Annotated in this window: 102 protein-coding genes, 3 tRNA genes and 1 pseudogene (2 of these 106 only partly in view); 48 read left to right on the top strand and 58 right to left on the bottom strand. The window is 39.9% G+C overall.

Features of this window, described 5'->3' with window-relative positions; all coding sequences use genetic code 11:
- On the top strand, nucleotides 1–1,196 hold the 3' portion of the coding sequence (locus J663_RS10445; protein ID WP_033849550.1) for an acyl-CoA dehydrogenase family protein. Its footprint begins 55 nt before the window's first position; 1,196 of the gene's 1,251 nt are visible here — the last part of the coding sequence; the start codon falls outside the window, past its left edge; it ends in the stop codon at nucleotides 1,194–1,196.
- Between the two features lie 32 nt (nucleotides 1,197–1,228).
- Here the strand turns inward: J663_RS10445 and abeM are convergent, their stop codons facing one another.
- Both abeM and J663_RS10435 read right to left on the bottom strand, forming a co-directional pair.
- Nucleotides 1,229–2,575: a multidrug efflux MATE transporter AbeM gene (gene abeM, locus J663_RS10440; protein WP_033849547.1), complete on the bottom strand. Its 1,347-nt coding sequence runs from the start codon at nucleotides 2,573–2,575 to the stop codon at nucleotides 1,229–1,231.
- Nucleotides 2,576–2,607: 32 nt separating this feature from the next.
- A complete protein-coding gene (locus J663_RS10435; protein WP_033849545.1) occupies nucleotides 2,608–3,069 on the bottom strand; it encodes a DMT family transporter in 462 nt (153 codons plus the stop codon).
- Nucleotides 3,070–3,185: 116 nt separating this feature from the next.
- Between J663_RS10435 and hemW the strand changes: the two genes are divergently transcribed.
- Nucleotides 3,186–4,340: a radical SAM family heme chaperone HemW gene (hemW, locus tag J663_RS10430; RefSeq protein WP_033849544.1), complete on the top strand. Its 1,155-nt coding sequence runs from the start codon at nucleotides 3,186–3,188 to the stop codon at nucleotides 4,338–4,340.
- A 46-nt stretch (nucleotides 4,341–4,386) separates the two neighbouring features.
- Here the strand turns inward: hemW and J663_RS10425 are convergent, their stop codons facing one another.
- On the bottom strand, nucleotides 4,387–5,142 hold the full coding sequence (locus J663_RS10425; protein ID WP_017481992.1) for an SDR family oxidoreductase: 756 nt from the start codon (nucleotides 5,140–5,142) through the stop codon (nucleotides 4,387–4,389).
- Between the two features lie 112 nt (nucleotides 5,143–5,254).
- On the opposite strand from J663_RS10425, the gene J663_RS10420 reads away from it, so the two are divergent.
- Nucleotides 5,255–6,151 (top strand): LysR family transcriptional regulator, encoded by an 897-nt coding sequence (locus tag J663_RS10420; protein WP_033849542.1) that lies wholly within the window; start codon nucleotides 5,255–5,257, stop codon nucleotides 6,149–6,151.
- A gap of 63 nt (nucleotides 6,152–6,214) precedes the next feature.
- Here the strand turns inward: J663_RS10420 and J663_RS10415 are convergent.
- From J663_RS10415 to J663_RS10395, 5 genes are all read right to left on the bottom strand, one after another.
- Nucleotides 6,215–6,290 (bottom strand) — tRNA-Lys (locus tag J663_RS10415).
- Between the two features lie 22 nt (nucleotides 6,291–6,312).
- Nucleotides 6,313–6,388: transfer RNA gene (locus tag J663_RS10410), tRNA-Lys, on the bottom strand.
- A gap of 22 nt (nucleotides 6,389–6,410) precedes the next feature.
- Nucleotides 6,411–6,486: transfer RNA gene (locus J663_RS10405), tRNA-Lys, on the bottom strand.
- Between the two features lie 120 nt (nucleotides 6,487–6,606).
- Nucleotides 6,607–8,448, bottom strand: a complete 1,842-nt coding sequence (locus J663_RS10400) for a long-chain-acyl-CoA synthetase (RefSeq protein WP_033849540.1) — start codon at nucleotides 8,446–8,448, stop codon at nucleotides 6,607–6,609.
- Nucleotides 8,449–8,639: 191 nt separating this feature from the next.
- Nucleotides 8,640–11,963 carry an Rne/Rng family ribonuclease gene (locus tag J663_RS10395; RefSeq protein WP_033849537.1) on the bottom strand — a complete coding sequence of 1,108 codons (3,324 nt, stop codon included), beginning with the start codon at nucleotides 11,961–11,963 and terminating at the stop codon, nucleotides 8,640–8,642.
- Nucleotides 11,964–12,684: 721 nt separating this feature from the next.
- On the opposite strand from J663_RS10395, the gene J663_RS10390 reads away from it, so the two are divergent.
- The 4 genes from J663_RS10390 (at nucleotide 12,685) to J663_RS10375 (ending at nucleotide 15,710) form a co-directional block, all read left to right on the top strand.
- The gene (locus J663_RS10390) at nucleotides 12,685–13,617 is read left to right on the top strand and encodes an RluA family pseudouridine synthase (protein ID WP_005066005.1); all 933 of its coding nucleotides are present in this window, start codon (nucleotides 12,685–12,687) and stop codon (nucleotides 13,615–13,617) included.
- On the top strand, nucleotides 13,614–14,288 hold the full coding sequence (locus J663_RS10385; protein ID WP_033849534.1) for an HAD-IA family hydrolase: 675 nt from the start codon (nucleotides 13,614–13,616) through the stop codon (nucleotides 14,286–14,288). Before J663_RS10390 ends, J663_RS10385 begins: the two co-directional genes overlap by 4 nt.
- A 74-nt stretch (nucleotides 14,289–14,362) precedes the next feature.
- Nucleotides 14,363–15,055 carry a helix-turn-helix transcriptional regulator gene (locus J663_RS10380; RefSeq protein WP_033849531.1) on the top strand — a complete coding sequence of 231 codons (693 nt, stop codon included), beginning with the start codon at nucleotides 14,363–14,365 and terminating at the stop codon, nucleotides 15,053–15,055.
- 49 nt (nucleotides 15,056–15,104) lie between these two features.
- The gene (locus J663_RS10375) at nucleotides 15,105–15,710 is read left to right on the top strand and encodes a glutathione S-transferase family protein (protein WP_033849530.1); all 606 of its coding nucleotides are present in this window, start codon (nucleotides 15,105–15,107) and stop codon (nucleotides 15,708–15,710) included.
- A gap of 58 nt (nucleotides 15,711–15,768) precedes the next feature.
- Here the strand turns inward: J663_RS10375 and J663_RS10370 are convergent, their stop codons facing one another.
- Together J663_RS10370 and hcaR are read right to left on the bottom strand one after the other, a co-directional pair.
- Nucleotides 15,769–16,446 (bottom strand): DUF1345 domain-containing protein, encoded by a 678-nt coding sequence (locus J663_RS10370; RefSeq protein WP_033849528.1) that lies wholly within the window; start codon nucleotides 16,444–16,446, stop codon nucleotides 15,769–15,771.
- A gap of 266 nt (nucleotides 16,447–16,712) precedes the next feature.
- Complete coding sequence (gene hcaR / locus J663_RS10365) at nucleotides 16,713–17,618, bottom strand: DNA-binding transcriptional regulator HcaR (RefSeq protein WP_002115024.1); 906 nt, start codon at nucleotides 17,616–17,618, stop codon at nucleotides 16,713–16,715.
- Between the two features lie 653 nt (nucleotides 17,619–18,271).
- Between hcaR and J663_RS10360 the strand changes: the two genes are divergently transcribed.
- The gene (locus J663_RS10360) at nucleotides 18,272–19,324 is read left to right on the top strand and encodes an MBL fold metallo-hydrolase (RefSeq protein WP_033849527.1); all 1,053 of its coding nucleotides are present in this window, start codon (nucleotides 18,272–18,274) and stop codon (nucleotides 19,322–19,324) included.
- A gap of 64 nt (nucleotides 19,325–19,388) precedes the next feature.
- Here the strand turns inward: J663_RS10360 and katG are convergent, their stop codons facing one another.
- The 3 genes from katG to J663_RS10345 all read right to left on the bottom strand — a co-directional run bounded on the left by katG (nucleotide 19,389) and on the right by J663_RS10345 (nucleotide 24,935).
- On the bottom strand, nucleotides 19,389–21,545 hold the full coding sequence (gene katG / locus J663_RS10355) for a catalase/peroxidase HPI (protein WP_033849526.1): 2,157 nt from the start codon (nucleotides 21,543–21,545) through the stop codon (nucleotides 19,389–19,391).
- 524 nt (nucleotides 21,546–22,069) lie between these two features.
- Entirely contained in the window at nucleotides 22,070–24,364 is a 2,295-nt protein-coding gene (gene ptsP, locus J663_RS10350; RefSeq protein WP_005066019.1) for a phosphoenolpyruvate--protein phosphotransferase, read from the bottom strand.
- Between the two features lie 85 nt (nucleotides 24,365–24,449).
- On the bottom strand, nucleotides 24,450–24,935 hold the full coding sequence (locus J663_RS10345) for an RNA pyrophosphohydrolase (protein ID WP_000567255.1): 486 nt from the start codon (nucleotides 24,933–24,935) through the stop codon (nucleotides 24,450–24,452).
- Between the two features lie 182 nt (nucleotides 24,936–25,117).
- Here J663_RS10345 and J663_RS10340 point away from each other — a divergent pair, with 182 nt between their 5' ends.
- The 3 genes from J663_RS10340 to J663_RS10330 all read left to right on the top strand — a co-directional run bounded on the left by J663_RS10340 (nucleotide 25,118) and on the right by J663_RS10330 (nucleotide 28,198).
- Nucleotides 25,118–25,768, top strand: a complete 651-nt coding sequence (locus J663_RS10340) for an HAD family hydrolase (protein ID WP_033849525.1) — start codon at nucleotides 25,118–25,120, stop codon at nucleotides 25,766–25,768.
- A 189-nt stretch (nucleotides 25,769–25,957) separates the two neighbouring features.
- The gene (locus J663_RS10335) at nucleotides 25,958–27,397 is read left to right on the top strand and encodes a DUF2252 domain-containing protein (protein WP_033849523.1); all 1,440 of its coding nucleotides are present in this window, start codon (nucleotides 25,958–25,960) and stop codon (nucleotides 27,395–27,397) included.
- A 54-nt stretch (nucleotides 27,398–27,451) separates the two neighbouring features.
- Nucleotides 27,452–28,198 carry a sporulation protein gene (locus tag J663_RS10330; RefSeq protein WP_002115100.1) on the top strand — a complete coding sequence of 249 codons (747 nt, stop codon included), beginning with the start codon at nucleotides 27,452–27,454 and terminating at the stop codon, nucleotides 28,196–28,198.
- A 34-nt stretch (nucleotides 28,199–28,232) separates the two neighbouring features.
- Here the strand turns inward: J663_RS10330 and J663_RS10325 are convergent, their stop codons facing one another.
- Together J663_RS10325 and J663_RS10320 are read right to left on the bottom strand one after the other, a co-directional pair.
- Complete coding sequence (locus J663_RS10325; RefSeq protein WP_005066023.1) at nucleotides 28,233–29,096, bottom strand: LysR family transcriptional regulator; 864 nt, start codon at nucleotides 29,094–29,096, stop codon at nucleotides 28,233–28,235.
- A 115-nt stretch (nucleotides 29,097–29,211) separates the two neighbouring features.
- Nucleotides 29,212–29,466 carry a DUF2061 domain-containing protein gene (locus tag J663_RS10320; RefSeq protein WP_017482004.1) on the bottom strand — a complete coding sequence of 85 codons (255 nt, stop codon included), beginning with the start codon at nucleotides 29,464–29,466 and terminating at the stop codon, nucleotides 29,212–29,214.
- Between the two features lie 237 nt (nucleotides 29,467–29,703).
- Here J663_RS10320 and leuC point away from each other — a divergent pair, with 237 nt between their 5' ends.
- The 4 genes from leuC to leuB all read left to right on the top strand — a co-directional run bounded on the left by leuC (nucleotide 29,704) and on the right by leuB (nucleotide 33,603).
- Nucleotides 29,704–31,122 carry a 3-isopropylmalate dehydratase large subunit gene (gene leuC, locus J663_RS10315; RefSeq protein WP_002115007.1) on the top strand — a complete coding sequence of 473 codons (1,419 nt, stop codon included), beginning with the start codon at nucleotides 29,704–29,706 and terminating at the stop codon, nucleotides 31,120–31,122.
- Between the two features lie 18 nt (nucleotides 31,123–31,140).
- Entirely contained in the window at nucleotides 31,141–31,788 is a 648-nt protein-coding gene (leuD, locus tag J663_RS10310; RefSeq protein WP_002114814.1) for a 3-isopropylmalate dehydratase small subunit, read from the top strand.
- Nucleotides 31,789–31,900: 112 nt separating this feature from the next.
- Nucleotides 31,901–32,485, top strand: a complete 585-nt coding sequence (locus J663_RS10305; protein ID WP_005066026.1) for a hypothetical protein — start codon at nucleotides 31,901–31,903, stop codon at nucleotides 32,483–32,485.
- A gap of 38 nt (nucleotides 32,486–32,523) precedes the next feature.
- On the top strand, nucleotides 32,524–33,603 hold the full coding sequence (gene leuB / locus J663_RS10300) for a 3-isopropylmalate dehydrogenase (RefSeq protein ID WP_002114882.1): 1,080 nt from the start codon (nucleotides 32,524–32,526) through the stop codon (nucleotides 33,601–33,603).
- A 53-nt stretch (nucleotides 33,604–33,656) separates the two neighbouring features.
- Here the strand turns inward: leuB and J663_RS10295 are convergent, their stop codons facing one another.
- Nucleotides 33,657–34,064 (bottom strand): hypothetical protein, encoded by a 408-nt coding sequence (locus J663_RS10295; RefSeq protein ID WP_002115010.1) that lies wholly within the window; start codon nucleotides 34,062–34,064, stop codon nucleotides 33,657–33,659.
- A 175-nt stretch (nucleotides 34,065–34,239) separates the two neighbouring features.
- Here J663_RS10295 and J663_RS10290 point away from each other — a divergent pair, with 175 nt between their 5' ends.
- On the top strand, nucleotides 34,240–34,611 hold the full coding sequence (locus tag J663_RS10290) for a lysozyme inhibitor LprI family protein (protein ID WP_033849521.1): 372 nt from the start codon (nucleotides 34,240–34,242) through the stop codon (nucleotides 34,609–34,611).
- Nucleotides 34,612–34,662: 51 nt separating this feature from the next.
- Here J663_RS10290 and infA read toward each other — a convergent pair whose 3' ends face one another.
- Entirely contained in the window at nucleotides 34,663–34,884 is a 222-nt protein-coding gene (gene infA / locus J663_RS10285; RefSeq protein WP_001284370.1) for a translation initiation factor IF-1, read from the bottom strand.
- Between the two features lie 263 nt (nucleotides 34,885–35,147).
- On the opposite strand from infA, the gene J663_RS10280 reads away from it, so the two are divergent.
- Complete coding sequence (locus J663_RS10280) at nucleotides 35,148–36,158, top strand: AraC family transcriptional regulator (protein ID WP_005066032.1); 1,011 nt, start codon at nucleotides 35,148–35,150, stop codon at nucleotides 36,156–36,158.
- Between the two features lie 277 nt (nucleotides 36,159–36,435).
- Here J663_RS10280 and truA read toward each other — a convergent pair whose 3' ends face one another.
- The 5 genes from truA to asd all read right to left on the bottom strand — a co-directional run bounded on the left by truA (nucleotide 36,436) and on the right by asd (nucleotide 42,216).
- A complete protein-coding gene (gene truA, locus J663_RS10275; protein WP_033849518.1) occupies nucleotides 36,436–37,233 on the bottom strand; it encodes a tRNA pseudouridine(38-40) synthase TruA in 798 nt (265 codons plus the stop codon).
- A 20-nt stretch (nucleotides 37,234–37,253) separates the two neighbouring features.
- Nucleotides 37,254–38,219 carry an asparaginase gene (locus J663_RS10270; RefSeq protein ID WP_017385692.1) on the bottom strand — a complete coding sequence of 322 codons (966 nt, stop codon included), beginning with the start codon at nucleotides 38,217–38,219 and terminating at the stop codon, nucleotides 37,254–37,256.
- A gap of 58 nt (nucleotides 38,220–38,277) precedes the next feature.
- A complete protein-coding gene (locus tag J663_RS10265; RefSeq protein ID WP_033849516.1) occupies nucleotides 38,278–39,540 on the bottom strand; it encodes a hypothetical protein in 1,263 nt (420 codons plus the stop codon).
- Between the two features lie 59 nt (nucleotides 39,541–39,599).
- A complete protein-coding gene (locus J663_RS10260) occupies nucleotides 39,600–40,949 on the bottom strand; it encodes a FimV family protein (protein ID WP_033849515.1) in 1,350 nt (449 codons plus the stop codon).
- 148 nt (nucleotides 40,950–41,097) lie between these two features.
- Nucleotides 41,098–42,216, bottom strand: coding sequence for an aspartate-semialdehyde dehydrogenase (asd, locus tag J663_RS10255; protein ID WP_016142294.1), 1,119 nt, complete (start codon nucleotides 42,214–42,216; stop codon nucleotides 41,098–41,100).
- A 187-nt stretch (nucleotides 42,217–42,403) separates the two neighbouring features.
- Between asd and J663_RS10250 the strand changes: the two genes are divergently transcribed.
- Both J663_RS10250 and gltP read left to right on the top strand, forming a co-directional pair.
- The gene (locus J663_RS10250) at nucleotides 42,404–43,513 is read left to right on the top strand and encodes an endonuclease/exonuclease/phosphatase family protein (protein WP_033849514.1); all 1,110 of its coding nucleotides are present in this window, start codon (nucleotides 42,404–42,406) and stop codon (nucleotides 43,511–43,513) included.
- Between the two features lie 698 nt (nucleotides 43,514–44,211).
- A complete protein-coding gene (gene gltP / locus J663_RS10245; protein WP_033849512.1) occupies nucleotides 44,212–45,498 on the top strand; it encodes a glutamate/aspartate:proton symporter GltP in 1,287 nt (428 codons plus the stop codon).
- A gap of 55 nt (nucleotides 45,499–45,553) precedes the next feature.
- On the opposite strand, the gene J663_RS10240 is transcribed toward gltP, so the two are convergent.
- The 4 genes from J663_RS10240 to J663_RS10225 all read right to left on the bottom strand — a co-directional run bounded on the left by J663_RS10240 (nucleotide 45,554) and on the right by J663_RS10225 (nucleotide 50,733).
- Nucleotides 45,554–46,654, bottom strand: coding sequence for a glycosyltransferase family 4 protein (locus J663_RS10240; RefSeq protein ID WP_033849510.1), 1,101 nt, complete (start codon nucleotides 46,652–46,654; stop codon nucleotides 45,554–45,556).
- A gap of 265 nt (nucleotides 46,655–46,919) precedes the next feature.
- Complete coding sequence (gene lpxL, locus J663_RS10235) at nucleotides 46,920–47,855, bottom strand: LpxL/LpxP family Kdo(2)-lipid IV(A) lauroyl/palmitoleoyl acyltransferase (protein ID WP_033849507.1); 936 nt, start codon at nucleotides 47,853–47,855, stop codon at nucleotides 46,920–46,922.
- Between the two features lie 110 nt (nucleotides 47,856–47,965).
- Nucleotides 47,966–48,598 (bottom strand): LysE family translocator, encoded by a 633-nt coding sequence (locus tag J663_RS10230; RefSeq protein ID WP_033849505.1) that lies wholly within the window; start codon nucleotides 48,596–48,598, stop codon nucleotides 47,966–47,968.
- A gap of 224 nt (nucleotides 48,599–48,822) precedes the next feature.
- Nucleotides 48,823–50,733, bottom strand: coding sequence for an ATP-binding cassette domain-containing protein (locus J663_RS10225; RefSeq protein ID WP_002114959.1), 1,911 nt, complete (start codon nucleotides 50,731–50,733; stop codon nucleotides 48,823–48,825).
- A gap of 32 nt (nucleotides 50,734–50,765) precedes the next feature.
- Here J663_RS10225 and J663_RS10220 point away from each other — a divergent pair, with 32 nt between their 5' ends.
- Entirely contained in the window at nucleotides 50,766–51,011 is a 246-nt protein-coding gene (locus tag J663_RS10220; protein ID WP_002115104.1) for a SlyX family protein, read from the top strand.
- A gap of 54 nt (nucleotides 51,012–51,065) precedes the next feature.
- On the opposite strand, the gene J663_RS10215 is transcribed toward J663_RS10220, so the two are convergent.
- A complete protein-coding gene (locus J663_RS10215; protein ID WP_033849503.1) occupies nucleotides 51,066–52,076 on the bottom strand; it encodes a zinc-binding alcohol dehydrogenase family protein in 1,011 nt (336 codons plus the stop codon).
- A 99-nt stretch (nucleotides 52,077–52,175) separates the two neighbouring features.
- Between J663_RS10215 and J663_RS10210 the strand changes: the two genes are divergently transcribed.
- The 10 genes from J663_RS10210 to J663_RS10165 all read left to right on the top strand — a co-directional run bounded on the left by J663_RS10210 (nucleotide 52,176) and on the right by J663_RS10165 (nucleotide 61,132).
- A complete protein-coding gene (locus J663_RS10210) occupies nucleotides 52,176–52,553 on the top strand; it encodes a winged helix-turn-helix transcriptional regulator (protein WP_017398782.1) in 378 nt (125 codons plus the stop codon).
- A gap of 148 nt (nucleotides 52,554–52,701) precedes the next feature.
- On the top strand, nucleotides 52,702–53,151 hold the full coding sequence (locus tag J663_RS10205) for a hypothetical protein (protein ID WP_002114763.1): 450 nt from the start codon (nucleotides 52,702–52,704) through the stop codon (nucleotides 53,149–53,151).
- 35 nt (nucleotides 53,152–53,186) lie between these two features.
- Nucleotides 53,187–55,823: a type I DNA topoisomerase gene (gene topA, locus J663_RS10200; protein WP_033849501.1), complete on the top strand. Its 2,637-nt coding sequence runs from the start codon at nucleotides 53,187–53,189 to the stop codon at nucleotides 55,821–55,823.
- Nucleotides 55,824–55,911: 88 nt separating this feature from the next.
- A complete protein-coding gene (locus J663_RS10195) occupies nucleotides 55,912–56,670 on the top strand; it encodes a hypothetical protein (RefSeq protein ID WP_032035381.1) in 759 nt (252 codons plus the stop codon).
- Nucleotides 56,671–56,796: 126 nt separating this feature from the next.
- Entirely contained in the window at nucleotides 56,797–57,378 is a 582-nt protein-coding gene (locus J663_RS10190) for an HdeD family acid-resistance protein (RefSeq protein WP_081404697.1), read from the top strand.
- A 114-nt stretch (nucleotides 57,379–57,492) separates the two neighbouring features.
- Nucleotides 57,493–59,472, top strand: a complete 1,980-nt coding sequence (locus J663_RS10185; protein WP_033849663.1) for an ATP-dependent helicase — start codon at nucleotides 57,493–57,495, stop codon at nucleotides 59,470–59,472.
- A gap of 73 nt (nucleotides 59,473–59,545) precedes the next feature.
- Nucleotides 59,546–59,785 carry an RNA recognition motif domain-containing protein gene (locus tag J663_RS10180; RefSeq protein WP_002115113.1) on the top strand — a complete coding sequence of 80 codons (240 nt, stop codon included), beginning with the start codon at nucleotides 59,546–59,548 and terminating at the stop codon, nucleotides 59,783–59,785.
- Nucleotides 59,786–59,794: 9 nt separating this feature from the next.
- The gene (locus J663_RS10175; protein WP_033849499.1) at nucleotides 59,795–60,157 is read left to right on the top strand and encodes an ASCH domain-containing protein; all 363 of its coding nucleotides are present in this window, start codon (nucleotides 59,795–59,797) and stop codon (nucleotides 60,155–60,157) included.
- Nucleotides 60,158–60,237: 80 nt separating this feature from the next.
- The gene (locus J663_RS10170) at nucleotides 60,238–60,741 is read left to right on the top strand and encodes a DUF6586 family protein (RefSeq protein ID WP_005066079.1); all 504 of its coding nucleotides are present in this window, start codon (nucleotides 60,238–60,240) and stop codon (nucleotides 60,739–60,741) included.
- 112 nt (nucleotides 60,742–60,853) lie between these two features.
- On the top strand, nucleotides 60,854–61,132 hold the full coding sequence (locus tag J663_RS10165) for a hypothetical protein (RefSeq protein ID WP_002114792.1): 279 nt from the start codon (nucleotides 60,854–60,856) through the stop codon (nucleotides 61,130–61,132).
- Between the two features lie 36 nt (nucleotides 61,133–61,168).
- Here the strand turns inward: J663_RS10165 and J663_RS10160 are convergent, their stop codons facing one another.
- The 4 genes from J663_RS10160 to J663_RS10145 form a co-directional block, all read right to left on the bottom strand.
- Nucleotides 61,169–62,878 (bottom strand): cation:proton antiporter, encoded by a 1,710-nt coding sequence (locus tag J663_RS10160; RefSeq protein ID WP_033849497.1) that lies wholly within the window; start codon nucleotides 62,876–62,878, stop codon nucleotides 61,169–61,171.
- A 147-nt stretch (nucleotides 62,879–63,025) separates the two neighbouring features.
- Complete coding sequence (gene rpmG / locus J663_RS10155) at nucleotides 63,026–63,181, bottom strand: 50S ribosomal protein L33 (protein ID WP_001205031.1); 156 nt, start codon at nucleotides 63,179–63,181, stop codon at nucleotides 63,026–63,028.
- 12 nt (nucleotides 63,182–63,193) lie between these two features.
- Nucleotides 63,194–63,430 carry a 50S ribosomal protein L28 gene (rpmB, locus tag J663_RS10150; protein WP_000048256.1) on the bottom strand — a complete coding sequence of 79 codons (237 nt, stop codon included), beginning with the start codon at nucleotides 63,428–63,430 and terminating at the stop codon, nucleotides 63,194–63,196.
- 167 nt (nucleotides 63,431–63,597) lie between these two features.
- Nucleotides 63,598–65,046, bottom strand: coding sequence for a coniferyl aldehyde dehydrogenase (locus J663_RS10145; RefSeq protein WP_033849495.1), 1,449 nt, complete (start codon nucleotides 65,044–65,046; stop codon nucleotides 63,598–63,600).
- 112 nt (nucleotides 65,047–65,158) lie between these two features.
- Between J663_RS10145 and J663_RS10140 the strand changes: the two genes are divergently transcribed.
- From J663_RS10140 to J663_RS10120, 5 genes are all read left to right on the top strand, one after another.
- The gene (locus J663_RS10140) at nucleotides 65,159–65,851 is read left to right on the top strand and encodes a TetR/AcrR family transcriptional regulator (protein ID WP_002114968.1); all 693 of its coding nucleotides are present in this window, start codon (nucleotides 65,159–65,161) and stop codon (nucleotides 65,849–65,851) included.
- Nucleotides 65,852–65,925: 74 nt separating this feature from the next.
- A complete protein-coding gene (gene purU / locus J663_RS10135) occupies nucleotides 65,926–66,789 on the top strand; it encodes a formyltetrahydrofolate deformylase (protein WP_005066088.1) in 864 nt (287 codons plus the stop codon).
- A 380-nt stretch (nucleotides 66,790–67,169) separates the two neighbouring features.
- Nucleotides 67,170–67,919 (top strand): energy transducer TonB, encoded by a 750-nt coding sequence (locus J663_RS10130; RefSeq protein WP_033849492.1) that lies wholly within the window; start codon nucleotides 67,170–67,172, stop codon nucleotides 67,917–67,919.
- 43 nt (nucleotides 67,920–67,962) lie between these two features.
- Nucleotides 67,963–68,583, top strand: coding sequence for a MotA/TolQ/ExbB proton channel family protein (locus J663_RS10125; protein WP_001011664.1), 621 nt, complete (start codon nucleotides 67,963–67,965; stop codon nucleotides 68,581–68,583).
- Entirely contained in the window at nucleotides 68,583–68,987 is a 405-nt protein-coding gene (locus J663_RS10120) for an ExbD/TolR family protein (protein WP_000885432.1), read from the top strand. Before J663_RS10125 ends, J663_RS10120 begins: the two co-directional genes overlap by 1 nt.
- A gap of 57 nt (nucleotides 68,988–69,044) precedes the next feature.
- On the opposite strand, the gene msrA is transcribed toward J663_RS10120, so the two are convergent.
- The 7 genes and pseudogenes from msrA to lgt all read right to left on the bottom strand — a co-directional run bounded on the left by msrA (nucleotide 69,045) and on the right by lgt (nucleotide 73,884).
- Nucleotides 69,045–69,569 (bottom strand): peptide-methionine (S)-S-oxide reductase MsrA, encoded by a 525-nt coding sequence (gene msrA, locus J663_RS10115; RefSeq protein ID WP_033849489.1) that lies wholly within the window; start codon nucleotides 69,567–69,569, stop codon nucleotides 69,045–69,047.
- Nucleotides 69,570–69,669: 100 nt separating this feature from the next.
- Nucleotides 69,670–70,725, bottom strand: a complete 1,056-nt coding sequence (locus J663_RS10110) for a DUF4105 domain-containing protein (protein ID WP_033849487.1) — start codon at nucleotides 70,723–70,725, stop codon at nucleotides 69,670–69,672.
- Between the two features lie 14 nt (nucleotides 70,726–70,739).
- Nucleotides 70,740–71,249, bottom strand: a complete 510-nt coding sequence (locus J663_RS10105; protein WP_032035374.1) for a dihydrofolate reductase — start codon at nucleotides 71,247–71,249, stop codon at nucleotides 70,740–70,742.
- Nucleotides 71,250–71,293: 44 nt separating this feature from the next.
- Nucleotides 71,294–72,136: a thymidylate synthase gene (gene thyA, locus J663_RS10100; RefSeq protein ID WP_017482022.1), complete on the bottom strand. Its 843-nt coding sequence runs from the start codon at nucleotides 72,134–72,136 to the stop codon at nucleotides 71,294–71,296.
- Between the two features lie 18 nt (nucleotides 72,137–72,154).
- Nucleotides 72,155–72,616: pseudogene (locus tag J663_RS10095) on the bottom strand (hypothetical protein).
- Between the two features lie 9 nt (nucleotides 72,617–72,625).
- Nucleotides 72,626–72,985 (bottom strand): hypothetical protein, encoded by a 360-nt coding sequence (locus J663_RS10090; RefSeq protein ID WP_033849483.1) that lies wholly within the window; start codon nucleotides 72,983–72,985, stop codon nucleotides 72,626–72,628.
- 80 nt (nucleotides 72,986–73,065) lie between these two features.
- Entirely contained in the window at nucleotides 73,066–73,884 is an 819-nt protein-coding gene (lgt, locus tag J663_RS10085; RefSeq protein ID WP_033849481.1) for a prolipoprotein diacylglyceryl transferase, read from the bottom strand.
- Nucleotides 73,885–73,977: 93 nt separating this feature from the next.
- Between lgt and J663_RS10080 the strand changes: the two genes are divergently transcribed.
- Nucleotides 73,978–74,757, top strand: coding sequence for an NRDE family protein (locus tag J663_RS10080; protein WP_033849479.1), 780 nt, complete (start codon nucleotides 73,978–73,980; stop codon nucleotides 74,755–74,757).
- A 49-nt stretch (nucleotides 74,758–74,806) separates the two neighbouring features.
- On the opposite strand, the gene J663_RS10075 is transcribed toward J663_RS10080, so the two are convergent.
- The 5 genes from J663_RS10075 to J663_RS10055 all read right to left on the bottom strand — a co-directional run bounded on the left by J663_RS10075 (nucleotide 74,807) and on the right by J663_RS10055 (nucleotide 80,767).
- On the bottom strand, nucleotides 74,807–76,999 hold the full coding sequence (locus tag J663_RS10075) for a PhoX family protein (RefSeq protein WP_033849477.1): 2,193 nt from the start codon (nucleotides 76,997–76,999) through the stop codon (nucleotides 74,807–74,809).
- 203 nt (nucleotides 77,000–77,202) lie between these two features.
- The gene (locus tag J663_RS10070) at nucleotides 77,203–79,155 is read right to left on the bottom strand and encodes a PhoX family protein (protein ID WP_033849476.1); all 1,953 of its coding nucleotides are present in this window, start codon (nucleotides 79,153–79,155) and stop codon (nucleotides 77,203–77,205) included.
- Between the two features lie 176 nt (nucleotides 79,156–79,331).
- Nucleotides 79,332–80,102 carry a twin-arginine translocase subunit TatC gene (gene tatC, locus J663_RS10065; protein WP_033849475.1) on the bottom strand — a complete coding sequence of 257 codons (771 nt, stop codon included), beginning with the start codon at nucleotides 80,100–80,102 and terminating at the stop codon, nucleotides 79,332–79,334.
- Nucleotides 80,099–80,536, bottom strand: a complete 438-nt coding sequence (gene tatB / locus J663_RS10060; protein ID WP_033849472.1) for a Sec-independent protein translocase protein TatB — start codon at nucleotides 80,534–80,536, stop codon at nucleotides 80,099–80,101. The genes tatC and tatB overlap by 4 nt, the downstream gene beginning before the upstream one ends.
- A gap of 12 nt (nucleotides 80,537–80,548) precedes the next feature.
- Nucleotides 80,549–80,767, bottom strand: coding sequence for a Sec-independent protein translocase subunit TatA (locus J663_RS10055; RefSeq protein ID WP_002114991.1), 219 nt, complete (start codon nucleotides 80,765–80,767; stop codon nucleotides 80,549–80,551).
- A gap of 252 nt (nucleotides 80,768–81,019) precedes the next feature.
- Between J663_RS10055 and J663_RS10050 the strand changes: the two genes are divergently transcribed.
- Nucleotides 81,020–81,895 (top strand): AEC family transporter, encoded by an 876-nt coding sequence (locus tag J663_RS10050; RefSeq protein WP_033849470.1) that lies wholly within the window; start codon nucleotides 81,020–81,022, stop codon nucleotides 81,893–81,895.
- A gap of 196 nt (nucleotides 81,896–82,091) precedes the next feature.
- Here J663_RS10050 and rdgB read toward each other — a convergent pair whose 3' ends face one another.
- The 7 genes from rdgB to J663_RS10015 form a co-directional block, all read right to left on the bottom strand.
- Nucleotides 82,092–82,715 (bottom strand): RdgB/HAM1 family non-canonical purine NTP pyrophosphatase, encoded by a 624-nt coding sequence (gene rdgB / locus J663_RS10045; protein WP_033849469.1) that lies wholly within the window; start codon nucleotides 82,713–82,715, stop codon nucleotides 82,092–82,094.
- Between the two features lie 174 nt (nucleotides 82,716–82,889).
- On the bottom strand, nucleotides 82,890–83,477 hold the full coding sequence (locus tag J663_RS10040; protein ID WP_005804213.1) for a tetratricopeptide repeat protein: 588 nt from the start codon (nucleotides 83,475–83,477) through the stop codon (nucleotides 82,890–82,892).
- Nucleotides 83,474–84,067: a methionine biosynthesis protein MetW gene (metW, locus tag J663_RS10035; protein WP_001217230.1), complete on the bottom strand. Its 594-nt coding sequence runs from the start codon at nucleotides 84,065–84,067 to the stop codon at nucleotides 83,474–83,476. Before metW ends, J663_RS10040 begins: the two co-directional genes overlap by 4 nt.
- Nucleotides 84,067–85,227, bottom strand: coding sequence for a homoserine O-succinyltransferase MetX (metX, locus tag J663_RS10030; protein WP_002114709.1), 1,161 nt, complete (start codon nucleotides 85,225–85,227; stop codon nucleotides 84,067–84,069). The genes metW and metX overlap by 1 nt, the downstream gene beginning before the upstream one ends.
- A gap of 83 nt (nucleotides 85,228–85,310) precedes the next feature.
- Nucleotides 85,311–87,008, bottom strand: coding sequence for a 2-isopropylmalate synthase (gene leuA / locus J663_RS10025; protein ID WP_033849465.1), 1,698 nt, complete (start codon nucleotides 87,006–87,008; stop codon nucleotides 85,311–85,313).
- Nucleotides 87,009–87,465: 457 nt separating this feature from the next.
- Entirely contained in the window at nucleotides 87,466–88,149 is a 684-nt protein-coding gene (locus J663_RS10020) for a Fe2+-dependent dioxygenase (RefSeq protein WP_033849463.1), read from the bottom strand.
- 106 nt (nucleotides 88,150–88,255) lie between these two features.
- A complete protein-coding gene (locus tag J663_RS10015; protein ID WP_033849462.1) occupies nucleotides 88,256–90,544 on the bottom strand; it encodes a TonB-dependent receptor in 2,289 nt (762 codons plus the stop codon).
- Between the two features lie 414 nt (nucleotides 90,545–90,958).
- Here J663_RS10015 and tig point away from each other — a divergent pair, with 414 nt between their 5' ends.
- From tig to J663_RS09995, 4 genes are all read left to right on the top strand, one after another.
- Complete coding sequence (gene tig, locus J663_RS10010; RefSeq protein WP_002114878.1) at nucleotides 90,959–92,293, top strand: trigger factor; 1,335 nt, start codon at nucleotides 90,959–90,961, stop codon at nucleotides 92,291–92,293.
- A gap of 193 nt (nucleotides 92,294–92,486) precedes the next feature.
- Nucleotides 92,487–93,092 carry an ATP-dependent Clp endopeptidase proteolytic subunit ClpP gene (gene clpP / locus J663_RS10005; RefSeq protein ID WP_002114870.1) on the top strand — a complete coding sequence of 202 codons (606 nt, stop codon included), beginning with the start codon at nucleotides 92,487–92,489 and terminating at the stop codon, nucleotides 93,090–93,092.
- A 105-nt stretch (nucleotides 93,093–93,197) separates the two neighbouring features.
- Complete coding sequence (gene clpX, locus J663_RS10000; RefSeq protein WP_002114726.1) at nucleotides 93,198–94,511, top strand: ATP-dependent Clp protease ATP-binding subunit ClpX; 1,314 nt, start codon at nucleotides 93,198–93,200, stop codon at nucleotides 94,509–94,511.
- Nucleotides 94,512–94,662: 151 nt separating this feature from the next.
- Nucleotides 94,663–95,379, top strand: coding sequence for a DUF2846 domain-containing protein (locus J663_RS09995; protein ID WP_033849459.1), 717 nt, complete (start codon nucleotides 94,663–94,665; stop codon nucleotides 95,377–95,379).
- A 24-nt stretch (nucleotides 95,380–95,403) separates the two neighbouring features.
- Here J663_RS09995 and J663_RS09990 read toward each other — a convergent pair whose 3' ends face one another.
- The 5 genes from J663_RS09990 to J663_RS18910 form a co-directional block, all read right to left on the bottom strand.
- Nucleotides 95,404–95,958 carry a DUF2059 domain-containing protein gene (locus J663_RS09990; RefSeq protein WP_033849457.1) on the bottom strand — a complete coding sequence of 185 codons (555 nt, stop codon included), beginning with the start codon at nucleotides 95,956–95,958 and terminating at the stop codon, nucleotides 95,404–95,406.
- A gap of 142 nt (nucleotides 95,959–96,100) precedes the next feature.
- Nucleotides 96,101–97,627 carry a fumarate hydratase gene (locus J663_RS09985; RefSeq protein WP_002115045.1) on the bottom strand — a complete coding sequence of 509 codons (1,527 nt, stop codon included), beginning with the start codon at nucleotides 97,625–97,627 and terminating at the stop codon, nucleotides 96,101–96,103.
- Between the two features lie 227 nt (nucleotides 97,628–97,854).
- Nucleotides 97,855–99,999, bottom strand: a complete 2,145-nt coding sequence (gene pta, locus J663_RS09980; RefSeq protein WP_033849455.1) for a phosphate acetyltransferase — start codon at nucleotides 99,997–99,999, stop codon at nucleotides 97,855–97,857.
- A gap of 45 nt (nucleotides 100,000–100,044) precedes the next feature.
- Nucleotides 100,045–101,247 (bottom strand): acetate/propionate family kinase, encoded by a 1,203-nt coding sequence (locus J663_RS09975; RefSeq protein ID WP_033849453.1) that lies wholly within the window; start codon nucleotides 101,245–101,247, stop codon nucleotides 100,045–100,047.
- Entirely contained in the window at nucleotides 101,229–101,348 is a 120-nt protein-coding gene (locus J663_RS18910) for a hypothetical protein (RefSeq protein ID WP_005804223.1), read from the bottom strand. Before J663_RS18910 ends, J663_RS09975 begins: the two co-directional genes overlap by 19 nt.
- A 659-nt stretch (nucleotides 101,349–102,007) precedes the next feature.
- Between J663_RS18910 and edd the strand changes: the two genes are divergently transcribed.
- The 5 genes from edd to J663_RS09950 all read left to right on the top strand — a co-directional run bounded on the left by edd (nucleotide 102,008) and on the right by J663_RS09950 (nucleotide 108,387).
- Entirely contained in the window at nucleotides 102,008–103,861 is a 1,854-nt protein-coding gene (gene edd, locus J663_RS09970) for a phosphogluconate dehydratase (RefSeq protein ID WP_033849451.1), read from the top strand.
- A gap of 20 nt (nucleotides 103,862–103,881) precedes the next feature.
- Nucleotides 103,882–104,511 (top strand): bifunctional 4-hydroxy-2-oxoglutarate aldolase/2-dehydro-3-deoxy-phosphogluconate aldolase, encoded by a 630-nt coding sequence (gene eda, locus J663_RS09965; RefSeq protein WP_009390833.1) that lies wholly within the window; start codon nucleotides 103,882–103,884, stop codon nucleotides 104,509–104,511.
- Nucleotides 104,512–104,696: 185 nt separating this feature from the next.
- Nucleotides 104,697–106,055 (top strand): gluconate:H+ symporter, encoded by a 1,359-nt coding sequence (locus J663_RS09960; RefSeq protein ID WP_002115035.1) that lies wholly within the window; start codon nucleotides 104,697–104,699, stop codon nucleotides 106,053–106,055.
- A gap of 17 nt (nucleotides 106,056–106,072) precedes the next feature.
- Nucleotides 106,073–106,585, top strand: coding sequence for a gluconokinase (locus tag J663_RS09955; RefSeq protein ID WP_033849447.1), 513 nt, complete (start codon nucleotides 106,073–106,075; stop codon nucleotides 106,583–106,585).
- Nucleotides 106,586–106,758: 173 nt separating this feature from the next.
- Nucleotides 106,759–108,387 (top strand): NADP-dependent glyceraldehyde-3-phosphate dehydrogenase, encoded by a 1,629-nt coding sequence (locus J663_RS09950; RefSeq protein ID WP_033849445.1) that lies wholly within the window; start codon nucleotides 106,759–106,761, stop codon nucleotides 108,385–108,387.
- A 118-nt stretch (nucleotides 108,388–108,505) separates the two neighbouring features.
- Here the strand turns inward: J663_RS09950 and J663_RS09945 are convergent, their stop codons facing one another.
- The gene (locus J663_RS09945) at nucleotides 108,506–109,771 is read right to left on the bottom strand and encodes a glutamate-5-semialdehyde dehydrogenase (protein WP_033849444.1); all 1,266 of its coding nucleotides are present in this window, start codon (nucleotides 109,769–109,771) and stop codon (nucleotides 108,506–108,508) included.
- Between the two features lie 298 nt (nucleotides 109,772–110,069).
- Between J663_RS09945 and J663_RS09940 the strand changes: the two genes are divergently transcribed.
- Nucleotides 110,070–111,383: an alpha/beta fold hydrolase gene (locus J663_RS09940; RefSeq protein ID WP_033849442.1), complete on the top strand. Its 1,314-nt coding sequence runs from the start codon at nucleotides 110,070–110,072 to the stop codon at nucleotides 111,381–111,383.
- 55 nt (nucleotides 111,384–111,438) lie between these two features.
- Here J663_RS09940 and J663_RS09935 read toward each other — a convergent pair whose 3' ends face one another.
- A complete protein-coding gene (locus J663_RS09935) occupies nucleotides 111,439–112,281 on the bottom strand; it encodes a class I SAM-dependent methyltransferase (RefSeq protein WP_033849440.1) in 843 nt (280 codons plus the stop codon).
- A gap of 325 nt (nucleotides 112,282–112,606) precedes the next feature.
- Nucleotides 112,607–113,626: a beta-N-acetylhexosaminidase gene (nagZ, locus tag J663_RS09930; protein ID WP_033849439.1), complete on the bottom strand. Its 1,020-nt coding sequence runs from the start codon at nucleotides 113,624–113,626 to the stop codon at nucleotides 112,607–112,609.
- Nucleotides 113,627–113,818: 192 nt separating this feature from the next.
- Here nagZ and J663_RS09925 point away from each other — a divergent pair, with 192 nt between their 5' ends.
- Nucleotides 113,819–115,343, top strand: partial view of a carboxy terminal-processing peptidase gene (locus tag J663_RS09925; RefSeq protein WP_033849437.1) — the 5' portion only. It continues 659 nt past the right edge of the window; the window shows 1,525 of its 2,184 coding nt (coding positions 1–1,525); the start codon lies at nucleotides 113,819–113,821; the stop codon falls past the right edge of the window.

The following is a 115,343-nucleotide window of genomic DNA, read 5'->3' as shown; positions in this document are numbered from 1 at the left end:
AGGTAGCAAGTAGATTTCGTCTAGTTTTTGAAAAAATTGCCCAAGGTGCAATTCAACGGGAAAAAGAACGAATCTTGCCTTTTGAACCGATTCAGTGGTTAAAAGAACTCAAATTAGGTGCAGTACGTGTACCTGTTAAGTATGGTGGAGATGGGGTGTCATTACCGCAACTTTTCCAGCTTTTAGCAGAACTGGCGCAAGCAGATTCGAATATTGTGCAAGCATTGCGTGGACACTTTGCTTTTGTTGAAGACCGCTTAGTTGCCCATAAAGAGCATTCGCAGGAGGTTTGGTTTCAGCGTTTTGTACAAGGTGATTTAGTTGGGAATGCATGGACCGAAGTTGGAAATGTACAGATTGGTGATGTTGTTACACGAGTAACCAAAGATGCTTCGGGTAACTTGGTGGTAAATGGAGAAAAGTACTATTCAACAGGAAGTATCTTTGCTGACTGGATCGATTTATTTGCTTATGATGAAGTAAATGACCGCCATGTGATTGCTGCTATTTATCGTCATGAAACAGGCGTGAGTGTGATTGATGATTGGGATGGCTTTGGTCAAAAGACAACGGGCAGTGGTACTTTAAAAGTACATCAGGTGCATTTACCAGCTTCGCACCTGATTCCATTTGACCAGCGTTTTAAATATCAAACTGCTTTTTATCAGGTCGTCCATCTTGCAACTTTAACGGGTATTGCACATGCGGCAGTAGAAACTTTTAGTCAGGAGATACGTGAGCGAAAACGTATTTTTAGTCATGGTAATGGCGACCTTGTTCGTCACGATCCACAAGTTTTACAGGTGGTGGGTAAAGCCTCTGCTCAAGCCTATGCAAGTCTGGCAATTACGATTAAAACAGCTGAAGCATTACAGAAGGCTTATGAAAGTCACTTTAGTGAGTTAGAGGTAAAAGAACATCAGTTTAATGTAGATGCAGAGCTTGAGTCGGCGCAAGGGCAGGTGGTGATTTCTAACCTAGTGCTTGATTTAACCAGCCAATTATTTAATGCTTTGGGCGCGTCAGCAAGTAGTCAGGTCAAACAACTCGACCGTTTCTGGCGTAATGCACGAACGGTCTCTTCACATAATCCGCTCATCTATAAAGAAAAGGTGATTGGAGATTGGGAAGTTAACCGGACCGATTTACCGTTTGTCTGGCAAATTGGAGCAAGCCCGCGGGCAAAGTCTGCATAGTGAAAAAAAGCCGATATTTATCGGCTTTTTTATTAGGTTTTGCTTAAACGTTTGGTATTTAAATAAAGCCTTGAAAGTAATAAAACACAAGCAATGCTTAAACCAATAATTAAGCCTAGCCACACACCAGCTACACCCCAATGGGTATAACGTGCTAAATAAAGTCCGATAGGAAAAGCAATCACCCAATATGCCATAAGCGTAATCCACATCGGTGCTTGCGTATCTTGCATCCCTCTTAAACAGCCTGCGGCACTGACTTGTAATGCATCCATCAACTGATAACCCATTGCAAACCAGAGTAAATACATGGCAACAGGAACCACTTCTATATCTTGGGTATAAACCGAGACAATTTGTTCACGACCTAGAGCAATAAAAGACATGGTCAATAAGGCAAAAAATATTGCTGTGCTCAGACCAATTTTTTGGACTTGGTACATGGAAGCCCAATTTTTTTCACCATAATACGTTCCCACACGAATGGTCAGGGCAATCGCAAGTGAAAGCGGAATCATAAACAGCACTGAGGTGACTGAAATTGCCACTTGATGTGCTGCAATAAATACTTCACCCAGTGGACTAAGCACCAATGCACCTGTACTAAAAATACTGACTTCAAAGAACACGGCTAAACCGATGGGTAGGCCAAGCTGTAAGATTCTTTTTACCCAAGTCAGGTTAATTTTATCGAATCTGCTAAAAATCGACGTGTTTCGGTAAGCTGAAGCTTTATAAATATAGCCAGCTAAAGTAATTAGCATGAGCCACTGTAAAATGGATGTTGCAAAACCACAGCCTGCACTACCTAAAGCAGGTATTGGTCCTAAGCCATGCATAAAAATCATGTTTAGAGGGATTAAAACCACTAAGGCCAGTAAGCTAATGACCGTTACAGGACGTGGATGGCCTAAAGCCTCTGAATAACCGCGTAGGGCTGCGTACATGGTCACAGCAGGCATACCTAAACCAATCGCATGTAAAAATAAACTTGCTTTAGGCTGTAAGCTCTCTGGTACGCCAAACACATGTAAGAAAAACGGCATAAGCTGCAAAATGAGCATAGCCATTACGCCTAAAATAATCGCGACCCATAATGATTGACGGACAATGACAGGAATTTGTTCTGTATTTCTTGCGCCCTTTGCTTCAGCGACCAAAGGTGTAGTTGCAATCATAATGCCACTGAACAGGAGCATGACTGGGATCCATAAGCCCACCCCTACCGCAATTGCTGCTAAATCGGTTGCAGATAAATGCCCAGCCATAATAGTGTCAATTAACCCAAATCCCGCTTGAGCAAACTGGGTAATTAAAATCGGTAGCATTAAGTGGAAGAGTTGTTTTAATTCAGACCGAAAAGATGTGACATTCGACACAAAAGGTACTCTTTTTAAATATAAAAATGAAGCTAACGTTGCAAAGTGAGTAACACACCGACAAAGATGATCACGCCACCAAGGAACCGTTGCCATGTAACAGGTGTCTTTTCTGTACCCAACCAACCAAAATGGTCAAGCAACATTGAAATGACCAATTGCCCAAAAACGACTAGCCCTGTAAAGGTTAAAAAACCAAGTTTAGGTGCAGTATAAATGCTCATGCTAATTGCATAAACCCCAAGGAATCCTCCTGTCCAAAGAAGCCATGGAATATTTGATATTTCACTTAAAGAGGGCTTTTCGGTACTTTGGAAAAAAACCATAACGGCTAAAACAATAGTACCTATGAAAAATGATAATAAAGCTGCCTGCAACGGTGAGTGTAGTTGCTCGCGCAGTTGAGCATTAATTGCAGTTTGAAAAGCCATGGCAACACCGATTCCCATAGCTAGAGGTAAGATCAGGAAAAGTTGACTAGAGAATTTCATCATTTTTATCAATATTTAAGTATGTTTAAAAACAGTCTAAAGCAATTAAGGTATGTTTTCATAAGCCCATTGATGCAGTCATGTTAAAATAGAAATATTGTGTAAATTGGACCTGCTCCTTGGCCGTATTAAATCCTGCTTCTGTTCCTTTATCTTTATATATCCATATGCCTTGGTGCGTGCGTAAATGTCCATATTGTGACTTTAACTCGCATGCCGTACCAGATGGAGCGCTTTCGGCAGAACTCGAGCAAACCTATTTAAAAGCATTAGTGGCCGACTTTGAAACTCAAGTTGAGATGGCTCAGGGACGTTCAATTCATAGTGTATTTATTGGTGGCGGAACGCCTTCACTTATTTCTGCTAAAGGCTATGCGTGGCTGTTTGAACAGCTTAAGTCATTGCTCAAATTTGAAGATGGCTGTGAAATCACCCTAGAGGCAAATCCCGGAACACTAGAACATGACCCGTTTGCAGGCTATTTAGAAGCAGGTATTAACCGTTTATCGATTGGTGTGCAGACTTTTAATACAGAGCACTTGCAAAAGCTTGGGCGTATTCATTCAGCCAACAATGCTATGGATGCAATTGAGCAGGCACGACAAGCAGGCTTTAAGCGAGTTAATGTCGATTTAATGCATGGCCTACCTGAGCAAACGCTAGAGCAAGCACTTTATGATTTAAAGATGGCTGTAGAGCATGGCGCGACACATATCAGTTGGTATCAACTGACTATTGAGCCAAACACAGTATTCTTCCGTACGCAGCCCGTTTTACCTCAAGATGAAGTGCTAGAAGATATTCAAGAGCAGGGTGAGGCTTATCTAAAAGCCAATGGTTTTATAAACTATGAAGTATCGGCTTGGCGTAAAGAGCAGCCTTCAGCTCATAATTTAAATTATTGGGAATTTGGTGATTACCTTGCGATTGGTGCAGGGGCACATGGCAAAGTCACACAACCAGATGGTGTGTACCGTTTCCAAAAAACTCGCTTACCGAAAGACTATTTGGCTAAGGTTCCAGCCGAACATTTGCAAATGAAAAAGATTGAGGCAGAAGAGATACCTTTTGAGTTCATGATGAATGCTTTACGTCTAAATGATGGTGTAAAAGCTGAGTTATATGAGCAGCGCACAGGTTTAAGCCTAGATCACTTAAATGAAGTACTCACTTCACTACGAGCTAGAAAGCTATTGGTAGATGAGCATTGTCGTTTGGCTTGTACTGAGCAGGGGCATATTTTCTTAAATTCGGTACTAGAAGAGTTCTTGTAAAGAAGCAAATTAAAAAGCCACACATTGAGATGCGGCTTTTTTGATTTTAGCGAGTGGTATAGCCGCCATTTGCAAAAATTGTTTGGCCGGTAATCCACCAACCATCGGTTACCAGAAAGCGAACTAGGGGTTCGATATCTTCAATTTTGGTGAGTCCACCTAAAGCTGAAGCTGATTTATGGTAAGCGACTGCTTCAGCAGATTCCTGACCATAAAAGAAAGGTGTATCCATTGGGCCTGGTGCAACCGCAGTCACGGAAATCTGGCGATCACCAAATTCTTTTGATGCAGCACGTGTGTAATGCTCAACAGGTGCTTTTAAACCTTCATAGGTTGAATAGAGTCCAGTGTAGGCTGCAAGAAGAGAAGTCACGATTGAACAAATCTTGCCGCCGTCATTTAAATGACGCCCTGCCGATTGAATAAAGAAATAGGCAATTTTTGAGTTGATATCGCTCATGCTATCAAACTCTTGTTCTGTGGTATCTAAAAAAGATTTCTTTAAAACCTTTCCAACTGTATTAATGGCAATATCAATTCCGCCAAAATGCTGCTTAGTGTCTAAGAATAGCTTTTCGATATTATCAATATCCGTTAGGTCTGCCTGAATTAAAACAGCATCTACACCGAACGCTCTTACATCTGCGAGCGTCTGTTCAGCATCTGCTTGAGTTTCAGCGCTATTGTAGTGAATCGCGATTTTTGCGCCTTGTTCTGCAAATTTACGGCTAATCAGTCCACCTAAGTTTTTTGCGCCGCCTGTAATCAATACAACTTTATCTTTAAGAGTATGAGTTGCCATGATGGTTGTTCCTATGATGACTTGTTTTAATGTGTTTTTAGTCTAGATTGGCGGTAATTTTTGATCAATTATGCTAGTTTAGTTTAACTATTCAGAAAATACGAACAATTAAATGGATCGGTTGCAGCAATTTTTTATTTTTACAGAAGTCGCTAAACGACAAAGCTTTAGTGAAGTGGCAAATCAGCTTGATTTACCTCGCTCGACAGTAACGAGCGCAATTCAACAGCTAGAAACTCACTATGGGGTACGCTTATTTCATCGAACTACGCGTAAAGTTAGCCTTACCCAAGATGGACAACGAATATTACCTGAGTGTCAAAATCTATTATTTGATTATGAACAGCTCGAACAGCTTATACAGGCACAAAAGCAGCATTACCGTGGCACGCTAAAAATTTCAATGCCCAGCCGAATCGTACACCAAGTGATTATTCCTGAACTTCCCGATTTTTATAGTCGCTATCCAGATATCCATTTACAACTTCATAGCTCTGATGACATCACTGACTTAATCGAGAAAGGAATCGATTGTGTTGTTCGGGTGGGACAGCTAGATAATAGTAGTTTAATTGCGAAATTTGTTGGTAACTTGATTATGGTGAACTGTGCAAGTGCTGATTATTTAGAACAGTACGGTATTCCTGAACAATTAGAAGATCTATCTCAACACAAACTCATTAACTATGCGAGAGCAGTAGGAGAAAAACAGGGCGTATTTTCATATCAAGATGGAGCTGTGATGATGGATAGTGCTTTAAGCGTAAATAATACGGAAGCCTATATTGCAGCGGCTATTGCAGGTTTGGGAATTATTCAACTTCCATACTACGATGTTCAGGATAAAATCGAGCAGGGAACTTTAGTTGAAGTACTAAGTGCCTATACCGCTCAATCACTTCCACTTAATATTTTATATCCGAATAGAAGTTATATTCCTAAACGTTTGGAAATCTTTATGGAATGGGCTAGGGATATTCTATATAAGAAGTGCATCGTCATCTTTTAGTCATAAAACTAAAATACATTAACAATAAAAAAAGCCTCTCGAACTGAGAGGCTTTTTAGAATTTGGTGGGTCGTCCGCGACTCGAACGCGGGACCAACGGATTAAAAGTCCGCTGCTCTACCAACTGAGCTAACGACCCAAATAGGTTCAAAACAGATAAGTGGTGGGTCGTCCGCGACTCGAACGCGGGACCAACGGATTAAAAGTCCGCTGCTCTACCAACTGAGCTAACGACCCAAATAGGTTCAAAACAGATAAGTGGTGGGTCGTCCGCGACTCGAACGCGGGACCAACGGATTAAAAGTCCGCTGCTCTACCAACTGAGCTAACGACCCGTATCGTTTTGATGTCGCGTATTTTAGCAAGTTATTCAACTAACACAAGAGGAAATTTAAAAACATTTGCATGATTGCCTATAAAAAGCACGATTTCCTCTTGTTTAGCTAAAAAATGAACTAAAAACGGTATTTATATGCCTGAATGTTGTCAAAAATTTCACTTGTAATGTCACAGTAACTGCTTTCACCAGGCAATAAAGCGAGTAAACGTTCAGAAGTTTTGCTTGGATTAAACGCATCTTCCTTCAATTTATTCTTTTGGTACTTAAAAGTACCTGTAGTTTCAACTTTAGCTTGTATACGTAAAAACACTGGTACCGCATAAGCAGGTAAGCATTTTTTAAATACAGTCACCATTTCTGTTAAATCAGCGTCATTTAACTCGGCACCATCAGCAAGCGTGATTGCTGCCATACCTGCACGACCATTAGTATTTGGAATTTCTACACCGTAAACCACAGCTTCAGCGATCTTGTCATATTCACACACCATGTTTTCAACTTCGGTGGTAGATACATTTTCGCCTTTCCAGCGGAAGGTATCACCTAAGCGGTCAACAAACTGAGCGTGACGGAAACCAATATTACGAACAAGATCACCTGTGTTGAAATATGAGTCACCTTTTTTAAAGACATCTTGCATAATCACAGATTTATTCTTTTCTGGGTCGGTATAACCATCAAATGGAGAGCGACTGGTAATTTTGCCTACCAATAAACCGACTTCACCTGCTTTAACTTTTTTACACCAGCCATTTTTATCGCGTATTGGTTCGTTTTTCTCTTTATCAAACTCAATAATTGCGTATGGCGTAGGGGAGAAGCCTACTGTGTTGTCAAAGTTGAAAATATTACTAAAGCCAACGTTACCTTCACTTGAGGCATAAAGCTCAAGAACTTCTTCAACACCAAAACGCTGTTTGAATTTATCCCAGATGTTTGGACGCATGCCGTTACCAATCATTTTGATTACACGGTGAGCGCGGTCAAACTCTGTAGTTGGAGCATCCATCAAGTAACGGCAAAGTTCACCTACATAACCGATTGCAGACGCATTAAACTTCTGAACATCTTTCCAGAATGCACTGGTCGAATATTTACGTCGAATGGCAAGGGTAGAGCTTCCTGCAATCACACCACACCAGCAAACAACCACGCCTGTTGCATGATACAGCGGTAAAGTGACATACATCACATCATCTGGACCAAGGTTTAAAATGTGGCCATAAGTGCCATATGCGAGTGTCCAGCGGCTATGTTTAAAAATAACTGCTTTTGGTAAGCCCGTTGTACCCGAAGTATAAATATAAAACAGGCCATCATTTCCATGAACGGAATGTGTGGTTGATGGATTGAATTTCGGGAATTGATCAATTTCTATTGCAAGATTGGCATAACCTTGAGGTGCTGTTCCTGCATCTTGACGAGTAGCCTGATCTGCAAACCAGTGAAAACGGTCTTTAGGAACGTTTAAGTCTTGACGAATTTCATCGATTGCGGCACGGACTTCTTCACCCGCAATGACTGCAATTGGTTTTACAAGATTGATACTATGAGCGAGAACTTTACCGACTTGAGATGTATTTACAAGCGCAATAGTTACCCCAATTTTAGCTAAGCCCACAATAGTGGCAATAAGCTCAGAACGGTTCTCAACCATTACGGCAATCACATCACCTTTACGTGCGCCGAGAGATAAATAATAGTGAGAAATCTGGTTAGCCCATTCATTTAAAGCTTCGTATGAGTAACTTTGATCTTCAAATAATAAAGCAATACCTTTCGGATTTCGCTTAACAGCTTTCTCAAAAGCTACACCTAATCCAGTTGGTGTATTTGCTGTTCTTAAATAAGCCTGTTTAAGACCATTCAGGATATGGGGTACTTTGGGAATGAAGCTAGGAAGTCTAGTGGCAACATCCCCAAGCGTAATGATATCGGTCTGTGTTGTCTGGCTCATATCAATCCTATTTATTTTTCGATCAATCCAAAAAAGGTTGCGTTGGCAAAAGTACAGTATTTTTCATGGTTCACCATGCTTTTAAAACTTTTCTTCTAGTGCAATCAACCTAATTGGTTAAAAATAACAAAAAAAACCTAGTCATCGAAATGACTAGGTTTGTTTAAATTAGCTGCAATTGAGCAAATGATTTACTCAGCTACAGGATTTGCTTTCTTTGGTGGACGGCCGCGAGGGCGACGAGGACGACTTGGTTTGTCCTTGTCAGCTTTAGAATCTTCTGATTCACTCTCGGCAGAAGCTTCAGTTGGCTCTACAGCTTGTTCTGTAGCTGCTTTGGCTTTTGCAGCTGCTTTTGGCTGTTTTGCAACCGGAGCTTCTACTACAGTTGTCTCTGGTGTCTCTTCTACATTAGCTGCTACTTCAGTTTCCTGATCAAGCTCAAGCGGTTGTTGTTTTGATTCAACAGGTGCTTGTGTTTCAGTAGTAGGAGTAACAACGGCTTCTTCTACAGTCTCAGCTACAGGGGCAGCTTCTTCTGGTGCAGAATGTTGCTGTTTGACTTGCTCAAAAGCTTGTTCAGCTGCAAGTTTCGCTAAACGACGGCGTTCACGCGGATCATTAGCAACACGTGGTGTCGCTTCTTTTGGTGGCGTCAATGGAAGTACTGGCGCAGGTTCTGCTTCTTGTGAAGGCTTATTGCTTGGAAGCTCGGCATCACGAGTAACAGGCTTTTTGTCTTCAGCTTCAGCTGCGACTTCAGTCACTAGAGTACTTGCATATTGCTCTGCAAATTTCTGCAATGCACGATTGAATGTTGGAACTAAACCAAACTGTTCAATCAGTACTGTGCAGTCTTCACCGTAAACATGACGGATCAAGCTGCCAATTGTATATTGCGCCAACGTTGGAATTTGCGATGGGGCAATTGATGGTGTAACAGCTTTAGCTCGTTTTGCGTTGCGTTGTTCACGGCGACGCATACGAGGATCATTACTCGCACGTTGAATTTGCGGTTGAGTTTTCTCAGCCTTTGGTTGAGGAGCTTCTGCTTCAGCAGTTACTGTCTCTTCCACAGCAGCAACAGGTGCTGGAGCTGATTCTTGAGTAGCTTCAACAACAGGTGCTTTTTCAGTGCGTTCAACAGGTTGCTCAGGCGTTAAAGCAATAATTTCGCTTTGTGCTTGATCAACATTGATGACTAAGGCTGTATTCATGACTTCATGCTGTGGAGCATCAATCAAATCAACCTTAATTTGTTTTTCATCAACAACTGCTGGTGCTGGCGTATTTTGATTTTCATTTAATACGCTTGGATCGCGGTGGCGATTCGGGCGGTTTGGACGTTGTTGATTATTACGGTCACGACGCGGTACAGCATGTTCAGCTTGTTGCCCATCATTTTGATGTTGCGCATGCGGCTGATCTTGTTGTTGACGCTTTTGTTGACGTTTTAATTCACGTTGCTCTTGGCGTGATAACTGTACAACTTCTTCATGAACCTGTTGTTGCTGTGGTTCTTGATTGTGGTGATGTTGATGTTGTTCACGTTGCTCTTTGTGCTTACGTTTTTTGTTGTTTGGACGCTGCTGTTGTACTTTATCGTCTTTTTCAACATTCTCACGTGCTTCCTGCTTAACAGGAGATTGAGAAATATAAGCATTATTAGATGGAGCCGAAGTAACTTCAGCAACTGCTGGTGCTACAACTTGTCCAAACTGCCCACGGCTAACAGCGCCAGTATTCACCATTTGTTCAATTGCGGCAGCAGCATTTTGTGCTGAGCGAGATTGATCAACTGTTTGAGCTTGTTTTTGAACAAAAAGGTTTTCTAACCATGCACAAGGGCTTGCTGCTTTTTGAGCGCTTGCCTGAGCAGCAGGTTGAGCCGCTTGATTTGCTTTCTTTTGATTAGCTGCGTTATTGGCAGCAGGGGCTGCATGAGTATGGCTATGATCAGCTTCTTCTAAATGCCATTCAGAAGATTCATAACCTAACTCTTTTTCACTTGAACGAGTTGCTTCAGTACGTTCGTAGCTAGATGGTGCAAATCCATCTGGATTGTACTGAATTTCGTAGTGAGGGGTTTCTAAGTGCGGGTGAGGTAAAACAGTCACACGAACACTAGAAGTTTGTTCTAAATAAACAAGACTATGACGTTTTTCATTGAGCAAGAATGCTGCAATTTCAACAGGCACTTCTACTTGTACTTCACCATGACGTTCACGAAGCGCGATTTCTTCTACTTTACGCATAATCGAAAGTGAAAGTGAGCGTAGATCACGAACCATGCCTGTACCATGACAGCGTGGGCACACATAACCTGTTGCTTCTTCAAGAGATGGACGTAAGCGTTGACGGCTCATTTCCATTAAGCCAAAACGAGAAAGTTGGCCAAACTGAATACGTGCGCGATCGCTTTGTGTTGCTTCACGAAGTTTTGCTTCAACCATACGTTGGTTGCGCTCTTTAGTCATATCGATGAAGTCGATTACAACTAAACCACCAATGTCACGAAGACGAAGTTGGCGAGCAATTTCTTCTGCTGCTTCTAAATTAGTATTAAGCGCAGTTTCTTCAACGTCATGTCCACGAGTTGATTTCGCAGAGTTAATGTCGATTGAAACTAAAGCTTCGGTCTGGTCAATCACGATTGAACCACCAGAAGGAAGTTTTACTTCACGCTCGTAAGCAGTTTGAATTTGGCTTTCAATACCAAAATGAGCAAACAATGGCTCGTTTAAAGTATAAGTTTTGAGTTTGTCTAATTGACGTGGCATTACTGCTTTAACAAAGTTATAAGCTTCGTTATAAGCCTGTTCGCTATCAATTAAAATTTCTGCAACATCATCACGTAAATAATCGCGGATAGCACGAGTAACGACACCAGCTTCTTGATGAACCAGCATTGGAGAAGGACCAGAGCTCGCTGTGCCTTGGATTTGTGCCCAAAGGTCAAGCAAATGCTGTAAGTCTAACTGTAATTCTTCTTGGGTACGGCCAATACCAGCGGTACGTACGATAACGCTCATACCACGCGGTAAATTTAAAGAAGCTAGAATTTCTTTTAACTCTTCACGTACAGAACCTGAAATTTGACGACTAATACCGCCACCTTTCGGGTTGTTTGGCATAAGAACCAAATAACGTCCTGCAAGTGAAATAAAGGTAGAAAGGGCTGCACCTTTATTGCCACGTTCTTCTTTTTCGACTTGAACAAGTAATTCAGTACCTTCAGTGATAAGTTCACGAATGTTTGAAGTTTGTCGTGGGTCTGCTTGGAAATAACTGTTAGCAATTTCGCGCATAGACAAGAAGCCTTGACGGCCTGCGCCGTATTCAACAAAAACAGCTTCTAAAGATGGTTCTACGCGGGTTACATGGCCTTTATAGATATTGGATTTTTTCTGTTCTCGGGTACGATTCTCTAAATCAAAATCGTAAAGACGATTACCAGTGATAAGTGCAACGCGGACTTCTTCTGCGTGAGTTGCATTAATCAACATACGTTTCATGGGTGTGACACCTAATAGTGACCCACACAAACATATCGCACAAACTTAAAGGTTCTGAACGAACATCGAACATGACGGATCATTTCCCAGATCTCAAAATATTTGTGGTCTGAGTCATCTGTTACCGGCTACATTTAGCCTTAGCTTCGATTCTCGTCTGTGATGTAGGCAATACTGCTTCAACCTTTAAATCGGACTTCCTTAGTGCTTCACTGGCGGGGGAGCGGGGCATTGGTTAATGACTTTCACTGTCATTGGGCGCGAAGTGACTTCTTTTTGGAAGTTTGATACGGAATGCTCATCGTATCGGTGCTTTCGGCAGTTCCAATGCATCAACGCTTTAGCCTGAAGGCAACATTAAGGAGCGATTTGTCTGATGTGTATCAGTTTACGTTCCATAACCAACTAGAGTTGGTAACATATTTTTTTGAACAAACTGAATTAAACGCAACAGTTTGTCATTTTGCCGATATAATAAGCCTTCGGCGTCGGCATAATTCTTTAGGACCAATCCGAGCTGGTGATGAAAGCATCATTTTGATTGAGGTTTCAATCAGGGAAATTCCCTATTAGATGTTCACTTACGGCGGTATCCGTGCGCTGACTATATCAAACCTTGCAGCATCTGCCTATGGGCTAAGCTTAGATTTCTTGTGAAAAAACTAAGCTAATCGGTCATTTATTAATCAAATTTAGCAAAATTTCAGGTTTAAATATTAGTATGAATTCTACACAGCAATGGCAAAGTGTCACTTGGTTTGAGGTGGATGAACATCAAGCAGGACAGCGAATTGATAATTTCCTGTTTTCGCGTTTAAAGGGTGTACCTAAGAGTCGTATTTATCGTTTGATTCGTGAAGGTCAGGTTCGAGTAAACAAAAAACGTATTAAAGCTGAGACCAAATTAGAGATTGGAGATCAGATTCGTGTTGCACCTATTCGCTATGAACAAAAGGATGAAACCGCTGCTCCTGTGAGTGATAGTGTAGCACAGAGCCTACTCAGCCGTGTGGTTTATGAAGATGAAGGCCTGTTAGTCATAAATAAACCATCAGGTATTGCTGTACATGGTGGTAGTGGTGTGGCGTATGGTTTGATTGAGGCTTTACGCGCCGCGACAGGTAAAAAATATTTAGAACTAATTCACCGCATTGACCGTGATACCTCTGGTCTGGTCATGATTAGCAAGAAACGTAGTACTTTAAAGTTGCTACAAGATATGTTGCGTGAGCACAAAATTCGTAAGACTTATGCAGCGATTGTAAAAGGTCAGGTAAGTCTCGATAAACAACTCATTGATGCTCCTTTATTTCGTTACGAGTTAGCCAATGGCGAGCGTCGTGTACGGGTGTCTAAAGAAGGTAAACCGAGTAAAACGGAATGGGTGGTTGCAGAGCGTTTTAAAAATGCGACTTTAGTTCATGCATCGCCGTTATCAGGCCGTACTCATCAAATTCGTGTCCATGGTTTAAGTATTGGACATCCGTTGTTGGGTGATGATAAATATGGACACACCACTGAGTACGCAGGTCCGCAGGCACGACGTTTATGTTTACACGCGATGCGTTTAGATATTCCGGGTTATCCACCGATTGAAGCGCCGTTACCAGAAGACATGACCCAGTTATTAAAGGCTTTGAGAGTAGCAAAATGAGTCTGAAAACCGAATTAGTTATTTTTGACTGGGATGGGACTTTATATAACTCTGTTGGCCAGATTGTTGCCAGCTTACAACATGCAGCAGAGCAACATGAACTGCCTCTAAGCGATGAAGCCGCAAAAAGTATTATCGGTTTAGGCTTGCCTGAGGTGATGCAGACCTTATTTCCAGAAGCGCCAGAATTGCATGACTCGATCTTAAAGGCATATGGTGATCACTATATCGCGAACTCGACTAGTGATGCATGGTTTGAGGGTATTTCTGAACTACTCCATGATTTAAAAGCGCAAGGTTTAAAACTTGCAGTTGCAACGGGTAAAAACCGCCGTGGGTTAGACCGTGTAATCGCAAAAACACAAAGTACACATCTTTTTGATGTGACTCGGGCAGCCAACGAAACACGTTCAAAACCAGATCCGCTCATGCTGCAAGAAATATTGACTGTAACTGGTGTGAATGTTGAGCAAGCAGTCATGATTGGTGACAGCAGCTATGATCTTGAGATGGCACAGCGTTTAGGGATGCCGCGTATCGGAGTAGGCTATGGCGTACATTCGATTGAAGTTCTGCAAAAGTTCCAACCTTTAACGATTGCTAAAGATGTACAAGAGCTTCACAGCTTTTTGAGAGGGTATGCTCAGTTACCTACTGTAGATGTCGCTTAAATTGAAATAGTATTAAAGAGGGAGTACGTTCCCTCTTACTTTAAGCTGAATAACAAAACAATAAGAAGAGAAAAATGAGCCGTTCAATTCGTCTATTAAATCTTTTACAACAGCTCCGTGAAGCCCGTTACCCAATCACAGCACAAGTCTTGGCTGAACGCCTAAACATTAGTGTTCGAAGTGTCTATCGCGATATCGATAGCTTACGTGAGCAGGGTGTAGCAATTGAGGCATCGGCAGGTATAGGTTTTCAACTTAAAGAAGATATTGTACTGCCACCAATGACACTTAATGAAAATGAAGTCGAAGCTATTTTTCTGGCATTGTATTGGTTAAAGAGTGTGCCAGATCAATCGTTACAATCGGCATCTACATCTGTATTAGCTAAATTGAATTCTGTTTTGCCTGAGCACCGGCAATATTTATTACAGCAAACGACTTTAAGAGCATTTAATACGTGGCTGCCTGTAGATGAAAATCGAGTCGAACAGGTACGTTTAGCCATTCGGCAGCAAGTCAAAATTTCGCTGCATTATCATGATGAGCAGCAACGAAGTAGTGTTCGAACCTTGTGGCCTTTTGCCTTGGGATATTTTAATGACAAAATTGTGTTGGCTGCATGGTGTGAGCTAAGACAGGACTTTCGGCATTTTAGAATGGACCGTATTCAACACTTGAGTTTAACCCAAGAGTTATATCCATCATTTAAACAGCAACTGTTCCAGCAGTGGTGGGCACAAGAGTCGAAGACTACTGACAAAAACTGACAAAGAGGTTTTGTAGACTAGGTTCCACGATAAACAAGGAGCCATAAAAATGAGCCTTAAACTTTATACTAACAAAGAATCACGTGGTGTTGTGGTCGACTGGCTTTTAGTCGAATTAGGTGTTGAGTGTGAACATATTGAAGTCGAATACAAGACCGAAATGAAAACACCAGAATATCTAAAAATTAATCCTTTTGGAAAAGTGCCAGTATTGGTAGATGGTGATGTCGTGATTTATGAGCTAGGTGCAATCTGTGCTTATCTTGCTGATAAATTTTTCGATAAAGGTTTAGCTCCTGCATTAGATGATCCTAAACGCGGTTTGTACTATCGCTGGTTATTTTTGATGGCAGGCCCATGGGAAGCTGCGGGTGTTGATAAAGCTCTCGGAATAGAGGTGTCGCCTGAGCAAAAAATGTTTGTGGGTTATGGTGATTACAACGATGCTTATCAAGCTTTAGTACAAGGGCTTAGTGAAGCGAATCCGTATGTATGTGGTGAGCAATTTACTGCAGCTGATGTAAGTGTTGGAGCAATGCTGTTATGGCAATTAAAAATGAAAACAATTGAATCACACCCAGCCATTGAACGTTATGTTGATGCGATTAAACAGCGCGAAGGCTTAAAACAAAGTACTATGGGGCAACTGTTGTAAACTTAATATTCTTAAAAGTCACCCAAAGGGGTGGCTTTTTTGTTTTCAAATAAAGGTTTTAATTGGTAAGAAAGCCAGCAGCAACGTTAATACAAATCGCTAAAATGGTGGTATTAAATCCAAAAGACAACACAGCGTGAAATAAGTTTAAAAGGCGCATATGCTTGGTGGTAATTGATACATCCGCAGTTTGAGCAGAAGTCCCAATAATATAACTAAAATATAGAAAGTCAGGATAAGTTGGCTGTTTTGTGCCAGGGAAATCTAACCCTCCATTTTCTTCATTTCTAGATAAAGCCATATAAAAATCATGGGCATAATGTAGAGCAAAAACGGTATGCATAAAAAGCCATGCAGACACAATGGTGAGTAAAGCTAAAGCCACATGACCTAACTTTGCAGAACTGTCGGAAGGGAGTTGTGACAGTTGAATTAGAATAGCAACCAGACACATGATTAATGCCAATAAAACAATTAGCATAATGACCCATTTGCTTTCATCTTGTTTTTTAGCTTGCTGTTGCATTTGTGAATGGTCGGCACTTTTCATGAGTTGCCAAACATGAAGTAAATATATGCTAACGGAAGCATTCCAGCTGACTAATAAAATAGTTGACCACTTCCATGATGTTAACCATGTCAAAATACCGGCTGTGATAATACCTATGAATAAAGCAACAAAGAAATGTGGGCGGTTTTGTACACTACGTCCAAGATGTTGAAATACACCAACCATTTTCCTAGTCTCCTTTATTGAGCGGTAAATATATTATTTTTTATTAAATGGTGAAAATAATATATGGTTTTATATGGATTTTATTTCAATTTTTTTTCATTTATATTTATGAGACATTTAATTTTACCTATTAGGTAAAATAGGATATTACCGTGGATTAAACTGTTTATAAAAAGTATAAAATAAATAAAAGGAATATTTTTTATACTTTTTTATAAAGATGATCTTATTAATCATGTGCTTAATAATAAAGTTATTCGTAATAATTAAGCATGGTTTAAGTTTTTATCTAAATGGAATACTTTAGTGAGCTGGTCAATGAATTTTTGAACGCCTAAAGACTGTGAGTTTTTACGGTAATTTACGAATAAATCAAGTGTTGGTAAGTCGACATCCAGTGGACGAACTATCGTGTTTTTGATGCCTAAAGGCGCAACGTAGGCAGGTAAAATTGTACAGCCTAATCCAGAACCAAGAGAGTTAATATTGAATAATATACTGTCTGCTCTTTGAACAATATTCAGTTCAATGTTATGAGTTTTAGCGAAATCTAAAATAGTGTTATGTAAGGTTTGTGATTGCTCGGCTGCCGGGATAATAAAGTCAATACCTTGTAAGGCATGGACTGGGATTCGATCATATTGAGCAAGTGGATGATTTTTAGGAAGTAAGAAAATCAGGGGTTCAGTTAAAACAAATTGGCTTTGTATTTCATCACTATCTGTATTTTCACGAGTAAACGTAATGTCCAGCTCTCCTTTTTTTAAGGCTTTAAGCTGTTCAGTATTGTTTAAATTAGATAATTCAATGGTGAGGTCTGGGTGTTGTAGTCGCAGATTAGGAAGTACATAAGGGAAAATTTTCATTTCTGCGATGGGAACGAAACCGATACGTAACAATTGCTGTTTAGCCTTAGAAACTTGTCGTGCCATAGCGACCGCTTTTTCAGCCTGAGCGAGGGTGAGTCGAGCATGTTCTAAAAATACTTCGCCTTCTTCTGTTAACTCAACTTTGCGTTTTGTGCGGTTTAAAAGTCGTACACCAACGTCTTCTTCTAAATCTTTAATTTGTTGGCTAAGAGAGGGCTGTGCGGTAAAAAGTTTAAGAGCGGCTTTACTAAAATTTAATTCTTCAGCAACGGTAATGAAATATCGGAGATGGCGTAGTTCCATAAGACTAATCCAAAAAATGTCTTACTATGATTTAAGTGAAGTATAAAGCATAAATAGATATAGCGTGAAGGTGATTTAGGTATTTATAAAATAAATGGAATTTTAATTTTCATTAAAGATTTAATATGGGAATATAAGCTCAAATAATTCATAAAATATATTAATAATTAAATAATAAATACATTATTTATAATTAATCAAAGAATTTTCTAAAGGATTTAAATATTCATTTAAGAAATTCTCATATTATGCAAAAACTAGAATAATAAAATAAATTTATAACCTATAGGTCGCTAACATCTACTCAAATCTAATTGTTACTAAATATATTGTTTTTATTGCAAAGAAGAATCTTAAGTTAAAAATTACGGGCGACAAAGATGAAATAGACAGGTTCTATAGCGGCTTTCGGCATCTTCTAATTGTTATGTTATACAAGAAGTCTTAGTAAGAATGGTAATTACTGACGCATAAACTCAACACATCTAAGTGTTTTTTATGGCATTCTAATTTAACTTAGGTTGGCTATGACCACGATAAAATGGATATTTATATGATAAATAAGTGTAAGTGCCATAGCTTAATTTGTTTTAATCGTTAAGATAGAAACCTGATCACATCCATTCTGCTGATGCTAAAACATAGAAAAGCCCATGAAAGACAAGCCGACATTAACATATCAATTGCCGACTCAGTCCTGTTGGACGCATACATGGATAAAACCTCCTTTTTGTCATCCCGAGTCTGGGCATGAAACGGATACACGTTTTTATAATCAACAGCCTAAGTCACCTGCTCGTGGCTCAAAAGAGTTATTGCGTTGGTTAGTTACGCGTGAGTCTTTTACATGGAAAGTGGATATTCAAAATGAATATGAAACTCGTGTAAATACGGCTGTAGCTTTGCCGCAAAATCGACCTCAGGCAGATCTGGATGATTGGCAAGTCTGGTTCGTTGGGCATGCAACGGTATTGGTTCAGATTGGTCCTTATAACTTTATTACCGACCCAGTGTGGTGTGATTATGCAAGTCCTTCACAAGGGCGTGGCCCACGCCGTGTATGCCCAGCAGGTTTTGCACTAGAACAATTACCTACGATTCATGGAGTTTTGCTCAGCCATAATCATTATGATCATATGGATTTAGCTACACTTGAGTGGCTGCATAAAAAATTCGCTATGCCTATTTATACAGGCCTTGGAAATGGATTTTATCTACCTAAAGATTTTCATGTGATTGAAATGGATTGGTGGCAAGAAATTCCCTATCACGAATTAAGAATAATCTATACACCTGCACAGCATGGCTCAGGACGTGGTCTACGTGATCAAAATAAAGCACTCTGGGGAGGCTTTTCGGTTGTAGCTAAAACTGGCCATTGTTTCTTTGCTGGTGATACCGGTTATGCAGGCCATTTTAAGCAAATTCATGCACGTTATGGCGCACCGCGTGTTGCCTTGCTTCCAATCGGTGCTTATGAACCTCGTAAGTTAATGAGCTATGTTCATATGAATCCTCAAGATGCTGTTCATGCTCATTTAGATTTACAAGCTCATCGTTCTCTTGCAATTCATTATCGAACTTTTCAGTTAACTGATGAAGATCGAGAAGATCCGGAACATGCTTTAGCTCAAGCAATTAAAGCTTCATCAAAGCTTGCTAATCCCTTTTATTGCATTCGGGAAGGGCATAAATTGACTGTCTAAAACTCGGTTACTTTATATTAAAAGCCAGTTCAAATTGAACTGGCTTTTATTATTTTGACTTTAATTAAGCTAAGTCAAAACGATCAAGATTCATCACTTTAGTCCATGCTGCGACAAAGTCTTGAACAAATTTTTCTTTACCATCTGCCTGAGCATAGACTTCGGCCAACGCACGTAAGATTGAGTTTGAACCGAAGACTAAATCATTACGCGTTGCGGTAAATTTTACTGCACCTGTTTTGCGGTCTTTGCCTTCAAATACTTCGCTTGTTGAATCGACAGGTGCCCATACAGTAGACATGTCGAGTAAGTTCGTAAAGAAGTCTGTACTGAGTACACCAACCTGTTGGGTAAATACACCATGTTGCGAACCATCCCAGTTGGTGCCTAGTACACGTAAACCACCAATCAATGCAGTTAATTCTGGTGCAGTCAAAGTCAATTGTTGTGCTTTATCAATTAATAATGCCTCAGTTGCTGCACTGACTCCCTCTTTTTTCCAATTCCTAAAACCATCTGCAAGGCCGAGAAGTAATTGGAAAGATTCGACATCGGTTTGACTTTGTAATGCATCAACGCGACCAGGAGCAAATGGAACACTAATATTAAAGCCCGCCGCTTGAGCGGCTTGCTCTACACCAATGTTACCTGCAAGTACAATTAAGTCAGCCAGTGACAATTGAGTAGATGCTTTGAGTTCTTCAATTTTAGTTAAAGTCTCAACGGCTTTTTTATTTACTTCCCAACCACGTTGTGGTGATAAAGCAATACGTGCACCGTTTGCACCACCGCGTTTATCTCCACCGCGGAATGTTGACGCGGAAGCCCAACCAAGCGAAACCAATTCGCCAGCAGATAGCCCTAGTGCAACGATTTTTGCTTTTGCATCAGCGATGCTTGCAGCAGATGGTATAGCGCTCGCAGCTGGTAATGGATCTTGCCAAATTAAATCTTCAGCAGGAACCTCTGGACCTAAATAACGTGCTTTTGGACCCATATCACGGTGAGTTAATTTAAACCATGCTCGAGCAAAAGCATTCGCGAAAGCTTGTGGGTCGTTAAGGAAACGACGAGAGATCTTTTCAAACTCAGGATCAAAACGTAAGGTCAAATCTGTAGTAAGCATTGTTGGCTTACGTTTAACTGATGGGTCGAATGGATCTGGAATGATTGCCTCAGCATCTGCTGCTACCCATTGAATTGCACCAGCAGGTGAGCGCTCTTGTACCCACTCGTATTTGAATAGGTTTTCAAAGAAGTAGTTGCTCCATTGTGTTGGTGTTTGTGACCAAATCACTTCTAAACCTGAAGTGATCGCATCTTTACCAACACCAGTGCCAAAACTGTTTGACCAGCCAAAGCCCATTTGTTCAATTGAAGCTCCCTCAGGATCAGCCTGAACATGGTCAGCAGAGGCAGCGCCGTGAGTTTTACCTAAAGTATGACCGCCTGCGATTAAGGCAACAATTTCTTCATCATCCATTGCCATATTGCCGAAAGTCGCGCGAATAAATGGTGAAGCCGATTTTGGATCACCGCTGGCTTGCGGGCCTTCAGGGTTTACATAAATTAGACCCATTTCGGTTGCAGCTAGATTGCTGCCTTCCAATGCTTCAGAGTTGCGATGAGCTAACCATTCTTTTTCATCGCCCCAGTTTACATCGTTGTCTGGTTCCCAAACATCTTCACGACCTGCACCAAAACCGAAGGTGCGGAAACCTGAAGATTCAAGTGCGATGTTTCCAGCAAGAATAAATAAATCTGCCCACGATATTTTTTGACCGTATTTTTGTTTAACTGGCCATAATAAGCGGCGCGCTTTATCTAAGCTTGCATTGTCAGGCCAACTATTTAATGGTGCAAAACGTTGTTGACCACGACCAGCACCGCCACGGCCATCACCCATACGATACGTACCGGCAGCATGCCATGCTAATCGAATAAATAAGCCTGTATAATTTCCCCAATCGGCTGGCCACCAATCTTGAGAATCGGTTAATACATTTTTGATATCAGCTTTGAGGGTGTAATAGTCGAGTTTTTTAAATTCTTGACGGTAATTAAATTTTTTACCGAGTGGATTAGAGCGTTCTGAATGTTGGTTGAGTAGGTCGACACGTAGTTGTTTTGGCCACCAGTGTAAACTAGGCGTGCCACCACCGACCGTTACCTCTGGTTTTGATTTATGGCCTGAAAAAGGGCATTTTGATTCGTCTGACATGGTTATATTCTCTCTGGGTAATAATTATTGAGCTCTTCGTAAAATGTTAGGGCTCATTTTCCTGGACTTCTGGTTTAAAAACTCATGTTTACTAAATAAAGAAATGGGAGAACAAATGGTGAGAGAAACCGTTTAAAAGTCTTTTCACTGAGATGTTGGCCATTATTTTTTATTTAATAATGCATCAGATTCCTTTACTTGTTATTCCTCCAATTTACTGCATGAAGGTTAAAAAACAAGAGGAAAAATAAGATGAAACTTGTAAATAACGATGCATAGAATTACCTCTTCAATTGTTGGAACAACGTAAGATCTTTTAATAACGCTCTGTAAATATACTAGGAGTAGGAGTCTTATTTTTCAAATGGATTAAACTGTCAATATTGATTTAAAAAACCGATTATATGTTTATTTAATAGATTAAGATGGCGGCAATAGTGAGATGAAATTTTTTATATTGAGTTGTAGTAGAAGCGATCTCAAATGAATAAAGGAGAGCATTGCTCTCCTTTATTGTTTATATATTAAACATTTACGATTCGATTCGATTTCACCATATCAGCTAAACCGTGAGTTTTAAAATAGTACTCAAGCCAACTTTTCACGATGAGTGGATTATTCATTTTCATGACATCATCCAGCAATTTTTGTGCATCTGTCATAGGGACATGACAAATTGCTTTTCTTACTCGCAAAATGTTACTCGAACTCATCGAAAGGGTATTGAAGCCCATCGCCATGAGCAGGATTGCTGATAATGGATCACCTGCCATCTCACCACAAATACTGATAGGTTTTTTGTATTCATGACATTCTTTAACTAAGCGGGTTAGCGCACGTAGAATGGATGGGTGAAAGTGTGAGTAAACGTTTGCCACATGTGGATTATTACGGTCAACTGCAAGTAAATACTGGGTTAAGTCATTTGAACCGACCGAGAAGAAATCGACGAGTTCGGCAAACTCATCAATTTGTAGTAGTACGCTCGGCACCTCAACCATAATCCCAATTTTTGGTTTGGTAATTTTAACTTGCTCTTCTTCTTGCACTGCAATCCAGTCACGCTCAAGTAAATAAAGTACTTCTTCTACTTCACTGACTGTAGTGACCATTGGCAATAAAATATGCAAATTATTTAAACCAATACTGGCTTTGAGCATGGCGCGAATTTGCGAAGAAAAAATCTCGGGATGATCAAGCGTGAAACGAATACCACGCCAGCCTAATGCCGAGTTTTCTTCTTCAATACTGAAATACGGTAAGTCTTTATCGGCACCAATATCGAGAGTTCGCATCACCACAGGTTTGTTAGCGAAGTGGCTTAATTGTTGACGATAAATTGCACGTTGTTCTTCTTCACCCGGGAAGCGTTCCCGTAACATGAATGGAATTTCACTTCGGTATAGACCGACACCTTGAGCACCGCGTTGTACTCCGCGGACAACATCAATCATGAGGCCCGTATTTACATAAAGTTGAACAGACACACCATCTGGAGTAATCGCTTCTTTGGTCTCATATTGTTTGAGATCTTTTGCGATTTGTTCATCTTCTTTCTGAATTTCTTTATAGCGTTGACGTAAACGACGTGGAGGGTTTACAAAAACACGGCCCTGATAGGCATCCACAATCATTTCTGCATCATCAAGTGTGTTCACTGGTAGTTCAGTTACACCAACTACAGTTGGAATACCTAATGCACGAGCAACAATCACCATATGTGAGTTGGCTGCACCTTCGGATGTCACAATCGCTGCAATATTGTCTACTGGCAACTCTACAAGTGCCGCAGTACTAATCTCTTCACCAATTAAAATACTGTCTGGACTCAGGTCACGATGGCTAGAGTCTTCTTCTTGCAAAGAGGCTAAAATACGTCGCCCTAAATCTTTAAGGTCGGAAACTCGTTCACGAAGATAGTCATCTTCCATCTGTGCAAATAGGGCAGTGTGTTTTTCAATGACACGACGTACTGCACCTTGTGCCCAATGTCCGTCACGAATGAGTTCTTTAATTTCTGCTGGCAATGCATTTTCATCTAGCATTCTTAAGAAAACACTAAATAAAGCGCGCTCTTCGGCCATGAGTGAATCATGCATTTTTTCATCTAAAGAACGAATCTCTGAACGAACTGATGAAATGGCTTGATCTAAAATTCGAAGTTCATCGCTAATATCTTCTGCTTCACGATCAGGCACAGAACCCAAATCGGCAGGCGGATATAAAATAATAGCGCGACCTAAAGCAACACCGCCTGCACCTGAAGCGCCTTGAAAGGTTTTGTAGGCAGGTCCATTACTCGGCTTACGAAATACGTCAATATTACCCACTGCATGAGCATGAGCAATAACGCCAGAAAGCTGGGCACACAGCGTAACTAAAAAAGACTCGGCAGCTTCACTAAAATCTTGAGGAAGTTTGTTTTGGACAACCAAAACACCCATAACCTTACGACGATACATGACCGGTACGCCGAGGAAAGAGTTATAAATTTCTTCGCCTGTTTCAGGTAAATACAAGAAACGCTCATGTTTTGGCGCATTGTCAAGGTTAACGATTTCTTCACGTTGCCCGACCAGACCAACCAAGCCTTCACCGAGTTGCAAAGAAACATGACCTACAGATTCTGGATTTAAGCCTTTAGAGGCCATTAATACATAACGCTGATTGCGTTCATCGAGTAAATAAATAGAGCAAACATCCACTTTCATGGCCTCAGCAACCTGATTAACCATGATGTCTAATGATTCATGCAAACTGACGGACGCATTAACCTCTTGGACAATGCGCCGTAGAGTGTCGAGTTGCATGTTTGACATGGATGTATACTCCAGTATTTTTTTAGACTATGAATGTATTTATAACAGCACTTTTAATAAAAATCATTTGCTAGATAAATGATTTTTAGGGTAATTGTTGCATCGGCAACTGTGTACACAACTCCACCATGGCTTTACGATAAACATCACGCTTGAAGTTCACCACTTGGCCAAGAGGATACCAATAGCTAACCCACTGCCATTCATCGAATTCGGGCGGGTCGGAAAGGTTTAACTGAATATTTTTTGCAGGCGCAGTTAACTTCAGTAAAAACCATTTTTGTTTCTGTCCGATACATACGGGGTCAGAGTCTGACCGAATGTACCGATGTGGCAAACGATAACGCAGCCATCCTTTGGTTTGCGCAATAATCTGGACATGTTCGGGCAATAAGCCGATTTCTTCTCTCAGTTCTCGAAAAAGTGCCTGTTCAGGGGTTTCTCCAAACTGGATGCCTCCTTGTGGAAATTGCCAAGCATTGTGACCAATGCGCTTTGCCCATAAAACCTGTCCATCATCGTTTGCCAAAATGATCCCGACATTCGGTCGGAAACCTTCTGAATCGATCATTTGGCTACCTAAATATTGTCTATATCGTTGACTTTAATCGCGGGGACAAACACTTTTTTATGTCCAGCTCGAAAAGATCAAAGTAAAATGTTTAAATTGCTACGATCTTAACGAATTTCTATCGACTAGCGGAGATAGATTTACATTTTTTTTCTTAAATTTCAGTTTAAACGAGAATTTTCATGAAACTGGCGTTGTTTGATTTAGACCATACCTTGTTAAATACCGATTCAGACCATTCTTGGGGTGAATTTTTAGTCAATGAAGGTTTGGTTGATCCGGTTCATCATCGTCAGATGAATGATAAATTTTATGAAGATTACAAAGCAGGCCAACTTGACCCATATGCTTATAATGAATTTGTTTTTGGATTTTTAACGCAGCATGACAATGACTACTTAACTGAGCTCCACCAATTGTTCATGCAAAAAGTCATTCGTCCACAAATGCGTCCAAAAGGTTTTGACGCAATCAAAAAACATCAAGATTTAGGCCATACCATTGTGGGTATTACGGCAACAAGTGATTTTATTACTGCACCGATTTTCCGTGAATTTGGGATTACTGAAATTTTAGCAACCAATGCTGAAGTGGCTGATGGAAAATATACAGGTAAAGTTGCTGGTTTAGCGTGTTATCAAAAAGGCAAACTTGCACGTCTAGATGCATGGTTGGAAGGTCGTAACGTGTCTGAATCTTGGGCGTATTCCGATTCAATTAATGACCGTTTTTTACTTGAATATGCAACGCATGCAATTGCAGTAAACCCCGATGATCGTCTTGAAAAACTGGCTCAAGAACATAAGTGGGATATTCAGGACTGGTCGATTTAAAATTGTGGAGTTGGAAGAACAATTTGAAAAGTTCTGAGGTCTTCCAACTCTTAACTATATTTAAAATCATTTTTTAATATCTCTTATAAATCTTAGCTAAAAACAGATATTGCTATGATTAATAAAATAAATTCTATCTTGGCAAAGATTTCAGAATATAAAAAAATTTAATTTAAAAATGAGGAAATAATGTCAAAAACAGCACAAATTAAATTACCAAAACAACTTTGGAAAGATGAAAGTATTGATTTAACACGTCATAGCTATCAGGGGAAATTACTTAATAAAAGCGAAGGTTTCAAATTAGGTAAGGCTCAACGTAAAAAAGTTCCACGTGAACAGCTATCAAAGCTTTCTGAACGACCAAAAGGTACAACTGCCTTAACGGTCTATGATTGGAGTAACCAAGGACGTTTAGAAAAGCTCAAGCCGATTCGTGCAAAACGGATGAGTGTTTCTCCATTTACATTTTATCGTGGCATGCCTTCTTTGATGCTATTTGACCAAGCGTGGGAGCAGGCAAATTCAGGCTTATTTCAACAGATTTGTGGGGATTGTCATTTAAGTAATTTTGGCGGTTTTGCAAGTCCCGAACGTAACCTGTTATTTGGAATTAATGATTTTGACGAAACTTTAGTTGCCCCATTTGAATGGGATGTAAAGCGCTTAGCAACCAGTTTTGTAATTGCGGCATGTGATATTCATCTTGCAGAGAAAGTCGGGTTAAAAGCAATTAAAATAATGCTGAATAGTTATCGTCAGCACTTATTAGAAATTACGGAACTTTCACCACTCCAAGTTTGGTATGAAAAAGTTGATGCCAGTACATTATTAGAAAATACTGAGTGTCGAAAACTAAGAAAGAAACGCGAGAAGCACCTCGATTCAGCACAGAAAAGAACTGCGTACTCTGTTTTGCCGAAGCTTACCCAGCAAGATCAAGATACAGGGTTTCGTCATTTTATGGATGATGCGCCGTTATTGTGGCATCCAGATCTAGATGAGCCATTTGGTAAAGATGTGGATGTATTTTTTCAAAAATACCGTGATTCTTTGAAATATGATCGCCAAGTGCTTTTTGATCGTTATCAACGTACAGATGTAGCTTTGAAAGTAGTGGGTGTTGGAAGTGTTGGTACACGATCAGCGATTGCATTATTTCAAGATGCAGATCGGGAACCGTTAATTTTACAAATGAAAGAAGCGAATCCATCAATTCTCAGCCCGCTATTTGTAGACAAGGTAAATCACGAAGGTGAGCGTGTAGTGCATGGTCAGCAGCTCATGCAGGCCGCAAGTGATATATTTCTTGGGTTCTCTTCAATATCAAATCAGCATTTTCATGTACGCCAGTTACGTGATATGAAAATTTCGGTTGATCTTAGTGACATGGATGATGAGTATTTCTATGAGTATGCTGAAAGTTGCGGTTTAGCCCTGGCTCATGCCCACGCTAAATCTGGAAATGCAGATGTACTTATGGGATATCTTGGCGAAGGTAATACGATAGTAGAAGTATTACAAACGTATGCAGAAGAATATGCAGAACGTAATCTAAATGACTATCAGCAATTTATGAATGAAGTTGCAGATGGTAAGATTCAGCTCGCTGGAGATGATGCACTTTAATAATAAGTATGCTGCTACAGATGACATGAAATAATTCGAAAGGTTAGAGAAAAAATGTTTAGTAAAATTATGTCTGGTTTGGGTCTTCAAGGGGTGACGGTAGAAACTGTTTTGCAGAACCCAAGCTTGCAAGCTGGTAGTACATTGCATGGGGAAATTAGCTTTAAAGGTGGATCATCTGATAAAGAGATTAATGGTCTTTATTTGCAATTGGTGACGATGGCAGAAGTCGAATCTGGTGATCATGAGTTTAACCAACCTTTAGTTTTACAAGAGTGGTTAGTGAACTCTCGATTCCTCTTGCCGGCACATCAAGCACATTCTTTCCCTTTTAGTATTCAACTACCATTTGAGACACCAATTACTGAGGTTGCTTGTCGAAGAAATGGTGCACGTGTTTGGATTCAAACCCATATGGATGTTGATTGGGGACTAGATGCAACTGATCGTGATTATCTAAAGGTTCTGCCAACTCCAGCCATGCAAATGTTTCTACAGGCTATGCAGCGATGTGGCTTTGTTTTATCGACAGTAGATGTAGAAAAAGGGCAGCTGACTGCGCGAAATTTTAGATCAACCATTGGTTGTTACCAAGAGCTTGAATTTGTCTCTTCACATATGTTTAGCGGATTTAATGAAGTTGAGGTATCTTTTGTTGCGGAACCTAATCAAACTCACGTTATGCTTGAAGTAGACCGCCATTTTCGATCAGATCAGCTATTAACGATGACGATTCCACATCATATGCTTGATGAAAACCAAATGGTGCAACAAATTCGAAGCCTCTTAAAGCTTGGATAAATTAAATTAGAGTAGATGCTTAAATAAGAGCCTTTTATGCATCCTGCATCATTTTAATTAACTCCTGCATGGCTCTAGATTGAGTACGTGCAGGATGCCAAACCATACCTAATTGACGATTCATCTCAACATTTAAGTCAAGCTGCTGCATATCCTGATTCAATAGAGTTTTTGGTAAAACTGACCAACCCAAACCAATCGACACCAACATGCGAATAGACTCAAGAGGGTTATTGCTCATGGTAATTTTTGGTTTAAGTCCTTGTTTTTCAAACTCAGCTAAAGTGATTTGAGCAGTATAAGTTTGTGCAGCGGGTAATAAGCTTGGATATTCAATTAAGTCTTGTAAGGTGAGATTCTTTTTTTGCGCCAACGGATGAAAAGGGGCAGCAACAAAAACTAAAGGATCATTCCAAATTGTAATGTAGTTAAGACGCTCATCTCCTGAAGGAGGAAGCGTTAAAAATGCGAGTTCTAAATCACCAGCCAATACTTGTTCATGGGCTTGCTCTGAATCAACAAAATGCACATCTAAAGTAACCTGAGGAAATTGTTGAACAAAATGCTTAAGTGGTGCAGGTAAATGATGCAAACCAATATGATGACTTGTACCGACTTTTAAGCGGCCTTGTACCTGAGTTTGTTCATGGCTAAGCGTATGGTGAATATCACCCAGCTCATTTAACCAGTTTTTAACTTTAGGTAGTAATGAATGTGCAGCATGAGTTGCCTGAACACCACGCCCTGCAGATTCAAATAGTTTTACGCCAAAATATTCTTCTAAGCTATGAATTCTTTTGGTAACAGCAGGTTGAGTAATAAATAACTGATCTGCTGCCACAGAGATAGACCCTGTTTCCATAACTTTTACAAAAGCTTCAAAGGCTGCAAGATTCATAATACAACTCAACTTGGAATAGAAAAATCGAGGGGCTAAAGTTGCCGAGCCAAAATCGTATCATGCTTGCAGCAAAACGAGTGAGAAAGTTGCGAATTACCGCACTAATCTTAGCCTAAGCTGTTGTTTCTTTTTCAGCTAAGGCTGATACGCGGCGATCTTTAGCAGCCCAAACTTTTTCATGGAAGAAAAAAGCAAAAGCTTGTACGGTTGGTTCAAGCATACTTAATGTTAAAGCCATCCAGATATTACCTGTTACAAAGTATGCAACTAGCATTGCTACAGTAATATGCATAATGTAATAGCTTAAGGTTTTCTTTAAGGTACGTTGATTATTTATAACGAATTTTTGGATATTAGCCATGATCATTCTCTTTAGCCACTTTAGATATTTTTAGTATAGGCATTAGAGTATAAGATTAAAAATTGATTATGCAAATGATAATCATTAGCAAAAACGATTTATTAAATTTGATGCACCTTATGGAAGTTATAATTTATTCCAAAAAGTTTTCTAATTTATAAAAATGATAAATTAGATTTATGTGAAACTCTGGCTATAATCGAATAAAGATCAGAATTACCCAGTCCAATGGAGCAAGACGACATGGCAGGCAAAACTTTATATGACAAATTGTGGGATGACCACGTTGTTTCACAGCGTGATGATGGCTCATGTTTACTATACATTGACCGTCATTTATTGCATGAAGTGACTAGTCCACAAGCATTTGAAGGGTTGCAACTTGCGGATCGTCAACCATGGCGTTTAAGTGCAAACGTTGCTACACCAGACCACAACGTTCCAACATCTAAAAAGGAACGTGACCAAGGCATCGCTGGTATTGAAGATGATACATCTCGTATTCAAGTTCAAACTTTAGATGACAACTGTAAAGCCTTTAATATTGTTGAGTTTAGTATTAATGATATTCGTCAGGGGATTGTGCATGTAGTTGGGCCTGAACAGGGCTTGACCTTACCGGGCATGACGGTCGTATGTGGCGATTCACATACAGCAACTCACGGTGCTTTTGGTTGCTTGGCGCATGGTATTGGAACATCTGAAGTTGAACATGTGTTAGCAACACAATGTTTGATCCAGAAAAAGTCTAAAAACATGTTAGTTCGTGTAGATGGCGTATTGGGTAAAGGCGTAACACCAAAAGATGTTGTGTTGGCCATTATCGGTAAAATTGGTACTGCTGGTGGTACAGGCTATGCAATCGAATTCGGTGGCCAAGTTTTCCGTGATATGTCGATTGAAGGGCGTATGACGGTATGTAACATGGCGATTGAAGCAGGTGCTCGTGTCGGTATGGTTGCAGTTGATGACAAAACTATTGAATACGTGAAAGGTCGTAGCTATGCACCAAAAGGTGAGCAATGGGAACAAGCAGTTGCTTACTGGAACACATTGCATTCAGATGAAGATGCTGTGTTTGATGCTGTAGTTGAGTTAAATGGCGCAGAAATTGAACCACAAGTATCTTGGGGAACTTCACCAGAAATGGTTATTCCAGTTACTGAAGCTGTGCCAACTTTAGAACAAGCGAAAGATGACGTACAACGTAATGACTGGACACGTGCTTATCAATATATGGGTTTAAATGCAGGTCAGGCATTAGCTGATATTCAGCTTGATCGTGTCTTTATTGGTTCTTGTACGAACTCTCGTATTGAAGATATTCGTGCTGCGGCTGAGGTGGTTAAGGGCCGTAAAGTGGCATCTACCATTAAGCAAGCTATGATTGTTCCGGGGTCTGGTTTAGTTAAACAACAGGCAGAAAAAGAAGGCTTAGATAAAATCTTCTTGGAAGCTGGTTTTGAATGGCGCGAACCGGGTTGTTCAATGTGTTTAGCAATGAATGCTGATAAGTTGCAACCGGGTGAACATTGTGCATCAACCTCTAATCGTAACTTTGAAGGTCGTCAAGGCAATGGCGGTCGCACTCACTTGGTGAGCCCGGCAATGGCGGCAGCGGCTGCAATCGCAGGTCACTTTGTTGATGTTCGTTCATTTTAATTCGGTCTGGAGCAAACCATGAAAGCTTATACAGTTGAACAAGGTATCGTTGCACCATTAGATCGTGCCAATGTTGATACAGATTTAATTATTCCAAAACAGTTTTTAAAGTCGATTAAGCGCACTGGTTTTGGCGACAATTTATTTGATGAGCTTCGTTATTTAGACGAAGGCTATCCGGGACAAGACAATTCAGTACGTCCAAAAAATCCGGACTTTGTTTTAAACCAGCCTCGTTATCAAGGAGCAACTGTTTTGATTGCTCGTACTAACTTTGGTTGTGGTTCAAGTCGTGAGCATGCGCCTTGGGCATTAAATGAATATGGATTCCGTACCGTTATTGCACCAAGCTTTGCTGATATTTTCTTTAATAACTGTTTTAAAAATGGCATGTTACCTGTCATTTTGCCAGAAGAAACAGTTGAGCAGTTATTTAAAGAATGTGCTGCTAATGAGGGATATCAATTAACAATTGATTTAGCGGCTCAAGAAGTACGTACGCCAACAGGTGAAGCGTTTAAATTTGAAGTTGATCCATTTCGTAAGCACTGCTTGTTAAATGGATTGGATGATATTGGTTTAACTCTTCAAAATGCGGACGCAATTCGCGCTTATGAAGAAAAAACTAAACAAGTTCGTCCTTGGGTATTCCAAGAGTTGAATTAACCTTTCGGTACATTTTAAACATAGCCATGGCGTAGCGTTCAAACTCTTGCTAACATGCTAAAGCATAAAAACACCTTAGAATTATGCACTAGATGAGGATTGGGCTTGAACAATGAAGAGGAACGTTACTCATAGCTTTTTGTTGAGCCTGTGCGCAATAACACTCAGTGCTTGTCAAAGCACTTACAATGTAGTGGATACTGTCCGCATTAAGCAGGCTGAACAAGAAAATTTGGGGCAGAATGCAGCAATATATTGTTCGGGCGCGAAGAGTTGTGAATTTGAACGACTAAATGATATTACTGTAGTGGATGCGCAAACACGAAGAATTAGTAATCAGGCAATTCATCAAGGGATTGTGAGATTACAAGGTTCAGTGCTTAGCCAAACTAACAGCTTATATTTATCAGTGCCTGCTAAACAATATGAAGTGGTGATTCGTTTCTATCCGATCTCTCCGGATCGTGCAGAAACATTTCATGTGATTCACCAGTTTAATGCTAACCATCGCTATACATTTAAAATGTACCGAGACAAATCTAACCGTTCGGGTAGTTTGCTGAATGTTTCTGTACCAGATCCATTATGTGTCGATTTAGAACAAGATGGGCATGTCATTCGCCGTTTTTGTCGACCATTTGATGTTACAACAGGACTAGGTGAATTCCTTGAGCAGAAAAAACTAACACCGCGGTAGTTGTAGCACTGCTTGTCTTTGGAAAATGGAAAAAGTTCATGTCTAAACAGATTTTAATTTTAGCTGGTGATGGTATTGGTCCTGAAATTGTTGGGGCGGCAGAAAAAGTATTAAATACAGTAAATGAAAAATTTAATTTATCGTTAACTTGGGAACATGGCTTATTAGGCGGCGCGGCAATTGATGCGCATGGTGAACCGTACCCAGCAGTAACAAGTGAACAAGCAAAAAAAGCTGATGCAATTTTATTAGGTGCGGTAGGCGGACCAAAATGGGACACCATTGAGCGTTCTATTCGCCCTGAACGTGGTCTTTTAAAAATTCGTAGTGAACTTAACTTGTTTGCTAACTTGCGCCCAGCGATTTTATATCCGCAATTAGCAGATGCTTCGAGCTTAAAGCCTGAAATTGTTGCTGGCTTAGATATTTTAATTGTTCGTGAATTGACTGGCGGTATCTATTTCGGTCAGCCACGTGGTATCCGTGAACTCGAAAACGGTGAAAAACAAGGTTATAACACCGACGTTTACTCTGAAAGCGAAATTAAGCGTATTGCAAAAGTAGCTTTTGAACTTGCAGGCTTACGTGGTGGAAAGGTTTGTTCTGTAGATAAAGCTAACGTTTTGGAAGTTACAGAGCTTTGGAAACAAACAGTCACTGATTTACAGCAAGCAAATTATTCAAATATTCAGCTTTCACATATGTATGTTGATAACGCTGCTATGCAACTTGTACGTGCGCCGAAGCAGTTCGACGTGATCGTAACTGGTAACTTGTTTGGTGACATTTTATCTGATGAAGCAGCAATGCTTACAGGTTCAATCGGCATGTTGCCATCGGCTTCGTTAGATGAAAATGGCAAAGGTATGTATGAGCCTTGCCATGGTTCTGCACCTGATATCGCGGGTCAAAATGTGGCAAACCCATTAGCAACTATTCTTTCAGTTGCAATGATGCTTCGCTACACATTCCGTGAAGAAGCTGCTGCAAAAGCAATTGAAGATGCAGTAGGTCAAGTGCTTGATCAAGGTTTGCGGACAGCAGATATTATGTCTGAAGGTATGACAAAAGTAGGTACGGCTGAAATGGGTGAGGCTGTTGTAGCTGCTCTTGCTTAAAAGCTTATTATAAAAAAACGCAGCATTGAGCTGCGTTTTTTTGTGCTGATGTCTTAGCAGGCTTTACCCTCATATTGAATTGACTCGGCAATGTCATTTTTAAGCTGGAAAATCACTTTGCAATTGAAATTAATATCATAAGAATTACCGCTCAGATTTCCTGATTGGACAGGAATAGAGCTTCCTCTCATATCAACATTACTCACCATCGGAATTGGAATGCTTAAAGGACGCAAAATCGTATAGATGAGCTGATTGGATGTTTTTTGCGGTGTATTGGCGACTTGAAAACCAAGACTAGGTAGATTGATATCTTGTTGAATGGTCGCAGAGGATTTACCTAAAAAGCCTTTTAAATATTCCTGTAAATCTACGGATTGACGTGGGTGGCTAGCACAACCGTTAAGACAAATAATGATGAAAGATAATAAGCCAATTTGGCAGCGGGTATATATGTTCATTTTTCTCACTATATAAAATTATATTTATTATTAAAGAACAATAGGTTGTATTTACAAGCTTGTAAAGTGAAAAAGGAGGATTATGATAAATGGAAGGTAAATTTGTCTTTCGATTTATCAATTACATCCGAACTACTTTAATAATAATTTTATAGAAAACTTAAGGACGAATAGTATGAGAAAAATATTTTTTGCTTTTTTATGCAGCTTTGGCGTGACTTCAGTCTATGCAGATAACTGTGATAGTGCCCGCAATACTTACGATGATGTTTACTGTACAAATAAAATTTATGCGAGTGCTGATGCTGATCTGAATAAGAATTATCAAGCACTGCGAGTAAAGTTAAACACCGCGCAGAAAAATATTCTTAAGAAGTCTCAGCTTGCATGGATACGTCAACGTGATGCCGAGTGTACAGATTCAAATAGGAATAGTGTAGACGTGCAATGTCGTTTACAGACAACGCAAGAAAGAAACCATTGGCTGCAAGAAAGATTGCGTGAATGCCAAACGGTGGGATGTAAAACCAGTCGCTTAAGTGAATAAATAACGCAATAAAAAAGCCACATCATAAAGTGGCTTTTTTGCATTCACTAATTAGCGAGCACGGTACGTAATACGACCTTTAGTTAAGTCATATGGAGTCATTTCGACTTTTACACTGTCGCCAGTAAGAATACGAATATAGTGTTTACGCATTTTACCAGAAATGTGTGCAATAACTTCGTGACCGTTTTCAAGACGTACACGGAACATCGTATTAGGAAGCGTTTCGGTGACAACGCCTTCGAACTCAATGAGTTCCTCTTTATTGGCCATAGCCTACCTGATGATCAAATTGGAAAGGCGCAAATTATAGTCAATTTTTTTAAAAAAAACAAGATAGACACACTTCTGCTAAAGCATCTGGTTAAAGTATGACTAATAAAAAAAGATGTAATTTTTTTCACAAAAGAAGTGTAATTCTGTTGTCAGTTTGGTCAATCAACGCTAATCTAAAATCATAGTTATTAGGGACTGTTAATTGCATAAAGGTCAACAGCCCTAAATATCAATGAAGTATCTACATGGAAGGGCACTGCGTGGGTCAGCTAACAGATGCATCAGTTGTATTACGCTTTGGCTACCAAGCGATTCGTCGTGCGGGTTTGCCAACAGAAGAAATATTAACCAAAGCGGGAGTTGCTTTAAATCAGGTCGATACCAATGCACGTACACCGTTAAGTGCACAGTACGCCTTTTGGACTGCCGCTCAGGAAGTCAGTAAAGATCCAGACATCGGTCTGCATTTAGGTGAGCATTTGCCTTTGTATCGAGGGCAGGTGATTGAACATCTATTTATTAGTAGTGAAACCTTTGGTGAAGGCTTAAAACGAGCCTTAGCTTATCAACGACTGATTAGTGATGCATTTGATGCAAAACTAGTAGTTGAAGAAGGACGTTGTTATTTAACCAATGGTGAACAGATTGGTGCTGACAATCTCGTCAATCGTCATTTTTCTGAATGTGCAATTTCGGGCGTGCTTAGATTTTTTAAGTTCATTACTGAAGGACAATTTCATCCTATCTTCATCGATTTTAATTTTAGCGAAGGAGCTTCTGAGGATGAATATTTCCGTGTATTTGGCTGCCCAGTTAGCTTAGGTCAGAAAGAGACACGTTTATATTTTGACCCAGCTATTTTAGATTTCCAGCTTTGGCAAGCAGAGCCTGAGTTATTGCAATTGCATGAGCAGCTCGCAATTGAGAAATTGCAGGAATTGGCCCGTTATGATTTAGTGGGTGAGGTTCGTCGTGCGATTGGTTCGACACTTGAAAGTGGAGAAACAACTTTAGAGACGGTTGCTGCTCAGTTGAATATTACGCCGCGTCGTTTACGCACTCAGCTCAGTGAGGCAAATACCAGCTTCCAGCAAATACTTTCTGACTATCGTTGTCGTTTAGCTAAAAAACTTTTGGCAAATACCAATGAGAGTGTTGAACGTATTGTGTATTTAACAGGTTTCTCTGAACCAAGTACGTTCTATCGTGCATTTAAGCGTTGGACGAATGAAACACCTGTGGAATACCGTAAGCGTAAACAACACCGTTAATTTATTCTATGTCATGACGGAGTCGTGCCATTGAGGCTTTAATAATTGGATTGGCTTTCAGCTAGAGTTACTTTTCTTTCGGGATGAAGAGCGCAAAGCTTGTGACATGGTAAAGAATAATCATTCTTACCGTGTCACAAGATGAAAAATGTATTGAACTACGCACTTCGTTTGTCTTGCACTGCAGTTAAAGTACACTTTAACCTTGTTCAGGTTGCGTATGACTTTGTCGCGTATCTTATTTAATGCTTAATTTTGATACTGAGTTTTAAATATTTTAATCTGGTAAGTTTAGCCAATGTGGCCCAAGTGGTGGCTGCGGTAAATCAAACTGCTCAGGATAATTACACTGAATAAAATAAAGGCCATCGGGTGGGGCAGTTACCCCAGCTGCCTTACGATCCTGTGCCGCAAACATTGCATCGATATGATCAATTTCATACATACCTTGACCAATTTCGAGTAAGCAACCGACAATATTACGCACCATATGGTGTAAAAAACCATCTGCTTGAATATCTAAAACTAAATAGCGTCCATGTTCAAATAAACGGCAATGTTTTACATGTCGAACAGGCTGGCTTGATTGGCATGCTGCTGCACGGAAAGTTTCAAAGTTATGCGTTCCTTCGAACTTACTAGCAGCTTTAATCATCTTTTGCACGTCTAGCTTTTGGTAAATGTGCGTAACTTGCTTATGTAATAGTGCTGGGCGATGCGGTGCGTTATAGATGATATAGCGGTAACGTCGGGCAGTCGCTTTAAAGCGGGCATGAAAACTTTCATCCATCAGTTTAATCCACTGAATAGAAATATCTTTAGGTAGTTGACTATTTGCCCCTCTTAACCACCCCGTTTCTGGACGAATAGCGTTCGTGTCGAAGTGTGCCACCATATTCGTTGCATGTACTCCCGCATCAGTACGGCCCGCACCGTGAAGTGTAATGGGTTCATCTGCAATTTTACTCAGTACACGCTCGATCGTTTCCTGAACGCTGGCAACGCCTGGCTGTTGTGTTTGCCAACCTCGGTATTGAACTCCGCTAAATTCAATACCGACTGCATAACGTTGCATAGCTTCACCTCTATTTAATGCTAATTTTCATTCCAATGGCTGAGCCATTGTTCTGGGGTTGGGTATTTTAAATAGATTTGAAGTGCTTTTGCATAGAGATCTGCATGGCTATGTGCATCACTGATGACAATTTTTGCAGTTTTGGCCCATGCACTAATCGCATAACGTTGATCAATACCACCGAATGTTACCTGAGTGGTAAGAATTGGAACACAGCCACGTGTGTAAAGCTCATCTAATGTTGCAAGTAATTCTTGGTTTACTGCAATATTGCCAGTACCAAAACCTTGTAACACTAAAAAGTGTGGTGGGGCTGAAAGTAAGTGGCGTAATTGTTGTACTAAGTGCTGTGTTGCAATGGGTTGCATCATCCAGTTTAAAATCTGGAAGGAAGCAGCTCGTTCAATTTGGGCATCTTGTACGATCAATTCATTTTGCTGAGGCGTAAACTCAGCTTCACTACTTAACCCTGAGAATGCATCGAGTTCAGTCGTATGCGTTTTTAATGCAGTCTGCGCGTGGAATACTTGATGGTGGAATGCGAGATAAGCACCCACAGGTAAAGCAATCACTTGTTCTAGTGCAAGATATAAGTTCTCAATTGCATCAGTAAATTCACGGGTATTATCGCCTTGAATATTGAGTAGCGGATATTGACTACCGGTAATCACAATATGACAGCTTTGGCCTAAAAAGCGGGCTAGGGTTGCAGCCGCGTAACTGAGCGTGTCTGTACCATGAATAACAACGAAATGCTGATAACCTTCAAGTTGTAGTTGTTGTATACGTTGAATCAGGCGTAACCAATCAGGTGCCGTGCATGCACTGCTATCAACAATATTGGGTGCAGCAAAGCAGTCAACTGTTAAGTGTGGGGGAATCACTTTTTCAAGTTGAGGCAAGAATTGCTCATAAGGCATAGGAGCTAGAGGTTCACCAATGCAACCAAAAGTACCACCCATATAAAATAAGGCTATTTTTTTCATATTTTTGCAGGCATAAAAAAGCAGTCATCTCTGACTGCTTATGGTAAATCGAACAGTTCTAAGAAGCTATGCGATTAAGTAAGTTTTTCGCGCGTTGTTGTTGTTCTGTGTTGAATTTTTGCTCATTGCTTGCCAATAAGGCTTGAGCTGCTGGGTAGGCTCCTAACTTGATGTATTGCTCAGCTAGTTTTAAATCAAGTTCATTTTCATCTAACTGTTTTAATTCTGGAAAAGCTTCTACAAGGGGATCTTTAGTTTGATCTGGGGTAGTTTCTTCGCCTACTAGGTCTACAAGGTTTTGAGTTTCAATCTCTGGTGCTGTAACTAATACAGGCTCGTCTAGCGAAAACTCAAGAGGGGCTATTGAATTCGACTCTAATGGAGCTTGTTCTACGAGTTGAAGCTCATCTAATGATGAGATCTGTTCATTAGGTTTTACTTCTGGATTTTCATGGGTTAATTCAAGATTAAAATCCAAAGCATTGGTGTTCTCTTGAGCTGCTGGTGCCGCTACTGTCTGGTTTTTTTCCTCAGATTCATGCAGAGGTGCCAAGTCAAAAGAAAACTCTAGGTCAGTTAGCTCATTTGTTTGTTGAGATGGCGATAACTCTGATTTCTGTGTTGGTTGGCTGGTACTTTCGGTAGTCGTGGTTTGCTCAAATGAAAAGTTAAACTCTAAAAGTTCAACTTCAACAGCAGGTTCTTGCTTTACAGGGGTATAGTCTTGCTGCAATTCATCAAAAGAAGTTTCAGAAGAACTTGTTGTTAATTGGTCAAACTGAGCTGTTGCATCAGATATATTTTTTGGCTCTTGGTATGTTTGAGCGTGAGGGAAATCGATCGCATCTGGTTGTCTTGATGACTCATATTCTTTTTGTCTGGCTTCTGCTTGAATGGCTATTTCATTGAGCGCTAAGCTACGAATATGGCTAATCAGTTGAGTTATTGCAAACTCATCTTTTTGTGCAATATGAATCTCAAGTAGCAATAAATAAAGTTCGTGTTGCGTATTATCTTTTTTTAGCGCTTGATTGACTTGAGCTTCAGCGGCTGAGAATTGTTTTTCTTGAATAAGTAGCTGAATCTTCTGACGAACAGTGTCTGGAACAGGACTGCTTTGTGGAGTAGAGGGAATAGATTCTTCAACTACATTTACTTTAGTTTTTTCACGCGAGTTTTTACTTGGTTTAGAGTTCGCTTTTTTATTGGTTTTTCTATTTATTGTTTTAGGGGAATTCGACTCTTGCTTCTGGCTATTTTCGCGTTTTTTTAAAATGACAGCGACCACGAGCAATATGATGAATGGAATCACATATAACATTACTTTCCCCTTAAAAAATAAATATTTGCAATATAAAGCGAGCTGACTCTGGTTTTAACTTAATGCTTTTGCTTATGAGTCTGTTGCTGTGCTTGTAACTGCTGTTGTAACTCTGCCAAACGTGCATTCAGAAGTTGAATACGTTGGTCTTTTAAACGTAAAGTTTGATTTAGTTTGGTTACATTCCTTTGTAATGTAACGGTTTTTTCTCTTGTTGTCATAACTTTTACTGCTAACTCAGTATTGTTTTGACTTTGTTGTGTGCTCTTTTTAGCACTTCCATGCGTAGTATTTTGACTGTTTTCAGCCACAATACTCATTTCGGCTTGTTGTAAACGGTATTTTGCTTTGCCAGAAGTTGATTTTGCAGTATGTGCGATATCTGTTTTTGACTTGTTTTGCTGAGGTTTAGCAGCAGGAGAGTGAGCTAGGTTAAGTGCGATTCCCTGACGCAAACGATTTACATCACCTTGAATAAAAGCATGTCGGTTTTGTGTTTGAATATCATGCATGACTTTCGCAACAGGTTGTTTTGTTTTCGCGGCAATACGATTAGCAATGCTCCATAAAGACTCATTTCGCTGTACCACATATTTACCTGATGATGTTGGTCCTTTGTAGGAACGTAACGATTGTTTCTTCGCAGGATTTTGGTTAAGCGCTTTTTGAGGTACAGATTTCTTTTGCGCTGTTAAATTTTTGACCGGAGTTTTTGGTGAATTATTTGTAGGTGTCTTAGCGCTGGTTGGTTTAATTTCTGTCTGATCTGGGGTAGTAGCTGCTGTAACTTGTTGAGCAAGTTGAGTAGAAGAATTTGCACTAAGTGTATTGGATGAATTTGTGTTTATTGCTGGAGCTGTTCCAACGTTAATATTAAGACTGTGTTCACCATTCGAATTATTTGTAGTTGAGGCCGAAGTTGGTGATGCATATCGAGTACTTTCTGGCAGATTTAGAGCAATGTCTTTTTCATTGACAATAAACTGAGGTGACAAAGTACTTTCGTTATTTTCAGTCTTTTTTATAGAAGAAGGCTTAATTACGGTTTTGATATGCTGCAAACGTGTAGCAGAACCTTCACTAATTTTTACTACAATATTTAGTTCAGGATCAATCACAGGGCGAGATGAGGTAATCACAATAACCCCTGAGCCTTGACCGTTTTGGCGTGTATAAAAATTAAGATTTCCGGGCGGCTGATGAGTTACGCCTAACGCGCTTAAATCTTCAGGAGTCGCTAGACTGACTTGTATATTGGTGTTGGGGTCAGCTTGTTGAAAATTCATTTCGGCATATAACAAATCGCCAGGTGCGGACTGAATTTGTATAGGGTCTAATGTAATCGCATAAATAGAAGGCGAAGACATAATGGTGAAAATGGCAATTTTTAATTTGTTATAAACAGTCATCTCAATCCATGACCTAATAAGTCGTAAAGTCATTCAAAATTATACAATAATGAAATGTAAATAAATTGTAAAATTTTCACAAACCAGTTACGAAAAAGCCGATCTAATGTGATCGGCTTTTTATTTTGACTGAATAATTCAAATCAAATTATGAGCTTTTGTATTCAACTAAGATGCGTAACATACGACGTAAAGGCTCAGCAGCACCCCAGAGTAACTGGTCACCCACTGTAAATGCACCTAGATATTCTTTACCCATGTTGAGTTTACGTAGACGACCTACAGGCACAGTTAAAGTACCAGTTACAGCAACAGGTGTAAGATCAGTCATAGACGCTTCACGAGTGTTTGGTACAACTTTCGCCCATTGGTTTGAAGTACGAATCATATCTTCGATTTCATCAAGCGGCACATCTTTCTTCAACTTGATAGTAAGCGCCTGAGAGTGGCAACGCATCGCACCAATACGGACACAGTGGCCGTCGATAGGAACAATTTGTGAGTTACCCAAGATCTTGTTGGTTTCAACCTGACCTTTCCACTCTTCTTTTGATTGACCGTTTTCAAGTTGCTTATCAATGTAAGGAATTAATGAACCCGCTAATGGCACACCAAAGTTAGCAGATGGGAAACCTTCACCACGTTGTAACTCAGCAACTTGACGATCAATATCCAAAATTGCAGATTTAGGATCATCTAACAATGTTTTGGTATTGTTATATAAGTAGCCCATACCAGTAATTAGCTCACGCATGTTTTGTGCGCCAGCGCCTGATGCTGCTTGATAAGTCATAGCAGTCATCCACTCCACCAAATTGTTTTGGAAAAGTGAACCTACACCCATCAACATAAGTGATACTGTACAGTTACCACCTACGAAAGTTTTGGTGCCGTTAACCAATCCGTCTTTGATGACGTTAAGGTTTACTGGGTCAAGAACGATGATCGCATCATCTGACATACGTAAAGTTGAAGCTGCGTCAATCCAGTAGCCATCCCAACCAGTCGCTTTTAACTGTGGGAAAACTTCAGACGTATAGTCACCACCTTGACAGGTAATAATGACATCCATTTGCTTCAGACTATTAATGTCTGTAGCTTCCATAAGTGCTGGGGCAGTCTTACCACCAAATGAAGGAGCTTCACCACCTGCATTACTGGTAGAGAAATAAAATGGCTCAATATGAGCAAAATCATTCTCTTCAACCATACGTTGCATAAGGACGGAACCGACCATCCCGCGCCAACCGACCAGACCTACTTTCATGTCATTTTGCCTCGGTGCGTTAAAATTGTTAGGGGGAGTTGAGTGTATCAAAAGTGTCCACAACTGCAAGCGTTACAGAAACAAAACACCATCTTTATTGAGTAGAATATCTTGTTTATGTTACATACAAAATTGATAAAGATGACAAAAACTTTAAAAAACAAATCATCTTAAAAGAGAAAATTCAATGATTTATATCGAAGTTCTAGCTGGTCTGGTGATTTGGTTAAGTTTCTGGTCACTTATTCCTCGTGATGAGTGGTGGTTTCGTGGTGCCGACTTCCCTCGGTTGCAGATTCTATTTGTTGGTCTTTTAGCCTTTATAGGAATGCTGTTTTGGCCCACTGAATGGAATCTCTGGCGTGAAGTCGTGCTGGCTGCGCTCATTGCTGCCATTGCCTATCAGCTTAAAATGATTTTGCCCTATACTTTGTTTTGGAAAAAACAGGTTAAACAGGTGAAGACATCTCAATTAGATCCACAAAAGCAGATTTCCTTAATTGTATCGAATGTGCTCACTCCTAATGATAAGTATCATTTATTGCTTGAACAGATCAGGACATTAAAACCAGATTTGCTGCTTACATTGGAAAGCGATACGACATGGGAAAATGCTTTAAGAGAGATTGAAAGTGACTATCCTTATCGCGTTCCTGTACCTTTAGATAACCTCTACGGTATGCATTTATATAGTCGTTTACCTTTATCAAATACTGAAGTTAAATTTATTCTCAGTGATGAAATTCCCTCCATTCATACCACCGTGACTTTACGATCTGGTATGCCAGTTCAACTCTATTGTTTGCATCCTAAGCCACCTAGTCCAACTGAGGCGAAGGATTCGACTTTACGCGATGCTGAACTTTTAATTGTGGGCGACCAAATTAAAGATCTAGATGAAAGCTGTATTGTGATGGGCGATTTAAACGATGTAGCATGGTCACGTACTACACGGTTATTTCAACGAATTAGTGGATTACTTGACCCGCGTGTTGGACGACATTTTATTAATACTTTTCATGCGGACTATCCTTTATTGCGCTGGTCACTTGACCATATTTTCCATAGTACCGATTTCGGTTTGGTGAAGATGCAGCGTTTACCTCATGTTGGATCTGATCATTTTCCTGTCTATGTGGTTTTGCAGACTGGTCGAATATTTGAGCATATTCAACAGGAACTGGAACAAACTCAAGATGATGAAGAAGAGGCGCAAAGAGCCATCCAAGAAGGAATTGCAAAGGCTGAAGCCGAAGAAAAAGTAGTGACTGATAAAATTGCACAGCCTTATAAATAAAAAGAATATAAAAAGTGATGTAAGCAATATCGTACAAAGATTTGAGTCTAGGGCGAATAGGCAGAGGATTATAAAAACCTTATTCTACATTCATCGGCACACGGAACCGGGAATGGATAATCCCAAGTAAGGATACATAACGCTGATATGGAATAGCATCACGGATCAGATGTTGGAACGGAAACGATAAAAATAATTATTAACCTGAAAGCACAACCTCATTTACCCGAGTTTTGCAGGACGCAGAACTCGGGTTGATATTTTTATATACCTTATTAAATTTATTGCAAATCACATAAATATTTCCAAGATTATCTTATTTTTAAAATCTATTTAATTCGCGTTAAGCCTTCATAAATTTTCATGTACATCTGCGCAATTTTTAATGAAAAAAGATACAAAATTTTTTTTATCTAAGTTTTTGTTTTTATAGATTATTGATGAATAAATATAGGCTTTAATTTATTTAAAGATAAATTGGGGTTGTTTAATTAATAAATCTCAATAGAATGTGCCGATCGTTGACATGTTGGATCGTCAACAGGCATTGTTTTTTACTTCGCCGGATCGGCGGGGTGTGATTTGTTTGTACATTTAAATTTCTGTTTGGAAATTACTGTACATGTTGAGGTTTCACTCTTAGTTAGTGTTCTTCTCCCTCTCATATTTGATACTTTGCGGTGCATAAGGATTGTCTTATGAAGAATTTTAAATTTAGCCTTGCTTGGCAAATTTTAATTGCTTTAATCCTAGGGATAGTTGTCGGGGCTGTTTTACATAACCAGCCTGAAATCAGAGACAGTATTGTGAATAATGTTCTTACCCCACTTGGTAAGATCTTTATTAGCCTGATTAAAATGATTGTTATTCCAATCGTTTTCTCTACCTTGATTTTAGGTATTGCAGGTGTTGGCAGTACGAAAAGTTTAGGGCGACTTGGTTTTAAAACCATTCTCTATTTTGAAATTATTACGACTATTGCTATTTTGGTTGGCTTGGTTGCAGCAAATATTTTCCACCCAGGCTCAGGCATTGATATGTCTCAGTTGGTGCAGTCGGATATTTCTCAATATAAGCATACAACTGAAGAAGTTCAGTCTCAGTCACATGGTTTAATTCAAACAATATTATCGCTTATCCCAACGAACATTATTAGTTCAATGGCGCATGGCGAAATGTTACCTGTGATTTTCTTTGCTGTGCTATTTGGTATTGGTTTATCTTCTTTACCAGCAACCACTAAAGACCCATTACTAAACGTATTTCATGCAGTTTCAGAAACGATGTTCCGCGTAACGCACATCATCATGAAATATGCACCAGTGGGCGTATTTGGTTTAATCGCTGTAACTGTTGCAAACTTCGGTTTTGCTTCACTTATTCCATTAGGTAAATTAGTTGTATTAGTTTACGGTGCAATCTTCTTCTTTGCATTTGTTGTGCTTGGTTTGACTGCAAAAATGTTCGGAATCAACATTTTTATCTTGTTTAAGATTTTAAAAGATGAATTGATTTTGGCATATTCAACTGCAAGCTCGGAAACAGTATTACCGCGTATTATGCAAAAAATGGAAGCTTACGGTGCGCCAAAAGCAATTTCCAGCTTTGTGATTCCAACTGGTTATTCATTTAACCTTGATGGTTCTACGCTTTACCAAAGTATCGCGGCAATCTTTATTGCACAGCTTTACGGTATTGAAATGTCAATCAGCCAACAAGTTATTTTGGTTGTAACATTAATGATTACTTCTAAGGGTATTGCTGGTGTTCCTGGAGTATCATTTGTTGTGTTATTAGCGACATTAGGTAGTGTTGGTATTCCTGTAGAAGGTTTAGCATTTATTGCTGGTGTTGACCGTATTATGGATATGGCTCGTACTGCGTTGAACGTTGTTGGTAACGCACTTGCTGTACTAGTAATCAGTAAATGGGAAAAACAATACGACTCTGAAAAAGCTGCTGCTTATGAAGCAACATTTAAATAAGATGGCTTTCTTTTAGTTGTAAAAAACCCGCGAATATCGCGGGTTTTTTATTGGGTTATTTCAAAACGCGTTGGTATAGTTCTAGTGTTTGATCACACATATCTTTTAAGCTAAACATAGTGACAGGAGCAACGATTTGAGTTTGTTCAATATGATTTTTTACAGTCTCGATTAAGGCTTTTTCATTTTCTGCTTCAACAAGACCTTGTGGGTATACATTTGATAAAATCTCGGCAACACCGCCACGGTTCCAGCCAACTACTGGCGTACCCACTGAAAGCGCTTCTAAGGCTGTTCTACCGAATGTTTCGGCTTGATTGGATAGAGAGAGCACAATATCGCTAAAAGCGAGCCATTCCCGAATATCTGAGCGATGACCTACGAAGGTAATTTTATTTGCGAGCCCTTTGCTTTGAATAGTACTTTGCAATTCACTTAAGTAAGCTTGCTTTTTGGCGTCAGCACCGCCGACAACAACCGCATGTAGCTGAGGATATTGCGTCTGAAGTTGCTGCATCAGTTCAATTAAACTTTCATGCCCCTTTAAGCGTGTAATACGACCAGGTAAGCAAAGTAAAAACTTATTTTCAAGCTCAGGAAAGTCATTAAAAACTTGGTTAAACCACTGTGCTGAGGGCTGGTAATTATGTGGAAAAGCGGCAGGATCAATGCCCCGATAAATTCGCACAATATCTTGCGGTGGACAGTTTTTATAATGATCAGTGATATATTTAACCACGCTGTCAGAAACAGCAATCACTTTTTCAGCTTGAGTCATAATCGCACTATAACGATTAACCGAATAGAAACCATGTACAGTGCTAATGAGGTGAGGGCGTTTGTTTGCAGGTATTTTTCTTAAGGCAAAGTGAGTAAGCCAAGCTGGTACACGAGAGCGCACATGAACAATATCGGGTTGATGCTGTTCAATCAGCCGGCGTAAAGGACGAATTTGCCACAAGCTTGAAAGTGATTTTTTATGAATAGGCAGCGTTAAATGAGTAGAACCTTCAGCTTCAAGCTGGGACACTAGTCGGCCGCCATTTGAAACAACCAAAGATTGATGGCCTTGTGCAACCAGTGCACGTGCAATTTCTAGTGTGCCGCGTTCTACGCCACCGCTATTGAGTTCTGGGAGAAGTTGCATCACTTTCATTGTTTTTTGCCTTATACGTACATAAAAGATGGACCATCTATAGATACATCATTTCAAACTAAATCATTATCCGGAATTTACTATCGTGCTAGCGACATGGATGTCGCTGTTTCGCTGTGTTACAAGGAAGTAACATCAGCGGAACAAAGGATTTTTGCTTACTTTTTATCCTTGAAAAGTAAGGTCTGCCTATTCGATAGTATTTGAATTTCACTTTAAATTAAGGCTGTGTCTGTCATCAATTTAAAATTATCACAGCTTTATCTTAATAAATCTCTTCATATCCCTCAGGACGTGTTTTAAAGCGACGGTGGAACCACATATATTGAGTTGGTGCGATACGAAGCTGATTTTCAATAATCTTATTAACACGTGTTGCATCATCAATTTCATCTTCACTTGGCATATTGTCGACCGCAGGTTCAATCAAAATATGATATTTAGGGTCCTGTACATCACCGTGACGATAAAAATATAAAGGAACGGCAACTGCCTTAGAGATTTTTAGTAAACGACGGTGAGCAGTTACTGTGGCTGCTGGCACACCAAAGAAGGGTGCCATCACCCCTTGCTTGAGTCCAAAGTCTTGATCGGGGCTATACCAAATGGCATCGCCATCTTTAAGGTGACGAATTAAACCACGCATATCATCATGGTCGATTTGTGCTTTATAAATGGTGCCACGGCAACGATAAATCAGCATATCGAGCAATGGGTTATTTTGAGGTCGATAGACAACATCTGGTTCAAAATACTGAGCACAAACATAGCCGCCAGCATCAAGAAGCGTGCTGTGAGTCCCCAGTAATAAAACACCTTTGCCCTGAGCCTGAGCATTGGTAATGTGTTCTAAGCCTTCAATGGTGACACGGTTTTTAAACCAGTAAGGCTTATACCATGCGTTTAATGTCTCAAAAATACCCAGCATCATATCTACAAAAACTTGCTTAGCTTGTTGCTGTACTTTTTCGGCTGACCATTCGGGAAAGCAGACTTCTAAATTACGAATAGTCGTTTTTCGGCGAGATTTTAAATATTTCCAAGCCAGATTTGCTAAGCCATGAGCCAGACGCCACTGAATTGCCCACGGCAAAATAGCCAAAAGCATTAAAAAAACAATGGCAATCCAAATACCCCAATATTTAGGCAATAAAAAGGACCATTGAAATTCACCGGGCGTATAAGTCTGCTTTTGGCTCATAACGATATAAAGAATTCAAAATTAAAACTGGCAAAAGTGTATCACGAACTGAATTTATCGTCGTAATACACTGTTGAATTGAGCGGTTAAGATAAGGAGGTAAAACGCGGTTATCGGCGATTTTCTAAAAGAATACGAACAGCAAGCCCAGCTAGTACCGTTCCCATAAGCCAACGTTGTATATTTGCCCAAAGGGGTTTTTGTTGAAGAAAAAGGGCAATGCTACCCGCAGAAAGCACAATCAGGGCATTTACCGAGACGCTAACAAAAATTTGAATAGTACCGAGCTGAATGGATTGCCATAAAATACTGCCTTGTTGTGGGTGAATAAACTGTGGCAATAACGATAAATACATAATCGCAATTTTAGGATTAAGTAGATTTGTAGCAAAACCCATTAAAAATAGTTTAGCTGGGGAGTCTACCGATAATTGTTTTATATCAAAAATAGGAGATGCATTGGGACGTAGTGCTTTCCATGCTAGCCAGAGTAAATAAATTGCTCCTGCAATACGAATGGTGTCGTAAGCATAAGGAACTGCAACAATAAGCGCTGTAATCCCGAAAGAAGCGCAAAGCATATAAAATACGAAGCCAACGCCAACACCAGCGAGTGAAATAAATCCCGCCGTTTTTCCTTGGCAAATTGAACGAGAAATAAGGTAAATCATGTTTGGGCCAGGGGTAAGCACCATCGCCAAGCAGATTAATCCGAATGCTAAAATTTGAGAAAGATCTAGCATGAAAAATACTCGAATATTATTATATTGGTAGATATAACATAATTATTTTTATAAGTCTTATATTCAATTAGAGTGACATTTTGAAGTATTAATGCTGACTACATTTAATCACTCATCATGTATTTTTCATAGATTTTTGTGCTTTTAAAATTTATATATTCTAAAAAAGCCCCCTTAATTTAAGGAGGCTTTTTTATTATTTAAATTGTAGGAAAGAACACAAATTAATTTCCTTTGCTCATTTGTTCAAGCTCATCCCAACGCTCTAATTTTTCAAGTAATACCTCTTCAATTTCTGCGAGACGCTGACTTGCTTTAGTTGCTTCATCGGCATTACTTACAAACCATGAACCATCTGCCAGCTTGTCGGAAAGCTCTGCTTGTTCAACTTCCAGTTTCTCGATTTCGGCAGGCAGTTGCTCAAGTTCACGTTGGTCTTTATAACTCAGTTTGACTTTTTTAACGTTACTTTGTGCTGCGGCTTTTTCAGCTTCGGCTTTTGCCTGAGCTTTTTTTACATCAGACTTTTGGTCTACGACTTTATCATCTGGACGTTGCTGCAAATAGTCTTGGTAGCCACCAATGTACTCTGCAATATTGCCTTTACCATCAAAGACCCAAGTCGATGTTACGACGTTGTCCATAAATGCACGGTCATGCGAAATGAGTAATAGGGTACCTTTGTATTCAGAAAGCATCTCTTCAAGTAGCTCAAGAGTCACCATATCCAAGTCATTGGTTGGTTCGTCCATCACAATCAGGTTCGATGGTTTAAGCAATAATTTAGCAAGCAAAATACGGTTACGCTCACCGCCAGAAAGGGCTTTTACTGGTGTACGTGCACGTTCAGGTGAAAACAAGAAATCTTGTAAATAGCTATAGATATGACGACGGTTACCATTTACATCAACAAAGTCAGAACCTTCTGAAACGTTTGCCATCACTGTCTTTTCAAGGTCTAAGGCATTACGTAATTGATCAAAATAGGCTACTTCTAACTGTGTACCAGTCTTAACAGAACCACCGTGCTCAATTTCACCTAAAATGGCTTTAATTAACGTTGTTTTACCAACACCGTTATCGCCGACTAGACCAATACGGTCGCCACGCATGACTAGTGTAGAGAAATCTTTAATCAGTGGTTTGTCGTCATAAGATACGCTTAAGTGCTCGATATCAAATACTAATTTACCAGAGCGATTTGCTTCTTGAGTCGCCATACTCACTTTGCCTTGTTGTGATCGGCGAGCTTTCGATTCTTCACGTAAAGCTTTTAAGGCGCGCACACGACCTTCGTTACGCGTACGACGAGCTTTAATCCCTTGGCGAATCCAAGCTTCTTCTTCAGCTAACTTTTTATCAAATAAAGCATTTTGTTTCTCTTCTGCTTCCATTTGCTGAGCTTTAAGCTCTAAATAGCGTGAATAGTTACCTTCGTAGCCACGTAATATGCCACGGTCAAGTTCAACAATTCGAGTTGCAATACTGTCTACAAAAGAACGGTCATGCGAAATAAATAGTAGCGTTAAATTATTTTGATCGAGTAGGAATTTTTCTAGCCACTCAATACTTTCAACATCTAAATGGTTCGTTGGTTCGTCTAGAAGTAATACGTCTGGCTGTGTTAAAAGAGCACGAGCGAGTAAAACACGGCGTTTACGTCCACCTGAAAGGTCTGCCAAATCTGCATTTGGATCGAGTCCCATTTTACTTAACAGGGCATTGACCTTGTTTTCGAGTGCCCAGCCGTCGAGTTGGTCGAGCTTATGCTGTAGGTTGCCCATACGGTCACAAGCTTCCATATCTCCTAGCATACAAGCATCAGTTGCTTCATGATAAGCTCTAAGTACTTCGGCAGCTTCACCTGCACCATCAGCCACAATGTCAGCAACCTTACCTGAATCCATTGGAACGTCTTGGGCTAACATTGAAACAGTTAAACCATTTTGAATAGAAACTTCACCAGAATCCGGTAATAGGCTTCCCTCGATCAGTTTAAGTAAAGTAGACTTACCTTCACCATTACGACCAATTAAACAGACTCGTTCGCCACGTTCTAGATTAAAGTTCGCGCCATCGAGCAGGGCAGGTCCGCCAAAAGCAAGTTGGACATCCCTTAGGGTAATATAGGCCATAATGTTTTCCAGAATCTCAAATGAGGATTTAAATGACTAAACCACCATATCATGATGATCAAGCGTCATTTTCCGCACCCATTGAAGATTTGCAAGTGCGAATTACATTTTTGGATGATTTAGTTGAACAATTAAATCAACAACTCGCTATTCAAACTCAAGAAATAGCTGATTTGAAAAAACAAATGCAATTTCTTTATCAACGTGTGGAATCGTCGGATTTGTCAGAAGGCATTGCACCTTTTGATCCATTAACGAATAAACCTCCCCACTATTAATAAAAAGGCAAGTTCGATACTTGCCTTTTTATTTGGGAATATTTTCAATTTTGTTTAAAAACCTTGTAAGACGATCTTTCCTTTTGTTGTCCCACTTTCAATTTGCTGATGAACTCGTTTTAAATTTTCAGCATTAATTGGACTTATAACTTCCGTTACGGTCGTTTTGATTTTCCCTTCATCAACCAACTTACTGACTTCATTTAATAGTTCACTTTGTTTTGCCATATCTTCGGTCTGGAACATTGAACGTGTAAACATAAATTCCCAATGTACAGATACAGACTTTGATTTAAACGGTTTGATATCTAACTGTTCAGGATCATCAATAAGTCCGAAACGGCCTTGCGGTGCAATCAACTCTACAATGTCTGCTAAATGCTGATCTGTTTGAGTAGTCGAGAACACATATAAAGGTGCAGTTAAACCTAATTGTTTAATTTGGGCTGCTAAAGGTTGACGATGATCTAACACATAATCTGCTCCAAGTTGCTTAACCCAGTCTTGAGTTTCTGCTCGTGAAGCTGTTGCAATAATTGTTAGGTTAGTCAGCTGTTTAAGAAGTTGAATGGTGATTGAGCCAACACCACCAGCTCCACCAATCACTAATATTGTTGTGTTTTCTTGCGCGTTCTTTGGAACTTGTAGGCGATCAAATAACATCTCCCAAGCCGTGATTGCAGTTAAAGGGAGAGCAGCGGCTTCAGTCGCTTCTAAAGTTTTTGGTTTATGGCCAACAATGCGTTCATCAACGAGTTGTAATTCGCTATTACTACCTTGGCGATTTAAAGCACCTGCATACCAAACAATATCGCCAATCTTAAATTGTGAAACTTTATCTCCAATCGCTTCAACGATACCTACTGCGTCCCAGCCAAGCGTTTTCCACTGATTATTCTCTGGGCTTACATTCTTTCGAATTTTAGTATCTACAGGATTTACTGAAACCGCTTGTACACGAACAAGTAAATCGTGTCCTTCAGCAATAGGTGCATCGAGTTCAATATCAACGAGTGCTTCTGGCGATGTAATGGGACCAGCTTTTTGATATGCCACAGCTTTCATAATTATCATTCCTCTTGTTGAGAGTTTGATCATAACGTAAGCTTAAAATAAGTGACTACAGACAAATAACGCTCATAGTGTCAAAAAGGATACTGTAAAATGGCAAAAGCAAGACACTCAAGTTTTGATTGCTCTCCGGGTTGTTCAGTGGAGGCTGCGATTAGCTTGATTGATGGGAAATGGAAATGCGTCATTCTTTGGCATTTATTTAATGAAGGCACCTTGAGGTTTAACGAAATTCGAAAGCGTGTTCCGAGTATTACCCAAAGAATGCTGACAAATCAGCTACGTGAATTGGAACAAGATGGAATTATTCATCGGGAAGTCTATCCTCAGGTACCGCCTAAAGTAGAATACTGCCTGACTGATTTGGGACAAAGTCTTGAGAAAATTCTGGTTGCTTTAAAACAGTGGGGGGATGCTCATATTGACCAATTTGGGAAGCTGACACTTGTGGATCGTAATTCGAATCCTTAATTATATTTGAGTTAGCTCATCGTAATTTGCACTGTGAAATCTGACTATTTTTAAGCTTGCCCCTGTATCGGGCATTATTTTTATGATGAAACTTGCGTTTTCTGGTCAGCTTATGCAACTCTAATAAAAGAGATTAATAGGTTTTGCTATGGACAATATGGGAATTTGGGTTACCGTTATCATTGTTCTTTTCGTACTAGGCTCCATTTTTGGTTTAAGAGTGAGCCCACGTGAAAAGGCACTTGGTATTATGCGTGATAAAGCTCGTAAAATGGGTTTACACCCACGTGTAATCGTTGCACCCGAATGGACACATGTCCCAATGGCGACTGAAAAGCGTGCCAGCATGGTTGCTTATTATAGTGTATTGATTCCCGATGCCCGTTTATCTTTAATGCGTGCTCGTGTTGTAGACGGCAAATTAAAAGTGGTTCAGGGTGATGAGAAATTTAATGATTCTCCCATTGCATTAAAAGGGATTTATGCTATTGATATGCAGGCAAACTGTGTAGGGCTTTATTGGGATGAGGAATCAGACCTGAGAGCAACACAATTAGATGAGATGAAGGCTTATCTGTTGAACTTGGCTAAAGCCTGATTTTTAAATTTATTGGTATAGGAATAACATTTTATATGGCGAATACCTCGCGCTCTGCATCTCAAAGCACAGCATCTACTGCACCTGCTGCACATAAACGTGCCTTAGTGATTGTGGAGTCGCCTGCCAAAGCGAAAACCATCAATAAATATCTGGGTTCGCAATACATTGTAAAGTCTTCTGTAGGTCACGTGCGTGATTTGCCAACAGGTGGCAGTAAATCAACTGAGAAAAAGCCGGCTGCACGGACTAAACTCACTGAAGCAGAAAAAGAACAAAAAGCCAGTCAGGCTTTAGTTAATCGTATGGGGGTTGATCCTGAACATGGTTGGAAAGCTCATTACGAAGTTCTGCCAGGTAAGGAAAATGTTGTTGCTGAACTAAAGAAACTTGCCAAAGATGCTGATGCAATCTATCTCGCAACGGACTTGGATAGAGAAGGGGAAGCCATTGCTTGGCACCTAAGAGAAGTTATTGGTGGTGACGACAGCCGTTATCACCGTGTGGTATTTAACGAAATTACTAAAAATGCCATTCAAGAAGCATTTAAACAACCTACGCGCCTAGATTTAAACCGAGTTAATGCTCAGCAAGCACGCCGTTTCTTAGACCGTGTTGTTGGCTTTATGGTTTCGCCATTACTTTGGGAAAAGATTGCCCGTGGTTTATCGGCAGGTCGTGTACAGTCTGTAGCGGTGAAACTGGTTGTAGAGCGTGAAAGAGAAATTCGTGCTTTTATTCCAGAAGAATACTGGCAAGTTTTTGCAGACACGCAAGCCAAGAAAGATGACATTCGTCTTGAAGCAGTTAAGCAAGCTGGTAAGACCCTTAAACTAAAAAATAAAGCTGAAACTGATGCTTTATTGGATGTTTTAAAAGGTGCTGAATATAAAGTTGCACAGCGTGAAGATAAACCGACTAAGGTAAATCCAAGCGCACCATATATCACTTCAACGCTGCAACAAGCTGCAAGTACACGTTTAGGTTTTTCTGTAAAGAAAACCATGATGCTGGCACAGCGTCTATATGAAGCAGGTTTTATTACCTATATGCGTACTGACTCAACGTTCTTGAGTGATGATGCAGTAAGCATGGTACGTGCCCATATTGAAAGCCAATTTGGTGAGAAATATTTACCGGCGAAGCCAAACCGCTATGGTAACAAAGCAGGTGCTCAAGAAGCCCATGAAGCGATTCGTCCTTCAAATGTTGCACTTACAGGTGATCAACTTGCGGGTGTAGAGCGTGATGCTCAGCGTTTATATGATTTGATCTGGCGTCAGTTTGTTGCATGTCAAATGACTCCAGCAGAATATTTATCTTCAACTTTAACGGTTGAAGCTGCAAATGTTGAATTGAAGGCAAAAGGTCGTACGCTTGTATTTGATGGTTTTACACGAGTGCGTGGTGCTAACAAGTCTGATGACGATATTATTTTGCCTGCAATTAAAGTAGGTGAAATTTTAAAATTAGAGAAGTTAGACCCAAGTCAGCACTTTACTAAACCACCTGCACGTTTTACTGAAGCTTCTTTGGTTAAAGAACTTGAAAAACGTAGTATTGGTCGTCCTTCGACTTATGCAGCGATTATTTCTACGATTCAAGAACGTGGCTACGTTAAGTTAGAAAACCGTCGTCTTTTCGCCGAAAAAATGGGTGAAATCGTGACAGATCGACTTGATGAAAGTTTCAATAACTTGATGAACTATGCCTTTACAGCAGACCTAGAAGGGCAGCTCGATAAAGTTGCAACAGGCGAGCGTAACTGGAAAGAGTTACTTGATACTTTCTATGGTGACTTCAAGAAACGTCTTACCAATGCTCAAGGCGAGCACGGTATGCGCCGCAACCAGCCGGTTGAAGTGCCAGCGGTACATTGTCCTGAATGTTCACGTCCAATGCAGATTCGTACAGGTACAACAGGCGTGTTCTTAGGTTGTTCTGGGTATAACTTACCGCCTAAAGAGCGTTGTAAAGGTACTTTGAACTTAACACCAGTTGAGTCCTTAGCTGCTCTTTCTGATGATGATGGTGCTGAAACCGCAGACTTGATGTCAAAACATCGTTGTGCAAAATGTGGCACAGCCATGGATAGCTACGTGATTGATGGTGGTCGTAAACTACATGTATGTGGTAACAACCCTGACTGTGACGGTTTTGAGCTTGAAGAAGGCGAGTTCAAGATTAAAGGCTACGATGGCCCAACCATTCCGTGTGATAAATGTGATGGTGAAATGCAGCTTAAAACTGGCCGTTTTGGTCCGTATTTCGCTTGTACAAGCTGTGACAATACTCGTAAAGTCTTGAAAAGTGGTCAGCCTGCACCTCCACGTGTAGAACCGATCAAAATGGAACATTTGCGCTCAACAAAGCATGATGACTATTTCGTGTTGCGTGATGGTGCTGCTGGTTTATTCTTGGCTGCAAGTAAATTCCCGAAAATTCGTGAAACACGTGCGCCAAAAGTTGCGGAATTGCGTAGTGTTGCCGCTCAGCTTGATCCTAAATATCAATTTATTTTACAAGCACCAGACGTAGACCCTGAAGGTAATCCGACAGTTGTGAAATTCAGTCGTAAGAATCAATCACAATATGTAGGCTCGGAAACTCCAGAAGGTAAACAAACCAAATGGAGCCTAATTTATCAAAATGGTAAATGGGTTGAGGGCTAATTAAGTCCACAATAAAAAATGCTAGCTCAGCTAGCATTTTTTATATCTAAAACAATAAAAGAAAATTTTAAATGTATAGGGAAAAAGAATGTGGAAAAACATTCGAGTTTTATGTTTGTTAATTATTTTATTGATTGTTGCTGTTCAGGCATGGCGAGATCAAAACCAAGACTGGAATCAACCTATTGTTGTCGTTTTACATCCTATTAATGCAGATGGTTTGCAGACAACGCAGAGCTATATTCATCAATTGCAATACACTGATTTTGAGGGAATAAGAAATTATTTGGCAGAATGGTCGCAACACTATCGTGGTCAATCAGGAAACTTTGTAATTCGTTTAGGTCAGCCATTACAGCAACGACCTCCTGAGGTTCCTCAAAATGCCAATATCTTTCATGTGATGTGGTGGAGTTTAAAGTTCCGTTTTTATGCATGGCGACATCAACAATCTGAAGACAATGGGGCATCACTTAAACTTTATTTAAATTATTACGATCCCAATTATCAAAAAGTTTTGATCCATTCGACTGCTTTGGAAAAAGGTCGTATTGGTAGTGTGAATTTATTTGCGACTAAAACACAAGCTTCCCAAAATCAGGTTGTGATTGTTCATGAGCTATTACATGGCTTTGGGGCACAAGACAAATATGATTTAGAAACTGGTCAACCGCTTTACCCTCTAGGTTATGCGCAACCTGAAAAAGTGCCTTTATATCCGCAAACTGACGCTGAAATCATGGGTGGTCGAACACCATTATCTGAGCAGAGCAGTAAAATGCCGAATGGTTTACATGAAACGATAATAGGTTTACCTACAGCTCAAGAAATTGGTTGGGTGAAATAAAATTGTGGATAAATACTGCTTTATCCACATTAATTGATAAGAAACGATGCAGATCTTATACAGACAAAAAATGTGAAGTGGATCACTATTATTAGGTAGATGAAATTCTAATACCTGATAATAAGAGTGGCCAAGATGAAAACTGTCGGTAATGATTTGGTGCGTAATCAGTTACATGCTGATCGTAAGTGGTATTTGATATTAGGCTTTGTGCTTATTGGCTTCGGTCTGATTTTGTTTAGTTCATTACCATTTGCGACCTTTTCTGTGGTTTTTTTATTTGGAATACTCATGATGGTCGGAGGTGTTTTACATCTTGTCGCGGCCATTAGTGTTTTTAAAGGTGCAAGCCGTTGGTTATGGGCACTTTTTGGTGTGCTTTATCTAATGGCGGGCTACTATGCTTTTTCTACTCCCGTAACAACAGCCGTAGTTTTGACGAGCTTATTATCAATAGCACTGATTATTGCCGGAGCTATACGTACAGTAAACGCGATTTTACTTAAACCAATTACTGGGTGGGGTTGGACCTTATTTTCAGGATTATTAACACTCGCTACAGGTATTTTGATTTTGGTTTCTAAAGATTCACCTTTTTGGGTGTTAGGCATGTTCCTTGCCATAGATATCTTATTTCAAGGAATTAATTTTCTAGGTCTGGCTTCTGCGATTAAGCATCTGCCATCTAGTTCAAAAACAGTATCTTAAATAATATTATTGAAGCAAAGAGTACTTTAGGTGCTCTTTTTGTTTTTAGGACGAGCAGACGCATCAGTGGTTGGGTCTGTTAAACTATGTCTTGGTGTTTTAGCGATATGTGTTATGAGTCTTGCAAAATTAATTAATGAACTAAATGCTCAGCAAAAAAAAGCAGCTACGACGTCTGCGCAGAACTGTTTAGTTTTGGCAGGTGCTGGCTGTGGCAAGACTAAGACGATTGTTGCCCGTGCTGCCTATTTAATTGATCAAGGCTTACCAGCAAACCAAATTCAGATTTTAACGTTTACTCGACGTGCTGCGAGTGAAATTGTTGCAAGAGTAGAGCAGCATGTAGGAGCACAGGCAAAGGGTCTAAGAGCTTCAACTTTTCATACTTTTTGTATGTATTTACTGCGCCGTAATCCACAAGCTTTTGGCTTAAATCAATTTAGTATTATTGATCGTGATGATCAGTTGCTGATGTTCCGTTTATTAAGAGGTAAAGACAAAGATAATGTTTTACCTAAAGCGGCAGAGCTGTGTGATCTATATTCCTATGCAAGAAATACTCAATCTAAGCTTTCTGAAGCATTAATCAAACAGCTTCCAGATGCATATGAGCATAAAACTCAAATTGCTGAGTTGATGAAAACTTATGAGCAACGCAAAAGAGAGCGTAATTTTTTAGATTACGATGATATCTTGTCGATTGTGGCGGTGCATTTACAAAACTCAGAAGCACTCACCAATTGGGTTGCAGGTTTTTGTCAGGCATTACTAGTTGATGAAATGCAAGATACAAACCCTTTGCAATGGGCTTTGTTGCAGCCCTTAATTGGTAAAGTGAAGTTGTTTTGCGTGGGTGATGACGCTCAGTCCATTTATGGCTTTCGTGGCGCAGACTTTGAAAATATCCATTCTTTTAAAGAACGAATACCCGATGCAGAAGTACTTACTCTGGCTTTAAATTATCGCTCGACCCAAGAAATTCTAGATTTATCAAATTGGTTGTTGGCACATAGCCCAATCGATTATCAAAAACAGCTACAAGCACATCGTGGCCAAGGGCAAAAGCCACAGCTACATTTGTTTGGTAATGAGTTTGAAGAAGCAAACTGGATTGCACAAGATTTAATAACGCGCCATCAGCAAGGTGCAAACTGGCATGACCATATGGTGTTAGTTCGTTCTGGTTATAGTGCGCGATACCTAGAAGGGGCTTTTATTGCTGCTGAAATACCTTATCGTTTTATTGGTGGGGTAAAGCTTCTTGAGTCGGCCCATGTAAAAGATGTACTGAGCCTGCTACGTATTGTGAGTAACCCTCACGATGATTTAGCATGGATGCGTTTTTTAACCTTGTGGGATGGGATCGGTGATGTTGGTGCCAGTAAGTTAGCCCAAGAGCTGATGGGAATTGTTGATGTCGAGGAGCGTTGTCAGCGACTTGAACGCCATGGCAAGGTACCTCTACAAGCGATTTTAATTTTAAAACAACTAGATGTATTACAGCAGCATGTCGAGGCAAGTATTGGCTTGGCTCTCGATGCTTTAGGTGAGCAGCTAGAGCAAAATTATAAAACTAAAGATTGGTCGCGCCGTTTAAAAGACTTTGATTTGGTTAAGCAACTTGCACGCAAACATGCGTCGTTAGGTGAATTCCTTGAAGAATATGTGCTTGAACCGATTTCTGTTTCTGAAATTGAAAAAGCTGCTGATCAAGATTTAGTGACTTTAATTACGATTCATTCAGCTAAGGGTGCCGAACAGAAAGTTTGTTATGTACCTCACGTATCACCAAATCAATATCCTTATGCAAGGGCACAGGGTGATTTTGATGATGTTGAGGAAGAGCGCCGTGTGTTGTATGTCGCCTTAACGCGTGCTGAAAATGAATTAATCTTGACGAAGCAAAATCTTAATACGTGGTCGCAAGACACCTATGATGAGCAAGGTCGTAAAATTGAGAGTTATTTCTTAAATGATCTGCCTTCACACTTGGTTCAAGCAAAAATTCATAGGCAAGTACCTCAGCAATTTACTAAAAAACAATGGAACAGATCTCCTGCAGTAAATTTAGGTTTTGGTATCGATCTGGACTAAACTAATGTATAAGACGCTGTGATTACTTAAATGTATATTGGCCCTCCCTTTTATTGCCAATTAAGGTTAGAAAATGAAGATATTAGTTCGTAATTTAGATCGTGCTGTAAGTGAAGCTGAAGTTTTAGAGTTATTCAAGGCATATGGTAAAGTTGATACATGTGTTCTGGTGACTGATAAAGATACAGGTAAATCGAAGGGCTTTGGTTTTGTTGAAATGCCTAATCCCCGTGAAGCGATTAAGGCAATTAAAGGCTTAAATACGCTTAAAGTTAAAGGCTATGGAATTCGAGTTAAAGCAGCCGAAGAATAAGTTTTCCTGATGAAAAGACAATTTTTAGCTCTCTCGATTGTAACGCCGAATGGTACTCGTATTGCTGAAGGTATAAAAACACTTGAAGTGCGTTCATGGATACCTACGCAGTTACCAGTGAAAGATCTATTAATTGTCGAAAACCAGAACTTTCTGGTTAAAGATACTGATGAAGAGGAAGGAGTTGCTGTCGCTTTAGTTGATGTCGACTCAGTTCATACTTGGCGAAATGACGAGGTCAATTTAGCCTGTGCATCTGCTTGGAGTGAAGGCTATTTTGCTTGGGTCTTAAGTAATGTTCGTCCTATAAAACAACCAGTGAAAATTTTAGCTAAACGTAAAATTTATCAAGTTGAGCTGGATTTACCATAAATAACGTTGATTTTATCAATGGAGTCGTTAAGCTAAGAATAGCTATTGCAATGGCGATTTTAGAACAGGAAAGTTTAGTTATGTCACGTGTTGCTCGTTATCATGCCGATCGTACCAATCAGAAGCTCTATTTTGCACGTCTAGCGTGTCAACAGGCAGAGCAGACCGATCATGTGCAGCAGGTACAAGCTTACCGTGAAGCAGCTGTATTTCATTTACATGGCGCAATGTTAGCGTTCTTACAAGAATTGGTACGTTATTACCGTTTAAATGATTTGCAACCCACCTTAAAATCTATAGAGGAACATATGGCGGCAAAAGGACAGGTTTCCCCTGAAGTGTCCGTTTTGCAGCAATTGGCAAAAGATGGTTTTGTTGCAGAGTTAAAACGAGCTTATCGTATGTGCCAATACGCCCCAGAACCAAAAGAACCGACTCCTGAAGAAGAAACTTCTTCTAACCTTATTATTAAAGTGACACAAGGGCCTCAGTCTTGGTTACCAGATGTTAAAATCTTGCGTGAATGGCACCGAGAATTAAGTCATTTAATTGATGGTTTTCGTAACGAAATGGTCGAGTTCTAAAATTAAACTGCCTAGATGCTTGAAATTTCGACTAGGTGTGCCTATATAAATAAGACAAGAGATGCAAAGTGCAAGGGTGCTTTGCCACCATGTTGAAACATGGAGGAAGTATATGTCTATACAGCAATTGAAAGAGTTATTTGGAAATCAAGAAGCAGTGTTGGAATTAGTTCAACTCGAAGGTGGTGAACTCGCCTTGCGTAATGCAGGTTCTGAGAATGAACCCTTGGTTAAAATTCAATTTAGCGATGAAGTCAAAGCAATCTTGGGTGAGCAGACTCCAGTTGTTGCTCAGCATATGATTCAGGCTGCATTGTTTGGACTGCTGGAAAAGCAGGTAAACGAGTGGCAGGCTGAGGTATTAGACGAACAGCCTAAATTCTTGAGTTAAAAAAAGCGTACTCTTGAGTACGCTTTTTATATGGAGTTAATGAACCGTTGACTGATGAGCAAGCTCGATCTGATTTAAGATGTGGTGGCTCATATTCTTTGCCATTTCCTCTTTTGCATAGAACACCTCTCCAATATTTTCGTCACGGATAACCGCTGCTTCTTCTTTGCTTTCCGCGCAAATTAATACCTGAATTTGAGGGTTTAATTGCTTGGCAATCGCCACAATACGGTGAATATCTAAAATATCCATAGGTGAGATTACTAAGAGTCGTGCATGCATGATATGTGCTTGAATTAAAACACTTGGTTCAGTAGCAACACCACTCACAGCAGCAATATTTGCGTTACGTAGTTTTTCTACGATTTCACGATTCTCTTCAGCAATAACGACCTTAATATTCTCATTAATTAGATTTTCAGTGATGCGTCTTCCTACACCGCCATATCCCACAATTACGACCTGATCACGTAAGTAAGCTTGATCTACTTCATCGGGTAACATTGCCAATGGGTCACCACTACGTTCAAGCAGTCGAGCTAAGTGAGAGCGTTCACGAATCCAGCGTTGTACAGGTTCAATCGCTGAGAAGACGAAAGAGTTAAGCGTAATTGAAAATAAAGCGCCCGCTAGAATTAAATTCTGAGCTTCTAAGCTCAGTAGGCCTAAAGAAACACCCAAGGTCGCCAAAATAAATGAAAATTCACCAATCTGTGCAAGGCTTGCCCCGACTGTTAAAGCTGTATTGATTGGATAGCGGAAGAATAAAACCAATGCCATTGCAGCGAGTGTCTTACCCACCATAATAATCGCGATAACAGCTAAAATATGGAGCGGGCTCTCAACAAGAATATGTGGATCAAACAGCATTCCCACAGAAACGAAAAATAAAATCGAGAAAATTTCACGTAGTGGGAGAGTCTCTTCTTCTGCACGATGGCTAAAGTCTGATTCTTTAACGACCATACCCGCAAAGAATGCCCCTAAAGCCATTGAAACCCCAAAGATGGCATAAGAACCATAAGCAATCGAAACTGCAGCAGCGACGACAGTCAGCGTAAATAGCTCTCTGGACCCTAAACGAGCAACAAATTGCATAATAATAGGCACAACGCGCTTGCCTACAATAAGCATAAAGGCAATAAAGCCAATCACCTTTAATAAGGTTATCCCAAGGGTTAACCAGATATTACCGTCTGCACCTGCCGGTGCTTTTCCACCGAGTAAAACAGCTGTAGCCGGAAGAAGTACTAAAACCAGTACCATCACTAAATCTTCGACTAACAGCCAACCCACAGCAATTTTGCCGTTAACTGAGTCTAAAAGACCTCGGTCTCCTAATGCTTTTAATAATACAACTGTACTCGCACACGATAGACTTAAGCCAAAAACGAGTGCAGACCCGAAACTCCATCCCCATAGCATTGAAACGCCAATACCAAGTAAGGTTGCCACAGCGATTTGTAAAATTGCGCCAGGCAAGGCAATACGACGAACCAGTAATAAGTCTTTTAATGAAAAGTGCATCCCTACACCAAACATCAGGAACATGACCCCGAGTTCTGCAAGCTGGTTGGCAAGGTGGATATCTGCTTCTATACCGGGTGTATTTGGGCTAATAATAATTCCGGCAATTAAATAGCCGATAAGAGGGGGGAGTCGTAATCGGGCTGCAATGTAGCCAAAAATGAGGGCAACGCCGAAACCAACAGCAAGTAAAATAATTAAATCTACGTCATGCGGCACTAAAAACTCCTTTTACGTGAGTTAGGCTAAAAACAAGCATAAAAAATGCCAAGGCGGAATGTAGAGAAAGTTTAACAAAAAGGTAGGTATAAAAAAAATGCAAAAAAAAACGACTTCATAAAGAAGTCGTTTTTTTCGAGGCTAAAATTATTTGATTTTAGCTTCTTTGAAAATCACGTGTTGACGGATTTTTGGATCAAATTTTTTGATTTCCATTTTTTCCGGCATAGTACGTTTGTTTTTAGTCGTGGTATAGAAGTAACCTGTACCAGCTGAAGAAACGAGGCGAATCTTATCACGCATTGCTCAGACTCCTTAGATCTTTTGACCTTGAGCACGAAGGTCTGCAACAACCTTTTCGATACCCAATTTGTCAATAATACGCATACCTTTAGTGGTTAAACGAAGACGTACAAAACGTTTTTCGCTTTCTAACCAGAAACGGTGGTGGTGCAGGTTCGGCTCGAACCGGCGCTTGGTTTTGTTGTTGGCGTGTGAGACGTTGTTACCAACGACTGGACGCTTGCCGGTAACTTGGCAAACCTTAGACATGGTGTAACTCCATTGATTCAGCCAACAGCAAATCTGTGGCCAGTCATACTAAATGTAAACGGATGAATTCATTCAAGGGGCGTTTTATACCAAAAATACGATTAAAAGACAAGCGAAATTGGTAAAAACGAGGCATGATTTAGTATAACAGATCATGCCTTGATCAGTTAGCGCAACAAGGTTTTCGAAATGAATCGATGAATCGGCTTATTGAACGGTGGAAGAATGTATTTAAGGCTATAAAGTTTTGAATTTGACATCACCGAACGCTCATGAGAAAGGCTAAAAAAGCCCTCTGGTCCGTGATATTTACCCATACCTGATGCGCCAATTCCGCCAAACGGTAAATCATCTTGTGCAACATGGGTAATCACCATGTTAATTCCAAAATGCCCTGAATGGGTGTGCTGTGCAATATAGTCAGCACGCGCTTGATCATAGTCAAAATAATACATCGCTAAAGGACGTGGACGACTATTAATGAATTCGATGACTTCTTCTATTTGGTCATATTCTAAAATCGGTAAAATAGGCCCAAAGATTTCATTTTGCATAATATCCATTGCGGTCGTCACGCCAGTGACTAAAGTCGGTGCAATTTTACGGACATCATCTAAAATTTCATTTTGCGGATTAATTTCAACAATACGTGCGCCTTGATCACGGGCATTTTCAAGATAACCCTGAATGCGGTTGTACTGTTTATCATTAATAATAGAAGTGTAGTCTTGGTTGTTTCGGAAATGAGGATACATTCCAGCTACAATCAATTTAAAGTTTTCGATGAACTCGGCAGTTTTGCCGCGTGGTAAGAAAATATGATCAGGTGCAACACAAGTTTGTCCTGCATTCCACAATTTACCTACAGCAATACGTTGAGCCACATCTTTCATATCCATAGATGCATGCACAAGGGCAGGAGATTTTCCGCCTAACTCGAGAATTATTGGAACTAGGTTTTGAGCTGCGGCTGCCATCACTGTTTTACCAACAGAAGTTGAGCCTGTGAAAATCATTTTGTCAAAAGGCAAATGACTAAACGCATCTGAAATAACGCCACCACCATTTACCACAGCAACTAATTCTTGTGGAAATGCTTCTGCCAATGCACTTTCAAGGACTCGGCCAAAGTTTGGTGAGGCGCTAGAAATTTTGATCATTGCATGATTGCCCGCAGCTAATGCACAGATCAGAGGTCCAACCGAAAGTAATAATGGATAATTCCATGGTGTAATAATACCAATCACACCCATAGGCTGATATTGTACCCAACCTTTTGCTGGCTGATGTAATACACTGATATGGCGTTTTGATGGTTTCATCCATGCAGTCAGATGTTTACTGTAATATTTGATTTGTTCCAAACTCGTGAGTAGTTCACCAATTTTTGTTTCCATAACTGCACGATTGCCATAATCAAGGTTAATTGCTTCGGCAATCTGATCTTGATATTTTACCAAGACTCTTTTAAGACGAGCTAAACGATCAATACGCTCTTTAGCAGTGGGTACCGGATGACGTAAATAAGCAAGCTTTTGTTGTTCAAGCAAATCATGTAAATGCTTAACATCATAAGGAAGCTGAGTCTCTGGATTTGTTTTTGTTTGACTGTTCATCGGTACTTACCAAATATACTGATATACTTATTTTTTAGAGTAAATACTCTAAATAGTCAAGTCGGTTTATGTGTTTAAGTCTTAACCATGTGAATTATTAAAGGTTATTAAAATGTCTCTACCTAAAGCTCTGAAGACAAAAGACCGGATTTTACAAATCAGTTTGCAGCTTTTTAACGAGCGAGGTGAACGGTCGGTTACAACCAATCATATTGCGGCGGAGTTAGGTATTAGTCCTGGAAACTTGTATTACCATTTCCGGAATAAGCATGAAATTATTAAAGAATTAATGTACCAATATCAGGTTGAGACTTTGGAAATGCTTTCTTTACCTGAAGACAGACCACTAACGACCAATGATAAAATTAACTATTTTCAAGTATTAAGTGGTCAACTCTGGAGTTACCGTTTTATCCATCGTGATGTCTATCATTTAGTTGAAAGTAACGAAGACTTTAAAAAGATTTATCCACGGTTTGCTGGACAGGTCATGCAACAGGGGCAAAAGATTTATCAAGCCTTTGTCGATGCCGGCCTTATGAAAATGACGCCATCTGAAATTGAAGCGCTCATTATTAACTTATGGATTGTATTAACAAACTGGACAAACTTTTTATATATGTCTGGTCACATTAGTGACAATAACCACTTAGAAGAGAAATGGGTTTGGCAGGCATTACGTCAAATGGTTTTCCTTGAAGGTCCTTATCTTATGGGGGAAAGCCGAGCAACTTACGAGCAGTTGCTTGATTCACTGGGGCCTTCTGATCTATTCGCCAGCTTGTCGTCATTAAAAGATGAATAGTTGTACTTGCCTATTTAGAGCGCTAGAATACTCGGCTTATTAAAAATTTGACTCAATTAAGTGATATTAACCAAATGAATATGACCACTGCCAATACAGCCCGTTTACTGATTACTTGTGAAGACAAGCCTGGGATCGTACAGGCTGTATCGAGCTTTTTGTACCACCAAGGTGCAAACATTACCGCGCTTGACCAATATGCGACGGAAGCTCAGGGTGGACGTTATTTTATGCGTGTTGAGTTTGAACTTGATCATTTACAGTCACGTAAAGATGCATTAATTCAAACATTTGCTGCCAACGTTGCTGAGCGTTATGGCATGCAATGGCGTCTTGCTTTCGTAAATGAAATTAAAAAGGTTGGTATTTTAGTTTCTAAAGTCGACCATGCTTTACTTGAGTTATTGTGGCGTCATGCACGTGGGTCGTTACCTTGTGAAATTACGCATGTGATTTCAAATCATGAAGACTTACGTGAATCTGTTGAGAACTTCGGTATTCCATTTACTGTAATTAAAGTAACTAAAGATAATAAAGCTGAAGCTTATGCACAAATTGATGAAATGATGCAGGGCAATGACTTATTAGTTCTTGCACGTTACATGCAGATTTTAAGCGAAGATTTTGTTGCGAAATGGGAAATGAAAATCATCAATATTCACCATTCTTTCTTGCCAGCTTTCGTTGGTGCTAATCCATACAAACAAGCTTATGAAAAAGGTGTGAAGTTGATTGGTGCGACAGCTCACTATGTGACTGCTGATTTAGACCAAGGTCCAATTATTGAGCAAGACGTTGAGCGTGTAAGCCATGACTATAATGTTGAGCAACTTCGTGAGCTAGGTGAAGATGTTGAGCGTAATGTATTGGCTCGCGCAGTAAAATGGCATTTAGAAGACCGTATTATTGTTGATGGTAACAAGACGGTTGTTTTTTAAATAACGCTTATTTTAAAAAAGCACGCTTCATGCGTGTTTTTTTATATCAAAAAAAATATTGAAATGATATAACGTAACAATATTGAATGAATTTATGGTAGGATTCGATCTCTTCATAGTGAAATTAGCCTACCTATATAAGTTAGATTAAACACTTTGTGAACAAGAGATACGCGTTCATGTAACTATGAGAAAACAAAAGCAAAGACACTCAACTGATACAAATTAGTGATATTGAGCAAATGTTTTTCTCAAAAAATAGTTGCAAATGAAAACACTTCTCATTTATTATTGTGGCACTTTATTGTTCTATCCGATGTTTGAAATCGTTTCTACAAATAGAAATCTGAAATCATCATCCATTAGGTAATTAGATTCTTATGAGTCAATCTTCCGCAGCCTTAAACTCTCCCAATCCGATGAAAAAGAAAGTCATCACGGCACTAATTGCGGTTGCAATTGGTCATATCGGGGTCTTATGGGCGGTCAGCCATATTAAGCCTGCTGAATTAAAGCCAATCGAGAAGAAGCCTTTACAGGTACGTTTCGTAAAAATTCAAGAGCAACCAAAACCACTACCTCCTAAGCCAAAGGAACCGCCTAAAAAGCCGGAACCTAAGAAAGAGGTAAAAGAAGTTAAAGTTGTTGAAAAACCTGTGACACCACCTAAAAAAGTGGAAAAAATTCAACAGGTGAAAAAAGCTGAAACACCAAAAGAAACAGTAAAGACAGAACCTAAAGTTGAAACCAAAGTGGTAACGACAACTGTTACTGAAAAAGTTGTTGAAAAACCTAAGCCGGTAGTACAAGAAGCGCCTAAAGCTCAACCTGCCCCAGATCCATCACCGAAACGCGTTTCAATTGGGGGTTCGGGTGTACAGTGGAGCCGTTCACCACGTTTAACAGTTTCTTCAAAAGATTTACAAGGCGAAGCACGCTCTGTCATGGTACTTATTGAAGCCGATGAAAAAGGCAAAATTATTAATGTACGAGTGACTAGAAGTAGTGGTATTTCAAGTCTAGATGACAAAGTAGTCCGTGCTGTTCGCGGTGCGAAATTTAAACCTTATATGGAAAATGGTGTTGCTTATCCAATTAAAGCAGAGCAACCCTTTGATTTAACCCCTTAAATGAATTTGAGTCCCAACGGCTAACCTTAATCAGGAGTTCAATATGAACTTTTCAATCTATTGGCAACATGCAGATGCAGTGAGTAAAACCCTGTATTTCATCTTATTGGCAATGTCGATTGCTACCTGGACAGTTTTCATCTTACGTTTGATGGGGACTCGCCAGCTAAAACAACAAGCTTATGCTCAACTTTCTCAGGCTATCACTTCGTTAAAAGCAAAGTTACAACCTTTGAGTTTTGAACAGCGTAAAGCGGTTGCAGAGCAGGCATTACTTCGTCAGATTTCTGCTGAAAAGGCCAATGCTGATAAAGGTATTTCTGTTTTAGGAACGATTGCTTCAATTGCACCATTCGTAGGTTTGTTTGGTACAGTTTGGGGTATTTTCCATGCGCTTGTTGCGGTAGGTAAAAGCGGACAAGCAGGTTTGGCTCAAGTGGCTACACCAGTAGGTGAAGCGCTTATTATGACGGGTCTTGGTCTTGCAGTTGCGATTCCAGCGGTATTGGCTTATAACATTTGTGTACGTGCAAACCGTGGTCTTGCTCATGACTTACAAGATCAAGCGCACAGCTTGTTAATTGACACGATGTTGCAGCAAGACTCAACTGTAAAGTCTGATGTTAAAACTGCACAGCAAAGTTACGTTGGAGGTCAAGCTTAATGGCTTTTCAATTGGGTGAAGACCACGATAGTGGCATGAATGAGATGAATCTCATTCCGCTAATCGACATTATGTTGGTGTTAATGATCATCTTTTTGGTCACAGCAACAGTTGCCAACCCATCGATTCCATTAACGCTTCCTAAAACAACTGCTGAAATTATTGATCCACCACCAAAAGCTATTACGATTAGTATCAATGCAAATGGTGAAGTGGCTTGGGATACTCAAGTAATTAGCCTAGATGAGCTTCAAAAACGTTTTCAAGAAGCAGGTCAAGGTGATGTTAAACCAACAGTTCAACTTCGTGCTGATAAAGAGTCGAAGTACGATACTGTTGCTCAGGTAATGTCTCGCGCCAGTGAAGCCGGACTGAGCGATATTGCCTTTGTAAGTGAAAACTAAAATTTAGTTTACTCAATAAAAAAGCAACCAAACTGGTTGCTTTTTTATTGCTCTGATTTATTGCTCTTTCATCAGATGCTGGAATTTACTATATAGCTTGAGCAGCTTTGGTGGAATCGCAAAGTTGCAATAACCTTGTGAAGGATTCTTTGCATAGTAATTCTGATGATATTCTTCTGCCGGATAGAACGTCGGAACAGGGGACAGCTCAGTCACAATATCAAGATCGTCATTTTTTAGAGTCCGAATCGTGTGTTCCGCTGCCTGCTTTTGCTCTTCATTATAATAGTAAATAACAGAGCGGTATTGCGTGCCAATATCATTACCTTGGCGATTTAAAGTCGTTGGATCATGAGTCGCAAAGAACACGTCGAGTAACTGGGAGTAAGTTACTTGCTCTTCATCAAAGTCGACTAAGATCACCTCAGCGTGCTGGGTGTCTCCTTGACATACTTGCTCGTAGGTAGGGTTAGTGGTGTGTCCACCTGCATAACCACTCGTTACTTTTTCTACACCGCGTATTTGTAAAAATACAGCTTCGACGCACCAAAAACAGCCGCCGCCAAATAATGCCTGTTGCATTGTTTTTCCCTCTATTTCCTGCCTATTACAATAGGGTTTATGTATTTAAAATACAAAGTAAAGCATGTATAAAAAAGTAAAGAAAAGTGCATTACTTATTTCATTTAGCTTTAGGTAAACCTTGTCGAACGATTTGAGAGAAGTGTTGACTACTCTGATCTGAAAGTTGTTCAAAATTCTCAGTACGTGGGTTGATATGCGCAATTTGATACCACTGTTTTAAACTGATATTTTGATTAAGTGCTTTAAGATCATATAAATAATTAGGTAAGTAACCTGAAGCGATTAGACGATAATCTTTAGGAAGCTGATAGGGGTTAATCGCTTGAACCATATCAAAAATTAAGGTTGTACAGTTACTGGTTAAAGTGTTGTACCATTTTGGTTCTGCACGAAGTTCATCGGATTTCTTTAGATATTCTAAAAATAAAGCCTTTTGCTCACTACGAGGCATGTTAACAGGAAAATTATAAACTTGCTCTTTGCGGATGTTACTGCGTGTGTAAACAATATCTTTTTCATCAGAAGCAATTAAGCTCAGTTCATATTTCCTAAAAAATCCGCCAATTGCCGAAAACTCTTCACTCTTTTCTTTGCGAATTTCAATTGAAAAGACTAAAGGTTGTTGGTGAGCAAATTCGAAACTTACCAGTGTATGGGCAATTTGTGGCCCCATCCAGTAAGAGGCAATGATATTTATACCATTCAACTGGTTTAGATCAAAAGTTCGGGTTTCCCAGCGGACATCATAGGTTCCGTCAGGATGCCAGTTGAAGTTACGAACATTGTGTAAAGTAACTACATCGCCATGCTTTTCGTAACTCAGCATATTGGCAACTTCTGGGTTCCAATCACGATCTTGACGTGCAGTAATCGAAAAATACCAGACTAGTGAACAAGCAAAGGCAGCAAGGTAAATCAGGATATCGGTACGGCGGCTAATAAGATGACCTTCAACATATAAGCCAGCCATACTGAGTGCAAAAGCAATCCAGATGCCAATAAGTATGCGACTACCTAACCAGCCAAAAGGTTGTTGAACCCAGAGCGCTACGCATACCCAAATGCTAGAGAACACAATAAACAGCGTGAATAGACTATGTAGCAGCCCAAAAAGTAGAGCAATAATAAATTCACGTGTTCCGATATTGTGCATAGGCATCCATAAAATTATTTTTTATAAGTCGCAAACTCGAATGAAGTTCCTGATTTTTCATCAACTTGCTGTTCACTCGCAATTTTATGAAATTCACTCGGTATTGTTGGATAATGTGCATCACCTTGCACATCTAAGTCAACATGAGTAAGTTCAAGACGGTCTGCAATCGACAAGGTTTGCTTAAAGATTTCACCACCACCAATAATGAACAAAGCTTGTTTTTCGGTATTCTTTACATCTTCTAAAGCTGCATTTAAAGCATCTTCAATTGAATACGCAACTTTAACGCCATCAAATTGCCAGTTAATGTCACGGGTAATTACCCAGTTCACACGGTTTGGTAGAGCACGGCCCATAGACTCAAGGGTTTTACGACCCATCACGACCACGCCACCTTGTGTGATTTCTTTAAAGTGTTTTAAGTCGGCAGAAATATGCCATGGCAACGCATTGCCTTTACCAATACAATGATTTTTGTCCATTGCCACAACGTGGACAACTTCTACATTTTGCCATGCCATAATCTTATTCTCTAAACCGTAATCTAATGAAATTTAAGCCGTCGTTATACTGCAACTGGTGCTTTAATTGCAGGGTGTGATTCATAACCTACAATTTCAATATCTTCAAATTTGAAATCAAATAAATCGGTTATTTCTGGATTTAGTTTCAATTGGCATAGCGGTAAAGGCTCACGGGTCAATTGAAGTTTAGCTTGTTCAAAATGGTTGGCATAAAGATGCGTATCACCACCAGTCCAGACAAAATCACCTACACCTAAACCGCAAACTTGAGCAATCATATGGGTGAGTAGGGCATAACTCGCGATATTAAAAGGTACGCCTAAAAACACATCGGCACTACGTTGATAAAGCTGACATGACAATTTGTTATCTTGTACGAAAAATTGGAAGAGCGTATGGCAAGGCGGTAAAGCAACTTGTCCAGCTTCATTCGGGTTCCAGCCAGAAACAATTAAACGGCGTGAATTTGGATTGGTTTTAATTTCATTAATTAACCATTTAATCTGGTCGAAACCATCTTGGTTATAAGAGCCGTCTGCATTTTTGGTTGCGCCGAAATTACGCCATTGATGACCATAGACTGGTCCAAGTTCATGCTCTGGACGGCCAAAGCGAGCTGTTTGTTCTGCGGTTGCCCATTCATCCCAAATTGAAACTTTATTGTCTTTTAGATATTGGACGTTGGTGTCACCTTTTAAAAACCAAAGTAACTCAATCACAATCGAGCGGAAATGAACTTTTTTTGTGGTGAGTAAAGGAAAACCTTTAGAGAGATCAAAACGCATTTGATGACCAAATACAGAACGGGTTCCTGTGCCTGTACGGTCGCCTTTGTCACCGCCATTATCAAGGATATGTTGTAGTAGGTCTAAATATGCACGCATAACACTCTCGAGTTCGGATTAATTCCATAAAATAGAAGGAAGAAGGTTCATGGATCAATAAACCGTGAAAGATAATAGCATGGTTTGAGAATAGTAAAAACGCGCTAAGTTTTATGCTTAAAATCGTTTAGCGCGATTTTGATAAATTGATACAAGGAAAAAGCCAACTAGTACAAAGCCTAAAGCTTGTATGAGGTGAATCCATTTATGCTGAATAGGGAGCAAATACATCAAAATAATAATGATCAAAATAGGATAGATTTTGATTAAAACTCCCAAGCTCGATTTGCATGATGTGTTGTTTGAAAATTTGGTATTCAAGTCATGCCCAATATGCAAACCAAATCCAAAAATAAGGCTAAGTATTGTATAAATAGGAGATAAGGGCTGAACTTGATTGGCTGCATAAACTGCAACACAAACAACAATAATGAATATAAGTTTGATATGACGTGGTGCGTTGTACCAATAAGCCAGCATATATTGAGCCTATTTATTAAAAAGTGATTGAGGTGAAAAAATAAAAGCAGCAAGCGCCATAAAAGCGATTCCTTGCACACCCCAGATCAGCAAGTTCGGCATTGTTTTTACAAAAATAAGTGCAAATAAAAGAGCGATAGGAATCCAAGTCAGCAGGCGGTAAAGTAGGCCAGTTGGATTTTTCTGAGCAAAATGTAATTTAAAATAGCGGCAGATTAAAAAGATAACACCCGTGCCAGTAAACATTAAAATCGTATCTAAGGGCAAAGGCTGGTATTGATATAGCCCAATACAAATAGCCAAAGTAATAATTAAAATCACTAATTTTTTAAATGTCGGGACTTGTGTGTCAAACCAGAATTCCAGCATGGCATATCTTCATTTTTAGGAGAGTAAAAACTGTAGCATAAAAAAGAAAAGAGGAGCCGAAACTCCTCTGATTTATCATATTAACTGTTCTTTTGTGGACCCCAGTCATAAATTTTCTTTTGGTAGGCATACCACATCATCCAAAGGCCAATCAGCAACATTGGAACGGTAAGGATCTGACCTTTAGTCATCCAGCCAAAAAGAATAAAACCTTGATCGGCATCTGGTTGACGGAAGAATTCCATTACAAAACGTGCAACGCCGTAGCCCATTAAAAATAGAGCAGAAACAGCCATACGTGGACGTGGTCTTGAACTAAACCACCACAAGACAATAAATAGGATTAAGCCTTCACAAATTGCTTGATAAATTTGTGATGGATGGCGTACCAGTTGTAATGGATCAGTTGGGAAGATCATACCAAATGGATAATTTGGGTCAGTTACTGCACGACCATATAACTCCCCACCAATGAAGTTACCAAATCGCCCAAACATTAAGCCAGTCGGTACACATGGGGCAATAAAGTCGAGGGTTTGGAACCATGTTTTTTGGTATTTTTTACACCAAAATAACATCGCAATCATGACGCCTAAAAAGCCGCCGTGGAAACTCATGCCGCCTGTCCAGACTTGAAATAGCCAAATCGGGTTTTCGAGAAATTTATCAAACTCATAGAACAGGACATAGCCGATACGACCGCCCAGAACGACACCTAAAGCACCGTAAAACACCAGATCGGAAACCATGTCCGATGTCCAGCCATCACGCTGTTTGGCACGGTAGGAGGCAAGTCCCCAAGCGCATAAAAATGCCAATAAATACATGAGTCCATACCAATGGACTTGAAGAGGTCCTAGATGTATTGCGACCGGATCGATATTAGGATAGGTCAGCATTGCTGCTCCTTGATCTTACGTTTTGACAGATTGTAGCGGAATGATGTGAAAAATGTTGTACATTCAATGTGTAAAGATAGGGAATAAGAAAAGATGTGTATTGTGGCTTTAGCATGGCATGTTCTGGATGATATGCCCTTATGTCTTATGTCAAATCGGGATGAGTTCTATCATCGACCAACAGCTTTATTACATCAGTGGCAACACACACCGATTATTGCTGGCCAAGATTTACAGTCGGGTGGTACTTGGATGGGCGTAACACCTCAAGGTCGATGGGCTGTGTTAACCAATTTTAGGGATGGGCGAGATCAAAAAACATATGAAACTTCTCGAGGGCACTTAGTTCAGGCTTTTTTAGAGTCTGATTTATTGCCGATTCGATTTGCTCAGCAATTAGAACAGCAGCAACAGAACTTCGCTGGCTTTAACCTGTTTATGGGAAATGCTGATCAAGCAGTTTATATGAGTAATCGTGGTGAAGCACCGCAAGTATTAGCCAATGGTGTTTATGTGGTTTCGAATGGCTTAATGTCTGAACATTGGGAAAAAACCAGACATTTAAGAACACGTTTTACGCAAGAGTTTTTGCCTATGCTTCAGCACCAGACGGAAGAGTTAACTTTGCAACACGCTGCATGGGATATTCTTGAAGATGAACGTAAGGTCACAACTGCATTATTACCCAATACGGGCATTCAGCCAGAAATGGAAGAGTTATTGTCATCGACTTTTATTCAAAGCCCTGTGTATGGCACACGTTGTTCAAACTTTCTAAGAATGACCAATAATGAATGGCTTTGGCTGGAAAAGACTCAGCAAGGCGAGCATAGTGGGCAAATTGTTCAGCAGCAGGTTCTCTTAAATCGATGATAATAAAAATGCCGATCAATCGACCGGCATTTTCATAGTTATAAACGAATTAGCCCGCGATCACACCGCCATCTTTACGGGTAATCACAACAGTTGCTGAGCGTGGGCGCGCAGTTTTGTTGTTTGGATCTTTCTGGGTTGCTGGCCAGTTACTTGTTGGGGCATCATATTTTTTAGACTTTTCCCCAGGGTGTTGAACATTAATGAAAATTGCTTTGTGGTCTGGAGTCATCGCAATACCTGTAATTTCACACTCTTTGGGCCCAACAAGGAAGCGACGTAGCGTTTCATCTGTTACTTTAGCACCCACTAAAGTTTGCTGACCATTTGACGTAGTTGCAGTAGCACCATCTCCAATCTGGCCTGGTAACGCAGCAAGCATCATACAGTTAGTGACATCAGTGTATGCGCCATCATCTGTTTGAATCCAAAGTACGCCACGTGGGTCAAACCACATACCATCTGGAGATGACAAATCATTGTTGTCTGTCAGACCCGATAAGTTAATGTTTGAAGCCATAGATGCTTCTGCACCAAACAGATAGATATCCCATTTGAAGGTTTCAGCAGTGGTTTTGTCATCAGTTTCTTTAAAACGGATGATATGACCGTTTACATTACCTTTTTGTTGCTCTTCTTTACCTTTGATATCTGTGTAATTACGTGGGTTAGCTGCATCGGTTGGGTAGCTTGAACCACGATTCGAGTTGTTAGTTAGAGTGACATAAATTTCGCCGTTCACTGGATTAACTGTACACCATTCTGGGCGATCCATTTTTGTAGCGCCGACGGCGTCACCCGCCAAACGTGCAAATGTCACAACATCCGCTTGAGATTTAAATGGGTAGGTGGTGTTGCTTTCATTTAAACCATTTTTGCCATAAGCAAGTTCAATCCATTGACCTGACCCATCATTATTAAATTTGGCAACATACAGCTTACCTGCGTTCATATATTTGTCACCAATCGTATAACCACCATTTATATCCTTAGCATCCCAAGCAGCCGTTGATACAAATTTATAGATATACTCGCCAGTTGAGTCATCGCCCATATAAAATGCTAATGGTTGACCTACTACGGCACGACAAGCACTGTCTTCATGTGCAAAACGACCAAGTGAAGTACGTTTAACTGGATTTTGACGTCTATCAAATGGATCAATCTCGACCATCCACCCGAATGTATTTGGACCGTTACGATAGTCTTGGGTAGCTTGTGCAGCATTTACGTCGGCATTCCAGCGGTCATATAAGTCTTGTGACTCTACTTGACCAATTGCTGTTTCCCAGCCGTAACGTGAACCAGATCCTGCTTTTAAGCCATAGCGTTTCAGTGCAATAATTTCTTCTGGAGTACGTAACGCGTCATCAGTCGCACTACGCGCAAAGTAACCAATAAAGTTTTCTTCGGTAGTTAAGTATGTGCCCCAAGGTGTATAACCATTACCGCAGTTATTATGGGTACCACGTGTTTTACGGGCAGTCGGTGAGAATCGAGTTGCAAGCAAGCTAGAACCAGCTGCTGCACCTGCAAAATTCATTTCTGTTGATGCTGTAATACGGCGGTTAAAAACAGAACTTTTATCAATTACTACTTTTTGAGTTATTGGATCTTTTTTAATGTGAACAATAGATACGCCATGTGCATTTGTTTCACGAATCACTTCATCTTCAGGACGGCGTCCATCAACTTTTGTTGGACCTTTGGGGTGAAGGAAGGTCTGGTTGATATATTCGTGATTCATCACCAATAAGCCTTCAGCTGAAACATTCCCATCAAATTTGTCTGTTGAAGTATTTAAACCAAAGAAATGCATGCCGTCATGGCAGTCACCAGAACGTAAAAGGAAGCTTGGGCCAAATGGAATATTGTTGTCATCCCATTCGCCAATATCAGGGTTGATTGAATCACCTAAAGCATAAATGACATTGGCTTCATAACCTTCAGGCACTGTCACAATATCATGTAAATTTTTAGCAACTGGGGTAAATGTGAGTTTTTCTGGTTTTTTATTTGGATCTACAGGTGTAGTTCCGCCATTGTTTGAACCTGAATCATCATCGCTATCATTACAGCCTGTTAAGGTAGAGGCTAAAGTTAGCGCTACAGCACCACTTGCTACTTTAGTAATTAAACTACGGCGACTGATGTGTTGTTCTAAGATGTCGCGGAAGTGGATATTGTCAGAAGTATTATTATCCAATTCTTGGTCTTCATGATATGGCGTCAGCTCTGTCATGGGAAATTCCTAAGTAAATAAAGAGATTGTTCTAGAATTCTTCATGAGCTTAGTTTGTGAATGTGACGAGGCGTTGACGTTTTGATGATAAGTTAATGAAAAGTTCTGTAATTTTTCATTTAATTTTCATAAAAAATAAAAGCTGAATGTAAAAACATTAAAGCTGACCTTAGCCAGCTTTAATGTTTGGAGCATATTAAAAATTATTTAGTTGTGACAGAAGGGGCTATTGGGTCTGCTGTAATATAGCCCACGTTAGCACTATAACCATTATTGTAATTTTGGTTAATTAATGCCTTAACATCCTCAGGTACACTGCTGCTATCGCCTGGATGTTGGAAGTTGCTCATGATGTAAGTCCAACCGTTGATTGAATCTACAGCATGTAAACCTGTTGACTCTGCACCTGCTGGTGTAGAAAGTAAACGTGTTAACTCTTTGGTATCTACATTGTATGCCCACAAGAAGTTGTTCACGTGGTTACCTGAGTCTTCACCAATGAATAATGTGCGTAAAGTTTCAGAGAACTTCAGATTGTCTGGGCTAGCAATTTTGTCTGGGTTCGCTGTATTACCTAACTTATCTGCTGTAGCAAGATCTTCACCCATTAGTAGCATATATGAGTAAAGTGGAACCCACTCACTATTGATTGCGCTACCTTCATTGTCTGTAAAGCTATTACCTAATTTGTGTGCAAGCACGCCACCAGCAGTAATTTTTTTAGAGAACGCAACATTATGTCCAGCCACATAACCCTTACCGCCAATGACCATTGAATCTTGAATATTAGCTAAAGCAGAGTACGCAATTTTATCTTTAATATTTACGTTAGTACCTTCCATCTTGGTGAACGCCATACTTGCACCTTTTAGTGCTGCATAACGATGTGTTTCCAAGAAAGCGGCCGCTTTTTCCATACCTGGTTTAAGTTTTACCCAAAGCTGTTTCTTTGCCAAAGTGATTTCAGTATAGCTGGCATCATTTGGATTGGTTGTTAAACTTTCCATGATGTCAGTTGACTTAATCCCACCAGCAACTAAATCCTCAATTTCTTTACTTGTCGCATGGCCAAGTTTGATCCATTGAATGCTAGCAGTTGAGGTTTCAGTTAGGGTATTAATGTATTTAGCAACATAGAGTGTCCCTGCTGATAAATCTTTTTCTTTATCTGCAACGAACATGAAGAAACCACCGTTAGTGTAGTCATCTCCCATAAGCGCTGTGCGGTTGTCTGGCATAACATGGATAAGTTCGTGAGAAATACGACCTAAACAATAGTGCTTTTTAATGCTACCTGTACCATCAAGGTTAACTGTTACTTCTGGCAAATGACCGTAGTTATATGGATTTGCTTTAGTTTCATCACCAAAGAAGTATTTACCAAGATATTTTGGATCTGTACCGCCAATGCCTTGATTGAATGCATCTGGTTCATATTCCTCACTTGATAAGTGAGTGTTCCAAGGCGATAAGCTAGCACCGCAAGTAATCCATAAACCGTGTACTGGTGCAGTATCAACGTTGAAGTATTTTTTAAGTTCTAGGTGACCTGTTTTTTGGTCTTGATCCAACGTTAAAATTGCGATTGGAGATGGTAGTTGACCGTAAGTATCGCCACCTGCTTGGTCTTTAGAGTTGTATTCAAATTGAACAACGTGAAACACTGGGTTTGCTACGCCTTCAACTTTCGCACCTTCTAATTGAATTAGAGATGAACCATCTGGACAGTCTGAAAAGAATTGACGTTCTTTGCCAGCAACTGATTTATCCATAATTGGATTGCCATTAACATCAAAATAACCACCTGCGATAATCGTTCCACCACCAAGTTTTGGTACGCTATCACCAGTTTTAAAGAAAGGCTTATATGCTAATTGATATGGAGTAGGTGTTGAGTCTTCCCATTCAATTACTAATTTAGAGTTCACTAAGGTTGTGGCACGGTCTGCTGCAGTTGTTGGCGCTGGCATTGTTGTGAATTTTGCATTTTTAAATTTGCTTGGTTGTGGTGTTGGAGTGATTACTGAACTGTCATCACTATCATTACAACCTGCTAACGTTGCTGCCGTAGCCATCGCACCTAATGGTAGAAAAGGAATCCCCGAAAACCATTTTAAAATTTCGCGACGCGTTGGTTGAGTAGAAGCAGTTGTCATAAGAAATCCGTAAATTTTGTGGGTATATTTGTTGAGTTGATTTTATGGACTGAAAATGACACTTTTCTTACATTTTCAAGTCACTTTGAAGACAGTTTATTGCTTTGTAGAATAAAAAGTGTTCTACATAAAAAAAGCCTGAACTTCGAGGTTCAGGCTTTTTCTTAAAAATCATTTTATTCAGCAGAATGGACTTTTCTTTTCTCAAGAATTTTACCAAAGAGTAGGCCAAGTTCGAAAAGCAACCACATTGGAATTGCTAACATTACCATTGAAATTGCATCTGGTGGTGTAATAAACATCGCTACAAAAAAGCATCCAACAATGATAAAACGTCGCTTTTCAGCAAGGCTTTTTGTATTTACCACACCGATTAAAATAAGGAGTAGCGTCGCGATTGGAATCTCAAAAGTCAGTCCAAAAACTAAAAATAGCTTTAAGCAAAAGCTTAGGTAGCTATTAATATCTGTCATTGGTGCGACAGTTTCAGGCGATACACTAATAAAGAAATGCAAAATTGCCGGAAGGGTAATGTAATATGCAAAAGCAACGCCCGCATAAAACAAGACAATACTACCGATGAGTAATGGCAGTGCTAAATGACGTTCTTTTTGATAGAGCGCTGGACGAACAAATGACCAGATTTCATACAGAATAAATGGCATTGCCAGCACAAGTGCGACAAATAAATTGAGTTTAAAAGGCGCCATGAATGTTGCAGTGACATCGGTTGCAATCATTGATGAGGAGGTTGGAAGTTGCAGCCTTAAAGGTTCAGATAGTAATTGGTAAGTATTATTTCTAAAAGGTAATAAGCAAAAAAATAAAAATAAGGTTACTCCGACAATCCTAAATAAATGACGTCGTAAAACGACCAAATGGCTCATGATTGGCATTTGGTCTAAATTTTCCTGATTATTTACAGTGGTTGAAGGCAGTTGGTTCATACGGCAATCTTCAATTTAACAGGTGATGTCTCTGAAATATCAGTTGATGATGCTAAAGGCATAAATTTTCTAATGTATGGGATTTTATAATGGCCTGATATAGGAAGACATATCCGAATAGGTTGGGGCACTGATTTGGTTGCCTCGGCCTTATCTATATTTTCAGAAATATTCTGCTTTTGAATTTCTTCAAGCTGTTGTTGTACTTTACGTTCTAGTGCTTCAATGCGGTTGAGTTCTTCTTGCATTTCTTTTCGAAACTCAGAAAGACGCAACTCTTGATCAATCTCATTTTGCAAATTAGTAATATAACGTTTTAGGCGAACATACCAACGACCAGCAAAGCGTGCAGCTTCTGGAAGTTTATCCGGGCCTAAAACTAAAATTGCAATAATTGCAAAACAGAGTAGCTCTGTCATTCCTACATCAAGCATGGTCGAAAACCTTTAGCTTTTTACTGATGTGCTGTCAGGTGTTTTGACTTGGGCATCAATTGTACGTGGAGTATTAAGAGCAGTAGTCTCATCTTCTTCACGAACTGATTTTTTAAAGTCTTTTACTGCACCGCCTACGTCTTTACCGATATTTTTTAATTTCGACGTACCGAATAATAAAATAACGACAATTGCAAAAATAACGACATGCCAAATAGATAAACCGGCCATGATCTTATACCTCTTTTCAGTTTGCTTTATATCAACAGGTTGCCATGACAAGAATGTGACATTTATATGTCATTTTTAAGACAATGAATGGCTGCCAAAATCTAAAAAGTTAATTTTATAAACAGCATATCTCCTTTTTTTATTTATACATAGTTTGAAAAGAGTCACTTAAATTACTTGAAATGGAGAGTACATTTCATTTTGAAAAGGTGTAGCATAGCAAGCTGGTTTTGATGAGCAAGAGGAGAGAGCGTGGCGCTACTACTGCCTGTATTGGCATTTATCACAGGACTTCTACTTGCTCAGACTTCCATTGCAGAAACCATAAAACCTATTCTTTCAGCTTGGCTTGCCCGCTTACTGATTCCAATTGTTATTATTTACAACATGGTATTTTATCAGTCAGGTAGTTTGAGTTTAATGCTGTTTAGTTTCGGTTCAGCATTTCTTATTTTCTTTGCCTATTTAGCTCTATTTAAAGACAGGTTATTAGCGCTTTGCGTGAGTTATACCAACATGGGGTGGCTTGGCTTTCCCTTTGCCATGGCTTTATTTGGCCCTGATGCTACGGCTCCTATTGTGGCCTTATATATTGGTATGTCTCTTTTTGGAAATGCATGGGCTGTTACGGCAGTCACCACTGCACCACAAAGTAAGCTCAACATATTAAAAAAGGTTTTAACTTCTCCACCATGTATTTCAATATTTTGTGCACTTTTACTTAGGTCGTTAGGTGCTCAACATATCGAGCATCCTGTTATACATTGGGTATATGAAGTTGCCAAGTTTGTCATGACTTTTGCTGGTATGTGTGTGCTGGGAATGTGGCTACGCCGTACCCGAGTGCATTTAAAAGACTTAATTTACAGTACTAAAGCTCAAGCATTTAAAGTAGTGTGCGGATTTATTCTCTGTGGCTTAACTTATAGATTTTTACCCATTCCCAATATCAGCCAGCAAATTGGAGTGATGTTTTTAATGTTTTGTTTGCCGCCAGCAGCCAATATTGTAGCACTAGAAACACATTACCAAGGGACGGGAAGATCTGCGGCTTATATTGCTTCGGGGACGATTGTGAGTTGTGTGTGTATTGCGATTTATGCTGTGTTTTTACACTTGTTCGTTTAATCTTTATTTAATTCTAAGTTTCCTAAACTTGCTTGTGCGAAGGCGGCATGGATACCGCCAGTTAGACTGTGGCACAAGGATGTGCCATCAGTCTAACAAAAGATTTTTGCTTACTTTTCATCTTTGAAAAGTAAGGGGTGCCTATACAAAGCTGAATACTCTCTAACGTGGTATTCAAAGGCTATATGGAAAAAAATTATACTAAACTTTCTCTAAATAACTGCATCGCTTGTCCACGATGACTAATCTTATTCTTGTCTTCTTTAGACAATTCAGCGCTAGACACTTGTAGCTCAGGCAACCAGAACAATGGGTCATAGCCGAAGCCATTTTCGCCACGTGGCGCTTCTAAAATTTCGCCGTACCAGATGCCTTGGAAAATTTGTGGTAATGGGTCTTCCGCATGAGTGACTAAAGCAAGTACACATACAAACATACCTTCAATCGCTTCACCATTTTTACGAAATGGCAAAAGGTCATTTAATAATTTGGCATTGTTAGCTGCATCGTCACCATGCTCTCCAGCATAGCGTGCTGAGTAAATACCAGGTGCGCCGCCTAAGACTGGTACACAAATACCAGAGTCGTCAGCCATAGCAGGTTTACCTGAAATTTTAGAAGCATGACGCGCTTTAATAATGGCATTTTCAATAAAGCTTAAACCATCTTCAATTGCATCAGGAATATTAAGGCGACCTTGAGGAATAATTTCTACTGGTAACTTAAGCTGTTCAAAAAGTTTTTCAAACTCTGCGACTTTACCTTTATTATTGCTGGCAAGAACTAAACTGCCCTGATCAAACCAATGTGGGGTAGACATAATAAAACCAAACTTTATAGCTAATATCGAACAGCAGTTATGTTACGTGTTTTTTGGAAGGGGATATAGAGGAAAACAAATAGAATATAAAATGGGATAACCTAAACTAAAGCCACCTTGTACAGCATACAAGGTGGCTTTAGTCGAATAAGGTTTTTTACGGATGAACCGTTATTATTGTGCTTGAATCCATTTGTCCGCACGGTCACGAGCTGTACGGATTTGTTCTTGAGTTAAGTTCGCTGCTAGAGCAGTTTTCTTACCTTCAGATAGGCTAATCACTTTATTGTCGAGCATGCCATCACGAGTTGAAAGCTCATACCATTGGTAAGCACCAACGTAGTTTTTCTTTTGCTCTTCCATCATCGCAAGGTTATAGCTTGCACGATTATCACCATTGCTTGCTGCTTTTTCAAAGTATTTACGAGCCATAGACTCATCTTTTTTAACACCAATACCGTCCGCATACATGCGGCCTACGTTTAATTGTGCTGGTGATAAACCTTGATCGGCTGCTGCTTTAAACCATGCGAAAGCTTGTTTATCGTCTTTTGCTACATCTTTACCATATTGGTAATGGGTACCAAGGTAAAACTGTGCGCCTGCTTGACCAGCTTTTGCCGCTTTCTGAAGATCGTTAATCCCCATTGTTGAAAAGCGTGCGGCCTGACTCGCAACCGATTGTGGCTGGGCGATATAATCTGCATGAGCCTGCATACTTAGCAGTCCTGCAAATAGTGTGCTAAATAATGTCTTTTTCATAGTGCACTCACTCGATAAATAGCGACTTCACCAAACAAATTTGGAACATGTTTGCTTAACAGGCTTCCCTGCTGATTTCCATTGACGGCGAGTCGATTAATAATTTGTATCTGATTTTCAGCACATAGTGCTTCGAAATCTTTAAATGTACATAAATGAATGTTGGGGGTGTTATACCACATATATGGTAGAGCATCCGATACAGGCATCATTCCTTTTAATGCAAGAAAAGAGCGAGTCTTCCAATGTGCAAAGTTTGGAAATGTAATAATTGCCTGTTTACCCACACGCACCATGTCTCTTAATAAAACATCGGGTGCATCTACGGCTTGCAAAGCTTGTGCCATAACCACATAGTCAAAGGACTGGTCTGCAAAGCGGCTTAAGCCGAGATTCAAATCTTGTTGAATAATATTTAACCCGCGACTGACGGCAATTGCAATCTTTTCTTGATCAATTTCTAAACCATAAGCACGAATTTGATGCTTTTGACTCATATGAGCGAGTAATTCACCGTCACCACACCCTAAATCGAGTACGCTTGAGCCGGGTTTAATCCACTTTTCTGCCAGTTGTTGATCAATACGCATTAGCTTGCCTCCAGTGATGTCGATTTTAAGTGTTCTTCACCGCCTAAGAAAGCGCGCATGGTTTTGACATACAGTGGAATAGGAAATAAGAACGAGTCATGCCCTTGTTCAGCATCAATGTCGAGATAACTTACAGGCTTATGATTGGTAATAAGCGCATCTACAATTTCTTGTGAGCGACTTGGTGCAAAACGCCAGTCAGTTGTGAACGAGACAATAAGGAACTGACATTTAGTTTTGCCCATTGCTTCAGTTAAAGAATGGCCGTATTCACGAGATGGGTCAAAGTAATCTAAAGCTTTAGTCATGATGAGATAGGTATTGGCATCAAAGTTACGGCTGAACTGTTCACCTTGATAACGTAGATAGCTTTCGACCTGAAACTCGACATCAAAACCGTACATAAATTTGCCAGATTTTAAATCACGGCCAAATTTTTGTTTCATGGCTTCTTCTGAAAGATAGGTGATATGACCTACCATGCGAGCCAGAATTAGTCCGCGTTTTGGGTAACTATCATTTTCTAAATAACGGCCATGATGGAAATCTGGATCAGATAAGATTGACTGACGAGCAACCTCATTAAATGCAATATTCTGTGCTGAAAGCTTTGGTGCACTGGCAATAATCACACATTTTTGTAGGCGGTCAGGGTAGTCTACGGACCATTGTAGTGCTTGCATGCCTCCTAATGATCCACCGACCACTGCATACCAGACATCTACACCTAGACGGTCCGAAAGCATGGCTTGTGTTTTAACCCAGTCACGTACCGTTACTAATGGAAAATCAGGTCCGTAAGGACGGTTGTCGTTTTCAGGATTTGGTGAGGTCGGGCCAGTTGAGCCATTACAGCCACCAATATTATTTAGCGAAACTACAAAAAACTTATTCGTATCAATTGCCTTACCCGGGCCAATACAGCTATCCCACCATCCAGCTTTTTTATCATCTTCGTGGTGATAACCCGCTGCATGATGATGTCCGGAAAGAGCGTGACAGATTAAAATTGCATTTGATTTATCAGCATTTAAAGTGCCGTAAGTTTCGACCATTAGTTCAAAACGTGGCAAAACACGATCACATTCAAGGTGTAATGGTTCTTCAAATTGGAACTTTTGCGGAGTGACTAACCCCACTGAATCAGCTGGAAAAGACACGGGAACATTTCGCCTTTTAAATCTTTCAGGAATAAAAAGAAAGGATACCAAGCTAGGTATCCTTTCCAAAGTCTTTTTTTTAATTAAACAGCGGCGGCAACAACCTGATCTGTACTTAAAACACCTTGATCAATCAAACGGTTGGTACACGCAATAATTGCTTCAATGGATGAGGTGACTGTATTGTCATGAACACCAGCACCAAATGAACCTTTACCTGTACCTTTTACTTGAAGCTCAATTAAGGTTAATGCTTTCGCATTTGCACCTGAACTAATACTACGTTCTTCATAATTCAATACGTCAATTGGTAATTGAAGAGCATTTAAGAATGCAGAGATTGGCCCGTTACCTTCACCACGAAGTTGTTGTGTTTCACCTTCGACATCAATATCAAGTTCGATAATCTGAGTACCGTTAATGTCAGATAATTTGTAGTGTTTGACTGTGTAATGATGATTCTTCACATCAACATAAGTGTCTTTAAATAAGGTCCAGATTTCTTTAGCATTAATTTCTGTACCGTTCTCATCAGCATATTGTTGAACAACCTGACTGAATTCGATTTGCAAACGACGTGGTAATACAACGTTGTAGTTTGATTCTAATAAATAAGCGATACCACCTTTACCAGACTGACTATTTACACGAATAACTGCGTCATAGTCGCGGCCCAAATCTTTCGGGTCGATTGGTAAGTAAGGCATATCCCAGATTTCTTCGTTTTTCTGGTATTCGAAGCCTTTTTTGATCGCATCCTGATGTGAACCGGAGAATGCAGTAAATACCAAGTCACCTGCATATGGATGACGAGGGTGTACAGGTAAACCAGTACATTCTTCAACCGTTGCAATCACTTCATTAATATTAGAAAAATCTAACTCTGGTGCTACACCTTGGGTATACATGTTCAATGCAATTGCTGCAACGTCAACGTTACCTGTACGTTCACCATTACCAAACACACAGCCTTCAACACGGTCAGCACCCGCCATAATGGCAAGTTCTGATGCAGCAATACCACAGCCGCGGTCATTGTGGCAGTGAACAGAAATGATTACGCCATCACGACGTGCCAAATTACGATGCATCCATTCAATTTGGTCTGCATAAACATTTGGTGTAGAAACCTCGACAGTCGCTGGCAAGTTTAAAATAACTTTATGATCTGGACGTGCATCCCAGATTTCTGTGACGGCATCACAGACATCTTTAGCGACTTCTAATTCAGTTGCAGAGAAACATTCTGGGCTGTATTGGAAAATCCAGTCTGTTTGAGGATATTGAGCCGCATACTCTTTAACTTTTTGAGCAGCATTAATTGCTAATTGTTTTGCGCCATCAACATCTACATTCAACACCTTTTGACGGAAGGTTGGAGAGTTCGAGTTATAAATATGTACAATCGCTCGTTTAGCACCTGCCAAAGATTCAAAAGTACGTTCAATTAAATGGTCACGTGCTTGAACCAAAACCTCAATGTATACGTCATCAGGAATATGATTTTCTTCGATTAACATGCGAGTAAAATCGAAATCAATTTGAGATGCTGAAGGGAAACCGATTTCAATATGCTTAAAACCAATTTTCACAAGCATTTTGAACATTTTGAATTTTTGTTCCATGTTCATTGGTTCAAAAATTGCTTGGTTACCGTCACGTAAATCTGTACTCATCCAGATTGGCGCTTTTGTAATTTCTTTATTTGGCCATTGGCGATCTGGTAAATCCACACGCTGGTACATACGGCGGTATTTTTTGCTAGGGTCAGCCAACATCATGAGAAAACTCCTTGTCTCGTAGCGCGGTTGCTCTGGATATATTTAAAAGGCAACATCTACAGTTATATATGGTATCTAATTCAGAAAAATTAAAGGTAATTTTGAAGTGCTGCTTTAAAAAGCAGACAAAATTTTTATACGCGCGCTTGGCGCAGCATCAGGAGTTGCAGATGATGTCTTGCTTGAGTAGGCTGGGCAAACAAGTAATTCGTTTTCATCTCTAGACCGTGAAATAATAAGTTTGGTGGTTTGCAAGTAATCTTGTTATTTAGATATATCATATCTAAACAATGATTACACCTTGTGCAAAATTCTTATCATAATTTTAGTTAAGTTGTTTAGAAAATAATTTTCTAATTTTGCGCCATTTTGTTTTTTGTGGGAAATAATTTTCATATTTTTGCCTTCTTAAGGTAAAAAAGATTAGCTGGTCTTAAAAAGGCAAAAATAAATATAGTTACAGTTCTGACCACATACGAATTAAATTATGATAAATGTTAGTGAGCTTCATGACTTCTGAATAGTTATCGCCGTGTGCTTTACGTAGTTCTCGAATGCTCTCATCAAGATTAAATAAAAGGTGGCGTTTACTATCGTCACGGACCAAACTTTGTACCCAGAAAAAAGAAGCAAAACGAGTACCTGAGGTAATACTACTGACTTCGTGCAGGCTAGTAGACGGGTAGAGTACGACATCACCTGCTGGTAATTTAACTTCGTGATAACCATAAGTGTCTTCAATAACGAGGTCACCACCTTCATATTCATCGGGTTCACTTAAAAATAATGTACAAGATAAATCAGTGCGTAGCTGTTCTGAAGTTCCACGGATAAGGCGAATTGAGTTGTCTACATGGAAACCGAAGCTTTCATGTTCATCATAACGATTAAAAAGCGGTGGAATAATTTTGTGGGGTAGGGCTGCAGCCTGAAACACTGGATTTTGCCAAATTGCTTTGATGACAAGATCACTTAAACGATGAGTAAGCGGGTCTTGTTCTGAGAGTTGCTGATTTCTTTTCACCGAAGCAGACAAGGTGCCGGCAGTCACTTTCCCACCTACCCAATTGGCGTCTTGCATGAGCTTACGAAACTCGGCAACTTGCTCTTTGCTTAAAACATTGGGGATATGATGAATCACGGCAAACACCCTTTAAATAGATACTTCATTTGTAAAAATAGCCTCATGACGAGGCTATTTTATATGAACTTCAATTAATTCCATAAATAAATTATGGAATTTAACCTTAGTACTTAAAGTTAATCGCTAAGACAGCATTACGACCATTGCCTTCAAATGCGTAGTGAGCTGCATGTGCACTAGTGAAATAACGCTTATCAGAGATATTGTTGATGTTAAGCTGCAAATTCACATTCTTATTCACATCATATTTAGCCATAGCATTGTAAATGGTATAAGTTGGCAAATATTTAGGTGCAGTTGTGTTCACAAAAACTTGATCACGATATTCAACACCAGCGCCTAAAGTTAACTGAGGTACCACTTTATACGTAGACCATAAAGTCGCGCTGTTTTTCGCTACAAATGGTAATGGTTTACCTTCTTGAGCAACCGCATTGTATGCCGCTTCAGTGATTTCGCTATCTAAATAGCTATAGCCTGTAGAAACATCCCATTTGTCAGTAATTTTGCCGTTCAAACTAATTTCAAATCCATCAACTTTACTTTTACCTGCATTGGCAGTCGTATTCGGATCGATCTGGATGCGAGTATTTTGCTTTTCAGTACGGAAAACTGCTGCTGTTAAATTAGCACGGTTATTAAATAGATCCCATTTAGTTCCTAACTCGAAAGTACGAGCTTCTTCTGGTTTTAGATCATTTGCACTCGCACTTGCAGCACCTGAGTCGCTAATAGAATCTGAACCTGTGTCACCCTCAGCAAGCACACCTACTGGGTTTGCTGACGTAGCATAGCTTAAATAAATACTACCATCTTCTGTTGGTTTAAAAACTAAACCAGCCTGATAAGAGAAATAATCGGTATCACTTTCTAGCTTATCACCAGCTTTATGAGGAGTACGCCCACCTACATCCTTATTATATTTTTTCTCAGTTTCAAATTTATCCCAACGAACACCTAGGTTAAGTAACCATTGTGGATTAAATTCAATACTATCTAAAGCGTAGACTCCTACATTGTGACTACGTGTCGTAGATTGTGCTTTAATAGATCCACGTTTATCTGTAAATGCACCATTTCCTGGATTATTTAAACTCGTACACCAACCATTTGCCGCCGCAGCTTCTGAAGTACAATTTTTAATATTGCTGTCTAAAATAGTAGATGTGGTTTCACCTGCAGCATTAGTAAATGTATATACACCTTGGTCGGTCTCTTGGAAGCTCCATTCAGTTCCGACATTAAAAGAATGTATTAATGAACCAGTATTAAATTTACCTCTCAAAGAAAGCTGATCGCTATAAGCATCGCTATCTAAGATACGGCTTAAAGCGCGGCGAGCGATTGTGCCTCTGTAAATGTTACCTTTAGAGTCATCAGCATTCGTATAAACATAATCAGATTTAGATTTGTTGTAAGTTGCTACATTCGATAAGGTAAGATTTTCATTAAAGTCATGTTCTAACTTAAACGTGCCAATATGGTTTTCACGTTTATCAAAATCACGTGCTTTCCAACCATAGTAGGTTCCTGCTTTTACATCAACAGGTTTACCATCACCAGGTGTTACTGTCACTCCTGGAGGAGGAGTTGTTGGATTTGCATTGTTAAATGGGATACCGGCATCAGGTTCATCATTACTACGTAAATAGTAGTAGCTCAGTGTTCCGCGAGTTGCCGTATCTAAACCAAATGCAAGACTTGAGGCAATACCGGCACGAGCATATTCAGCGCCGTTACTCTGACCAGCTTTTTCATTTTCGTGACCCATGATAACTACACGACCAGCAATGCCATTTCCAAAGTCTTTGTTGGCATCAAGTTGGATATGACGATAGTTATCAGTACCACCTTGAACACTTCCTTGATAAACGTCACCTTCATGAGCAACTTTAGGAATTAAGTTAATACTTCCGCCAACGCTACCACCACCACCAAGAGCAGAAGAAGAGCCTTTGATGACTTCTACTTGTTCAATGGCAAACATATCGCGATTTTGAGACGTTGTATTACGAACACCATCAACATAAATAGAAGATTGACCGCTATAACCACGAATGTAAGGCATATCTGTAAACGGGGTACCACCTTCACCAGCACCTAACGTAATACCAGGTTCATAGCGTAACGCTTCGAGTAGGGTATTAGAGTTTGTATCTTTAATTAATTTTTGAGAAAGAATAGAGACTGATTTTGGTGTGTCTTTGAGAGGAGCTACGAATTTAGAGTTTGCAGACTGATCTACTTTTAAAGATTCTTCTTGAGTCGCTTTAGTATGAATTGTTGGTAATTGTGAAACTGTTTCTTGCGCGATGGCTGTTGTTGCAATCATTGATAGCGATGAAGCTATTGCAGAAGAAACAATTTTTTTACGTGTTCTAATCAAAGACATAACTTCAGGACTCTAAAACTAAAAGGTTATGCGAATAATAATAATTCTTATTTATATGTACAGTTTGTGTTAATTGGATTTGCCAATTGAATTATGAAGAGAAAATGAATAATTGAATGGTAAATTGTACTTTTATGTAGCTAATCTACTGATTATTGGTAATTGTTTATTAAAGCGATTAAATTCAAAGTTTAATTGTAATTTTAGATTTATAAAGAATAACTAAAAAATTAGTTTTACTTAAGTACTTATGAAAAATATTTAAAGAATCATAAAATTACTGTGAAATTTACTAGAATAATGTCCTTCACTTACATGAAGTGATCGGTTAATTTTGTATATCTTGAAAGTTGTCATATAATACAGCACTTTTTTAAAAACTGTTCCTACTAACTAATTTTTATCGAGGAAGCCATGCAAGTAACGACTGAAGCGGTTTCGGGCGTTGCCCGTCGTTTAAATGTGTCTGTACCGACGAGCCGTATTAACGAGCAATTTGAAGCTCGTTTGAAGCGCACTGCCAAAACTGTGAAGATCAACGGCTTCCGTCCAGGTAAAGTACCTGAAAACGTTGTTCGTCGCGAATACGGTGCAAGCATTTATCAAGAAGTTGTAAATGACATCATTCGTGATAGCGTTTTTGAAGCAATTCAACAAGAAAAAATCAATGCGGTAGGTATGCCGAACATTGAGAAAGTTGAACATAAAGAAGACGCTTTAGTTTTTGAAGCAACTGTAGAAGTTTATCCAGAAGTTGAAGTAAAAGCATTTGACGGCTTAGAAGTTGAACGTAAATCAGCTGAAATCAAAGACGCTGACGTTGACGCTATGATCGAAAACTTGCAAAAACAACGTCAAACTTGGGCTGTAACCAAGGGTATGGCGAAAAAAGACATGCAAGTGACTTTTGACTTTGAAGGCACTATCGATGGTGAGAAGTTTGAAGGCGGTTCTGCTGAAGACTTTAAACTTGTGTTAGGTTCAGGTCGTATGATCCCTGGCTTCGAAGATGGCATCATTGGCATGAAAGCTGGTGAAGAGAAAGTAATTGACGTTACTTTCCCTGAAGATTACCAAGCTGAAAACTTGGCTGGTAAAGCAGCTCAGTTCAAAATCACTGTGAAGCAAGTTGAAAAATCTAAACTTCCAGAAATTGATGCTGAATTCTTAAAAATCTTCGGTGTAACTGAAGAAGAAGGCGTTGAGAAGTTAAAAGCTGACGTTCGTAAGAATATGGAACGTGAAGTTCGCAATGGTTTACGTAACCAAGTTAAACAAGCTGCTTTTGATGCTCTTGTTGCTGCGAATGAAGTTGAAGTTCCAACTGCAATGGTTGCTCAAGAAATTGACCGTCAACGTCAACAAATGGTTCAACAGTTCACTCAACAATTTGGTGGTGCAGGCGCGCAATCTTTTGACAAGAGCATGCTTCCTGACGAATTGTTCAAAGAACAAGCAGAGCGTTCTGTTAAGCTTGGCGTATTGGTAAGCAAAGTTTTAGCTGATGCTAAACTTGAAGTTGATCAAGCTCGCGTTGATGCTTACATTGACGACATGGCTTCTTCTTACGAAGATCCAACTGAAGTGATTGAATACTTCAAAAATGATGCTCAACAACGTGCTCAAATCGAAGCAGTTGTATTAGAAGATCAAGTTGTTGATCACATCTTAGCTGGTGCTAAAGTGACTGACAAAGCTGTATCTTATGATGACTTATTGAAAGAACAACAAGCTCGCCGTATGGGTTAATCTTTTAAGAAGTCAGGAAAAGGCGCCGAAGGCGCCTTTTTTGTTTTTCATTATGTGGTCAATTTGAGTGCGGCATTAAGTACTTAGGTATAAATAATATAATATTTCAGTGCGAACCTTTTGCAATTTGAGAAATTATCCCGCATATTGTTGCCATAGGTTAAGTCACAAAAAATTTAGGAATAAATAACGTATGTATGTTCCAACAATTGAAAATGCTTTAGTTCCTGTTGTGGTTGAACAATCTTCTCGCGGCGAACGTTCTTTTGATATTTATTCACGACTTTTACGTGAGCGCGTCATTTTTTTGACAGGTGAAGTTGAAGATAACATGGCAAATTTGATCGTTGCCCAAATGTTGTTTTTAGAAGCTGAAAATCCTGATAAAGATATCCACCTTTATATTAACTCTCCAGGTGGATCTGTGACAGCGGGTATGGCCATTTATGACACGATGCAGTTTATTAAGCCTGATGTCGTGACATATTGTATGGGGCAAGCTGCTTCAATGGGGGCATTCTTATTAAATGCGGGTGCTAAAGGCAAACGCTATTGTTTAGAAAATGCCCGTGTCATGATTCATCAACCATTGGGTGGTTTCCGTGGTCAAGCATCGGATATTGAAATCCATGCGCGTGAAATTCTCTTTATTAAAGAGCGCTTGAACCGCTTAATGGCAGAGCATAGTGGTCAAGACTATGAAACCGTTGCTCGTGATACTGACCGTGATAACTTTATGACAGCCCAAGCTGCTAAAGAATATGGTCTGGTAGATCAGGTGTTAAGTAAGCGTCCATAAGGACCTTCTTATATAAATAACTTGAGATGTTGAAAAAGATCTCCATTTAGTTATTTATGCAGTGCATCTTGCCCTAATATTTAAGATTCTATTTGTGGAGTGAATATGTCCGAACATCCTCAAGGACAAAAACATTGTTCATTTTGCGGTAAAACGCAGTCTGAAGTCGGGAAACTGATTGCAGGTGAGGACGCATATATTTGTAATGAATGTGTGGATGTCTGCTTAGACCTTGTACAAACCAGCCAACAGGTTGAAGCAGGTGACTGGGCGAGTAAGGCATTGCCAAAACCACATGAAATACGTGCTGCGCTTGATCAATATGTTATTGGTCAAGATCTTGCCAAAAAGACATTATCTGTTGCGGTTTATAACCATTATAAACGCTTAAAAGTTGGTCATAATGGCCATGTGTCTAAAGAAGTAGAAATTGCTAAAAGTAATATCTTACTGATTGGACCTACTGGCTCAGGTAAAACTTTACTTGCGCAAACATTAGCTCGCCTTTTAGATGTTCCATTTGCTATGGCAGATGCAACAACATTAACCGAAGCTGGTTATGTGGGTGAGGATGTTGAAAATATTGTGCAAAAGCTTTTGCAAAAAGCAGACTACGATGTAGAGAAGGCTCAGAAGGGCATTATCTATATTGATGAGATTGATAAGATTACTCGTAAATCTGAAAATCCATCAATTACGCGTGATGTGTCTGGTGAAGGTGTACAACAAGCATTATTAAAAATGATTGAAGGTACAGTTGCTTCGATTCCGCCTCAAGGTGGTCGTAAGCATCCACAGCAAGAGTTTATCCAAATTGACACCTCAAATATCTTATTTATTTGTGGTGGTGCATTTTCTGGTTTGGAAAAAATTGTACAACAGCGTCAAGAGAAAGGCGGTATTGGTTTTACAGCTGATGTTAAAAACAAAGATGAAACCAAAAAGCTTGCTGAATTGTTCCGTCAGGTTGAGCCAACTGACTTAGTGAAATTTGGTTTGATTCCAGAATTCATTGGTCGTTTACCAGTGATTGCTACACTTGAAGAGCTAGACGAAGAAGCTTTAATGCAAATTTTGACTGAGCCAAAAAATGCATTAACACGCCAATATCAATATCTTTTCACTATGGAAAATGTTGATCTGATCTTTGAAGACTCTGCATTACGTGCTGTTGCTAAAAAAGCGCTTGAACGTAATACGGGGGCGCGTGGTCTACGTTCTATTATGGAAAACGTACTGCTTGAAACTATGTATGATTTACCAAGTCGTACAGATGTTGGAACAGTCATTATTAATGAAGCAGTTATTAATGGTGAAGCAGAACCTGTTTATCAGGCTGAACGTCAACCTAAAGAAGCTGCAACGCATGAAAGTGTTGCTAAGGCAGATTTAAAGGTTATTGATTCGAAGTCTGCATAGATTTCATTCATCTAAAAAGCATGAATCGCGTTAGTGATTCATGCTTTTTTTGTTTTCAATTTATATGGGTAGTGTTAATCTTAAAATACAAAATACGCATAGTTTTGCGGTGTAAAAAATAAATCAAAAACAAAACGCTTTGAGGGATGCCATGCGTTATTTAATCGTATCTTTGTGCTGTGCCGGACTATTTGTGGGCTGTCAAAGTTCATCTCATTTAGAAAAAAATCCGAGTGAATTGACCGCGACTCTACCTAAAGTTGATGTTGAAAAAGAACCTGGTTTATTAGATCAATATCATTTAGGCGGTTTTACTGTGGGAGGGTGGGTCAACCAAAAATTGGGTCAGACTTTTGCTCCAATCAAACCACAAAATGAACAGGCTGCTGTAGTTTATCTATATCGACCGGACACAAAATGGAATCGTCAGGAAATTGCAGCTATTAATCTCTTTGTGAATGGTAAGCGCATTCCGAGTCTATTACATAATCATTATTACTGGATTGAGCTACCAGCAGGAACGTATCGTCTTTCAGCAAGTCGCCCTTTACTTGGTATCCATTTTCAAGAACCAAAATATATTGATATCAATGTTGAGGCAGGAACGTCTTATTATTTGAAATATGATGAAGAAAATAAAATGGACCGAAGTGAACATACTGGTCCATTTATGTTAATGCAAGACAATATTGGACGTAGAGAGATAGCATTTACCGAGTTGAAATCCTCTAGCTATAATTTTGTTGCTGAAGATACTTCAGGAAAGATCCGTCATAAACCACAAGAATTAAAGCCAGCCAAATATGATGAAAAATCAGATGTACATCTGATTAAACCATTTAAATTATGGAATCCTTTAACTTGGTAATGAGCTGCAAAAGATAAAGAAAAGTTAAGACTTTTCTTTATCTTTCATGAGTGGTGCAAGAATTTTAAGCATTTCTTCTTGCATATGATCTCGTGCTTTAGGGTCATTAAACGTTTGCTGTCCCAACTCCATCATATATTCTGAAATTTGTCCCATAATCTGTACGTTCTTGCGTGTAATTGATTGGCCTTCTGGGGTTTTTAAAAATTTCAGATTAGCCTGAATTTCCTCTTCAGTATAAGTCTTTAGGTAAATATCCTGTAAGGCTTGGGTGGTTTTTGGGTTGCTAATGAGCTGATTGCTCGAATCTTTTAAGAGAGAACCTAACTTCTTCGCGGCCTCTTTTTCTTTTGGACCTAAAGTTTTGATACCCGTGATATTACTAACGATCTGTTCTGCCTGTTGATCATAGTAAGGCGTTAATTCATCAATTGATTCTTTAAGCAGGTAATCAATTTGGCTCATTTGCATGAGTTCTTTAACTGAACTTAACTTGGCAGGAGAGGCAAACAAGCTTGTGGTAATACAGCTTAGACAAAGGCTGATTGAGAGATTTTTAAGAATAGGGCGAATAGTCATGAAATGACCTATATTCAATATTTGGCGAGAGGGTGCTTTCATTAATAGCATAGATTGACGAACTAATTGTTACAATTTTTTTCAGATTTTAAAATAAAAAAAGAATGCATAAAAAAAGCACCGAATTCGGTGCTTTTCTTGATTAGCCAGCTGCTGCATCGACTACTGGAATTTTTCCAATTTTCGCTTGCCAGATTTTTGGAGCTACTGCGTGAATTGAAGTACCATTTACGTCAACTGCAACAGAAACAGGCATATCTTCAACTACGAATTTGTAGATAGCTTCCATACCTAAGTCTGCAAACGCAACAACTTCAGCTTCGCGAACAGCTTTAGATACGAGGTAAGCTGCACCACCAACTGCCATTAAGTAAGTTGCTTTGTTGTCTTTGATTGCTTCAATTGCTGTAGGACCACGATCAGCTTTACCAATCATACCGAATAGGCCAGTATGTTCTAATACTTTACGTGTGAATTTATCCATACGTGTTGCAGTTGTAGGACCAGCAGGACCAACGACTTCATCACCCACTGGATCAACAGGGCCAACGTAGTAAATAAATTTACCTTTAAGATCAACTGGTAATTCTTCACCATTGTCGATCATTTCAACCATGCGTTTGTGCGCAGCATCACGACCTGTGTACATTGTTCCGCTAAGAAGTAATGTGTCACCTGGTTTCCAAGAATCCATTTCTTCTTGAGTAATGGTATCAAGGTTTACGCGTTTAGACTGTGAAGAGTCCCAAGTTACAGATGGGTAGTCTTCAAGTTTTGGTGCTTGAATATGAGCTACACCTGTACCATCAAGCTGGAAGTGAGCATGACGAGTAGCAGCACAGTTAGGAATCATACCTACTGGTTTACCAGCAGCATGACATGGGTAATCTTTAATCTTAATATCAAGAACAGTCGTTAAACCGCCAAGACCTTGTGCACCAATACCAAGTGCGTTTACTTTTTCAAAGATTTCGATACGAAGCTCTTCGATTTTGTTCTCTGGTCCACGGCGAAGTAATTCATCCATATTGATTTCTTCCATGAGTGCTTCTTTAGCAAGCATCATGGCTTTTTCAGCAGTACCACCAATACCAATACCGAGCATACCAGGAGGACACCAGCCTGCACCCATAGTTGGAACGGTTTTAAGTACCCAGTCAACAATCGAGTCAGATGGGTTAAGCATCGCAAGTTTAGATTTGTTTTCTGAACCGCCACCTTTAGCAGCAACTGTAATATCTACTTTATTACCCGGAACGAGTTTGTAGTGAATTACAGCAGGGGTATTATCTTTTGTGTTTTTACGACCAAATGCAGGGTCAGCAAGTACAGATGCACGAAGAACGTTACTGTTTTCAAGGTAACCTTGGCGAACACCTTCATTTACTGCATCGTCTAAGCTCATCGTTAAATCAAATTTAACATCTAAGCCCACTTCAAGGAAAACGTTAACAATACCAGTATCTTGGCAAATTGGACGATGACCTTCCGCACACATGCGAGAGTTAATTAGAATCTGTGCAATTGCATCCTTTGCGGCTTTGTTTTCTTCGCGATCATAAGCACGGCTCATCGCTTGGATAAAGTCTTGCGGGTGATAGTACGAAATAAACTGTAGGGCGTCCTTGATCGATGTAATCAAGTCATCTTGTTTGATAATCGTTGTCATACCAGAAAATCTCTTGAGCGGGCTGTTAGCTAGCGGGCTAAATTATATGACAAAAAGACAGTGTTGTGGGAGATTGGTTGATCTTTTGACCGAAAGTCGCATAAGAACATATTGATGTGATTTAAAAGAGATAGATCGGAAAATTATTTATTTTTGAATGACTAAAATAAAAAAAGCCATTTGAGCGGACATCAAATGGCGAGAGGTAGTAAAGGTGAATTTATTAATTATTTGGCGGCGGCTTGCTGTTCTGCCTGAATTGCCGTTAACGCAATGGTAAAGACGATGTCATCTACCAATGCTCCACGAGACAAGTCATTGACTGGTTTGTTGAGGCCTTGCAGCATTGGACCTACACTGACTACATTTGCAGCACGTTGTACCGCCTTATAAGTTGTGTTGCCTGTATTTAAGTCTGGGAAAATAAATACATTTGCGCGGCCAGCAACGCGTGAGTCTGGTGCCTTTTGACGTCCTACGCTTTCAACTGAAGCTGCATCGTATTGAAGTGGACCATCAATCAGTAAGTCAGGACGACGTTGTTGAGCAATTTGAGTTGCTTGCTGTACTTTTTCAACATCAGCGCCTGTTCCGGAAGTACCAGTTGAGTAGCTGATCATGGCAATACGCGGGTCAATTCCAAAAGCTTTCGCTGAGTCAGCAGACTGAATTGCAATTTCAGCAAGTTGCTCTGCTGTCGGGTCTGGGTTAATTGCACAGTCGCCATATACATAAACTTCATCTGGTAAAAGCATAAAGAATATAGATGAAACTAGTGAATATTCAGGTGCTGTCTTGATGAGTTGGAATGCTGGGCGAACCGTATTTGCAGTGGTGTGTACCGCACCAGAAACTAAGCCATCGACTTGATCTAAGGCTAACATCATGGTGCCAAGCACTACGGTATCTTGAAGCTGTTCTTTCGCTTGAAGCTCGTTGAGTTTACCTTTACGTAGCTCAACCATTGGTGCAACGTATTGGTTACGAATACTATCAGGGTCGACAATTGCCAATTCAGCAGGTAATTCAATACCGCGTGCTTTTGCAACATCGTGCACAGCATCTGGTTTAGCTAACAAAATACAGTCAGCAATACCACGTGCCTGACAAATTGCCGCAGCTTGAATGGTGCGTGGTTCATCACCTTCAGGTAGTACAATCCGTTTTTTAGCTGCAATTGATTTTTGCACCAATTCATGACGGAAAGCCGATGGCGACAGGCGAGGGGTAGCGGCATTGTTGCTGTGCTGTTTAAGCCATACAACATCAATATGACTTGAAACAAATCGGGTCACTTGTTCGGCACGCTCAGTGTCATCGGTTGGAATCTCATTACCAAAATTAGATAAACGCTGAGCAGTTTCAAGTGTGTTTAAACGGGTATGTAAAATCGGTAACCCTTGTTTAATTGCACTTTGACAAAAGTCTAAAAGCTCTGGTGCTGGCGCTTCTCTTTCGGTAAGTACCAAACCTGCAAGAGGAATACCATTGCTGGTTGCCAAACTACTTGCAAGTAAAACGTCGGTACGCTCAGATGCGCTAATAATCAATTCGCCTGCAATAAATTTATTCAGTTCGTATTCAATGCTTGAAGCAATTAAACTTGAATGCAAAATACGACGTGTTTTAGCTTCACCTTGATGTACCCATTGCCCATCAATGACATTTGCAATATCAAGTGTTCTAGGTACACTTAGCGTGTTACTAAATGGAACCAGCCCAATAATCGGTAAATCACTAGAACCAAAATAACGATTATATTTTTGCAGTTCAGTCGTAAATTTTGCGATTTCTTCAGTCGGTCGTAACGATGGATCAAACGCAACAGGAATTTGAGCTGTTTCTTCGGTTAATCCACGGGTACGCATAAACAGTACACCAGCAGTACGATTTGATGTTGCACCGCCAAACTGGCGTAAATGAGCATCTACTTTTTCTGCGGCTTTTTTCGGGTTTTGAATATCTGCTGTACTAACTAATACAACTTCTGCATCAAGCGCTTGTGCAAGACTTGCGTTGAGCTCACTGGCGAAGTGGTCTTGTCCGTTTGGTAATAAGCCTTCCACAATAATGACATCATGGTCTGCTGCAACACTACGATGAAGGCTAACCGCTTCTTCAAGTAATTCATCTACTTCCCCAGCGGCAATAAGCTGAGTTAATTTTTCATGCGAAATAGATTGAACAGTTTTACTTTGAAATAAATGACCAAATAATGAAGTGGTTCGGTCAAGATGCTCTTGGTCTTCTTGAGAAAATGGTTTTAAAAAGCCTGCTTTAATGCCGTTGCAATCAAGAGCGTAAATCATACCTAAGCAGGCAGAGGTTAAGCCAACCCCTTCACCTGTAGGAATCAATAAAATTGTATTCATATAAACCTATAAATAAACGAATATCTAGTTTTCGCTAAGCTCTAATTAAGCAAGGCTTGCTACAGATGCTGTATTTTCTGCTGCTTCAACAACTTGACGAGTTTCTTTGGCAATACGGCCTTCTTCATCTGTAGGAATGACCCAAATTTGAGGTCCTGTTCCGTTGTCGATTCGGCCTTCAGTGCCACGTTTTAGGTTGTTGTTTTGATCTTTATCAAGCTGCAAACCAAAATGAGGTAAATACGCTAAGGTTTTTTCACGAATATAAGCTGAGTTCTCGCCAATACCGCCCGTGAAGATTAAGCCGTCTAAAGTTGGCAAACCACAGCTTAATGCAGCAAGTGATTTTGCTAGGCGATAGCTAAACACTTCAATTGCAAGACTAGCATCTTCGTTGCCATTTTCAGCAGCTTCAATGACTGTACGCATGTCGTTAGAGAGTTGTGATAAGCCTAGTAAGCCACTTTCGTTATTTAAAACTTTATCAATTTTAGCCAAGTCCCAACCGAGGTTTTTGGCAAGGAAGCTGTGTAAGCTTGGATCAACGTCACCACTACGTGTTCCCATCACTACACCTTCAAGTGGAGTAAGACCCATAGAAGTATCAACACTTTGTCCATTCCATACTGCGCAAGTTGAACTGCCGTTTCCTAAGTGGGCTGTTAACCATCCACCTTTTTTCAGGTTACCTGCCAGCTCACTCGCTTTATCAGACACATACGCATGGCTTGTACCATGGAAGCCATAACGGCGGACGTTGTGGTCAGTATATAAAAATTTAGGAATTGCATAACGGTATGCATGCGGTGGCATGGTTTGGTGGAATGCAGTGTCGAATACGGCAACTTGAGGTAATTCAGGGAATAGACGTACGGTTGCGTCAATACCAATTAAATGTGCTGGGTTATGAAGTGGGGCTAAAGGTGTCGCAGCACGAATACGGTCAATAATTTCAGGAGTGAGTAATTCTGCTTTGGTTAAACTACCACCGTGTACAACACGATGTCCGATTGCTTGCGGTTTGTAGTTGGCAAGACGTGCAAGTAAAGTTTCTAAAGCTTTGGCATGGTCAGCATAAGGGATTGAAAGTTCAAGTGGTTCACCACCTACTGTAATTCCCTTAATACGAGCATCAGCTGCCCCCAAGTTTTCTGCTAAACCGTAAATACGATCTTCACGACGCTCTGAAACCAGTGCGTATTTAATTGATGAAGAGCCGCAATTGATAACTAATACTGATGTAGCCACGTTGAAATACCCAAGTCCTGATTTAAAATAGTTTTCCTAACTTCCTGTTCAACATGTATTATTTTTCGATACAGATTGAACGGGTTGTCATGTTTTAACATGTGTTGTTTTTCTGTCCAAGATAGACTTTAGCCCATTAGACTTAAGCACTATCGACCATCAAATTATTTGTAACTAACATTTGTACAGTATAAAGCTTAACCACTGTATTCCTTGTTTTTTTATACGTGTAGAAACGAGTTTTTTGTATATATTTATGAAAGGTAAATTTCTATTTAATGTATTTTTCAAATATTTGGTATAGATTTTTTAAGAAAAAAGAAGTGATGTTATTTTAATCAAACTATAGGGGAGTATTACAAATAATATACGTAAATGAAATTAAATTTTAATCGTTTATATATAGGTTAAAATATATAAATCATAAACATTTTTAATATAAAACTTAGTATAAAAAAGCCGATATCAATACATTTATAAGAATATTTTATTGCTTTGATATTATGAGAATTTTCTCGTAGTTATTAGAAGCTAATATACCAGTAAATATAGTCAAAAATAAAACCAGCTTCTTGTTTAAAACTTAAACATAATTTGTATTTAATACCCATGCTCCGGTATTACCGTAAAATTTACTAGGGCTTGCATGTCGCTTTTTGCCTTAATAATATTGTTCCTTCCCCTTATCAAATGATGATGAAATATATCATTTGGTCTATTTTTATGTTCCGGCTTATCCGGTTGTACAGGAGCGTCCAGCATGGACTTGCCGAATCCAGTATTGGCAAAAGTGACCGAGCGTGTAATCGCACGTAGTCAAAAAACTCGTTCTGCATATTTACAACGTATTGAACATGCACAAGGCAAATTTCCTGCTCGTGGAGCACTTTCATGTGCCAATCTGGCTCATGGTTTTGCCAGTATGGACGATAATGAAAAATTAATTATTAAAGTAGGCCGTGAACCAAATATTGGCATCGTATCTTCATACAACGAAATGCTGTCGGCTCACGCACCGTATAAAACATTTCCAGATTTAATTAAAACAGCCGCTCGTGAGAATGGCGGCGTGGCACAGTTTGCAGGTGGTGTTCCTGCGATGTGTGATGGTATTACCCAAGGTAATGCTGGCATGGAACTGTCATTGTTCTCTCGTGAAACCATTGCGATGAGTACAGCGATTGCATTGTCTCATAACATGTTTGACGCAGCTTTATGTCTTGGTGTTTGTGACAAGATCGTGCCAGGCTTGCTCATTGGTGCTTTGCAGTTTGGCTATTTACCTACTATTTTTGTGCCAGCTGGCCCAATGACCAGTGGTTTATCTAACGATGAGAAAGCCAAAATTCGTCAGCAATTTGCAACGGGTCAGGTTGGTCGAGATGCTTTGCTAGAAGCTGAGTCAGCTGCTTATCACGGTCAAGGGACTTGTACTTTTTATGGTACAGCCAACAGTAACCAGATGCTGATGGAAGTTATGGGCTTACATTTGCCAAGTGCCGCATTTGTTCATCCTCATACACCATTACGTGATGCACTCACCGCAGAAGCGGCGATTCGTGTACTTGATTTAACAGTTGAGCGTGGAAACTACACGCCAATTGGTCATGTTGTCGATGAAAAAGCAATTATAAACGGTATTGTGGCGTTACTCGCTACAGGTGGTTCAACCAACCACACTCTACATCTTATTGCGATTGCTCGTGCGGCTGGCATCTTGATTGACTGGGATGACTTTGATGAGTTATCGGCTGTTGTTCCATTGCTCGCAAAAATCTATCCAAATGGTAAAGCTGATGTAAACCATTTCCAAGCTGCGGGTGGGGTCGCTTTCCTCATTCGTAATCTACTTGAAGCTGGTTTGTTGCATAACGACGTAACGACTGTGGCTGGGAAAGGTTTACAGCACTACACCAAAGAACCAAAACTGATTGATGGCAAGCTCACTTGGGTTGACGGTGTGGTTCAAAGCCTTGATGACAAAGTTCTACGTAGCATTGATGCGCCGTTTCAACCAGATGGTGGCTTGCGTTTAATGCAAGGTCGCCTTGGCCGTGGCGTAATCAAGATTTCTGCTGTTGCGCCAGAACACCGTAAAGTTAAAGCTCCAGCAATTGTGTTTGATTCGCAAGAAGCAGTGCAAGCTGCGTTTGATCGTGGTGAGTTACACCGAGACTTTATTGCAGTTGTTCGTTTCCAAGGTGCGCGTGCTAACGGTATGCCTGAATTGCATCGTTTGACGCCTGTGTTGGGTGTTTTACAAGATCAAGGTTTCCACGTTGCTTTAGTCACTGATGGGCGTATGTCTGGTGCTTCAGGTAAAGTTCCTGCGGTGATTCATTTATCTCCAGAAGCCTTACTAAATGGGCCGATTGCTAAAGTTCAAACAGGCGATATGTTAATCATTGATGCCGAAGCTGGCGTACTCGATGTTGAAATAGAGGACGGTGTATGGCAGTCGCGCCCTGTTGCACAGCCAGAACATCAGGCAGAAAACGAAGTTGGCTTTGGCCGTGAATTATTTGGTGTTTTCCGTGCTGCTGCTGCGCCAGCTGAACATGGGGCATCTGTATTTGGTGCATTAGTTGGTGAAAATTCACCAGAGCAGATTTGAGTCAAAGGAACTGAAAAATAATGATTAAAATTGAAGATATCGTCAAATTAGGCCCAGTTATCCCTGTATTGGCATTTGATTCTGCTGAGCAAGGTGAGGATGTATCACGTGCTTTACATGCAGGTGGCGTGAAAGTTCTTGAGATTACATTGCGTACCGCTGCTGGTCTTGCTGCTATTGAGCGTGCTAGCCAATTAGCTGATGACATTGTGGTGGGTGTAGGTACGATTACCAAGCCAGAACACTGTGCTCAAGCTAAAAAAGCAGGTGCTCAATTTGGGGTATCTCCTGGTTTGACTAAAGACCTACATTTGGCTGCGCAAGATGCTGGTTTACCTCTATTGCCTGGTGTGATGACACCAAGTGACCTGATTCAAGCGATTGAATTGGGTTATGACATTGTGAAGTTCTTTCCAGCTCAACAGGCAGGTGGTGTTGAGATGCTAAAAGCATTTTATGGTCCATTTCCAAACTTGCGCTTTTGTCCGACTGGTGGAATTACGGCAGAGTCAGCGCCAGACTTCTTAAAACAACCTAACGTGGTTTGTGTAGGTGGTTCATGGTTAACACCTAAAGCTACAGTAGCTGCCCAAGACTGGGCTGAAATTACTCGCTTGGCACAAATTGCGAGTCAGTTGAGAGCATTGTAAATGTAGACAATATTTATAAAAAATGAAGTGCATTTTATGTGCTTTAAAGGCTGTATTGATGTGACCAGTTTTTGCTGGTCACACCTAAATATAAAAATTTAATGTCTTAACAGTAGGAATTACTGTGGTTGAAGACCCTTGTTTAGGCAGTGTGCCTAAATAATTATTCCAAGGAGAAGTGTCCCATGGAGACGGTTCAGGGTGGCATGTTACTGATCTACACTGTAATCGCGATTATTGCATTGGTTGTCATGATCGCGAAGTTTAGAATTTATCCATTTTTAGTTCTCATTATTGTTTCACTCGGTTTAGCCTTGGCTGTTGGCATGCCAATGGGTGATATTGTTAAGTCATATGAAGCAGGTACAGGTAAAACCTTAGGTCACCTCGCGATTGTAATCGCACTAGGAACGATGCTCGGTAAAATGATGGCCGAGTCTGGTGGCGCAGAGCGAATAGCAATTACTTTAATTAAGTGGTTTGGTGAGAAAAATATTCACTGGGCCATGATGTTTATTGCCCTTATTGTTGGACTTCCCGTATTTTTCGAAGTAGGTTTCGTTCTACTCATTCCAATTGCATTCAACATTGCGAAGCGAACAGGTAAATCCTTACTGGTTGTGGGCTTGCCAATGGTTGCAGGTTTGTCAGTTGTGCATGGCTTAATTCCACCACATCCAGCAGCACTGTTGGCAGTACAGGCTTATCATGCTGATATTGGTAAAACGATTGCTTATAGTCTGATAGTGGGTGTGCCAACGGCAATTGTTGCTGGACCACTGTATGCACTGTGGATCAACAAATACGTCAAATTGCCTGAGAATAACCCGTTAGCGAAGCAGTTTATTGAAGCAGATACCAATAGAACTCGTGAGCTACCAAGCTTTGGGATTACCTTATTCACAATCATGCTGCCTGTAGTATTAATGTTGGTTGGTAGCTGGGCTGATCTGTTCTTTGCACCACAAACTTTCGCAAACGATTTGCTACGTTTCATTGGTACTTCTGATATCGCATTACTCATTGCCGTGCTGGTCAGCTTTATTACCTTTGGTACGATGCAGGGCTTTAACCGTGAACAAATTGAAAAATTCTGCGGCGGATGTTTAGCTTCTATTGCTGGGATTATGTTGATTGTAGGTGCTGGTGGTGGTTTTGGCGGCATTTTGCGTGACACTGGTATTTCTAATGAGATTGTTTCTACAGCGTTGAAGGCAAACCTGTCGCCGTTATTGTTAGGCTGGTTTGTTGCAGCATTAATTCGTTTGGCAACAGGATCGGCAACGGTTGCTATGGCTACAGCGTGTAGTATTGTCGCTCCAATTGCAGCTACGGCGGGTGTCGCAGTTAGACCAGAACTTTTAGTACTTGCCACAGGTTCAGGTTCATTAGTTTTCTCACATGTAAATGACGCAGGATTCTGGTTAATCAAAGAATATTTCGGGATGACAGTAGGGCAGACGCTCAAGACTTGGTCGGTATTAGAAACGATCATTTCAGTGTTGGGTTTATCTTTCACGCTACTGCTTAGCACAATTTTATAATTAAAGGTGAGTAATCCATGATTGTGATTGCAATGGGTGTCTGTGGAACAGGTAAAACCCTAATTGGTGAATTGTTATCAGAGCGTTTGGCTTGTGAGTTCCTTGATGGCGATACGCTTCATTCTGCTGCAAATAAAAGTAAGATGAGTCAAGGTATCCCTTTAACTGATGAAGACCGCTTGCCATGGTTACAAGCAATTCGTCAGGCCATTGAAACCAAACAAAGAGACGGTGAAACGGCTGTATTTACATGCTCATCTTTAAAGCGGATGTATCGCGATATTTTAAGAGGGCAAGACCAGAATGTTAAGTTTGTATACCTAAAAGGTTCTTATGAGTTATTACAGCAAAGACTTGCAGAAAGATCTGGTCATTTTTTTGATCCGGCATTGTTACAAACCCAGCTAGATACATTAGAGGAACCTGATGTGAATGAAGCAATTGCTATTGATATTGCTCTCACACCAGAACAGATTATTGAACAAGTTATCCAGAAGCTAGGGGTAACTGATAATGTGTGTCGGGGGTAAATTCATCTAGAAAATATCGAAACTATCAATGCTTTAAGAATTCACCTTGTGGTTTACGGTTCAAGCAAGGTGAGTACGGATAATAATAGTGATATTGACCCGAATAAAACCTGATTACAGTGGCGAGTTCGGGGATATATAAAAGACATACGAATAATAAGGTATTAAGAAGAATGAATCAGTTAAATAATTTACAGCATAAATTCCCAGTAGAGGACAGTATTCCTGAAAGTGTGCGTCTGCCCTCTCAAATTCATCAGCGTGTTTCACTCGTGGATGGTGAGTTGAGGTTGTGGGCTGGTGCAACCAAGAAAACATTATCTCCAATCTGGATTCAGCAGCCTGACGGTAGCCTACAGCAAGTTGAACTTGGTAGTTATCCAGTCATGGGTGAAAAAGAAAGTGATGAAGCGTTAGAGGCAGCGGTACGAGCTTACAACAATGGTCGTGGCGAATGGCCAATGATGAAGGTTAGTGAGCGCATTGCCTGTATGCAAAATTTTATTCAGCGCATGGTGGAGCAGCGAGATCTGATCATTAAGCTGATCATGTGGGAAATTGGTAAAAGCTTGGCTGATTCAGAGAAAGAGTTTGACCGTACGATTACCTATATGCGTCAAACGATAGATGCTCTGAAAGATCTGGATAATGCTAACTCTCGCTTTGTCATGGCTGAAGGTACGATTGGTCAAATTCGTCGTACTCCACTAGGTGTCGTGTTGTGTATGGGGCCATACAACTACCCACTGAATGAAACTTTTGCGACTCTGATCCCAGCCATGCTGATGGGTAATACCATCATTTTTAAACCACCTCAATTTGGGACCTTGTTGTTTGAACCGTTACTAGAAGCGTTTCGTGACTCATTTCCAAAAGGTGTGATCAATACCATTTATGCACCAGGTTCTTTAGTGGTGCCGCATTTGCTGGCATCTGGGCAAATTAATGTGCTGGCACTGATTGGTTCTAGTAAAGTAGCTGATCACTTGAAGAAGCAACATCCTAAATCTCACCGTCTGCGTGCAATTTTGGGGCTAGATGCGAAGAATGCAGCTATTATTCTGCCGGATGCCGACTTGGATCTGACAGTGAAAGAGTGTCTGCTGGGTGCATTGTCGTTTAATGGTCAGCGTTGTACCGCGCTCAAAATGCTGATGGTACATCGCTCGATAGCCGATGAATTTGTTAACCGCTTAACGACTGAACTAGCTAAACTGAAAGTGGGTATGCCATGGGAAAAGGGTGTATTTATTACGCCGCTACCAGGTATGCACCGTACAGCCTACATGACTGACGTCATTGAAGATGCCGTGGCTAAAGGGGCTCAAGTAGTTAATCTGGAAGGTGGTGAATTCTGCAAAACAATGTTCTATCCTGCCGTAGTTTATCCAGTGACTGAGGGGATGAGACTGTATCGTGAAGAACAGTTCGGTCCAGTGATACCAGTCTCTGTTTATGATGACATTGAAACTGTGCTGGACTATGTCACTACTTCTGATCATGGGCAGCAGGTGAGTATTTTTGGTAGCGACCCTGAGCAAATTGGTCATTTAGTTGATCCGTTGGTCCATCAGGTCTGTCGTGTAAACATCAATTGTCAATGTCAGCGTGGCCCTGATGTATTCCCGTTTGGTGGTCGTAAAGATTCTGCGGAAGGCACACTGTCTGTACATGATGCACTTCGAGCATTTTCTATTCGTTCTATGATTGCTGCTAAACAGACAGATGACAGCAAAGGCATGTTGGCCTCTATGGTGTCTGAACACTACTCTAAATTTGTGAATACTGACTTTATTTTCTAATAAATATACGATTAAGAAAAACCAGCCTTCGGGTTGGTTTTTTTATAGTGACTCATAACTTGAATAATAAAAAACGCCTGATCAAGATTAGGCGTTTTTGTTTAAACCAATAGATTAATTATTGACGAATTTGACCGTCACCTAACACAATCCATTTTTGAGAAGTTAAGCCTTCTAAACCAACTGGACCACGAGCATGAATTTTATCTGTAGAGATACCAATTTCTGCCCCTAAGCCATATTCGAAACCGTCAGCAAAACGAGTTGAAGCATTAATCACAACTGAGCTTGAATCTACACGAGCTAAGAATTGACGAGCTAAAGTGTAGTTTTCAGTCACAATTGCATCGGTGTGATGTGAACCATATTTGTTGATATGGTCAATTGCTTCATCAATACCGCTAACCACTTTAACAGCAAGAATTGGCCCTAAATATTCGGTATACCAATCTTCTTCTGTCGCAGGTTTTACAGAGGCACCTAAAATACGGCGTGTTTCTGGGCAACCACGTAATTCTACTTGTTTTTCAGCATATAGTTCAGCAATGTGTGGTAAGAAAACGTCTGCAATTTTCTCGTCAACCAGCAAAGTTTCCATCGCATTACAAACACCATAGCGATGTGTTTTTGCATTTAATGTAATTGGTAAAGCTTTTTGCAAATCTGCTTGTGCTTCTACAAATACATGGCAGTTACCATCAAGATGTTTAATCACCGGAATACGCGCTTCGTTGGTTACACGCTCAATCAAGCTTTTACCGCCACGTGGAACGATTACATCTACATATTCAGCCATTGTAATAAGATGACCAACAGCTGCACGGTCAGAAGTTTCAATGACTTGTACTGAATGCTCAGGTAAACCAGCGACTTTTAAACCATGCTTAATTGCTTCTGCGATTGCTTTATTTGACTCGAGTGCTTCTGAACCACCACGTAAAATAATGGCATTGCCCGATTTAATTGCTAAAGATGCAGCTTCAAGGGTAACGTTTGGACGTGATTCGTAAATCATACCAACGACACCTAAAGGTACACGCATTTTTCCAATTTGAATGCCTGTGGGGCGATATGCAAGATCAGTAATTTCCCCAATAGGATCGACAAGTGCAATCACGTCTTTTAAACCTTGCAACATGCCTTTAATACGTGCAGGTGTAAGCTCAAGACGATCAAGCAGGGCGCTGTCGAGCTGGTTGCTACGACCTTTATCCATGTCGATTTGATTCGCTGCCAAAATAGCTGCCTGATTATTTTCTAAAGCAGTATAAATAGCAGAGAGCGCATGATTTTTTAGTGAGGTAGAAGCACTTGTGAGGACACGAGAAGCCTCGCGTGCTTGTTGCCCAACTTTTTGCATATATTGTTCAATTGAATCTTGCATAGCATTTTTTAATCATTTACCAATGACTACGATAGTAGCAGTCAAATGCGGAACAATGAATGGCTTTTTTCAAAAATGTGACCATCATAAAAAAACATTTAAATATTTTGCAAACTATTAGCGGCTTAAACAAGATGAGCGGTCATTTCAGCGATTGCGTATATTTCAGACAATTGTTTAGAATGTTATTGTGCAATACAAACTAATACAAATTTTAAAGATTTGTGCATAAAAGATTACGTGTTCAAGAAGGAACTCTTGCAGCATAAAAAAATTACAGCAAGGAGGAAGCAAGGATATGAATTCCATTATTCAAATGGATTCGGAGATCAACCAAGCTTATGCCGGTTTTGGCTTTTTCGATATCTACCATAGAGATAGTTTTAAGCAACCTGCTCGTACAACATGGATTGACGGTTGGAAAATTGAATATATGGCAATTGCCGATCCAAAAACGATTCACAAAACACCGATTGTGATTGTTGGTGGTGCTTTCCAGAATTTTAATTCTTATAAATATTGTGTTGAACAGTTGTTTGAAAGTGGTCCTGTTATTTTAATCGATTTACCTTCGATGGGTGCAAATCAGCAAATTACTAATCGCGATACAGGAGTATCTGCGGGAACTTTAGAATTACCTGATTTATCTGAAATGTTAGGACGTTGGTTAGATATCGTTGGAATACAAAAAGTTTCTGTGATGGGAATGTCTTTAGGGTCCGTGATTGCCTCTTGTTTTGCTCATCATCGTCCCGACCTGATGGATCGTATGATCTTGATGGGGGTTATGCAAAAGACTCGTAAAAGTTGGCGCATGATTTTGGAAGAGTCGCTCAAACTCATGCAAGAAAACCGCATGGAAGAGTTTGGGCAAGCTGTTATTTTGTATTTAGTTAATCATGCAAAATTAGATAAAACACGTATGTCACCAACCGCTAAAAAATTATTTTTTAGACAAATGGCTGAATTTACGGGTACTGAGCGAGAACGTTATGAAATTAACTGTAATCGTCTTTTGCGTTTAACAGATGTACCTATTCCAGAGTGCAAAACATTGGTTGCAGCAGGGCAATACGACAGCTTTACTTTGCCTCATGAAAATGCGAACTTTGCGTTGCAATGTCCTGATATGGAATTTGCACTTATTGCAAACGCTGATCATGTACCGCAGCTCCAGCGTCGTAAAGAAACTATGAGTTTGTTCACTTCATTCTTGAAGGGTGAATCTATCCAAAATTTGGATGGCATTATTCCTATGACACGTGAACAAATGCAAAACATGGAGCGCCGTGGTGAGGAGCGAGTTCCAGTTTTGCAACCTAAAACTAAACTGAGCCACCGTGAATATAAAACAGAAGTGCCAGTGACGATTGTTGATGTGACTTTCTTTGGTATGTATTTAAAAATGGATGATGTTTCGCAGCTTGATTTTGTGAATGATCATCCACGTGATTTGGCACTGCATTTAGAAGATGAAGAAGGTCGTTTTGCAATTGAGTGCTTAATTTTTGAAAGTACAGCGCAGGGTATTCGAGCTTTATTTAAACATGGTAGTTTTGAGCTTGCTGATCGGTTAAGCCGTTTTATTGCTCGTCAAAAACAAGCAGCTTAATAATATAGTTATAGATGGAAACTCGTTTATTTCGAGCTTCCATTTTTTATATTTATTATTTTATTTGCGCGTGAATAGTCCAGACTAAATCGCCTAAATGCTCTTCATGGCTATCTTGAGAAACTTGCCCAAAGAATATTTGAGGTTGTTCCACATTCACCTGCTGAAACTCCGTGTCTTTAAAAAAGTCCTTAACCTCTTGTGGACTTTTGAAGTGAAAACTAAACGAGCTTCGAGACATTAATTTCAATAATTTACTGCTATTCCAGATAATACTGGCAAGTTTGTTTTTTACTGGTTCAGGGTAGAGATCAGTTAAATAGTGAAAATTTTTAAAAGACGAACCATGGTGCGCAATTGACTGAATCAGTTGTTTTAATAAATCTTTATCAAAATAGTTAATCAAGCCTTCACTGATTACAACCAGTGGACGGTTCGGGTCAAACACTTCAAATGCCTGAGCAAAAGCTTCTGTAAATAAATCAACTGATAAGATTTCAGGTGCATTTTTTTCAATTTGCTGTAACGCATTTTGTTTGGTTTGTGCCATATCGGGCAAATCAAGCTCCCGATAGGTAATCGAAGGGTAATGTTGCCTAAACCACCAGCCACGTGGCGATAATCCGCATGCTATTTCTAAAACTTGTAAATCAGGATTTTCTTGAATGAGTTGTTCTAAATGATGATCAAGCATGGTGTGGCGCTGTTTGAGCGTCGTGCGCATGCTACCGCCGACATACTTCTCTGCCCAAGACTCTATCGGATGAACCAAATATGCCAGTGATTTGCCTTTAGTTGTGGCAAGTGCTTCATGAGAGATCCCCATTTGATACCAGATATAACCCGTATAGTGGGCTGTAAAAGAGATATGGCGGTGTTTTGAAAGTTGTTGTGTCATTCGTCCTGAACTCGATTTATTGTTTTTGTGTGATCTTCATTATTTATAAAAATGAAGAATTTTTACTGCATTGATGTTGAATGAACCTGCATGACGGAGTCCTGTGAATTAGGTTAGCATTTTGGGATGAACTTTCAGTTGGAGTTACTTTTCTTTCGGGAAAAGTAACCAAAACCATTGTCATACGCAAAACCTGTTCACTTTCTGAATCTATCAAATATATTGAAGCAATCAATATCCTTCAGCAGATGAGCAGGTTGCGTATGACTTAACCGCGTATCAGATAGTGAATAGGTTTTTGTAGCCAATTAAAATTTTTACTAACTTAAATCGAATTTTTAAACTCTTCAATGGCTGTTTTGACAGCTTGCCACTCGTTTCCAAGCGATAAGGTTTCACCGATCTGAATTTGTGGAATTTGGCCGCGCATGCGTTCTAAACGCTCTTGGTTTGGTAGCTCTAAATCTGTAATACCTTCAAGTGCTGTACAGGCTGCACTTCGGTCATTACACACCAGCCCCATGTCGCAACCAGCTGATAGAGCTGCTTGAATACGTGTATCTGCACCACCTGCTACGCAAGCAGCCTGCATGCTTAAGTCATCAGAGAAAAGCACGCCATTAAACTTCAGGCGATTACGGAGAACTTCTTGAATCCAGAAAGGTGAAAAACCTGCTGGATTTGGATCAACTTGATCATAAATCACATGTGCAGGCATGAGCGCATCTAGCTGAGGCATAAGCTTAATGAAGCTCTGCATATCATGGTTGTAAATTTCGTCATAGCTACGACTGTCGATTGCGGCCGCAACATGCGAGTCAGCTTTTACTGAACCGTGACCCGGGAAGTGCTTGCCTGTATTTGCCATGCCGGCTTTTTTCATACCTTGCATAAATGCGCCTGCAAGCGGGGCAATATTATCAATATTTTTAGAGAAGCCACGGTCGCCAATCACATCACTAATTGCATTAAGATCTAAAACTGGTGCAAAACTAAAATCGATGCCGACAGCAAGCACTTCGGTTGCCATGAGCCAACCGCATTGCTCAGCCAGCTCAAGTGCTTTTTGAGGTTGAGTTAAATATAACTCCCCAAAACGACCCATGGCTGGTAATAGGGTAAAACCTGATCTTAGGCGCTGAACTCGACCACCTTCTTGATCGACAGCAATCAAAATATCTGGACGAATTTGACGCATATGGTCGGTTAAAGCACGCACTTGTTGTGGAGATTCAATATTTCGTGCAAATAAAATCATGCCACCGACTTGCGGAGCGCGTAATAGTTCAATATCTTCTTGAGTAAGTTCTGTGCCGGCGATGTCCAGCATCAATGCGCCAATCATATTGGTTCCATTTGAATTTTGATTGAAAAACAATAAGCGAATTTTGCAATGTTTTGCTACATTTTGTCAGTACAGAATATGATAAAACTACACGGTATAAACAATTTAGTTGGTTAAGATTTTGAATCTGCTTAGTTCATATCGAAAACAGAGCGTGTAAGATAGGAACACCCAAGGAAGTATTAAAAATTTATGAAACTTCAAACTATAGCTTGTGCAGTAGCGATCGCGACTGGCGGTTTATTCTTCTCTCATACGATGAATGAAGCGAGAGCAGCAACCAATACTGCTGCGGTTTCTCAATCAATCCAGCCAACGCAAGAACAGGCTTTGGTGGCTCGCCAACTGGCAACTTTAGTTGATCGTCAACATTATTTAAATATGCGTCTAGATGCGACCACATCAAATCGTATTCTGGATATGTATTTAGATAGTCTTGATCCAGATCACTCACTATTTTTAGACGCTGAAGTTCAAAATTATAAAAAACTATATGGTTCAAATTTTGGTGCTTCATTAAAAGCGGGGAATTTAACTGGACCGTTTGCAATTCATCAGCAATATCGTGAACGCTTAAAACAATTTTATGAGTTCATGTTAGCTGAGTTAAAACAACAGCAAAATTTAAAGCAGCCAAATAGTTATATTGAAGTTGATCGTGAAAAAGCACCGTATTTTAAAACGACTGCTGAGCAACAAAATCACTGGCGTAAAATGTTGGTTTCTCAGTTAATTAACTTAACCATTAGCCGTGAAGAAGAGCAGGCGAAACAAAAAGCACTTAAAGAAAATCCTTCACTTGCTGATGGTCAAGACTTAACTGGTCCAGAAGATTTAACGCCAGCTCAAACGTTAACTAAACGCTATACACGTCAGCTTGAAAGAATTAGTCGTGTAAAAAGCGATGACGTCTTGGACAAAACATTAAATGCAATGTTGGCGACCTATGATCCACATAGTAACTATTACCCGCCAATTGATGCGATAGAACTTAATCGCCAAACTACCTTGCAACTCGAAGGTATTGGGGTGTCGATTCGTCCAGAACGTGGCAACGAAGATTACACAAAGATTGAAACCATTGTAGAAGGTGGTCCTGCAAGTAAGTCTGGTCAAGTGAAATCAGGAGATCGAATCATTGGTGTCGCCCAAGAAGGCGAGAAAATGGTTGATGTAATCGGTTGGACAAGTTCTGAAATTGTTGGGCTTATTCGTGGTAAACGCGGAACAAAAGTCACATTAAAACTTCTTGGTGCTGGTGCATCAATGAGTCAGGCACGTAATGTGACTTTAGTACGTGATGTTATTCAAGAAGAAGATGCTGGTGTTCGTTCGCGCACAGTTGAAGTGACACGTGATGGCAAAAAGCATGTGTTGGGCGTAATTGAAATTCCATCATTCTATTTTGACTATCGTTCACGTCGTGCAGGTCAACAATACCGTTCGGTTTCTGAAGATACTGCAAATGCTTTTGAAGCGCTAAAAGCGAAGAAAGTAGAAGGTATTATTATTGACTTACGTAATGACCCGGGTGGCTCATTAGAAGAAGTTGCACGTATGTTGGGGCAGGTGATTAAGTCTGGTCCGGTGGTACAAATTCGTGATGGTAATGGCAACGTAAGCGTGTTTGAAGATAACGATGGCGGCCAGCAAATCTATACAGGCCCACTCGCGGTATTAGTGAACTTGGCATCTGCATCGGCAAGTGAGATTTACT

Origin of the sequence: Acinetobacter sp. 826659, assembly GCF_000588515.1 — a bacterium.
GTDB lineage: Bacteria > Pseudomonadota > Gammaproteobacteria > Pseudomonadales > Moraxellaceae > Acinetobacter > Acinetobacter pittii.
Note: the sequence above shows the minus strand (reverse complement) of the source record. Positions and strands in the feature narration are given on the sequence as shown.

Bases quoted from the DNA above. Each gene is read 5' to 3' on its own strand.
- J663_RS10435 (WP_033849545.1), bottom strand. From the start codon at position 3,069: ATGATGAAATTCTCTAGTCAACTTTTCCTGATCTTACCTCTAGCTATG.
- J663_RS10425 (WP_017481992.1), bottom strand. From the start codon at position 5,142: ATGGCAACTCATACTCTTAAAGATAAAGTTGTATTGATTACAGGCGGC.
- J663_RS10420 (WP_033849542.1), top strand. From the start codon at position 5,255: ATGGATCGGTTGCAGCAATTTTTTATTTTTACAGAAGTCGCTAAACGA.
- J663_RS10400 (WP_033849540.1), bottom strand. From the start codon at position 8,448: ATGAGCCAGACAACACAGACCGATATCATTACGCTTGGGGATGTTGCC.
- J663_RS10395 (WP_033849537.1), bottom strand. From the start codon at position 11,963: ATGAAACGTATGTTGATTAATGCAACTCACGCAGAAGAAGTCCGCGTT.
- J663_RS10390 (WP_005066005.1), top strand. From the start codon at position 12,685: ATGAATTCTACACAGCAATGGCAAAGTGTCACTTGGTTTGAGGTGGAT.
- J663_RS10385 (WP_033849534.1), top strand. From the start codon at position 13,614: ATGAGTCTGAAAACCGAATTAGTTATTTTTGACTGGGATGGGACTTTA.
- J663_RS10380 (WP_033849531.1), top strand. From the start codon at position 14,363: ATGAGCCGTTCAATTCGTCTATTAAATCTTTTACAACAGCTCCGTGAA.
- J663_RS10375 (WP_033849530.1), top strand. From the start codon at position 15,105: ATGAGCCTTAAACTTTATACTAACAAAGAATCACGTGGTGTTGTGGTC.
- J663_RS10370 (WP_033849528.1), bottom strand. From the start codon at position 16,446: ATGGTTGGTGTATTTCAACATCTTGGACGTAGTGTACAAAACCGCCCA.
- hcaR (WP_002115024.1), bottom strand. From the start codon at position 17,618: ATGGAACTACGCCATCTCCGATATTTCATTACCGTTGCTGAAGAATTA.
- J663_RS10360 (WP_033849527.1), top strand. From the start codon at position 18,272: ATGAAAGACAAGCCGACATTAACATATCAATTGCCGACTCAGTCCTGT.
- katG (WP_033849526.1), bottom strand. From the start codon at position 21,545: ATGTCAGACGAATCAAAATGCCCTTTTTCAGGCCATAAATCAAAACCA.
- ptsP (WP_005066019.1), bottom strand. From the start codon at position 24,364: ATGTCAAACATGCAACTCGACACTCTACGGCGCATTGTCCAAGAGGTT.
- J663_RS10345 (WP_000567255.1), bottom strand. From the start codon at position 24,935: ATGATCGATTCAGAAGGTTTCCGACCGAATGTCGGGATCATTTTGGCA.
- J663_RS10340 (WP_033849525.1), top strand. From the start codon at position 25,118: ATGAAACTGGCGTTGTTTGATTTAGACCATACCTTGTTAAATACCGAT.
- J663_RS10335 (WP_033849523.1), top strand. From the start codon at position 25,958: ATGTCAAAAACAGCACAAATTAAATTACCAAAACAACTTTGGAAAGAT.
- J663_RS10330 (WP_002115100.1), top strand. From the start codon at position 27,452: ATGTTTAGTAAAATTATGTCTGGTTTGGGTCTTCAAGGGGTGACGGTA.
- J663_RS10325 (WP_005066023.1), bottom strand. From the start codon at position 29,096: ATGAATCTTGCAGCCTTTGAAGCTTTTGTAAAAGTTATGGAAACAGGG.
- J663_RS10320 (WP_017482004.1), bottom strand. From the start codon at position 29,466: ATGATCATGGCTAATATCCAAAAATTCGTTATAAATAATCAACGTACC.
- leuC (WP_002115007.1), top strand. From the start codon at position 29,704: ATGGCAGGCAAAACTTTATATGACAAATTGTGGGATGACCACGTTGTT.
- leuD (WP_002114814.1), top strand. From the start codon at position 31,141: ATGAAAGCTTATACAGTTGAACAAGGTATCGTTGCACCATTAGATCGT.
- J663_RS10305 (WP_005066026.1), top strand. From the start codon at position 31,901: ATGAAGAGGAACGTTACTCATAGCTTTTTGTTGAGCCTGTGCGCAATA.
- leuB (WP_002114882.1), top strand. From the start codon at position 32,524: ATGTCTAAACAGATTTTAATTTTAGCTGGTGATGGTATTGGTCCTGAA.
- J663_RS10295 (WP_002115010.1), bottom strand. From the start codon at position 34,064: ATGAACATATATACCCGCTGCCAAATTGGCTTATTATCTTTCATCATT.
- J663_RS10290 (WP_033849521.1), top strand. From the start codon at position 34,240: ATGAGAAAAATATTTTTTGCTTTTTTATGCAGCTTTGGCGTGACTTCA.
- infA (WP_001284370.1), bottom strand. From the start codon at position 34,884: ATGGCCAATAAAGAGGAACTCATTGAGTTCGAAGGCGTTGTCACCGAA.
- truA (WP_033849518.1), bottom strand. From the start codon at position 37,233: ATGCAACGTTATGCAGTCGGTATTGAATTTAGCGGAGTTCAATACCGA.
- J663_RS10270 (WP_017385692.1), bottom strand. From the start codon at position 38,219: ATGAAAAAAATAGCCTTATTTTATATGGGTGGTACTTTTGGTTGCATT.
- J663_RS10265 (WP_033849516.1), bottom strand. From the start codon at position 39,540: ATGTTATATGTGATTCCATTCATCATATTGCTCGTGGTCGCTGTCATT.
- J663_RS10260 (WP_033849515.1), bottom strand. From the start codon at position 40,949: ATGACTGTTTATAACAAATTAAAAATTGCCATTTTCACCATTATGTCT.
- asd (WP_016142294.1), bottom strand. From the start codon at position 42,216: ATGAAAGTAGGTCTGGTCGGTTGGCGCGGGATGGTCGGTTCCGTCCTT.
- J663_RS10250 (WP_033849514.1), top strand. From the start codon at position 42,404: ATGATTTATATCGAAGTTCTAGCTGGTCTGGTGATTTGGTTAAGTTTC.
- gltP (WP_033849512.1), top strand. From the start codon at position 44,212: ATGAAGAATTTTAAATTTAGCCTTGCTTGGCAAATTTTAATTGCTTTA.
- J663_RS10240 (WP_033849510.1), bottom strand. From the start codon at position 46,654: ATGAAAGTGATGCAACTTCTCCCAGAACTCAATAGCGGTGGCGTAGAA.
- lpxL (WP_033849507.1), bottom strand. From the start codon at position 47,855: ATGAGCCAAAAGCAGACTTATACGCCCGGTGAATTTCAATGGTCCTTT.
- J663_RS10230 (WP_033849505.1), bottom strand. From the start codon at position 48,598: ATGCTAGATCTTTCTCAAATTTTAGCATTCGGATTAATCTGCTTGGCG.
- J663_RS10225 (WP_002114959.1), bottom strand. From the start codon at position 50,733: ATGGCCTATATTACCCTAAGGGATGTCCAACTTGCTTTTGGCGGACCT.
- J663_RS10220 (WP_002115104.1), top strand. From the start codon at position 50,766: ATGACTAAACCACCATATCATGATGATCAAGCGTCATTTTCCGCACCC.
- J663_RS10215 (WP_033849503.1), bottom strand. From the start codon at position 52,076: ATGAAAGCTGTGGCATATCAAAAAGCTGGTCCCATTACATCGCCAGAA.
- J663_RS10210 (WP_017398782.1), top strand. From the start codon at position 52,176: ATGGCAAAAGCAAGACACTCAAGTTTTGATTGCTCTCCGGGTTGTTCA.
- J663_RS10205 (WP_002114763.1), top strand. From the start codon at position 52,702: ATGGACAATATGGGAATTTGGGTTACCGTTATCATTGTTCTTTTCGTA.
- topA (WP_033849501.1), top strand. From the start codon at position 53,187: ATGGCGAATACCTCGCGCTCTGCATCTCAAAGCACAGCATCTACTGCA.
- J663_RS10195 (WP_032035381.1), top strand. From the start codon at position 55,912: ATGTGGAAAAACATTCGAGTTTTATGTTTGTTAATTATTTTATTGATT.
- J663_RS10185 (WP_033849663.1), top strand. From the start codon at position 57,493: ATGAGTCTTGCAAAATTAATTAATGAACTAAATGCTCAGCAAAAAAAA.
- J663_RS10180 (WP_002115113.1), top strand. From the start codon at position 59,546: ATGAAGATATTAGTTCGTAATTTAGATCGTGCTGTAAGTGAAGCTGAA.
- J663_RS10175 (WP_033849499.1), top strand. From the start codon at position 59,795: ATGAAAAGACAATTTTTAGCTCTCTCGATTGTAACGCCGAATGGTACT.
- J663_RS10170 (WP_005066079.1), top strand. From the start codon at position 60,238: ATGTCACGTGTTGCTCGTTATCATGCCGATCGTACCAATCAGAAGCTC.
- J663_RS10165 (WP_002114792.1), top strand. From the start codon at position 60,854: ATGTCTATACAGCAATTGAAAGAGTTATTTGGAAATCAAGAAGCAGTG.
- rpmG (WP_001205031.1), bottom strand. From the start codon at position 63,181: ATGCGTGATAAGATTCGCCTCGTTTCTTCAGCTGGTACAGGTTACTTC.
- rpmB (WP_000048256.1), bottom strand. From the start codon at position 63,430: ATGTCTAAGGTTTGCCAAGTTACCGGCAAGCGTCCAGTCGTTGGTAAC.
- J663_RS10145 (WP_033849495.1), bottom strand. From the start codon at position 65,046: ATGAACAGTCAAACAAAAACAAATCCAGAGACTCAGCTTCCTTATGAT.
- J663_RS10140 (WP_002114968.1), top strand. From the start codon at position 65,159: ATGTCTCTACCTAAAGCTCTGAAGACAAAAGACCGGATTTTACAAATC.
- purU (WP_005066088.1), top strand. From the start codon at position 65,926: ATGAATATGACCACTGCCAATACAGCCCGTTTACTGATTACTTGTGAA.
- J663_RS10130 (WP_033849492.1), top strand. From the start codon at position 67,170: ATGAGTCAATCTTCCGCAGCCTTAAACTCTCCCAATCCGATGAAAAAG.
- J663_RS10125 (WP_001011664.1), top strand. From the start codon at position 67,963: ATGAACTTTTCAATCTATTGGCAACATGCAGATGCAGTGAGTAAAACC.
- J663_RS10120 (WP_000885432.1), top strand. From the start codon at position 68,583: ATGGCTTTTCAATTGGGTGAAGACCACGATAGTGGCATGAATGAGATG.
- msrA (WP_033849489.1), bottom strand. From the start codon at position 69,569: ATGCAACAGGCATTATTTGGCGGCGGCTGTTTTTGGTGCGTCGAAGCT.
- J663_RS10110 (WP_033849487.1), bottom strand. From the start codon at position 70,725: ATGCACAATATCGGAACACGTGAATTTATTATTGCTCTACTTTTTGGG.
- J663_RS10105 (WP_032035374.1), bottom strand. From the start codon at position 71,249: ATGGCATGGCAAAATGTAGAAGTTGTCCACGTTGTGGCAATGGACAAA.
- thyA (WP_017482022.1), bottom strand. From the start codon at position 72,136: ATGCGTGCATATTTAGACCTACTACAACATATCCTTGATAATGGCGGT.
- J663_RS10090 (WP_033849483.1), bottom strand. From the start codon at position 72,985: ATGCTGGAATTCTGGTTTGACACACAAGTCCCGACATTTAAAAAATTA.
- lgt (WP_033849481.1), bottom strand. From the start codon at position 73,884: ATGCTGACCTATCCTAATATCGATCCGGTCGCAATACATCTAGGACCT.
- J663_RS10080 (WP_033849479.1), top strand. From the start codon at position 73,978: ATGTGTATTGTGGCTTTAGCATGGCATGTTCTGGATGATATGCCCTTA.
- J663_RS10075 (WP_033849477.1), bottom strand. From the start codon at position 76,999: ATGACAGAGCTGACGCCATATCATGAAGACCAAGAATTGGATAATAAT.
- J663_RS10070 (WP_033849476.1), bottom strand. From the start codon at position 79,155: ATGACAACTGCTTCTACTCAACCAACGCGTCGCGAAATTTTAAAATGG.
- tatC (WP_033849475.1), bottom strand. From the start codon at position 80,102: ATGAACCAACTGCCTTCAACCACTGTAAATAATCAGGAAAATTTAGAC.
- tatB (WP_033849472.1), bottom strand. From the start codon at position 80,536: ATGCTTGATGTAGGAATGACAGAGCTACTCTGTTTTGCAATTATTGCA.
- J663_RS10055 (WP_002114991.1), bottom strand. From the start codon at position 80,767: ATGGCCGGTTTATCTATTTGGCATGTCGTTATTTTTGCAATTGTCGTT.
- rdgB (WP_033849469.1), bottom strand. From the start codon at position 82,715: ATGTCTACCCCACATTGGTTTGATCAGGGCAGTTTAGTTCTTGCCAGC.
- J663_RS10040 (WP_005804213.1), bottom strand. From the start codon at position 83,477: ATGAAAAAGACATTATTTAGCACACTATTTGCAGGACTGCTAAGTATG.
- metW (WP_001217230.1), bottom strand. From the start codon at position 84,067: ATGCGTATTGATCAACAACTGGCAGAAAAGTGGATTAAACCCGGCTCA.
- leuA (WP_033849465.1), bottom strand. From the start codon at position 87,008: ATGATGTTGGCTGACCCTAGCAAAAAATACCGCCGTATGTACCAGCGT.
- J663_RS10015 (WP_033849462.1), bottom strand. From the start codon at position 90,544: ATGTCTTTGATTAGAACACGTAAAAAAATTGTTTCTTCTGCAATAGCT.
- tig (WP_002114878.1), top strand. From the start codon at position 90,959: ATGCAAGTAACGACTGAAGCGGTTTCGGGCGTTGCCCGTCGTTTAAAT.
- clpP (WP_002114870.1), top strand. From the start codon at position 92,487: ATGTATGTTCCAACAATTGAAAATGCTTTAGTTCCTGTTGTGGTTGAA.
- clpX (WP_002114726.1), top strand. From the start codon at position 93,198: ATGTCCGAACATCCTCAAGGACAAAAACATTGTTCATTTTGCGGTAAA.
- J663_RS09995 (WP_033849459.1), top strand. From the start codon at position 94,663: ATGCGTTATTTAATCGTATCTTTGTGCTGTGCCGGACTATTTGTGGGC.
- J663_RS09990 (WP_033849457.1), bottom strand. From the start codon at position 95,958: ATGACTATTCGCCCTATTCTTAAAAATCTCTCAATCAGCCTTTGTCTA.
- J663_RS09985 (WP_002115045.1), bottom strand. From the start codon at position 97,627: ATGACAACGATTATCAAACAAGATGACTTGATTACATCGATCAAGGAC.
- pta (WP_033849455.1), bottom strand. From the start codon at position 99,999: ATGAATACAATTTTATTGATTCCTACAGGTGAAGGGGTTGGCTTAACC.
- J663_RS18910 (WP_005804223.1), bottom strand. From the start codon at position 101,348: ATGTTAAAACATGACAACCCGTTCAATCTGTATCGAAAAATAATACAT.
- edd (WP_033849451.1), top strand. From the start codon at position 102,008: ATGGACTTGCCGAATCCAGTATTGGCAAAAGTGACCGAGCGTGTAATC.
- eda (WP_009390833.1), top strand. From the start codon at position 103,882: ATGATTAAAATTGAAGATATCGTCAAATTAGGCCCAGTTATCCCTGTA.
- J663_RS09960 (WP_002115035.1), top strand. From the start codon at position 104,697: ATGGAGACGGTTCAGGGTGGCATGTTACTGATCTACACTGTAATCGCG.
- J663_RS09955 (WP_033849447.1), top strand. From the start codon at position 106,073: ATGATTGTGATTGCAATGGGTGTCTGTGGAACAGGTAAAACCCTAATT.
- J663_RS09950 (WP_033849445.1), top strand. From the start codon at position 106,759: ATGAATCAGTTAAATAATTTACAGCATAAATTCCCAGTAGAGGACAGT.
- J663_RS09945 (WP_033849444.1), bottom strand. From the start codon at position 109,771: ATGCAAGATTCAATTGAACAATATATGCAAAAAGTTGGGCAACAAGCA.
- J663_RS09940 (WP_033849442.1), top strand. From the start codon at position 110,070: ATGAATTCCATTATTCAAATGGATTCGGAGATCAACCAAGCTTATGCC.
- J663_RS09935 (WP_033849440.1), bottom strand. From the start codon at position 112,281: ATGACACAACAACTTTCAAAACACCGCCATATCTCTTTTACAGCCCAC.
- nagZ (WP_033849439.1), bottom strand. From the start codon at position 113,626: ATGATTGGCGCATTGATGCTGGACATCGCCGGCACAGAACTTACTCAA.